General features: G+C 69.4%; 99 protein-coding genes and 1 other RNA gene (2 of these 100 running past the window's edge). 37 read left to right on the top strand and 63 right to left on the bottom strand.

The window, feature by feature from the left end; genetic code table 11:
• Positions 1-725, top strand: partial view of an accessory Sec system translocase SecA2 gene (gene secA2 / locus AMYAL_RS0124045; protein WP_020633816.1) — the 3' portion only. Its footprint begins 1,603 nt before the window's first position; only the last 725 of its 2,328 coding nucleotides appear in the window; the start codon falls outside the window, past its left edge; it ends in the stop codon at positions 723-725.
• Positions 726-940: 215 nt separating this feature from the next.
• Positions 941-2,698 (top strand): NAD+ synthase, encoded by a 1,758-nt coding sequence (locus AMYAL_RS0124040; RefSeq protein ID WP_020633815.1) that lies wholly within the window; start codon positions 941-943, stop codon positions 2,696-2,698.
• Here AMYAL_RS0124040 and AMYAL_RS0124035 read toward each other — a convergent pair.
• Complete coding sequence (locus AMYAL_RS0124035; protein ID WP_020633814.1) at positions 2,669-3,295, bottom strand: VOC family protein; 627 nt, start codon at positions 3,293-3,295, stop codon at positions 2,669-2,671. The genes AMYAL_RS0124040 and AMYAL_RS0124035 overlap by 30 nt on opposite strands.
• 107 nt (positions 3,296-3,402) lie before the next feature.
• On the opposite strand from AMYAL_RS0124035, the gene AMYAL_RS0124030 reads away from it, so the two are divergent.
• The gene (locus AMYAL_RS0124030) at positions 3,403-3,939 is read left to right on the top strand and encodes a methylated-DNA--[protein]-cysteine S-methyltransferase (protein ID WP_020633813.1); all 537 of its coding nucleotides are present in this window, start codon (positions 3,403-3,405) and stop codon (positions 3,937-3,939) included.
• Here the strand turns inward: AMYAL_RS0124030 and AMYAL_RS0124025 are convergent.
• Both AMYAL_RS0124025 and lysX read right to left on the bottom strand, forming a co-directional pair.
• Entirely contained in the window at positions 3,936-4,523 is a 588-nt protein-coding gene (locus tag AMYAL_RS0124025) for a DinB family protein (RefSeq protein WP_026467390.1), read from the bottom strand. The two genes, AMYAL_RS0124030 and AMYAL_RS0124025, sit on opposite strands and share 4 nt — an antisense overlap.
• A gap of 143 nt (positions 4,524-4,666) precedes the next feature.
• Complete coding sequence (gene lysX, locus AMYAL_RS0124020) at positions 4,667-7,984, bottom strand: bifunctional lysylphosphatidylglycerol synthetase/lysine--tRNA ligase LysX (RefSeq protein ID WP_020633811.1); 3,318 nt, start codon at positions 7,982-7,984, stop codon at positions 4,667-4,669.
• A gap of 244 nt (positions 7,985-8,228) precedes the next feature.
• Between lysX and panB the strand changes: the two genes are divergently transcribed.
• The 6 genes from panB (at position 8,229) to AMYAL_RS50365 (ending at position 15,290) form a co-directional block, all read left to right on the top strand.
• Positions 8,229-9,104 carry a 3-methyl-2-oxobutanoate hydroxymethyltransferase gene (panB, locus tag AMYAL_RS0124015; protein WP_020633810.1) on the top strand — a complete coding sequence of 292 codons (876 nt, stop codon included), beginning with the start codon at positions 8,229-8,231 and terminating at the stop codon, positions 9,102-9,104.
• A 235-nt stretch (positions 9,105-9,339) separates the two neighbouring features.
• Complete coding sequence (locus tag AMYAL_RS0124010) at positions 9,340-10,314, top strand: right-handed parallel beta-helix repeat-containing protein (RefSeq protein ID WP_020633809.1); 975 nt, start codon at positions 9,340-9,342, stop codon at positions 10,312-10,314.
• Between the two features lie 89 nt (positions 10,315-10,403).
• Entirely contained in the window at positions 10,404-11,363 is a 960-nt protein-coding gene (gene pip / locus AMYAL_RS0124005; RefSeq protein WP_020633808.1) for a prolyl aminopeptidase, read from the top strand.
• 80 nt (positions 11,364-11,443) lie between these two features.
• On the top strand, positions 11,444-11,800 hold the full coding sequence (locus tag AMYAL_RS48530) for an XRE family transcriptional regulator (protein WP_245193013.1): 357 nt from the start codon (positions 11,444-11,446) through the stop codon (positions 11,798-11,800).
• Positions 11,801-12,361: 561 nt separating this feature from the next.
• Entirely contained in the window at positions 12,362-14,095 is a 1,734-nt protein-coding gene (locus AMYAL_RS50370; protein ID WP_245193011.1) for a PQQ-dependent sugar dehydrogenase, read from the top strand.
• Positions 14,031-15,290, top strand: coding sequence for an LGFP repeat-containing protein (locus AMYAL_RS50365; RefSeq protein WP_245193009.1), 1,260 nt, complete (start codon positions 14,031-14,033; stop codon positions 15,288-15,290). Before AMYAL_RS50370 ends, AMYAL_RS50365 begins: the two co-directional genes overlap by 65 nt.
• A 44-nt stretch (positions 15,291-15,334) precedes the next feature.
• Here the strand turns inward: AMYAL_RS50365 and AMYAL_RS0123995 are convergent, their stop codons facing one another.
• The 5 genes from AMYAL_RS0123995 to AMYAL_RS0123975 all read right to left on the bottom strand — a co-directional run bounded on the left by AMYAL_RS0123995 (position 15,335) and on the right by AMYAL_RS0123975 (position 20,881).
• Entirely contained in the window at positions 15,335-16,141 is an 807-nt protein-coding gene (locus tag AMYAL_RS0123995) for an ABC transporter permease (RefSeq protein ID WP_020633807.1), read from the bottom strand.
• Between the two features lie 9 nt (positions 16,142-16,150).
• On the bottom strand, positions 16,151-17,035 hold the full coding sequence (locus AMYAL_RS0123990) for an ABC transporter permease (protein ID WP_020633806.1): 885 nt from the start codon (positions 17,033-17,035) through the stop codon (positions 16,151-16,153).
• Between the two features lie 75 nt (positions 17,036-17,110).
• Entirely contained in the window at positions 17,111-18,316 is a 1,206-nt protein-coding gene (locus AMYAL_RS0123985; protein WP_020633805.1) for an ABC transporter substrate-binding protein, read from the bottom strand.
• A 28-nt stretch (positions 18,317-18,344) separates the two neighbouring features.
• Positions 18,345-19,463, bottom strand: a complete 1,119-nt coding sequence (locus AMYAL_RS0123980) for an ABC transporter ATP-binding protein (RefSeq protein ID WP_020633804.1) — start codon at positions 19,461-19,463, stop codon at positions 18,345-18,347.
• Entirely contained in the window at positions 19,460-20,881 is a 1,422-nt protein-coding gene (locus tag AMYAL_RS0123975; RefSeq protein WP_020633803.1) for a gamma-aminobutyraldehyde dehydrogenase, read from the bottom strand. Before AMYAL_RS0123975 ends, AMYAL_RS0123980 begins: the two co-directional genes overlap by 4 nt.
• A 158-nt stretch (positions 20,882-21,039) precedes the next feature.
• Here AMYAL_RS0123975 and AMYAL_RS0123970 point away from each other — a divergent pair, with 158 nt between their 5' ends.
• Complete coding sequence (locus AMYAL_RS0123970) at positions 21,040-21,783, top strand: FadR/GntR family transcriptional regulator (RefSeq protein WP_020633802.1); 744 nt, start codon at positions 21,040-21,042, stop codon at positions 21,781-21,783.
• Positions 21,784-21,815: 32 nt separating this feature from the next.
• Entirely contained in the window at positions 21,816-22,550 is a 735-nt protein-coding gene (locus tag AMYAL_RS0123965) for a cache domain-containing protein (protein WP_020633801.1), read from the top strand.
• Here AMYAL_RS0123965 and AMYAL_RS0123960 read toward each other — a convergent pair.
• Positions 22,534-24,021, bottom strand: coding sequence for a PucR family transcriptional regulator (locus AMYAL_RS0123960; protein ID WP_020633800.1), 1,488 nt, complete (start codon positions 24,019-24,021; stop codon positions 22,534-22,536). The genes AMYAL_RS0123965 and AMYAL_RS0123960 overlap by 17 nt on opposite strands.
• Before the next feature lie 110 nt (positions 24,022-24,131).
• On the opposite strand from AMYAL_RS0123960, the gene gabT reads away from it, so the two are divergent.
• Positions 24,132-25,463, top strand: coding sequence for a 4-aminobutyrate--2-oxoglutarate transaminase (gabT, locus tag AMYAL_RS0123955; protein ID WP_026467389.1), 1,332 nt, complete (start codon positions 24,132-24,134; stop codon positions 25,461-25,463).
• Positions 25,460-26,890: an aldehyde dehydrogenase family protein gene (locus AMYAL_RS0123950; RefSeq protein WP_020633798.1), complete on the top strand. Its 1,431-nt coding sequence runs from the start codon at positions 25,460-25,462 to the stop codon at positions 26,888-26,890. The genes gabT and AMYAL_RS0123950 overlap by 4 nt, the downstream gene beginning before the upstream one ends.
• An 87-nt stretch (positions 26,891-26,977) precedes the next feature.
• Here the strand turns inward: AMYAL_RS0123950 and AMYAL_RS0123945 are convergent, their stop codons facing one another.
• Together AMYAL_RS0123945 and AMYAL_RS0123940 are read right to left on the bottom strand one after the other, a co-directional pair.
• On the bottom strand, positions 26,978-27,739 hold the full coding sequence (locus AMYAL_RS0123945) for a helical backbone metal receptor (protein WP_020633797.1): 762 nt from the start codon (positions 27,737-27,739) through the stop codon (positions 26,978-26,980).
• Entirely contained in the window at positions 27,736-29,145 is a 1,410-nt protein-coding gene (locus tag AMYAL_RS0123940) for an RNB domain-containing ribonuclease (protein ID WP_020633796.1), read from the bottom strand. Before AMYAL_RS0123940 ends, AMYAL_RS0123945 begins: the two co-directional genes overlap by 4 nt.
• A gap of 134 nt (positions 29,146-29,279) precedes the next feature.
• Here AMYAL_RS0123940 and AMYAL_RS0123935 point away from each other — a divergent pair, with 134 nt between their 5' ends.
• On the top strand, positions 29,280-30,245 hold the full coding sequence (locus AMYAL_RS0123935; protein ID WP_020633795.1) for an ATP-binding protein: 966 nt from the start codon (positions 29,280-29,282) through the stop codon (positions 30,243-30,245).
• A 214-nt stretch (positions 30,246-30,459) separates the two neighbouring features.
• Here AMYAL_RS0123935 and AMYAL_RS0123930 read toward each other — a convergent pair whose 3' ends face one another.
• The 14 genes from AMYAL_RS0123930 to AMYAL_RS0123870 form a co-directional block, all read right to left on the bottom strand.
• On the bottom strand, positions 30,460-30,657 hold the full coding sequence (locus AMYAL_RS0123930; protein WP_020633794.1) for a hypothetical protein: 198 nt from the start codon (positions 30,655-30,657) through the stop codon (positions 30,460-30,462).
• A gap of 34 nt (positions 30,658-30,691) precedes the next feature.
• Complete coding sequence (locus AMYAL_RS0123925; protein WP_020633793.1) at positions 30,692-31,846, bottom strand: hypothetical protein; 1,155 nt, start codon at positions 31,844-31,846, stop codon at positions 30,692-30,694.
• A 102-nt stretch (positions 31,847-31,948) separates the two neighbouring features.
• Entirely contained in the window at positions 31,949-32,947 is a 999-nt protein-coding gene (locus AMYAL_RS0123920) for a C40 family peptidase (RefSeq protein ID WP_020633792.1), read from the bottom strand.
• A 4-nt stretch (positions 32,948-32,951) separates the two neighbouring features.
• Positions 32,952-33,548, bottom strand: coding sequence for a hypothetical protein (locus AMYAL_RS0123915; protein WP_020633791.1), 597 nt, complete (start codon positions 33,546-33,548; stop codon positions 32,952-32,954).
• Between the two features lie 3 nt (positions 33,549-33,551).
• Positions 33,552-35,717, bottom strand: a complete 2,166-nt coding sequence (locus AMYAL_RS0123910) for a hypothetical protein (protein WP_020633790.1) — start codon at positions 35,715-35,717, stop codon at positions 33,552-33,554.
• On the bottom strand, positions 35,714-38,674 hold the full coding sequence (locus tag AMYAL_RS0123905) for an ATP-binding protein (RefSeq protein WP_020633789.1): 2,961 nt from the start codon (positions 38,672-38,674) through the stop codon (positions 35,714-35,716). The genes AMYAL_RS0123910 and AMYAL_RS0123905 overlap by 4 nt, the downstream gene beginning before the upstream one ends.
• A gap of 3 nt (positions 38,675-38,677) precedes the next feature.
• Positions 38,678-39,154, bottom strand: a complete 477-nt coding sequence (locus AMYAL_RS48525) for a hypothetical protein (protein WP_084702145.1) — start codon at positions 39,152-39,154, stop codon at positions 38,678-38,680.
• A 9-nt stretch (positions 39,155-39,163) separates the two neighbouring features.
• A complete protein-coding gene (locus AMYAL_RS0123895; protein ID WP_005166545.1) occupies positions 39,164-39,430 on the bottom strand; it encodes a hypothetical protein in 267 nt (88 codons plus the stop codon).
• 444 nt (positions 39,431-39,874) lie between these two features.
• The gene (locus AMYAL_RS0123890) at positions 39,875-40,738 is read right to left on the bottom strand and encodes an SCO6745 family protein (RefSeq protein ID WP_020633787.1); all 864 of its coding nucleotides are present in this window, start codon (positions 40,736-40,738) and stop codon (positions 39,875-39,877) included.
• 244 nt (positions 40,739-40,982) lie between these two features.
• Positions 40,983-41,372: RNase P RNA component class A (gene rnpB, locus AMYAL_RS48180), an RNA gene on the bottom strand.
• 14 nt (positions 41,373-41,386) lie between these two features.
• Entirely contained in the window at positions 41,387-41,947 is a 561-nt protein-coding gene (locus AMYAL_RS0123885; RefSeq protein ID WP_245193005.1) for a hypothetical protein, read from the bottom strand.
• On the bottom strand, positions 41,868-43,151 hold the full coding sequence (locus AMYAL_RS0123880; protein ID WP_020633785.1) for an NAD(P)/FAD-dependent oxidoreductase: 1,284 nt from the start codon (positions 43,149-43,151) through the stop codon (positions 41,868-41,870). The genes AMYAL_RS0123885 and AMYAL_RS0123880 overlap by 80 nt, the downstream gene beginning before the upstream one ends.
• On the bottom strand, positions 43,148-43,957 hold the full coding sequence (locus AMYAL_RS0123875; protein ID WP_020633784.1) for a 4Fe-4S domain-containing protein: 810 nt from the start codon (positions 43,955-43,957) through the stop codon (positions 43,148-43,150). The genes AMYAL_RS0123880 and AMYAL_RS0123875 overlap by 4 nt, the downstream gene beginning before the upstream one ends.
• Complete coding sequence (locus tag AMYAL_RS0123870) at positions 43,954-44,604, bottom strand: DUF4142 domain-containing protein (RefSeq protein WP_020633783.1); 651 nt, start codon at positions 44,602-44,604, stop codon at positions 43,954-43,956. Before AMYAL_RS0123870 ends, AMYAL_RS0123875 begins: the two co-directional genes overlap by 4 nt.
• 246 nt (positions 44,605-44,850) lie before the next feature.
• On the opposite strand from AMYAL_RS0123870, the gene AMYAL_RS0123865 reads away from it, so the two are divergent.
• The 4 genes from AMYAL_RS0123865 to sfnG are packed head-to-tail and all read left to right on the top strand — an operon-like array spanning position 44,851 to position 49,794.
• Positions 44,851-45,405, top strand: coding sequence for a sigma-70 family RNA polymerase sigma factor (locus AMYAL_RS0123865; protein ID WP_020633782.1), 555 nt, complete (start codon positions 44,851-44,853; stop codon positions 45,403-45,405).
• 11 nt (positions 45,406-45,416) lie between these two features.
• Positions 45,417-45,779 (top strand): zf-HC2 domain-containing protein, encoded by a 363-nt coding sequence (locus AMYAL_RS0123860; RefSeq protein WP_245193003.1) that lies wholly within the window; start codon positions 45,417-45,419, stop codon positions 45,777-45,779.
• 31 nt (positions 45,780-45,810) lie between these two features.
• On the top strand, positions 45,811-48,633 hold the full coding sequence (locus tag AMYAL_RS0123855; protein WP_020633780.1) for an AAA family ATPase: 2,823 nt from the start codon (positions 45,811-45,813) through the stop codon (positions 48,631-48,633).
• A 33-nt stretch (positions 48,634-48,666) separates the two neighbouring features.
• Positions 48,667-49,794 (top strand): dimethylsulfone monooxygenase SfnG, encoded by a 1,128-nt coding sequence (gene sfnG / locus AMYAL_RS0123850; protein ID WP_039795692.1) that lies wholly within the window; start codon positions 48,667-48,669, stop codon positions 49,792-49,794.
• A 15-nt stretch (positions 49,795-49,809) separates the two neighbouring features.
• Here sfnG and AMYAL_RS0123845 read toward each other — a convergent pair whose 3' ends face one another.
• The 4 genes from AMYAL_RS0123845 to AMYAL_RS0123830 all read right to left on the bottom strand — a co-directional run bounded on the left by AMYAL_RS0123845 (position 49,810) and on the right by AMYAL_RS0123830 (position 54,347).
• A complete protein-coding gene (locus tag AMYAL_RS0123845; RefSeq protein ID WP_020633778.1) occupies positions 49,810-51,546 on the bottom strand; it encodes a hypothetical protein in 1,737 nt (578 codons plus the stop codon).
• 112 nt (positions 51,547-51,658) lie between these two features.
• Positions 51,659-52,774, bottom strand: a complete 1,116-nt coding sequence (locus AMYAL_RS0123840) for a bifunctional RNase H/acid phosphatase (RefSeq protein WP_020633777.1) — start codon at positions 52,772-52,774, stop codon at positions 51,659-51,661.
• Entirely contained in the window at positions 52,771-53,508 is a 738-nt protein-coding gene (locus AMYAL_RS0123835; RefSeq protein WP_020633776.1) for a zinc ribbon domain-containing protein, read from the bottom strand. Before AMYAL_RS0123835 ends, AMYAL_RS0123840 begins: the two co-directional genes overlap by 4 nt.
• A 17-nt stretch (positions 53,509-53,525) precedes the next feature.
• The gene (locus AMYAL_RS0123830; protein WP_020633775.1) at positions 53,526-54,347 is read right to left on the bottom strand and encodes a Nif3-like dinuclear metal center hexameric protein; all 822 of its coding nucleotides are present in this window, start codon (positions 54,345-54,347) and stop codon (positions 53,526-53,528) included.
• A gap of 31 nt (positions 54,348-54,378) precedes the next feature.
• Here AMYAL_RS0123830 and AMYAL_RS0123825 point away from each other — a divergent pair, with 31 nt between their 5' ends.
• Complete coding sequence (locus AMYAL_RS0123825; RefSeq protein WP_020633774.1) at positions 54,379-54,936, top strand: chorismate mutase; 558 nt, start codon at positions 54,379-54,381, stop codon at positions 54,934-54,936.
• Between the two features lie 231 nt (positions 54,937-55,167).
• Here AMYAL_RS0123825 and AMYAL_RS0123820 read toward each other — a convergent pair whose 3' ends face one another.
• Entirely contained in the window at positions 55,168-55,488 is a 321-nt protein-coding gene (locus AMYAL_RS0123820; protein ID WP_020633773.1) for a hypothetical protein, read from the bottom strand.
• A 130-nt stretch (positions 55,489-55,618) separates the two neighbouring features.
• Here AMYAL_RS0123820 and AMYAL_RS0123815 point away from each other — a divergent pair, with 130 nt between their 5' ends.
• Positions 55,619-56,080, top strand: a complete 462-nt coding sequence (locus AMYAL_RS0123815; protein WP_020633772.1) for a low molecular weight protein-tyrosine-phosphatase — start codon at positions 55,619-55,621, stop codon at positions 56,078-56,080.
• Positions 56,081-56,103: 23 nt separating this feature from the next.
• Positions 56,104-56,925: an SURF1 family cytochrome oxidase biogenesis protein gene (locus AMYAL_RS0123810; RefSeq protein ID WP_020633771.1), complete on the top strand. Its 822-nt coding sequence runs from the start codon at positions 56,104-56,106 to the stop codon at positions 56,923-56,925.
• A gap of 370 nt (positions 56,926-57,295) precedes the next feature.
• Here the strand turns inward: AMYAL_RS0123810 and AMYAL_RS0123805 are convergent, their stop codons facing one another.
• A complete protein-coding gene (locus AMYAL_RS0123805) occupies positions 57,296-58,252 on the bottom strand; it encodes a cobalamin biosynthesis protein CobD/CbiB (RefSeq protein WP_020633770.1) in 957 nt (318 codons plus the stop codon).
• A 39-nt stretch (positions 58,253-58,291) separates the two neighbouring features.
• Positions 58,292-58,963 carry a FadR/GntR family transcriptional regulator gene (locus AMYAL_RS0123800; protein ID WP_020633769.1) on the bottom strand — a complete coding sequence of 224 codons (672 nt, stop codon included), beginning with the start codon at positions 58,961-58,963 and terminating at the stop codon, positions 58,292-58,294.
• A 126-nt stretch (positions 58,964-59,089) separates the two neighbouring features.
• Between AMYAL_RS0123800 and AMYAL_RS0123795 the strand changes: the two genes are divergently transcribed.
• From AMYAL_RS0123795 to AMYAL_RS0123780, 4 genes are read left to right on the top strand one after another with little or no spacing between them, the layout of a single operon-like run.
• Positions 59,090-59,581 (top strand): gluconokinase, encoded by a 492-nt coding sequence (locus tag AMYAL_RS0123795; protein ID WP_020633768.1) that lies wholly within the window; start codon positions 59,090-59,092, stop codon positions 59,579-59,581.
• On the top strand, positions 59,581-60,948 hold the full coding sequence (locus AMYAL_RS0123790) for a GntT/GntP/DsdX family permease (protein WP_020633767.1): 1,368 nt from the start codon (positions 59,581-59,583) through the stop codon (positions 60,946-60,948). The genes AMYAL_RS0123795 and AMYAL_RS0123790 overlap by 1 nt, the downstream gene beginning before the upstream one ends.
• Before the next feature lie 48 nt (positions 60,949-60,996).
• Positions 60,997-61,323 carry an ArsR/SmtB family transcription factor gene (locus AMYAL_RS0123785; protein ID WP_026467385.1) on the top strand — a complete coding sequence of 109 codons (327 nt, stop codon included), beginning with the start codon at positions 60,997-60,999 and terminating at the stop codon, positions 61,321-61,323.
• Positions 61,320-61,829, top strand: a complete 510-nt coding sequence (locus AMYAL_RS0123780; protein WP_020633765.1) for an SRPBCC domain-containing protein — start codon at positions 61,320-61,322, stop codon at positions 61,827-61,829. The genes AMYAL_RS0123785 and AMYAL_RS0123780 overlap by 4 nt, the downstream gene beginning before the upstream one ends.
• 64 nt (positions 61,830-61,893) lie before the next feature.
• On the opposite strand, the gene AMYAL_RS0123775 is transcribed toward AMYAL_RS0123780, so the two are convergent.
• From AMYAL_RS0123775 to AMYAL_RS0123720, 12 genes are all read right to left on the bottom strand, one after another.
• Positions 61,894-62,898: an N-acetylglucosamine kinase gene (locus AMYAL_RS0123775; protein ID WP_020633764.1), complete on the bottom strand. Its 1,005-nt coding sequence runs from the start codon at positions 62,896-62,898 to the stop codon at positions 61,894-61,896.
• The gene (locus AMYAL_RS0123770; RefSeq protein WP_020633763.1) at positions 62,883-64,148 is read right to left on the bottom strand and encodes a 6-phospho-beta-glucosidase; all 1,266 of its coding nucleotides are present in this window, start codon (positions 64,146-64,148) and stop codon (positions 62,883-62,885) included. The genes AMYAL_RS0123775 and AMYAL_RS0123770 overlap by 16 nt, the downstream gene beginning before the upstream one ends.
• Entirely contained in the window at positions 64,145-65,038 is an 894-nt protein-coding gene (locus AMYAL_RS0123765; protein ID WP_020633762.1) for a carbohydrate ABC transporter permease, read from the bottom strand. Before AMYAL_RS0123765 ends, AMYAL_RS0123770 begins: the two co-directional genes overlap by 4 nt.
• Positions 65,035-66,024, bottom strand: coding sequence for a carbohydrate ABC transporter permease (locus AMYAL_RS0123760; RefSeq protein ID WP_020633761.1), 990 nt, complete (start codon positions 66,022-66,024; stop codon positions 65,035-65,037). The genes AMYAL_RS0123765 and AMYAL_RS0123760 overlap by 4 nt, the downstream gene beginning before the upstream one ends.
• Before the next feature lie 4 nt (positions 66,025-66,028).
• The gene (locus AMYAL_RS0123755) at positions 66,029-67,411 is read right to left on the bottom strand and encodes an extracellular solute-binding protein (protein WP_039794097.1); all 1,383 of its coding nucleotides are present in this window, start codon (positions 67,409-67,411) and stop codon (positions 66,029-66,031) included.
• A gap of 10 nt (positions 67,412-67,421) precedes the next feature.
• Positions 67,422-68,672 carry an ROK family transcriptional regulator gene (locus tag AMYAL_RS0123750; RefSeq protein WP_020633759.1) on the bottom strand — a complete coding sequence of 417 codons (1,251 nt, stop codon included), beginning with the start codon at positions 68,670-68,672 and terminating at the stop codon, positions 67,422-67,424.
• A 234-nt stretch (positions 68,673-68,906) separates the two neighbouring features.
• Positions 68,907-69,152, bottom strand: a complete 246-nt coding sequence (locus AMYAL_RS0123745; protein ID WP_020633758.1) for a hypothetical protein — start codon at positions 69,150-69,152, stop codon at positions 68,907-68,909.
• A 388-nt stretch (positions 69,153-69,540) separates the two neighbouring features.
• The gene (gene nudC, locus AMYAL_RS0123740; RefSeq protein ID WP_051137693.1) at positions 69,541-70,506 is read right to left on the bottom strand and encodes an NAD(+) diphosphatase; all 966 of its coding nucleotides are present in this window, start codon (positions 70,504-70,506) and stop codon (positions 69,541-69,543) included.
• A 47-nt stretch (positions 70,507-70,553) separates the two neighbouring features.
• Complete coding sequence (locus tag AMYAL_RS0123735; RefSeq protein ID WP_020633756.1) at positions 70,554-71,930, bottom strand: M16 family metallopeptidase; 1,377 nt, start codon at positions 71,928-71,930, stop codon at positions 70,554-70,556.
• Positions 71,927-73,231: a M16 family metallopeptidase gene (locus AMYAL_RS0123730; protein ID WP_020633755.1), complete on the bottom strand. Its 1,305-nt coding sequence runs from the start codon at positions 73,229-73,231 to the stop codon at positions 71,927-71,929. Before AMYAL_RS0123730 ends, AMYAL_RS0123735 begins: the two co-directional genes overlap by 4 nt.
• Before the next feature lie 21 nt (positions 73,232-73,252).
• Positions 73,253-74,860 (bottom strand): DUF2207 family protein, encoded by a 1,608-nt coding sequence (locus AMYAL_RS0123725; RefSeq protein ID WP_020633754.1) that lies wholly within the window; start codon positions 74,858-74,860, stop codon positions 73,253-73,255.
• A 1-nt stretch (position 74,861) separates the two neighbouring features.
• On the bottom strand, positions 74,862-76,631 hold the full coding sequence (locus AMYAL_RS0123720; protein WP_020633753.1) for a DUF2207 domain-containing protein: 1,770 nt from the start codon (positions 76,629-76,631) through the stop codon (positions 74,862-74,864).
• A gap of 259 nt (positions 76,632-76,890) precedes the next feature.
• Between AMYAL_RS0123720 and AMYAL_RS46040 the strand changes: the two genes are divergently transcribed.
• On the top strand, positions 76,891-78,204 hold the full coding sequence (locus tag AMYAL_RS46040) for a neutral zinc metallopeptidase (protein WP_026467383.1): 1,314 nt from the start codon (positions 76,891-76,893) through the stop codon (positions 78,202-78,204).
• An 84-nt stretch (positions 78,205-78,288) separates the two neighbouring features.
• Here the strand turns inward: AMYAL_RS46040 and AMYAL_RS0123710 are convergent, their stop codons facing one another.
• Entirely contained in the window at positions 78,289-79,188 is a 900-nt protein-coding gene (locus tag AMYAL_RS0123710) for an RDD family protein (RefSeq protein WP_020633751.1), read from the bottom strand.
• A gap of 61 nt (positions 79,189-79,249) precedes the next feature.
• Here AMYAL_RS0123710 and AMYAL_RS0123705 point away from each other — a divergent pair, with 61 nt between their 5' ends.
• Positions 79,250-80,257, top strand: a complete 1,008-nt coding sequence (locus tag AMYAL_RS0123705) for a stage II sporulation protein M (RefSeq protein WP_020633750.1) — start codon at positions 79,250-79,252, stop codon at positions 80,255-80,257.
• Between the two features lie 49 nt (positions 80,258-80,306).
• Here AMYAL_RS0123705 and AMYAL_RS0123700 read toward each other — a convergent pair whose 3' ends face one another.
• Genes AMYAL_RS0123700 through AMYAL_RS0123680 form a run of 5 tightly spaced genes read right to left on the bottom strand, consistent with a single transcriptional unit; the run spans position 80,307 to position 85,471 of the window.
• Complete coding sequence (locus tag AMYAL_RS0123700) at positions 80,307-81,593, bottom strand: DUF58 domain-containing protein (RefSeq protein ID WP_020633749.1); 1,287 nt, start codon at positions 81,591-81,593, stop codon at positions 80,307-80,309.
• Positions 81,593-82,552, bottom strand: a complete 960-nt coding sequence (locus AMYAL_RS0123695) for an AAA family ATPase (protein WP_020633748.1) — start codon at positions 82,550-82,552, stop codon at positions 81,593-81,595. Before AMYAL_RS0123695 ends, AMYAL_RS0123700 begins: the two co-directional genes overlap by 1 nt.
• A 17-nt stretch (positions 82,553-82,569) precedes the next feature.
• The gene (locus AMYAL_RS0123690) at positions 82,570-83,694 is read right to left on the bottom strand and encodes a DUF4350 domain-containing protein (protein WP_020633747.1); all 1,125 of its coding nucleotides are present in this window, start codon (positions 83,692-83,694) and stop codon (positions 82,570-82,572) included.
• A complete protein-coding gene (locus tag AMYAL_RS0123685) occupies positions 83,691-84,332 on the bottom strand; it encodes a DUF4129 domain-containing protein (RefSeq protein WP_020633746.1) in 642 nt (213 codons plus the stop codon). The genes AMYAL_RS0123690 and AMYAL_RS0123685 overlap by 4 nt, the downstream gene beginning before the upstream one ends.
• Entirely contained in the window at positions 84,326-85,471 is a 1,146-nt protein-coding gene (locus tag AMYAL_RS0123680; RefSeq protein WP_020633745.1) for a DUF7847 domain-containing protein, read from the bottom strand. Before AMYAL_RS0123680 ends, AMYAL_RS0123685 begins: the two co-directional genes overlap by 7 nt.
• 216 nt (positions 85,472-85,687) lie before the next feature.
• Here AMYAL_RS0123680 and AMYAL_RS0123675 point away from each other — a divergent pair, with 216 nt between their 5' ends.
• On the top strand, positions 85,688-86,794 hold the full coding sequence (locus AMYAL_RS0123675) for a neutral zinc metallopeptidase (RefSeq protein WP_245193001.1): 1,107 nt from the start codon (positions 85,688-85,690) through the stop codon (positions 86,792-86,794).
• Between the two features lie 528 nt (positions 86,795-87,322).
• Here the strand turns inward: AMYAL_RS0123675 and AMYAL_RS0123670 are convergent.
• A complete protein-coding gene (locus AMYAL_RS0123670; RefSeq protein WP_020633743.1) occupies positions 87,323-87,730 on the bottom strand; it encodes a hypothetical protein in 408 nt (135 codons plus the stop codon).
• Between the two features lie 126 nt (positions 87,731-87,856).
• Positions 87,857-88,933, bottom strand: coding sequence for a potassium channel family protein (locus tag AMYAL_RS0123665; RefSeq protein ID WP_020633742.1), 1,077 nt, complete (start codon positions 88,931-88,933; stop codon positions 87,857-87,859).
• Positions 88,934-89,022: 89 nt separating this feature from the next.
• Between AMYAL_RS0123665 and AMYAL_RS0123660 the strand changes: the two genes are divergently transcribed.
• A complete protein-coding gene (locus AMYAL_RS0123660) occupies positions 89,023-89,409 on the top strand; it encodes a DoxX family protein (protein ID WP_020633741.1) in 387 nt (128 codons plus the stop codon).
• On the opposite strand, the gene AMYAL_RS0123655 is transcribed toward AMYAL_RS0123660, so the two are convergent.
• Together AMYAL_RS0123655 and AMYAL_RS0123650 are read right to left on the bottom strand one after the other, a co-directional pair.
• Complete coding sequence (locus AMYAL_RS0123655; protein ID WP_020633740.1) at positions 89,406-92,663, bottom strand: ATP-dependent helicase; 3,258 nt, start codon at positions 92,661-92,663, stop codon at positions 89,406-89,408. The genes AMYAL_RS0123660 and AMYAL_RS0123655 overlap by 4 nt on opposite strands.
• Positions 92,660-95,875: an ATP-dependent helicase gene (locus AMYAL_RS0123650; protein ID WP_209447246.1), complete on the bottom strand. Its 3,216-nt coding sequence runs from the start codon at positions 95,873-95,875 to the stop codon at positions 92,660-92,662. Before AMYAL_RS0123650 ends, AMYAL_RS0123655 begins: the two co-directional genes overlap by 4 nt.
• Before the next feature lie 54 nt (positions 95,876-95,929).
• On the opposite strand from AMYAL_RS0123650, the gene AMYAL_RS0123645 reads away from it, so the two are divergent.
• Both AMYAL_RS0123645 and AMYAL_RS0123640 read left to right on the top strand, forming a co-directional pair.
• A complete protein-coding gene (locus AMYAL_RS0123645; RefSeq protein ID WP_005167658.1) occupies positions 95,930-96,253 on the top strand; it encodes an MGMT family protein in 324 nt (107 codons plus the stop codon).
• A 14-nt stretch (positions 96,254-96,267) separates the two neighbouring features.
• Positions 96,268-97,098, top strand: a complete 831-nt coding sequence (locus AMYAL_RS0123640) for a siderophore-interacting protein (protein WP_020633738.1) — start codon at positions 96,268-96,270, stop codon at positions 97,096-97,098.
• 125 nt (positions 97,099-97,223) lie between these two features.
• On the opposite strand, the gene AMYAL_RS0123635 is transcribed toward AMYAL_RS0123640, so the two are convergent.
• The 3 genes from AMYAL_RS0123635 to AMYAL_RS0123625 are packed head-to-tail and all read right to left on the bottom strand — an operon-like array spanning position 97,224 to position 100,330.
• On the bottom strand, positions 97,224-98,507 hold the full coding sequence (locus AMYAL_RS0123635; protein ID WP_026467381.1) for a sensor histidine kinase: 1,284 nt from the start codon (positions 98,505-98,507) through the stop codon (positions 97,224-97,226).
• Positions 98,508-98,559: 52 nt separating this feature from the next.
• Positions 98,560-99,369, bottom strand: coding sequence for a uroporphyrinogen-III synthase (locus tag AMYAL_RS0123630; RefSeq protein WP_020633736.1), 810 nt, complete (start codon positions 99,367-99,369; stop codon positions 98,560-98,562).
• A complete protein-coding gene (locus tag AMYAL_RS0123625) occupies positions 99,362-100,330 on the bottom strand; it encodes a helix-turn-helix transcriptional regulator (protein WP_020633735.1) in 969 nt (322 codons plus the stop codon). The genes AMYAL_RS0123630 and AMYAL_RS0123625 overlap by 8 nt, the downstream gene beginning before the upstream one ends.
• A 60-nt stretch (positions 100,331-100,390) precedes the next feature.
• On the opposite strand from AMYAL_RS0123625, the gene AMYAL_RS0123620 reads away from it, so the two are divergent.
• The 3 genes from AMYAL_RS0123620 (at position 100,391) to AMYAL_RS0123610 (ending at position 103,189) form a co-directional block, all read left to right on the top strand.
• On the top strand, positions 100,391-100,786 hold the full coding sequence (locus AMYAL_RS0123620) for a DUF3224 domain-containing protein (protein ID WP_020633734.1): 396 nt from the start codon (positions 100,391-100,393) through the stop codon (positions 100,784-100,786).
• 9 nt (positions 100,787-100,795) lie between these two features.
• Positions 100,796-101,914, top strand: a complete 1,119-nt coding sequence (locus AMYAL_RS0123615; protein ID WP_020633733.1) for a DNA glycosylase AlkZ-like family protein — start codon at positions 100,796-100,798, stop codon at positions 101,912-101,914.
• Positions 101,915-102,007: 93 nt separating this feature from the next.
• A complete protein-coding gene (locus AMYAL_RS0123610; protein ID WP_143267951.1) occupies positions 102,008-103,189 on the top strand; it encodes a Kelch repeat-containing protein in 1,182 nt (393 codons plus the stop codon).
• A 10-nt stretch (positions 103,190-103,199) separates the two neighbouring features.
• Here the strand turns inward: AMYAL_RS0123610 and AMYAL_RS0123605 are convergent, their stop codons facing one another.
• From AMYAL_RS0123605 to AMYAL_RS0123580, 6 genes are read right to left on the bottom strand one after another with little or no spacing between them, the layout of a single operon-like run.
• Complete coding sequence (locus AMYAL_RS0123605) at positions 103,200-104,303, bottom strand: uroporphyrinogen-III synthase (protein WP_020633731.1); 1,104 nt, start codon at positions 104,301-104,303, stop codon at positions 103,200-103,202.
• Positions 104,300-104,647, bottom strand: a complete 348-nt coding sequence (gene nirD, locus AMYAL_RS0123600; RefSeq protein ID WP_020633730.1) for a nitrite reductase small subunit NirD — start codon at positions 104,645-104,647, stop codon at positions 104,300-104,302. Before nirD ends, AMYAL_RS0123605 begins: the two co-directional genes overlap by 4 nt.
• Positions 104,644-107,148, bottom strand: coding sequence for a nitrite reductase large subunit NirB (nirB, locus tag AMYAL_RS0123595; RefSeq protein WP_020633729.1), 2,505 nt, complete (start codon positions 107,146-107,148; stop codon positions 104,644-104,646). Before nirB ends, nirD begins: the two co-directional genes overlap by 4 nt.
• A complete protein-coding gene (locus AMYAL_RS0123590) occupies positions 107,148-108,506 on the bottom strand; it encodes a nitrate/nitrite transporter (protein ID WP_026467380.1) in 1,359 nt (452 codons plus the stop codon). Before AMYAL_RS0123590 ends, nirB begins: the two co-directional genes overlap by 1 nt.
• Positions 108,507-108,538: 32 nt before the next feature.
• Positions 108,539-109,966, bottom strand: coding sequence for an FAD-dependent oxidoreductase (locus AMYAL_RS0123585; RefSeq protein WP_020633727.1), 1,428 nt, complete (start codon positions 109,964-109,966; stop codon positions 108,539-108,541).
• A complete protein-coding gene (locus AMYAL_RS0123580; protein WP_020633726.1) occupies positions 109,963-112,035 on the bottom strand; it encodes a molybdopterin oxidoreductase family protein in 2,073 nt (690 codons plus the stop codon). Before AMYAL_RS0123580 ends, AMYAL_RS0123585 begins: the two co-directional genes overlap by 4 nt.
• A gap of 217 nt (positions 112,036-112,252) precedes the next feature.
• Here AMYAL_RS0123580 and AMYAL_RS0123575 point away from each other — a divergent pair, with 217 nt between their 5' ends.
• The 3 genes in view from AMYAL_RS0123575 to AMYAL_RS0123565 are tightly spaced (at most 15 nt apart) and all read left to right on the top strand, a layout consistent with a single transcriptional unit that may run on beyond the window.
• Positions 112,253-112,777, top strand: coding sequence for a PadR family transcriptional regulator (locus AMYAL_RS0123575; RefSeq protein WP_020633725.1), 525 nt, complete (start codon positions 112,253-112,255; stop codon positions 112,775-112,777).
• 15 nt (positions 112,778-112,792) lie between these two features.
• A complete protein-coding gene (locus tag AMYAL_RS0123570) occupies positions 112,793-113,473 on the top strand; it encodes an ABC transporter ATP-binding protein (RefSeq protein WP_026467379.1) in 681 nt (226 codons plus the stop codon).
• Positions 113,470-115,343, top strand: the 5' portion of a protein-coding gene (locus AMYAL_RS0123565; RefSeq protein ID WP_020633723.1) for an FtsX-like permease family protein. It continues 358 nt past the right edge of the window; 1,874 of the gene's 2,232 nt are visible here — the first part of the coding sequence; it begins with the start codon at positions 113,470-113,472; its stop codon lies beyond the right edge, outside the window. The genes AMYAL_RS0123570 and AMYAL_RS0123565 overlap by 4 nt, the downstream gene beginning before the upstream one ends.

Raw genomic sequence — 115,343 nt, 5'->3', positions numbered from 1 at the left:
GCGGCCGGTCCGGACGGCAGGGCGACCCTGGCAGTGCGGTGTTCTTCGCGAGCCTGAACGACGAGCTCGTGCTGTCGAACGCGCCGGACGTGCCCGAGGGCATCAGCTCCGACGTGGGCAGCGGTGAGGTCACCGACCCGGCGGCCTTGCGGCAGATCAACCACGCGCAGCGCGTCGCCGAGGGTGTCGACCTGGAGATCCACCGGAACACCTGGCGCTACACACGGCTGATCGAGCGGCAGCGCGGCGAGCTGCTCGATCACCGGGACAAGGTGCTGCGGACCGGGCACGCGGCGGAGGTGCTGGAGAAGGCGCTCCCGGAGAAGTTCAAGGAGCTTTCGGAGGCTGTCGACGACGAGGCGAAGGTCGAGCAGCTGAGCCGCGAGGTGCTGCTGTTCCACATCGACCAGCTGTGGTCGGACCACCTGGCGTTCCTGACCGACGTGCGGGAGAGCATCCACCTGCGGGCGCTGGCGCGGGAGACGCCGATCGACGAGTTCCACCGCGCGGCGATCCCCGAGTTCCACAAGATCATCCCGGAGGCGGCCGAGCGAGCGGCGAAGACGCTCGAGGAGGCCGAGATCACCGAGAACGGGATCGACCTCGGTGACGCGGGGGTGCGGCGGGCGAACACGACGTGGACCTACCTGGTGCACGACAACCCGTTCGACTCCGACTTCGAGCAGACCATCAAGAAGGTGCGGAGCATGATCAAACGCAAGTAGCGCGTTGGTCCTGAGCGGGAAGCGGGGGACCTTTGCTGTCACTCTCTTTTGGAGAGTGACAGCAAAGGTCCCCCGCTCTCTTTCCGGGCGAAACCCCAGGTCAAGCGCCCGGCGATAGCAAAGGTCCCTTGCTCCCCCGCCGGTCGGCCGGACCCAGGTGGGCGATTCGGCACATCCACTCGTCCCAGCGGACGCCGGTGGGTAAGAATGACGGCATGCCGCAACTGCGCATCGCACTGGCCCAGGTCAACACCACCGTCGGGGATCTCGAGGGCAACGCCGAGCTCACCGTCGAGTGGACTCGCAAGGCCGCCGAAGCAGGCGCCCACATCGTGGTCTTCCCGGAGATGTCCCTCACCGGTTACCCCGTCGAGGACCTCTCCCTCCGCCCGACCTTCGCCTCCGCGTCGAAGCAGATGGTCGAAGCACTCGCCCGGCGGCTCGAAGACGCCGGATGCGGCGAGGTGCTCACCTACATCGGGTATCTCGACCTGGACGAGACCGGCCCGCGCGACGCGGCGGCCGCGCTGTACCGCGGCGAAGTGGTCGCCCGCCAGTTCAAGCACCACCTGCCCAACTACGGCGTCTTCGACGAGCACCGCTGGTTCAAGCCGGGCCAGGACCTCGAAATCGTCCGTTTCCACGGCATCGACGTCGGCATGGTGATCTGCGAGGACGTCTGGCAGGACGGCGGCCCGATCTCCGCACTGGGCAAGGCCGGGGTGGATCTCGTGGTCGCGCCCAACGCTTCGCCGTACGAGCGCGCGAAGGACGACATCCGCCTACCGCTCATCGCCCGCCGCGCGGCCGAGGCAGGGGCGCCGCTGGTGTACACGAACCAGATCGGCGGTCAGGACGACCTCGTCTTCGACGGCGACTCGATCGTGGTCGGCGCGGACGGCCGGTTGCTGGCACGCGCGCCGCAGTTCGTCGAGCACCTGCTCATCGTCGACACGGACCTCGTCGCGGGCGGACACACCGCCGAGGGCGAGTTCGAAGGCCTGCGGGTCAAGCGCCGCGTGCTCAGCGAGGAACCGGTTCCGGTCTACGCCCCGAGCACGGACTCGGCGATCAGCGAGCAGCTGTCGGACGAAGCCGAGGTGTGGCACGCGCTCGTCGTCGGCCTGCGCGATTACGTGCACAAGAACGGCTTCTCGTCGGTGACGTTCGGATTCTCCGGCGGCATCGACTCGGCGGTCGTGGCGGCGCTGGCCGCCGACGCGCTGGGGGGCGACAACGTCTACGGCGTCTCGATGCCTTCGGAGTACTCCTCGGAACACTCGAAGGGCGACGCCGAAGACCTTGCCCGCCGCATCGGCGCGCACTACCGCGTCGAGCCGATCGCGGACATGGTCAAGGTCTACGTCGAGCAACTTCAGCTGACCGGTCTTGCCGAGGAGAACATCCAGGCCCGTGTCCGTGGCATGCTGCTGATGGCGCTGTCCAATCAGGACGGTCATCTGGTGCTCGCCACCGGCAACAAGACCGAGCTCGCCGTCGGCTACTCGACGATCTACGGCGACGCAGTCGGGGCCTTCGCGCCGATCAAGGACCTCTTCAAGACGCACGTCTGGCACCTGGCCAAGTGGCGCAACAAGGAAGCCGAGAAGAACGGCGAAACCCCGCCGATCCCGGAGAACTCGATCACCAAGCCGCCATCGGCCGAACTGCGGCCGGGTCAGCTGGACAGCGACTCGCTGCCCGACTATCTGATGCTCGACGACATCCTCGACGACTACATCGAGGGCGACCGCGGCTACGTCGACCTGGTGGACGCCGGCTTCGAGCCCGAGACCATCGATCGCGTGGTGCGCATGGTCGACAAGGCCGAGTACAAGCGCCGCCAGTACCCGCCGGGCACCAAGATCACGTTCAAGGCGTTCGGGCGGGACCGGCGGCTGCCGATGACCAACGGCTGGCGCGAGGGCACGGTGGTGACTTCGTCAGCTCAGCGTGACCTGCTTCCCCGCTGAATTCGTCAACACGGCCACCAGGCCGGGCTTCGCATCACGCCGGACGAGCATGTCCATCCCGAGTGCCCGGACCGCGGATTCGACCGCGGCGGGCTCGGGGTGGACACCGGTGACCAGGAGCAGCGGGATCGACGGCAGTCCCCGTGTCGTCGGATGCGGGGTGCTCCCCCAGTCGATGAGGAAGGGTGCGAGCCCGTCGAGGCCACCGGCTCCGGTGAGGCGCCAGGCCAGCACTTCGCCGTCATCTGTGGTCCGTGACATCTCGGACGCCTCGCCAGGGTCGTAACCACGCTCGCGGGCTTCGGCGATCGCGTCGTCGATGCCCTGCGCCCGTGCGGCCCAGGTGACCAGCGCGGGCTCGGTCAGCTCGTCGACACCGAACGGGCGAGGCCCGACGTGCTCGGGTTGATCCGGATCGGGGCCGACCACCTCGAGGTAGGCACCGGCTCCCAGGTCTGCCAAATAGTTGGCCGTACCGAAGCCGACGTGCCTTCCGCCGCGTACAGGCGTGACGCCGGTCAGCTCGGCGACGCGCGCGACTGCCTCTTCGAGGTCCGGCCCGGCGTAGACGAGGTGATCAAGCACGAGGTCGCTCATGCCCATACTCCTACCGCAGCCGCCGCCCCGGCGGCACCGCGGCAGGGAAGTCTCCCCGAAAAGCGGCGCGGCCGAAACTGTCGGTCCCGGCTCGTACCCTGGACCTCATGACGGCACAGGGCTACGTCGTGTTCGGCACCGCGATCGGCGATTGCGGCATCGCGTGGAACGAACGCGGGGTCATCGCGGTCCAGCTGCCGGAGGGCAGTGAAGAGAAGACGAGGGCGCGACTGACCGCGCGCCTTCCCGAAGCGACCGAAGCCACGCCGCCGGGCGAAGTCCAGCGCGCGATCGACGGGATCGTCTCGTTGATGGACGGCAAGCGCACGGACCTCACCGAGGTCGGCCTCGACTACGAAGGAGTACCGGACTTCCATCACCGGGTGTACGAGTTCATCCGCACGATTCCAGCGGGCAAGACGCTGACCTATGGCGACATCGCGAACATCCTCGGCATAACCGGTGGGGCGCAGGCCGTGGGGCAGGCGATGGGCCGGAATCCGTTCCCGATCATCGTGCCGTGCCACCGTGTGCTCGCCGCGGGCGGCAAGGACGGCGGGTTCTCCGCGCGTGGCGGAGTCGCCACCAAGCGCCGGATGCTGGTCATCGAAGGCGCTTTGGCGGACGAACCCACGTTGTTCTAGACGGTCTCGGCGGGCGACCACGGCTTGAGCCAGGGCGTCTCCGGCCAGCCTTCCGCCGCGGCCATCAGCGGGATCGCCGTCGCGCCGTCGATGTGCTCGCGGATGATGTCGGCGTGCCCGGCGTGCCGCGCGGTCTCCTCGATGAGGTGGAACAGCACCCAGCGGACCGACCAGGCGTCGACGTCCTGCGGGTACCAGGGCACGCCCTTCGGCACCGGGACCGGCTGGCCCAGGTCGGGGATGCCGGCGATGACGTCCGCGGTTCGGCGGGCGACCTCGTCGTAGCGCGCGAAGACGTCTTCGAGCGTCTCGTCGTCAGCCATCACGTATCCGGCCTCGTAGTCCTTCATCGCCTCTTCCATGGGCTTCGAAGGCTTCTGAAGAAGGATGTCGATCCAGCCGTCTTCCGTGAACGCGGTGTGCTTGATCAGGCCGCCGACGCTCAGCGAGCTTCTGGTCGGGACCGCTCTGGCCTGTTCTTCGGTCAAGCCGTGCGCGGCGATGCGCAGGACGTGGCGCTGCTGCTCGAGGTAGGCGAGGAGACCTTCGCGCTCGTCGGCGATCGGGGGGACGTTTCCAGCCATGGTGGCTCCTTCCATCGGGAAGGAGATCTTTACATCCGGTCGCGGTCTCCCGGCGCGTTTCGGCCGGGAAGGAAGCAGGGGACCTTTGCTATCGCTCGTTAGTGAGGCTAACGAGCGATAGCAAAGGTCCCTTGCTCCCCCCGCTAGCCGTGCGGCCGCACGAACGGGAACAGCACGGTCTGCCTGATCGACGCCCCGGTCAGCATCATCAGCAGCCGGTCGATGCCGATGCCGAGTCCGCCGGTCGGCGGCATGCCGTGTTCGAGCGCGAGCAGGAAGTCCTCGTCCAGTTCCATCGCCTCGACGTCACCGCTCGCCGCGCGCAGTGACTGGGCCTCCAGCCGCCGACGCTGTTCGAGCGGGTCGGTCAGTTCGGTGTAGGCCGTGCCGACCTCGGAACCGAACGCGATCAGGTCCCAGCGCTCGGCCAGCCGCGGGTCCACGCGATGCTGCCGTGTCAGCGGCGAGACGTCGGTCGGGTAGTCGGTGTAGAACGTCGGCAGCACGGTCGCGCCTTCGACCAGGTGCTCATGCGCCTTCAGCACGAGATCGCCGTGCCCCGCCTCCTCGTTCACCGGCACTCCGGCCGCACGGCAGAGCCGCTGGAGTTCGGCGACCGGGGTACCGGCGTCGATCTTCTCCCCGAGCGCCGCCGAAACAGCCTCGTGGACCGGGATCACCGGCCAGTCACCGGAGATGTCGTACTCGACGACCTTCCCGTCCGGCCCCGGACGGCGAACCACCTGCGCGCCGTATGCGGCCTCCGCGGCGTGCTGAATGAGTTCACGCGTCAGGGTCCGCATCGTGTTGTAGTCGGCGTACGCCTGGTACGCCTCCAGCATGGTGAATTCGGGGTTGTGCGTCGCGTCGACGCCTTCGTTGCGGAAGTTCCGGTTCAGCTCGAAAACGCGCTCCACCCCGGCCACGCACAGGCGCTTCAGGTACAGCTCGGGCGCGATCCGCAGGTACATCCGCATGTCGTAGGCGTTGATGTGGGTGACGAACGGGCGGGCGTTGGCGCCGCCGTGCACGGTTTGCAGCATCGGCGTCTCGACTTCGAGATAGTCGCCTTGGTGCAGCCTTTCCCGCACCGCGCGCACCACGGTCGAACGCATCCGCAGCATCGCCGTCGAATCCGGGTTCACCGCGAGGTCGAGGTAGCGCTGCCGCACCCGCGTCTCCGGGTCCGTAAGCCCCTTTCGCTTGTCCGGCAGCGGATGCAGGCTCTTCGCCGTGACGGTCCATTCGTCGACGAGCACGGACAGTTCACCGCGCCGCGACGTCATGACCCGCCCGCTCACGCCGACGTGGTCGCCGAGGTCGACTCCCCGCCGCCAGCCGCCGAGGTCGAGCACGGAGGCGTCGAGCATCAGCTGGATCTCACCGCTGAAGTCCTTCACCCGCGCGAAACAGAGCCCGCCGAGGTTACGCATCGCAAGGACCCTGCCCGCAACGCGGATCCGGTGCTCGGTGCGGCTGTCCGGGCTCATTCCGCCGAATTTGGAGACGACGTCGCCGAGCAGGTCTTCCCTGGCGAAACCGACCGGATAGGGGTCGATCCCGGCCGCGCGCAGGCTGTCGAGCTTCGCCATCCGCACGCGGACCTGGTCGGGTCGCCGCACCTGTTTCGGCGCGGGGGTGGCCGCGTTCGCGTCGATACGGTGGACCTCGGCGACGAATTCGTCGGTGACCGTCTCCAGTTTCAGCGCGCGCGCCGATCGCCCTGTAGGGACGAATCCTTCGAGGGCACCGGCGACGATGCCGACCCGCGGCAGCCGCCGAGCCGACGAGTAGCACAGGAATCGCGGTTCCCAGTCGGGCCCGTACTTGGCGTTGGACCGGTAAAGCGATTCCAGCTGGAAGAACCGTGACGCCATGCTGAGCACACCGCGCCACGCGCGCAGCACCGGTCCCGCGCCGATCCGCTCGCCCTCGGAGAAGACCGCGCGGAACATCGCGAAGTTCAACGAGATCCGTTGTGCGCCAAGGTGTGAACTCGCCGCCACGACCTCGGCGACCATGTACTCGTTGAGCCCGTTTTCGGCGTCGCGGTCGCGCCGCATCAGGTCAAGGGACAGTCCTCGGCGGCCCCACGGAACGAACGACAGCATGCCGCGAAGCTCGCCCTTGGCGTCGTACGCCTCCACCATCACACTGCGGCCGTCACTCGGATCACCGAGTCTGCCGAGTGCCATCGAGAACCCGCGTTCGGTCTCCGCGCCGCGCCACTGCTGCGCGTGCAGCAGAAGCTGGGCCATCTCGTCGGCCGGGATCTCACTGTGCCGCCGGACTTTTGTGGTGTATCCGGCCCGCTCGATCCGTTTGACCGCTTGGCGGACCGAACGGCGTTCCGGCCCGGCGAGACTGAAGTCACGGACGTCGAGGACGGCTTCGTCGCCGATTTCCAGCGCACGCAGGCCCGCGTCGGCGTAGACCTTCGCGCCACGTTCGCTCGCGCCGAGCACGCCGGGGGTCCAGCCATAGGTGCGTGACTCGTTCAGCCAGGCGCGGACCGCGTCCGGCCAGGCGTCGGGATCGCCGATGGGATCCGCGCTCGCGACGCTGGTGCCCGCGAGCACGCGGTAGGCCACGGCGGCCCGGCCGTTGGGCGAGAAGACGACGCTCTTCTCGCGCCTGGTGGCGAAATAGCCCAATGAGTCGTCTTCGCCGTGTTCGGCAAGAAGGCGACGTACGCGCAGTTCTTCCTCGTCTGTCCTCAAGCGACGGCTGCGCACACCGCGGAAAAGTGTGTACAACGCGGCCGTCGCCACGGCTGTCGCACTGAGGTCGAGGACGAGGTCGAGCCAGGCCGGGCCTTCCCCGATGCCGACCCGGCGCAGCTGGATGTTCTCACCGGTCGTGTGGTTGACGACCCAGGCGAACCGCGCCCAGGTGTCCACGAGACGTCCGGGGAAGGCCTCGCTCAGGCCCCAGCCGACGAGAATGACCGCGGCCAGGCCGCCGAACAGCACGGTGAGGCCGTCGCGCCAGGCGCTCGGCGCGAGCCGGGCGGGGAACGCGGGACGCAGGATCCAGAGGAACGCGAACATGCCGATCGAGATCAGGTCGGCGATGGCCAGCACCCACACCTGGTGCGGGATGTGCCGGACCTGCCACGGACCGAGTTTCAGCAGCTCAGGCCACCACAGCAGGGCGGCCTGGAAGGCCAGGGTCACCGCCAGCCCGCCGACCTGGAACAGCAGCAGCGTGTAGAGAGCGGCACGTTTGCGACGGCGGAGCGCGGCGCCGAGGACGACGAGGAGCAGGACGATCACGAGGCTCGCGTTCGTCGGGATGCTCAGTGCCGAGAAGGCGACGTCGCCGACCTTGAGCACTGGTCCCTTCACGCCGCCGGCGAGGAGAAGGATCACCGAGAATACGGCCGCGAGCTGCACGAGTGTGGCGACGATTCCGCCCGCCCTCGCCTTCCACGGCGAGACACGGCTCGCTGGGTTTCCCATTCTGGCCTTTCGCGGTGCTCACAGGTGATCGACAGCTGCTCTTACTTGACGTCACACAACCCCGTGTGGTTGTCAACGAACATCATCCTCTGGTCTGAATCTCACCCTCCACAGGCGTGACACCCCGGTGTGAAGCTGGTCGCATGACCTTGGGAGCGATATCCCCGCGTGCCACGCTTTGAACTGTTCAGCTCCACGACCCAGGGACCTCTTCGAGGCCTTGAGGGAAGGACGGTCGACAAGGATGTCTGCCACCGAAAAGGATTCCGGCGAGCTCACAGCTCCGTACGGGACCGGCGCGGCGCCCCAGGCCACGTCTGGGAAGAAGATCCGCGTACATCATCTTCGTGACATGAAAGAGCGCGGCGAAACGTGGCCGATGCTCACCGCCTACGACATGTATACCGCCGCGCTGTTCGACGAGGTAGGCATCCCGGTGCTGCTCGTCGGGGATTCGGCGTCGAACAACGTCTTCGGCTACGACACGTCGCTTCCGGTGACCGTGGACGAGCTGCTCCCTCTGACCCGCGCGGTGACCCGCTCGGTGAAACGGGCGCTGGTGGTCGCCGACCTGCCGTTCGGCTCGTACCAGCTCTCGCCGCAGCAGGCGCTGGAGACATCGGTGCGGTTCATGAAGGAAGGCCGCGCGCACGCGGTGAAACTCGAAGGCGGGCGAAAATTCGCTCCCCACGTCGAGGCACTGACGTCGGCCGGTGTCCCGGTGATGGGACATATCGGATTCACGCCGCAAAGTGAACATAATCTGGGCGGCTATCGGGTCCAGGGACGCGGCGAAGCGGCCGACGCGCTGCTCGCCGACGCGCTCGCCCTGGAGGAAGCCGGCGCCTTCGCGGTCGTCATGGAGATGGTGCCCGCCGAAGCCGCGAAGCGGATCACGCACGAACTGAAGATCCCGACCGTCGGCATCGGCGCGGGGCCGGACTGTGACGCGCAGGTGCTCGTCTGGCAGGACATGGCCGGGCTCCGGCGCGGCAAGACTCCTCGCTTCGTGAAGAAGTACGCCGACCTCGCCGGCGTGCTGGCCGGGGCCGCGTCGGCGTTCGCCGAGGACGTCCGGCGCGGCGAATTCCCGGCCTCGGAGCACTCGTTCCACGACTGACCCGTCTCTGACCTGCAAAAAGAGAGCAAGGGACCTTTGCTATCACTCCCGTCGGGGAGGGCGATAGCAAAGGTCCCTTGCTCTCTTTCGGGGTGGGTGGCGCAGGGCGACCCTCCTTTAGTTGTTCACGTATATGAACTTGAATCATGTCCTTGACTAGCGTTCGGACGCTGCCTTACGGTCTAGCCGTCGCCGCCACGACCGAGCTTCGATCCCTCGACGAGGAGGACCACGGATGCGTGTTCGTGAGCGGGTTCTGGCCATCGCGACCGGTGCCGCCCTGCTGTCGACGCTGGCCGCATACCCCGCACAGGCCGCGACGGTCCGCGTAGAGACTTCGGAGCAGCTGTCGGCGGCGCTCGCTTCGGTCACTCCGGGCACCGTCATCGAACTCGCGGCCAATACGACCTTCGCGGGCAATTTCAAGGCGGCGAAGGGCGGTACCTCCAGCAGCCGCATCACGCTGAAGGGTCCGCGAAGCGCGGTCATCAAGGCGTCGGCGGGACGCACCTTCGAACTCACCGGCAGCTACTGGAACCTGACCGGCTTCACCCTCACCGGTGGCCAGAAGGGTCTGATGGCGACGGGCGTCAAGAACACCGTCGTCGACGGCATCAAGGTCATCGGCGTCGGCCACGAAGGCATCCACTTCCAGGACACGAGCACTGACAACGTCGTGAAGAACTCCGAGGTGACCGACACCGGCCGCGAGTACGCGGGCTACGGCGAAGGCATCTACTTCGGTTCCGCGAAGGGCAACTGGCCGGGCGGCACGCCCGACCGCAGCGACCGCAACAAGGCGTTGAACAACAAGATCGGCCCGAACGTGCGGGCCGAGTCGATCGACATCAAGGAAGGCACCACCGGCGGCGAGCTGCGCGGCAACGTCTTCGACGGGGCCGGGCAGAGCGGCGAGCACTTCGCCGACAGCTGGGTGGACATGAAGGGCAACAACTACGTGGTCGCGGACAACCGGGGCAGCAAGGTCTTCGTGCACGACGCGACCTACGGCGGCTTCGAGGTCCATGTCCAGCTCGATGGCTGGGGCCGCGACAACACCTTCTCCGGCAACACCGCGGACGTGCAGTCCAGCTACGCGTACGGCTTCTATCTCGTGAAGGCCGCTACGGGGAACAAGGTCTGCGCGAGCAACAAGGTGACCGGCGCCGGGAAGGGATTCGCGAACGTGGCCGCCACGGCGGGCTGCTGACGCGATCGAAGACCGGGGGCCCGCTCAGCCCGGCGGCGGGGGCGGGCCCCCACCCTTCGCACACTCGACGATTCGGGCACAGTGGTCTTATGGACGACCTCTACCCGCCGATCCATGTACGCGCCGAAGGCATGCTCGACGTCGGTGACGGACACCGGATCTACTGCCAAGAGGCCGGGAACCCGGACGGCAAACCCGTGGTCGTCCTGCACGGAGGCCCTGGTAGCGGCATATCGCCGATGGCGAGGCGGCATTTCGATCCCGAGGCCTACCGGATCATCCTGTTCGACCAGCGTGGCACCGGCCGCAGCACTCCGCACATCGGCGGGCCGGACGTCGACCTGTCGGTCAACACTCTCTGGCATCTCGTTTCGGACATGGAAAGACTACGCGAAAGGCTGAATCTCGAGCAGTGGCAGGTCTTCGGCGGCTCGTGGGGCGCGACCCTCGCCCTCGCCTACGCAGAAACCCATCCGAGCCGTGTCACCGAGATCGTCTTGCGCGGCGTCTTCACCGTCCGGCAGGGCGAACTCGACTGGATCTACGGCGGTGGCGCCGCGAACCTCTTTCCCCGCGAGTGGGAAGCCTTCCTCGCTCCGCTTCCCGAGGGCCGCCGCGACGACCCGATGTCGGCCTACCGCGAACTCGTGTACCACCCCGATCAGGTGATCCGGGAGCGTGCCGCCATCGCCTGGAGCACTTGGGAGGGCGCGATCGTCTGCCTGCGCCCGGATCCGGCCTTCCACAACCAGTACGCGACACCGGACTTCGCTGTCACGTTCGCGCGGCTCGCTTTGCACTACTTCTGCCATGGGGCCTGGCTCGAGGAAGGCCAGCTGATCCGGGAAGCCGGGAAGCTGTCCGGGATTCCCGGCGTGATCGTGCAGGGCCGGTACGACGCGGTGTGCCCGCCGGCGACGGCTTACGAATTGCATCGGGCTTGGCCGGACTCGAAACTGGAATTGGTGGAGGCAGCCGGTCACGCGGTGACGGATCCGGGGATGCTCGCGGCGCTTCGGGACGCGACGGACTCTTTCCGTTCGACTTGAGTCGATACGTCGACAGTGACACCACCTGAGCCGGGCTTCACCTGCCACCGCGCAAGACACGCTCTCAGTAAGCTACAAGGATGACTTTACGGTTCGCCGATGTCTTGCAGGGGCTGATGGACAACCGCGAGCTGTCCCCTCGGGCTGTCAGCCGAGCTTCGGCGCGAGCCGAATCAACTATTCTGCAATTACTCGACGGGAACATTCCACCGTCGCCGGAAATAGTCAAGGACATCGCACCGGTCTTGCAAATCTCCGAAACCGATTTGCTCATCATCGCCGGTCTTGCGACGAGGCAAGCCGTAAGCACCGCCAACCCTTACCGCAATTCGACAGAAATCGGCGAGCTGGTTTCGATAGCAAGCTCGCTGACGGATGAAAAAATGAGACGACTGATTGACACCGCTCGCAGCCTGAAGTCCGAGAACCACAGGTGAGCCGCTCATTCAACCTGCGCAAGTTCGAGATCTCCCAGAGAAGCGAGGATCGACCGCACTGACGGAGGACTACCACTCCATCTACTTCGAGCCAAGAACCATCGGTCACCGACGCTAACAGGGCAGTCGAGACAACATCTTTGCGAGCTCGTCCGGAAACGACGCCATATACGGATTGGCACCGCCCGACAGTATCTTTGCAGACAAAGTCATCTCCCTCCAGGAAAACAAGATCCACAATCGAACCCAGGACTATCGCCAGGTCGGCGACATCAACCTTGCGGAACAGTTCGATCCCCCACTCGCCCCAACGGACCGGGGATGCCGACGGCGCTCCGGGATGCAACGGACTCATTCCGATGCCCCTGATTTCGGCGTACGAATGGCCGATGACAAGCCGGAACCGGGCCAATAGCGTGATCCTTGATCATCGCCCTTGGGGGGATCCTGGTGCCTTGATCGTCGCATTGCGTCCTGCCGTGGCCTCGGCACATCGTCGTCCTGGCACACGCGCGATCCGATGCGCTCTGGAGCTCTCTTCGTCCGAAGAAAGCAGGTCCGATGCGTTCTCGAAGATCCATGGCCGCCGCGACGGCCGTCTTGACCGATACGCCGACCGGGCAGACGGCGGGCGAGCTCACCGATGTGGCCTATCTGCCCGACGGCAGCGCCCTCACGACAGGCAGGCAAGGCTCCGTACGCTGGACACCGAAAAGCGGCGGCCAGTCGACTGAAATCGCGTCGATCCCCGTCTACACCGGGGGTTCACTCGGTTTGACGAGTATCGCGGTGGCCCCGGATTACGCCACCAGCCGGACGATCTACACCGCGCGAGCGCTGTCGACCGGCGGCGGCGAACGGGCTTTCCGCGTCAGCAAATGGCAAGCAGAGGGAACGGGCGCCCCGACAGGGCTCACCGGCGAAAAGCCGGTGCTTCAAATCCCCGTGAACTCCGACAACCGGGGAATCCAGGATCTCGCCGTGGACCCATCGGGTGCAGACCTCTGGGTCGCGGTCGGCGACAACGCCGCCGACCAGGCGCCCGAGACCGCCACCAAGGACACCGTGGACAAGTTCGCGCTGCGCGCGCTGGACCCTGGCCAGCCGACCGGGAAGATCCTGCGGGTCAACACCAACGGTGTCGGTGTCTCCAACAATCCCTTCTACGACAAGTTCGCGCCGGACTCCTGGCGCAGCCGCACCTATCTCAGCGGCCTGCGGGATCCGCGGCTAACGCTCGATCAGCGTGGCGGAATCGTCGTCACGGACAACGGATGGGCGGCCAGGAACGAAGTGAACATCGCCCTGCCCGGTCAGAACCTGAAATGGCCGTGCTGGGAAGGAAACGGCAAGACGCCCGGTTACCGCGACCTGGCCGAGTGCGGCGGCGTGCTGAACACCGCGCCGCTGACGGAAACAGCCCGTCAGGCGAACAGCGGTCTTCTCGGCGGGGTCTTCTACGCCGGTCAGTCGTACCCGGAGTCCTACCGTGCACGCCATTTCGTGGCGGACAAAGGCGCGGGCACCCTGTCGACCCTGAGCTTCGACAGTACCGGGCGGATGGTCGACCAGCCCGCCGCGCTCGCGTCCGGGATCGGCACCCCCGCCGCTATCGCGACCGCGCCCAACGGGGACATCGTGGTGGCCGACGCGAGTACCTCGGCCCTGCGGCGGTTGAGCTACCGTCCGGCCAACAAGGCTCCCACGGCGTCCTTCGACGTCACCGTAGAACCCGTCACACGCAGGGTTTGGTTCGACGCGAGCACTTCGACGGACCCGGACTTCGACAATCTCGACTACGAATGGGACTTCGGCGACGGTGGCGCCGGGACCGGAGGCGTCCTGTTCCACGTCTACGACCCCGCGGCCGAGAAAGGTGACCGTCACCCTGACCGCGAGGGACAGCCACGGGGCGACGACGACCACGACCCGGTCCGTCACCCCCGGAGCCACCGGAGCCACCGGAGCGGCGGTCACGATGTCCGCACCGGCTCCGGGCACGCTCTTCCAAGGGAGCGAGCCGATCACACTGACGGCGGAGGCCACCGATCCCGTCGACGGGCCGCTCACCGTGAACTGAACCGCGGAGAAGGTGGCCTGCCCGAATCAGGACAGCTGCACGACCAGCGTGCTGCGCACCGGTTCGGGGCCGAACTTCTGGCTGCACTACCCGGCGGACAACGACAGCAAGGTCGTCATCACCGCGTCCGCGACCAACAGCCGCGGTGTCGTGGGCAGAGCGCGGTACGTCGCCCTGCCACGGCTGGCCAGGGTCTGGATCGCCGGGTGGCGTGAAGCCCGGTTCGACGTGGGCAGGGGTCAGGGCCAAGCCCTCAACCGGCTGGTGACCGTCGGTTCCCTGGTATCGGTCACCGCGCCGTCCACCGCGTTCGACGGCGCGCAGTTCACCCGGTGGGCGGACAACTCCAGCACCTCGCCGGAGCGGCAGTTCCTGGTGCCGCCTGCCGGGATGCAGGTCCGGGCCGACTACCAGTCGGCCATCGAGAAGCGCTACACCGAAGACGCCGACCTGCGGGCGAAGCTGGGTGCCGCGACGGGGATCGAGATCATCGAAGACGGTGTTCACTGGCAGCCCTACGCCAACGGCCGCCTGTACTGGACACCGCGGACCGGCGTGACCGCTATCTCCGGCCGGATCCTCGAAAAGTACGTCGCTCTCGGCGCGCATGCCTTCCTCGGGGCCCCGAGCACGGACGAATCCCCTGGCAAAGCGGGTGACGGCCGCTTCAACCACTTCGAGGGCGGCCCCGCCACCGGTGCCGGGACGATCTACTGGACACCGGCTTCGGGCGCGGTGGCGATCTACGGCCCCATCCGCGACAAATGGCTCGAGACCGGAGCGGAAGCCGGCCTGCTCGGCCACCCGATCACCGACCAGGCGACGACGCCGGACGGCACCGGCCGGTACAGCCACTTCGCCGGCTCGTCGATCTACTGGACGGCCGCGACCGGAGCGCACTACGTCAAGGGCGAGATCCGGGACAAGTGGAGGGCGCTCGGCTGGGAGCGGTTCTTCGGCTACCCCACCACGGACGAGAGCGGGGCTCCGGACGGTGTGGGCAGGTACAACCACTTCAGCCAGGCGGGCTCGATCTATTGGACGCCATCGACAGGCGCTTACGAGGTCCACGGGTTGATCCGCGCACGCTGGTCGGCCGTCGGCTGGGAGAACGGGCTCGGCTACCCGACCACCGACGAGACGTGGACGCCCGGTAACACCGGGAAGTACAACCACTTCGTCCAGGACGGCTTCGGGCACTCGATCTACTGGCGTGCGGGCGCGGGCGAGGCGTGGGAGGTCAAGGGATTGATCCGTCAGCGCTGGCGGGAGCTCGGCTGGCAGACGTCGTATCTCGGCTTCCCCGTCAGCGGCGAGTACACCACCACGACGGGTAAGCGCAGCGACTTCCAGTACGGCTACATCACCTATAACGGAACGACAGGCGCGGTCGAAGATCGCCGGTACTGAGTGACCGGGAACGCCGGTGCGGCTCCGCACCGGCGTTCCCGCGTCTACAGCCGTCCGCCCGAAGTCGTGTCACCCGAAAGCCGTTGCGCCAGATAGACCGGCACCGTCGAAGCCAGGATCAGCACCGCCGCCACGACGTTGACGATCGGCGCCTGGTTCGGCCGGAACAGGTTGTTCAGGATCCAGATCGGCAGGGTCTCCAGGCCGGTCCCGAGGGTGAACGTCGTGACGATGATTTCGTCGAACGACAGCGCGAAGGCGAGCAGGCCACCGGCCAGCAGGGCCGAACGCAGCATCGGGAAGGTCACCAGCCGGAACGTCGTGAGCCCGTCGGCGCCGAGGTCCATCGACGCCTCTTCGAGGTTGCCGCCCATCCGGCGCAGGCGCGCGACGACGTTGTTGAACACCACCACGATGCAGAACGTGGCGTGCGCGACGATCGCGGTGAACAGGCCGAGGTCGATGCCGAGGATCGTGCGGAAGGCGTTGTTCAGCGCGATACCGGTGACGATGCCGGGCAGCGCGATCGGCAGGATGATCAGCAGTGACACCTGGTTGCGGCCGAAGAAGCGGTACTTCTGCAACGCGAACGCCGCCATCGTGCCGAGTATCAGCGCGATCGCCGTTGCCACGAGTCCCGCCTGGACACTCGTGCCCAGTGCCTTCAGCGCGCCTTCGTTCTCCGCGGCCCGCCCCCACCATTCCAGGGTGAAGCTCGACGGCGGCCAGCCGAAGGTGGTGTCCGCGTTGAAGGAATTGAGCAGGACCACCAGCAGCGGGAAGTAGATGACCGCCAGGCCGAGTACGAGCGCGGCGAGCAGGAGGTACTTGGTCGTCCGGGAAAGCCGCATCGCGCGCTCCTACAGGTTGTCCAGCGCACCCGTGCGGCGCACGGCGGCGAGGTAGGCGAGCATGATCACCACGGGCACGGTCGCGACGGTCGCCGCGAACGGCAGGTTGTTGGCGGCGCCGATGTTGTCGTAGACGACGTTGCCGAGCATCTGCGAGGTGCCGCCGACGATCTTCACCGCGATGTAGTCGCCCAACGACAACGAGAACGTGAAGATCGATCCGGCGACGACGGCCGGGAAGGTCACCGGCAGCACCACCGAGCGAAAAGTCCGGAACGGCCGCGCGCCGAGGTCACCCGACGCGTCCACCAAGGAGTTCGGCAGCCGCTCGAGGCCCGCGTAGATCGGCAGGATCATGTACGGCAGCCACAGATACGACAGGGTGATCACGGTCGCGAGCACGCCGTAGCCGGGGGTGTCGAGGCCGAACGGGTTGAGCAGCCAGTGCAGGACACCGTTGCCGGACAACATGGTCCGCCACGCGTAGGCCTTCACCAGATAGCTCGCCCACAGCGGTGTCATGACGGCGATCACCAGGAGCCGCCGCGCCCTCGGCGAGGCGAACTTGGCCATGTAGAACGCCATCGGGAAGGCGATGATCGCGGTGACCACCGTGACCAGCGCGGCGATCCCGACCGTCCGGAGGGTGATCGTGCGGTACACCGCGTCGCTGAACAGGGTGACGAAGTTGTTCAGCGACCACTCGGTCACGACCTGGCCGGTGAAGACGTCGGTGGTCCAGAACGCGGTCACGAACAGCGCGGCCAGCGCGCCGAGGTAGGCGAGGCCGAGCCACAGCATCGGCGCGGACAGCAGGATGCTCAGGCGCAGCTTGGGTTTGCGGTACAGGAAGGCGGAGGCTTTCCGCCTCGGTGAATCGAGGGTGGTCGTCATCTTTTTCCGCCTAGAAATGGGACCGGGAGCGGCCGGCGTGGGGGGCCCACCGGCCGCTCCCGGAGTTCGGGGAGGTCAGCCCTTGATCTCGGTCCAGGCGCGGGTCCACTCGCCGTAGTCCTTGCACTTGACGTCGGTGCGGCCGTCGAGGCACTGCGTGATCGGCGTCGTCCAGTACTGGATCTTCGAGGCGTACGTGGCGTCCCCGGCGTGGTAGGTGTCGCAGTGCTTCTTGTCCTTGGTTTCGGCGCACGCCTTGGGGTTCGAGGGCGATTCACCGAAGTACTCGGCGACCTGGGCGTTGGCCTTCGGGCTGACGATGTGGTTCAGCCACTTGTACGAGCACGTCTTGTGCGGCGACTTCGCCCCGACCATCCAGGTGTCCGACCAGCCCGTCGCGCCTTCGGACGGCAGCACCGATTCGACCGGCGCGCCCTCGCTCTTGGTCAGGTTCACCGTCACCTGCCAGGCGGTCCCGAGGACGGCGTCGCCGCTCTTGAGCGCCTGGCTCTCCTTCAGGTAGTCCGACCAGTACTCCCCGACCATCGGACGCTGCTGCTTGAGCAGGTCGACGGCGGCCTGGAACTGCTTGTCATCCAAGGCGTACGGGTTCTTGATGCCGAGTTCCGGCTTCTTGTTCTGCAGGTACAGCGCGGCGTCGGCGATGTAGATCGGCGAGTCGTAGGCGGAGATCTTGCCCTTGTAGGGGCTGTTCGCGTCGAACATGACCGACCACGAATTCGGTGCCGGGTTCACCTTGTCGGTGCGCCAGGTCAGCAGGTTCGCGCCCCAGCCGTGCGGCACGCCGTAGGCCACGTCGTTCACGCTGTTCCACGGGCGGTTCTTGAGGAAGTCGAAGACGTCGGCGTAGTTCGGCACGAGGGCGGTGTTCACCGGTTCGACGTCCCCGGACGCGATGAGGCGCAGCGAAGCGTCACCGGAGGCGGAGATGACGTCGTACTGGCCGGTCTTCATCAGGTTCACGGCCTCGTCCGAGGTGCCGAACGCCTTGACGTTGACCTTGCAGCCGGTCTCCTTTTCGAATCCGGTGACCCAGTCGACGGCCGGGTCGTTCGAACCATTTTCCGCGTAGCCGGGCCAGGCCAGCACGTTGACCTGGCCTTCCGGCTGGCCGAGCTGGGCGAGCGCGTCGAGTTTCGGCGGGGTGAAGCCCTGCCCGCCGGGTGCGGCGGCGGTCGAACTGGACCCGGACGTTCCGCAGGCGGCCACGAGCAGGCCGGCGCCGAGCAGGCCGGCGAGCGCGAGTTTCCTGTTCTTCATTGAACAACCTTTCGGTGCGGGGGGGAGGCTAACCGGCTTCGGGGACGCGGAAGCTGTGTTCGTGACGCCAGCTCAGGCGGACCCGGCCACCCTCGAAGTCCGCGGGCTCGGCGGTGTTCTGCCGGACCACGGAGAGCTGGCCGCCGGCGTCGAGCGTGACCTCGTAGCGCACGGTCGCGCCGGCGTAGACGGTGTCGGTGACGGTGCCGGTGGCGCTGGTCTCGCCGACGTCCGCGGGCTTCGAGAGGTCGGCGTCGACGCGGATCTTTTCGGGGCGGATGCTGAAGACACCGGGTTTGCCGATGATGTTCTCGGCGCCGCCGCCGCTGAGCAGGTTCGAGGTGCCGACGAAGCCGGCGACGAACGCCGATGCGGGCCGCTCGTAGACCTCGACCGGGGAACCGACCTGTTCGATGCGGCCGGCGTTGAACACCGCGATGCGGTCGCTCATCGTCAGCGCCTCGTCCTGGTCGTGGGTGACGAAGATGAAGGTGATGCCGACGTCGCGCTGGATCTGCTTCAGCTCGGTCTGCATGGTGTGGCGCAGTTTGAGGTCGAGCGCGCCGAGCGGTTCGTCGAGCAGGAGCACCTTCGGGCGGTTGACCAGGGCTCTGGCGAGGGCGACGCGCTGACGCTGGCCGCCGGAGAGCTGGTCGGGTTTGCGCTCGCCGAACTCACCGAGCCGGACGGTGTCGAGGGCTTCCTTCGCGCGCTGACGTCGCTCCGCGCGGGGGACGCGTTTCACCCGGAGGCCGTACTCGACGTTCTGCTGCACGGTCATGTGCGGGAAGAGCGCGTAGTCCTGGAAGACGGTGTTGACGTCGCGGTCGAAGGGCGCGAGGCGGCTGACGTCGCGGCCGTGCAGTTCGATCGTGCCCGCCGTCGGCAGTTCGAAGCCGGCGATCATGCGGAGCACGGTCGTCTTGCCGGAACCGGACGGGCCGAGCATCGAGAAGAACTCGCCGGGCGGGATGTCGAGGTCGACGCCGTCGACCGCGTGGACCTGGCCGAACTCCTTGCGCAGCCCGCGCAGCCGGATGGCCGGATCCCCGCCGCCGTCGGAGGCGATAGCAAAGGTCCCTTGCTCCCCCTCGGCGGAGGTGGTGGGCGCTTGATGAGGCATGGCGTGCCTTTCGGTGGTCGTCACAGCGCGCTCATCACGTGCTTGACGCGGGTGTAGTCCTCGAGGCCGTAGAGCGAGAGGTCCTTGCCATAGCCGGACTTCTTGAAGCCGCCGTGCGGCATTTCGGCGACGAGCGGGATATGCGTGTTGATCCACACGCAGCCGAAGTCGAGCTTTCCGGCCAGCCGCATCGCCCGCTGGTGATCGGTGGTCCACACCGACGACGCGAGCGCGTACTCGACGCCGTTCGCCGCGGCGAGCGCTTCGGCTTCGGAGGCGAAGCGCTGCACGGTGATGACCGGGCCGAAGATCTCCGTCCGGCTGATCTCGTCGTCCTGGCGGACACCGGAGATCACCGTCGGTTCGTAGAAGTACCCCTCGTCGCCCTGCCGCTTTCCTCCACAGTGGACGATCGCGTGCGCGGGCAGCCGGTCGACGAAACCGGCGACCCGGTCCAGCTGGGCGGCGTTGTTGAGCGGCCCGTAGCTGACCGACGTGTCGCCGGGCGCGCCGGTGGTGGTCGCCCGTGCCTGCCGGGTCAGGGCCTCGACGAAGGTGTCGTGGACCTCGTCGGCGACCAGGACCCGCGTCGCCGCGGTGCAGTCCTGGCCCGCGTTGAAGTACCCGGCGGCGGCGATGCCTTCCGCGGCCGCTTCGATGTCCGCGTCGGCGAAGACCACTACGGGCGCTTTACCGCCGAGCTCAAGATGTACGCGCTTCACGTCCTTCGCCGCCGAAGCGGCGACTTCGATCCCGGCGCGCACGGAACCGGTGATGGACACCATCGCCGGGATCTCGTGCTCGACGAGCGCTCGCCCGGTGTCGCGGTCTCCGCAGACCACGTTGAGTACGCCGGGCGGCAGGAATTCGGCGCAGATCTCGGCGAGGAGCAGGGTCGACGCGGGGGTGGTGTCGGCCGGTTTGAGCACCACGGTGTTCCCCGCGGCGAGCGCGGGCGCGATCTTCCAGACCGCCATGAGGAGCGGGTAGTTCCACGGCGTAACCTGCGCGCACACGCCGATCGGTTCTCGGCGCACGAAAGAGGTATGCCCTTCCATGTATTCGCCCGCCGACCGTCCTTCCAGGACACGCGCGGCCCCCGCGAAGAACCGCAACTGGTCGACGATCATCGGCAGTTCTTCGGCCGCGGTGAGCGCGATCGGCTTGCCGGTGTTCGCCGATTCGACGAGCACGAGGCCGTCCGCGCGCGCTTCGACGGCGTCGGCGATCTTCAGCAGCGCGAGCTGGCGCTGCGCGGGCGTGGTCTCACGCCAGTGCTCGAAGGCGGCGGCCGCGACCTTGAGCGCACGGTCGACGTCTTCGGGACCGGCGACGGCGGCGGTGCAATACGGGCGGCCGGTGACGGGATCGACGATGTCGGCGACAGCGCCCGACGCGGATCCGACGTACTCACCGCCGATGAAGTGCTTCAACTGCTGCACGAGACCTCCAGGGGCCTGGGGGCGTGAGGCGATAGCAAAGGTCCCTTGCTCCCTTGTGGGGCGACGAGGGAGCTAAAACATATAAGTCCAGATGTTAAATGACAAGACGATGGGGCAAGATTGGTTCCATCGGGTAGTAGTTCGGGCGAAGGGCCACCATGCGCAAGGGGATGTCGCACAGCGCGCGATCGGCGATGTTCGCGCCGCTCGACCAGATCGGCCGGGCGGAAGCGGTCACCGCGCGGCTGGTCGACGCCATCACGCTCGGGCTGCTGGCCGACTCGGAACAGCTGCCGAGCGAAGCCGAGCTGGCCTCCCAATTCGGCGTCTCCACCGTGACAGTTCGCGAAGCGCTCGTGGCCTTGCGGCAACAGGGGCTCGTAGAGACGCGACGCGGTCGAGGCGGCGGAAGCTTCGTGAAGACACCTGCCAACCCTTCGGCTGCTTCGTGGCGAGAGCGCCTTCGCACGGTTTCACTGTCCGAACTCCGTGACGTCGGTGATCACTACCTCGCCATCGCCGGCGCCGCGGCCAAACTCGCCGCCGAGCGGAGTTCGCCCGAGGACATCGAACGGCTCGAACTGGCGACCGAGGACATCCGCACCGCGACCGGCACCGAGGCGTCGCGTGCCGAGCGCCAGTTCCACCTCGAAGTCGCCGCGGCCGCGCAGTCGCCACGATTGACCAGGGAAGAAGTGCAGTTGCAGAGCGAGCGGGGCGGGCTGCTCTGGCTGCCGCTCGAACCGCAGGGCACCAGGGAAAACGCCTACGCCGAACACCGCGCGATCACCGCCGCCATCGCACAGGGCGACGGCGAGCTGGCCAGGAAACTCACCGAGGAACACATCCTCGAGGCGATCGACCGGCTGGCGGACGTGCATTTAGACCTTCTGGCCCCTTAAGCTGCGGCATCCGCGCATCCGAGGTGAGCATCGTGAACGACACACCGTCCGCCGGTTCCGAGGTCGTCGAACAGGTATCCACCCTGGTCGAGGACGTCTTCGGCAGACTGAAGCCGGTTCTGACCGGCGCCGAGGGGCTCTTGGCCGCATCAGCCGATGTCACCGCCGAAGACCTGACCCGCCTCCGCCCGCAGGTCTTCGACGTCCTCGGCGGCCTGGTCGTCGGCGCCGGGTTCATCAGCGCGCCGAACGCGCTGGCAGATCAGGAATTCGGCTTCGAATGGTGGACCGAAACCGGCGACGCCGAACCGGTGCAACTGGTCATCAGTCTCGACCCGGACAGCGACAACTTCCTCGACTACACGCGGCAGTCGTGGTTCACCGTCCCGCGCGACACCGGCCGCCGCCACATCAACGGCCCGTACGTCGACTACCTCTGCACCGACGAATACACGCTGACCTTCACCATCCCCGTGCGGCGCGGCGGATCGTTCGCGGGGGTCGTCGGCGCGGACGTCTACGTGCGCGAGGTCGAGCGCCTGCTACAGCCGAAACTGCGCGCGCTCGGCGGCCGCGCGGCGCTGGTCAACGCCCAGGGCCGGGTGATCGTGTCGAACAACGCGCGGCAGGCCACCGGGTCGCTGGTCCGCGAGATCGACGTCCCGGCGTGGTGGTCTTCCGGCGCGGAGCCGGTCACGACGGAGAGCGGCACACACCTGCGGCGCTGTGGGAACTCGCCGATCGCCTTGGTCAGGTCCGGGCGCTGACCTGCAGCGCGAGCCAGAATTCGGCGCGCACCCCCGGCGAATCGAGATCGCGGCCGGTCAATTCGGCGACCTTGCGCATACGGTTGCGCAAAGTGTGCCGGTGCACGCCGAGCCGCGCGGACGCCAGATCCCAATGACCGTGGTGTTCGAGCCAGCACGTCAGTGAGGCGACCAGTTCGCCCCGGCCGGTTTCGTCGTGGTGCCGCAACGGCGCCAGCAGGCTGTCCGAAAACGCTTGTGCCGCTGGGGAATCGACCAGCTCCAGGAAGCCGCGCCCGGCATGGTCGGCATAAGGGACGAACTCCACTCCCCTGGCTTTCGCCACGCCCGCCGCCTGTTCGGCTTGGCGGACCCCGAACGTGAATTCCGCGATGCCGATGATTTCGGAGGAGCCGCCGTGGAGGCCGCCGGCACGGGCCGCGAGCCGCACCACTCGCTCCGAGACGCTGAGATCCGCGACTGCCGCGGCGATCACCGCGGTGCCCGAGTGCGCGAAGAACACCTCGTGCGCCTCGGTTTCCGCTTCGAGCAGAGCATGGAACGCCTGCCTCGCCCCCGGCGGCCCCTCGAAGGCGTGAACCCGCCAGGGCGCGTCCGGCGCATCGCCCCAAACCGTGGAAAGGGCACTCATCACGATTTCGTCCTGCCCGCTCACCAAGAGGTCGAACAATCCGGTGCGCAAGTACCGCAGGGCGGCCACATGTTCACGATTCTGTTCCAGCGCAAGGGAAAGAAGGGACACGGCGGTGTTGACGATGTGCTGTCCCGCGGCGTCGAGCGGCCCGCCTGTCCCGACCACGAGCACGCCACGCGCACGGGTTTCGAGTGTTTGCAGCACCACCTCGTCCTCCCCCACCGACGTCACGAGCGTGCCCGCACGCAGGCGCGCGAGGTCTTCTCGGACCTCGTCGACGGAATCACGAGCGGAGGCTGGTGCCGCTTCGGTGACCCGGCCTGCCGAGTCGAGCAGGAGCACCCAGCCGTCGACCAGCTTCGCGAGTTTGCGCACCACCCCGCCGGGGCCGCCCTTGCCGACGGCGGTCCTGGTCAGTTCCTGCTGTCCCTTGCCGGTGCGCACGAGCGAGGCGTACTCGTCGGCGGCGACCGCACGGGAAACCGCGCGCGTGATCGCGATGAACGGTGTCTTCCTCGGCACTTCGAGCACCGGGAGCCCGACCTCCTCGGCGGTGTCCACAAGGGACCGCGGGATGCTCTCGTGGCTGAGGCCGACGCCGAAACCGAGACCGGCCACCCCCGCGTCGACGAGCCGCCGGATGTACTCGGGCGACGTGGTCTCGTCGAGAGCCAGGCCGGTGGTCAGCAGCAGTTCGCCGCCTTCGAGGAAGTCCTGGGGATCGGTCAGTTCGGTGGGGTGGACCCAGCCGATCGGGCGGTCGAGCCCGGCCTCCGCCGCCCGCACCCGCAGGCCGAGCGGACGTTCGGCCACGAGGGCGGCGAGCGTCAGTGCCATGTTGTCCAACTCTACGCCTCGATATCGACAAGATGTCGAGCTGACGCCGACCGACGCGGCTCCCATCCTGGAGGGCGACCCCCGTCCCTCGCGTCCGCAGGAGTTTGGCCGTGACCGTCACCACCGAGACCCAGCGCAGGCTGCGCACCGAGATCCCCGGCCCCGCCTCGCGCGCCCTGCAGGAACGCCGCGCCGCCGTAGTCGCCGCGGGTGTGAGCTCGGTGCTGCCCGTCTACGTCACTTCGGCCGAAGGCGGTCTGCTCACCGACGCCGACGGCAACGTCCTGATCGACTTCGGTTCCGGTATCGCCGTGACCAACGTCGGTCACGCCGCCCCCGCCGTCGTGGACCGCGTCCGCGAGCAGGTCGGCCGGTTCACGCACACGTGTTTCATGGTCACGCCGTACGAGGGCTACGTCGAGGTGTGCGAAGCGCTCGACAAGCTGACGCCGGGCACCCACGAGAAACGTTCGGTGCTGTTCAACTCCGGCGCCGAGGCCGTCGAGAACGCGGTGAAGATCGCCCGCGCCGCGACCGGCCGCCAGGCCGTCGTCGTGTTCGACCACGCCTACCACGGCCGCACCAACCTGACGATGGCGCTGACCGCGAAATCCGTCCCCTACAAGCACGGTTTCGGCCCGTTCGCACCCGAGGTCTACCGGGTGCCGGGGTCCTACCCGTACCGCGACGGGCTGTCCGGCCCCGAAGCGGCGCGGATCGCCATCGACCGCATCGAGAAGCAGATCGGCGGCGACCAGGTCGCGGCCGTCGTGCTGGAACCGGTGCAGGGTGAGGGCGGGTTCATCGAGCCCGCGCCCGGCTTCCTGCCCGCGCTTTCGGCCTGGTGCACCGAGAACGGCGTCGTGTTCGTCGCCGACGAGGTGCAGACCGGGTTCTGCCGCACCGGCGAGTGGTTCGCGTCCACGCACGAAGACGTCGTGCCGGATCTGATCGCCACCGCCAAGGGCATCGCGGGCGGGCTGCCCCTGGCGGCCGTCACCGGCCGCGCGGAACTGCTCGACGCCGTTCCGCCGGGCGGGCTCGGCGGGACCTACGGCGGTAACCCGATCGCGTGCGCCGCGGCGCTCGGCTCGATCGAGATCATGCGGCAGGACAACCTCGCGGCGTCGGCGAAGCGCATCGAGAACGCGGTGCTGCCGCGGCTGCGCGCGCTGGCCGAGGAGACCGGCGTGATCGGCGACGTCCGCGGCCGCGGCGCGATGCTGGCCGCCGAATTCGTGCAGCCGGGCACCACCGAACCCGACGCCGACCTGACCAAACGCGTCGCGCAGGCCTGCCACCAGGCCGGCGTCGTCGTCCTGACCTGCGGCACCTACGGCAACGTCGTCCGTCTGCTGCCGCCGCTTTCCCTGTCCGCCGAACTGCTCGACGAGGGCCTCTCGGTCCTGGAGCACGCTGTCCGTACGGAGGCTTCCAAGTGACCACCTTCCCCTTCTGGGTAGCCGGAAAACCGGTCACCAGCGACGAGACCGTCGTCGTCCGCCACTCCTTCGACGGGAGCGAGGCTGGCTCGCACCACGTTCCGTCCACTTCGGACATCGAGACCGCGGTCCAGGCCGCGCACGACGTCGCCGAGGAGTTCGCGACGCTGCCCGCGCACGTCCGGGCAGGCGCGTTGGACCACGTGTCCCGAGTTCTGGGTGAGCGGTCCGAAGAGCTCGCGCAGCTGATCACCGCCGAGTCCGGCAAGCCGCTGAAGTGGGCGCGCGGCGAGATCGGGCGGGCGGCGTCGACGTTCCGCTGGGCCGCCGAGGAGGCCCGCCGGTTCTCCGGCGACCTGCAGCGGCTCGACACCGACCCTGGCGGCACCGGACGGCTCGCGCTGGTGCGCCGCGTGCCGAAGGGCCCGGTGCTGGGCATCACGCCGTTCAACTTCCCGCTGAACCTGGTGGCGCACAAGGTCGCGCCCGCGATCGCGGTCGGCGCGCCGATCGTGCTCAAGCCCGCGCCCGCGACGCCGCTGACCGCGCTGCTGCTCGGCGAGATCCTCGCCGAGACCGACCTGCCGGCCGGGAGCTGGTCGATTCTCCCGGTGAGCAACGAGGAATCGGCCAAGCTGGTCGCGGATCCGCGGCTGCCGGTCGTGTCGTTCACCGGTTCCGTGCCGGTGGGCTGGGGCATCCGCGACAGCGTGCCGCGCAAGTACGTCGCACTGGAACTCGGCGGCAACGCGGCGGTCCTCGTCTGTCCCGATTGGACGGATCTGGACTTCGCGGCGCAGCGGATCGCGACGTTCGCGATGTACCAGGCCGGGCAGTCGTGCATCTCGGTGCAGCGCGTGTACGCGCACGCTCACGTCTACGAGGAGCTTCAGGCGAAGGTGCTGGAGCAGGTGCGCGCGCTCGGGACCGGCGACCCGCGGGCGGACGGCGTCGACGTCGGCCCGCTGATCAACACCGCCGCCGCCGCGCGGGTGGAGTCGTGGATCACCGCGGCCGTCGAGGCGGGCGGCGAACTGCTGACCGGCGGCAAGCGCGAAGGCGCGACAGTCGAGCCGACGGTGCTCGCGAACGTACCGGAGGACGCGTCGGTGATGGCCGACGAGGTCTTCGGGCCGGTCGTGTCGATCACGCGGGTGGAGTCGGTGGAGGACGGGGTGCGCCGGATCAACGACTCGCGCTTCGGGCTGCAGGCGGGCGTGTTCACACGGGACCTGCCGACGGCGTTCGACGTGTCCGCGAAGCTGCGTGTCGGCGGTGTGCTCGTCGGCGACGTGCCGAGCTTCCGGGCCGACCAGATGCCCTACGGCGGTGTGAAGGACTCCGGCGTCGGCCGCGAAGGCCCGGCTTCGGCGATGGCGGACTTCACCGAGGAGCGCGTCACCGTCCTGACCGGCCTGACCCTCTGACCAGCTGAAACCTTGGCGGCTGAAGCAAGGGACCTTTGCTGTCACTTCTCTCGATGTTGAGACAAGCGATAGCAAAGGTCCCTTGCTTCAGCCGAGGGCGCGGAGCAGCGCGGCGTGGGCCTCGACGAGCGAAGGGCCGTACCAGGTCAGGTGGCGCCCTGAGACCAGGACGTACTTCGCGCCAGGGAACGCTTCGGGGCCGTCGTCCGCGGTGAACTCGTAGGGCTCGTCGGGCAGTACGAGCAGATTCGCGTCTTCGGTGGCGAAGCGCGCTTGGAGCTCTTCGAGCTTCGGGCGCGGGTACCGCTCTTCGTCGTCCGCGTAGACGTTGCCGATCCCGACGCGATGCAGGACGTCGCCGCCGAAGGTGTCCCGGCCGAGCACGATCCACGGCTTCCGCCAGACCGGCACGACCGCCCGGAACCGCTCCGGCCGCGTCTCCCGCCACACCTCTTCGGCCTCGACCAGCCAGTCCGGCTCGGCGAGGTCGTAGGCCTGCGTCAGGATCCGCCGGATCGAGCCGAGCGCGCTGGGCACGGTCGCCGAAGCTTCCATCACCCAGACCGGGATCCCGTTGGCGCGCAGGCGTTCCACGTCCTCCGGGCGGTTCTCCTCGGAGTTGGCCAGCACCAGATCCGGTGCGAGTTCGAGGACTTTGTCCACGTTCGGGTACTTCGAGCCCCCGACCCTCGGGACGTCCAGCTCGACCGGATGAGTGCAGTAGTCCGTGGCGCCCGCGAGTCTTCCCGGCGCGCTCACCTCGACGGCCTCGGTCAGCGACGGCACAAGCGAGACCACCCGCGCCGCCGGTGCGTGCAGCGGGACCACTTCGCCGAGATCGTCGATCATGCGCGCTCGAACGAAAGTTTCCGCTTGTCGACGTCCACGGCGGTGAGCCGGACGCGGATCCGCTCGCCTTCGGGCAGCTTTTCGCCGGTGCACTTGGACATCACCGGCGGATCCTCGACCAGGATCTCGGCCTTGGTCTCCTCCGCGCGCAACACGATCGCGCCGAACTCGCCGCCGATGTGCTCGGCCATCACCCAGACCTCGACCTGGTCGATGGAGGCCCGTTCGACCTTGGCCGCCAGCGTGTCGGACGCGGTCATCTGCTCCGGCACCTCCGAAAGCGCGGCGCGGACCCACGCGGGCACTTCGCGGCCGGCGCTCACGGCGAGGCAGATCTCGGTGGCGAACCGGTCGACCAGCCGCCGGATCGGCGCGGTGACGTGGGCGTACGCGCCGCCGATCCCGGCGTGCGTGGTCAGCGCGGGCAGTTCGCCATCGAACGCGGTGTACCCGGCGCCGCGCAAAAGCCTTGTGGTGTCGGCGAAAAGCGCCATGGACGCGGGCTGGCCGGGGTCGAGCGCGGCCAGGAACTCCGACACGCTCTTGCCCTCGGGCCAGTCGATGTTCAGCGCCTGCGCGGACCGGGCCAGCCACTCGACCGCCTCGGCGTCGGGCTGGGGCAGCGTGCGCAGGACCCCGATCTTGGCGTCGATCATGATCTTCGCCGCCGCCATGCCGGTGAGCAGTGAGATCTCGGCGTTCCACGCGTCGACGTCGTTGCGGGGCCGCTGGATCAGCGCCCAGCCGCCATCGGGATCGCCGCTGATCTCCTGCTCCGGCAGCTGTAGTTCGACCGCGCCGCGCCGGATCGCGAGTTCACGGCGCAGGCGGCCCAGTTCCGGCAGCGCGGCGACCGACGGATGCGGGTCGCCGGCGTCGATCGAGGCCTGGACGGTCTCGTAGTCGAACTGTTCGGTGGACCGGACCAGTGCGCGGCGGACGTTGGTCGCTATCGGCTCACCGCCCGCGTCGACGTCGATGGTCCACAGCACCGCGGGCCGGGTCTCCCCCGGCAGCAGGCTCGCCGCGCCTTCGGACAGCACCGGCGGGTGCAGCGGGACGTTCCCGTCGGGCAGGTAGAGCGTCTGCCCGCGACGCCGCGCCTCCTTGTCGAGCGCGCCACCCGGCGGGATGAACGCGGCCAGATCGGCGATCGCGTAGTGCACCCGGAACCCGCCGCCCTCGGCGCGCTCGATCAGCACCGCCTGGTCGAGATCCTTGGAACCCGGCGGGTCGATGGTGACGAAGGGCAGACCGGTGGCGTCCTCACGGTCCCCCGCGGACTCGAGCGGGTCGACGACCGCCGCCTCCGCCTCGGCGAGCACGTCGGGCCCGAAGGACTCCGGCAGCGAGAACTCGGCTCGCAGGCGACCGAAGTCCCCTCCGGCCGTGTGTGTCCTGATCACGAGTGGAGGCACCACCCAACCCTATCCCGAGTCGGCCCCGCCGATCGCCCGTTCGGGTGCGGGCCGGTCGGGTGTACGTTATCGGCCGAAATGAAAACCGATACCCTTTTCAAAACGACAGGAAGGGCCGTGGCGTGAAGATCGCGTTCGTCGGGAAGGGCGGCAGTGGCAAGACCACGCTGGCGTCGCTGTTCACCGCGTATCTGGCCGGTGGCGGGAAACCGGTGCTGGCGATCGACGCGGACATCAACCAGCACCTCGCCGTCGCGCTCGGCGCCAGCGAGGAAGAGGCCATCGCCTGGCCGACACTGGGCGACAACATGGGCTTGATCAAGGAGTACCTGCGCGGGGACAACCCGCGGATCGCCGACACGGCCGCGATGATCAAGACCACCCCGCCGGGGCGCGGGTCACGGCTGGTCCGGCCGTTCGAGGACAACCCGATCTTCCAGGCGTGCTTCCGCGAGTTCGGCGGCGTGCGGCTCGGCGTCACCGGGCAGTTCGACGAGGACGACCTCGGCGTCGCCTGCTACCACTCGAAGGTCGGCGCGGCGGAACTGCTGCTGAACCACATGATCGACGACGCGGGCGAGTACGTGGTCATGGACATGACCGCCGGCGCCGACGCGTTCGCGTCCGGCCTCTTCACACGGTTCGACGTGACTTTCCTGGTGTGCGAACCGACCGTGCGCAGCGTCGGCGTGTACCGGCAGTACGCCGACTACGCGCGGGACTTCGGGGTGCGGCTGGTCGTCGTGGGCAACAAGGTGACCGAGGACGAGGACATCGACTTCCTGCGCGAGGAGGTCGGCGGGGCACTGCTGGGCTGGATGGAGAACTCGCGGCACGTCCGCGCCGCCGAGCGCGGCCGCGCGCGCCCGATCGGCGAACTCGAGGCGCACAACCTCGCGACGCTCTGCTCGATGCTCGCGATCGTCGACTCCGAGCAGCGCGACTGGGCCCGGTATCAGCGCCAGGGCGTCGAGTTCCACCTGCGCAACGCGCGGGCGTGGGGCAGCGGGCGGGCCGGGGAAGACCTCACGGCTCAGGTGGACCCGGAGTTCGTGCTCGGCCCGGCACTGGCCGGGCAGGACGCCTGACCTGCTCCAAGTCCGTGAAGGCCCCCTTCACGGACTTGGAGCAGGGCTGAAGGGAGCTTTGCTCGCGTGCATGCGGCGAAAGCGTCCTTCACGTGGCGAGGTGGCGGGCGATCCGCTCCCACACCCGGTCGGCTGTCCGTGAAGGCCTCCTTCCCTACCTTCAAGGTAGGGAAGGAGGCCTTCACGGACTTGCGGCCAGCGCCCCGGAGTGGGCTCAGTCGTTGTTCCACTTGGCGTCTTCGGCGTCCGCCTGCCGCGTGCGTTCCTTGGCGATGTCCAGGGCACGTCTGGCCGTCGCCTCGTCGGGGTACGGGCCGAGGAGGTCGATGCTCCGGCCTCGTTCCAGGTGCTCCACCTGGTTCGTCTTGGTGTTGAAGTACCAGCCCTGATCCGGGTTCGGGTCGCTCGACATACGTCCAGCGTGACATCACCCGGACGTTCTGTCATCACTTGCGATAGCGGTACGGGATCTCCGTGGGATCACCGGTCGGGCCGAACTCGCCGCCTTCGGACGAGTCCACCTTCGAGCTTTCCGGCACGTTCTCGGCGAGTTCGTCGAACCAGCCCCGGCCCATCGGAACGCCGCGCGGCGGAGTGGGGAGGTCCGGCGCGACGGGAATGCCCCGCGGCGGCGAAGCGGGCTGCGGCAAGAGGCCCGAAGGCGGACCGGTCACCGGAGGCATCGCAGACGACGGCGGAGTCGTGGCGGGCGGCGGGTTCACGGGCGGTTCCGGCTCGGCCTGAGGCGGCGTGGCGGACTGCACTTCCGGCACGGCCGGAGGCGCGCTCACCGGCGGAGGCGGCACAGCGGGCTGCCGCGTCTGACTGGGCTGAGGCAGCGGCGGCTGCTCCTGAGGAACAGGAGCCGAGGTCACAGCAGGCGGAGGCGTCTGAGGCGCGGGTGACTGAGGCACCGCGTGATTGCCCTGCACCGGTGGCGCGGGCGATCCAGCGGGCGGTGCGGAAGGCGGGGTGGCAGGCGGTCCAGCGGGCGGGGTGACCGTGCGCCACACCGGAGCGGGGCCGATGTTCATCGGCGCCGGGGCACGCGGCGGCTGCTGCTGAGGCGGCTGCCCGGTCACGGGCGGCGCGGCCTGCGAAGGCGGCGGAGGCGCTTGGCGCTGCGCGGGTTTCGGGATCGGGTCGAGACAGGAGACGAGCACCGTGGTGTTCGCCGGGTCGTCGATCTTCCGGCCGCTGCGCTCCCGGTAGATCATCTCGCCCTCGGTGTCCATCTCGACGAGGTACCCGGCCTCCGCCAGCTGTTCCTCGTCGAGGTCGACGAGCTTTTCGTACCGCGACGGGACGACACGGTAGACCGGCCAGGCGAGCCGGGCGTTCTCGTGGTGGAACTGGGCCAGCAGGGCGGCCATCTGCTGTTGCCAGGGCAGCGACATCCCCTCGGCCAGCGAACGCGGCAACACGACGTAACCGGGGTCGACCCCAGGCCAGCCCTGGTTCAGCTGGTCCGCCAGCGGCGTGCTCGACGCCGGCCGGGCCGCCTGTCGCGCGGGCTGCGCGGTACCGAAGAGATCGCGGGGATCGACCTCCGGGCCGCCTCCCGCCGCGGGCTTGCCTCGCCTTCCGAATTTCCGTGCCACGCTCTTCATCCTCTGCCAGTGTGCGGCCGCGTGCCGGTGGACAGGCCGCCACTTCGGGTGAATCCGATGGTCTCGCGATCGCGATACCACGCTGGCACCATGCTAAACGCCAGGACGGACCGCCTGCGCGACCACTTCGGCCTCGTCGAAGGAGAAGTCGCGGATGTGCACCGGCACCCCGGTCTGCTGCGCCTCGACGATCTTGCCCTCGCCCAGGTACATCATCACGTGGTGGATGGTCGCCGGATTCGACGGCACGGTGGCGAGGAACAGCAGGTCACCCGGCTGCGCCTGGCGGACCGGCAGCATCGCGCCCGCCTTGTACTGGTCCCGCGAAACCCGCGGGAGGACGATCCCGGCCGACTCGTAGGCCCGCAGCATCAGCCCGGAGCAGTCGTAGCTGCTCGGCCCGGTGGCGCCCCAGATGTAGGGCTTGCCCTGCTCGCCGAGGGCGAACTTGATGGCCTCCGCGGCGGCCTGGCTCGGCGGCACCACGCTGCCGACGCTCGTCCCGCAGCCGACGACGTCGACGATCTGGCCCTCGTTCTGCACGAGGAGGGCCGCCATCGGCTCCCAGCTGTGATACCGGTCGGGGAAACCGGACCGCTCGACCCGCTGCGCGGCGTCACCGGGACGCATGTTCTCCCAGTCCGGCACCGCGAGCAGCACGTCGAAGAACTTGTTGACCTGATACGGCGGATCGGTGACCTGCGCGACGGTGCCCCAGCCCATCGACGGCCGCATCTGGAAGATGCCGAGGGAGTCGCGGTCGCCGAAGGTCAGGTTCCGCAGCTTGGATTCGGTCATCCCGGCCTGGATCGCCACCTGCCACGCGCGCGGGGACAGCGTCCGCTGCTTGCCGACCGAGATGATCAGCGCGATGATCCCCTTCTGTTCTTCGTCGAGTTTGGTGATGTCCGAAGAACCGCGTTCGGTCTGCCCCGGCAGGGTCGGCCCGATCGACGCGTCGCAAGAGGTCTTGATGACGCTGCCCGACTGGGCCTCCACGTTGTCGGTCACCACCTTGGTGACCGTGCTCGTGGTGACCACCGCGGCGAAGACCGCGGCGATCAGCACGCCGACGATGATCCCGATCTTCATCGGGTCAGCCCGCTTGGGTGTACTTGGTGACCCGCCACCCGAAGTTCAGCTTGGCGACGGTGACCCGGACCTTGGGCCCGTCCGTCGGGACGTCCACGTCCATCGATCCGGCGAGCGAGGACACCACGACCGGCTCCCCGGTGACCCTGGACGCGGTGATCCTCGCGAGGTCGACCGTGGTCAGTTCCGTGGCCAGGTACTCCTCGGTGGTGTACGGCCGCAAGCCGTTCAGCCACTGCTCGTTCGTCGTGCCGTCGGGATGCTTCGCCCATGCCGTCACCCACTCCTTGGCGACCCTGACACCGTCCTGGTCAGGTGGCGCGGAAGACGGCGGCGGCTGGGTGGTCAGCCTCGGCGGCAGCGTCGACGTCACGGTCACCGGCGCCGCGATGCCCGGACGCGACGTGGAAGTCGCCGAAGAACCCGTCCCCGCGGCCGTCTGCCCCGGTTTTCCGATGGCCTTGGGCAGCAGGATGCCCAGCGCGGTGAGCACCACCGCGAGGACGACCAGCGTGCCGATGAGGTGGCGGGGCGAGCGCAGCGGCCAGCCCCAGAGTCTGCGGTAGACCGCGGTGCGCCCGCGGTTGGTCCGGATCGGCATGGGTCACCGTCCCACTGCGTGGTCTGTGTCGCGGACTTCCTCGCGGACCTCGAGTCCGCGCGAAGGCCGGTACAGCACGAAGACCGGTTTGCCCGCGACGACTTCGGGATCGACACGGCGCGGACGCGGTGTCGACGGCCCCGCTTGCACCGGCACGGCGCCCGAATAGTCGGGCGTGGTGTAGCCGCCACCCGCGGAGTTCATCCGCGACGGCACCACGACCGGCTCCGGTTCGTCGCTCCAGCGGCGGTCGGCGACCGGCGACGTGTCGACCCGGCGGCTCGGGATCTGGACAGGGCTCCGCCCGCCGGAGGTGAACATGGAGTCGCCGGGATTGCCCGCGGACGGGTTGTACTGGCCGAACACCGGAACGCCCCCGCCGCCACCGGCGGGAAGCGCGGGCAGGCCGCCACCACCGCCGACCGCGCCGGGCCACGGCGCTCCCGACCAGGCGGCCGCGGGCCGGATCGCCCCGGATCCGTTGTCGAGGCGCTGGGAGCTGGCGAAAATGGTCGCTTCCGGCCGGAAGCGCCCGCCGCCGATCGTCGCGCCGACGGGACCGCGGAGGTCGCCGTCGACGACGTCGTCGGTGTCGCGCACGTTCTGCCAGAACGCGTCCTGCGGAGTCTGCTCGTTGTTCTTCTTGCGGAAGCGGGAGAACAGCCCGCCTCGGGGCGACGGCACCGCGCCGCCGACCATGCCGACGGACATCTCGACCATCTGCCACAGCCGCCGCACCGGACGGCCGACCATGAACAGCAGCACGGTGATGATGGCCGCCAGTGCCATTTTCGTCAGCAGGGAAAGCGAGTTCCCGGCGGTGAAGATCGCTTCCAGCAGGAGGGTGTGCACCCCCGCCAGCACCGAGAGCACCATCAGGTTGAAGGCGACCGCGCCGACCACCTTGAGGATGCGCTGCATGATCTGCGGCTGGAGCAACGCGATCAGGCCGATCAGCGGCGCCGTCAGAACGAAGATCCTGATCAGCACCTGCGCGAGCAGGACCGTGGCCTTGGCCAGCAGCTGGAACAGGGCGTAGAAGATTCCCTGGCCGAGGGAGAGGAAACCGGCGCCGACGCGGCTGCCGTCCTCACCGGTGAAGTAGCCGGTCGCCGGGCCGAGTTTGGTCGAGATGTCCTTGAACGCGGCCTTCTTGGAGTCCACCAGCGCGGTGTCGGCGTCGCCGCCCTGCTGGATCTGGCCCCAGGTGAAGGCCCGCGCGTCCAGGAGGGCCGGACCGTACTGGAGCGCCTGCGGCGAGTCCGGGCTGCCGAACTCTCCGCGAAGCCAGTTGTCGTAGACGACCCGGCAATGCAGTTCGGTCGGGACCCGGTCCCACGGCTGGCGGGCGGCCACGGCCTCCGGGGTCGCCTGGCACGGCTGCGCCGAGGGCGGCGGTGGCTGTGACGGCGGAGGAGTCTTGGCTTCGTCGATGAAGCCGGCCTGGATGTTGGTGGTGGTCTGCACGATCGCGTTGTCGATCGGGTCGAGGAACCGCAGCAGCGCCAAGGAGGAAGCGGCCAGCCAGACCGCGGCCAGCCCGTACAGCGCCCGTTTGCTGACCGCCGAGAGATCGCCGCGCCAGATGTTGCGGAACAACATGATCGACATGATCAGCGCGGCCAGCCCGAACAGCTGGGCGTAGATGTTGTTGTAGACCTTCTCGGCCCCGGCCTTGACGGCGTTGTACAGCGGGCTGAGCAGGCTGCCCTGAAGCACGGTGTAGTGCAGCGAGTTCGTGGCACCGACGATGTTCTTGCCGATGTTGAACAGCTGGTTGCCCGCCCACGTGTCGATCGTGGAGTTGGGCGAGGTGATGCCCGCCAGCGGGCCGCAGTTGGTTTCGAAGGTGTCCCAGACGTGGCCGGCGTACCCGTAGACGTTGTACGGGCTGCCGCCTTCGCCTCGGGCAGTCGCGGGCGGGTCCAGCGCGCCGACCATGCCCGCGCCGGGCCGTTCCGGGTTCGGCGCCTCACCACAGGCCGCGGCCGACGCCGCCGGAGCGGTCGCCACGGCTTGCAGGCCCAGGATGAGCATGACGACGAACATCGTCGCGCGGCGGCTGGGTCTGGTCTTGCCCGGTCGGGGCCCCTCTTTCAGACGGCGGCGCAGCGCGTGCCAGCCGGCGGCGAACGCGAGCACGAACGCCAGTGTGATCACCGTGTTCATGCGGCATCCCTGCCGGTGCCACCCTTGCCGGCGCGCGCGTGCTGCTCGCCTTGGCTCCCGTTCCCGTTGTGGCCGTTTTGAACGGCTCCTTGCACTTCTCCGGTTTCGGCCGCCAACGGGTCCGGGGCGCCGAGCATTTGTTCGTCGGTGAGGCCGACTTCGAGTTCGGCCGCGAGCTCGAGGTCCTCTTCGAGCTCGAAATCGTCTTCCTCCGGCGGTGCCGCCACGAACTGCTTCTCCTGCGGGACCGCGAGTTCGTTGCCCGGCCTCGACGGCTTGGCGTCGGCTGAACCGGGCGTGGTGTCCATGACCCGGCGCAGGTGCTCCAGGTGCGGCCCGGAGAAGTCGACGCGGATCCGTTCCACGCCGCCGGCACCGTCACCGAAGATGAACTGCCGTGGATCGACGTCCCGCTGGAGATCGCGTTGCGAGCCGGGACGGCGGCCCAGCGCGGCGACGACCTGTTCGTAGCCGACGCCGACCGGGACCTTCAGCAGCCGCAGCGCGTCGGCCTGGGCGTCGTCGTCGTCGAGCCGTCCGACGAACACCGAGTCCAGCAGCGCCACGAAACCCTGGATCTTCAGGAAGTCCGCGGGGATCTGCGAGGACAGCAGCACCCGGACGTTCCATTTACGCGAGTCACGCGCGAAGCGGTTCATCAGCACGCGACCGGTCGGGACCTCGGAGAGGAAGAACGCCTCGTCGATCCAGACGCCCTTGCGCAGTTCCTTCGGCTTCTCGTACACCGACCGCTGCGTCAGCCACGCGGCGAGGTTCAGCATCTCGACGCCGAGTGATTCCGCGTCCGTCCAGTACTCGCGGGGGACGCCGTCCTTGGGCAGCGTCAGCCCCGCCATGGTCAGCACGGTCATCCGGTCGTCGCGGGTCTCGGCGTACGGGTCCGCGTCGGTCTCCGGGATGAGCAGCGCCATCCGCTCGCGCATCTCGTCGAGGAAGTCCGCGACGACGACGGCGTGCTCGTGGTGCTCGCTGGAGTCGCGGCGCAGCGCGTCGATGACCTGGCCGGGGTCGGCGTCGAACCGGCCGCCGACCGCGCGGACGGCGCGCAGCAGCACGATCCGGGTCTGCGCCATCCGCGAGACCTCGTACGGCAGGACACCGGTGAGGACGTCGAGCACGAGACGACGCCGGGTCGCGCCCGCGAGGGCCTTCTCCCGACGCCACGAACGCTCGGGGTCGTCCTCGTCCATGAAGTGCTCGATCTGCGGCTCGGCGACCACCCGGTACGGGTTGAGGATGCCGGGCTGCGCGTTGAGCAGGTTGATGTTCCGCGCGTAGGGCCGCAGTTCGGGCAGGTCGCACAGCCGTGACAGCGGACCGGACGGGTCGAGGATCGTCCAGTGCGCGCCCGCGCGGAGCGTCTTGTAGACGATGCCGCCGCCGAGGAACGACTTGCCGCCACCGAGGCCGGCGACCATCGCCGTCAGGCCCGAGCCGTCGCGGATCTCCTGCGCCATCCACGGGTCCCAGGCCACCGGGCGCCGGGTCGCGGTCACGGTCTCGCCGAGCAGGATGCCGCGGCGGTCGCCCACCTCGGCCGTCGCCGTCGGCACCGAGGAGGACGCCCACACGACCGAGCCGCGGCGCATGTACGCCGCCGAGGCCAGTGGCTCGCCGGGGATGAACTCCCTGGCCAGCGCGTACTGGGCTTCGGGATGCTCGACGGCGATCTTCGGCTTGTAGAGGTCCAGAAGCTGCTGAGCGAGGCGCAGCGCGTCACGTTCGGTCGGCCCGGACACCGCCAGCCGCCACCACGAGCGGACGCGGGTGGCCAGCGCGGTGAAGCCCGACGTCATCTCGTCGTCGATCTCCAGCACCCGGCCCGCCTGGCGCGCCAGCGACTGCGGCGGCTCCAGCTCGTGCTCGTCGGTGTAGTGCTTGACCTGCGAACGGACCTTGTTCATCTGGCGCTGCAGCTCACCGGCGACCTCTTCGGGCCGCCGGACGTAGATCCGCGCGGACACCTCGACCGCGGCGGGCAGCCGGTCCGCGTGCTGGATCCAGGGGTCGTCGACCTCGGGGATCTGCAGGCCGTGCATCTGGCCGACGGTGAGGACGGCGAGGTGCCGCGAGACCCCGGCGTTGGAGCCGGTGCGGCCGCGGACGGTGACCGTCGGCGCGTACGGCTCGGCGTGGAAGTCCGCCGCGTCGGTGAAACTGGCGAGGTCCTCGGGCTCCCAGGCGGCGCCGGGGACCGCGGGCATGTTGCGCGGCGCGGGCAGGCCCAGCGAGCACGACCGGTGCATCAGCCAGGACATCTCCTCGGCGTGCACCGGGCGGCCTTCGAGCCCGGCGGAGCCGATCACCTGGTCGAGGTGTTCGACCTCGGAGTCGAGCGCGGCCAGTTCGGCGTCGACGGCCTCCGGCAGGATCTTGCGCAGCACCGGGGCGGCGCTCTCGACCGCGCGGTCGATCATCCGCCTGGTCTGCACCTGGACACCCAGGTAGACCTCTTTTTCGGCCATCGAACGGCCCATCAGCTGCTGCTGCTCGCCGATGAGATAGTCGTCGAAGGACAAGGCGCCCTGGACGTCCTGGGGACGGCCGACGGCGTTGTGCACGTGGGCCTCGGCCCACATGCGGATCGGGTACGGCCGGTTGGTCACGCGCAGGTGCAGCCAGCGGCCCTGGAGCTCCGCGTACTGCCCGGCGATGGCCGCGATCAGGTCACGGCGCTGCGAGTCCGACCGGAACGACCAGCGCTGCGGCGCGAGCCGGTACCAGGCGTAGACCTCGTACCCGGTGCGTAACAGGTGCCCGTCGATGCTTCGCGCCGCGATGGACGGGGTATAGGTGGGTATGGCCGCCTCGCCGGGCAGCCGCCTTCCCTTGCCGGCCTTCTTGGGCTGCGCGGAGCGGACCTGCTGGGGCGGGTTCCAGGCCCCTTGGTGCAGGTCACGATCACGTTTTCCTCGGCTTCCGCCGCGACCGAACAACGACTACCTCCCGGCCTGAGCCGCAGGGCGGCTCCGACGCGCTCGTGGTGTTCCCTGAGCTCCGGCGCCGCCGCCGTAGCCGTGGTGCTGGTACTGCCGTCTCCTGCGGTGCTTCGGTAGCGGGCGGTTCGCCCGTACCCGGATGCGGGACGCGCTCGCCGCGCCACCCGTGCCCGTGGTCCGTTCTCTTGGTGAGTTGAGCTCTTTCGCCGCCATCGCGGCCACGGCGCCCAGCGGGCGCTCGTGGCTGATCTTGGCCGTGATCAATCTGGTGATCACAATTGTGGCGACGAAGGCCCAGGCGGTCGAGAAGAACCCGAAGCTCCACCCTGCCCACCGTTCGGTGGTGAGCACGAGCAGGAAGACCGGGATACCGACGAGCCACGCGACGTAGCGGGCTCTCCAGGGAAAAGTCGCTTTCGGCGGGCCGAGCCACACGGCATCGACCCGGTAGACCTCGTCATCGGTGCGGATACGCAACGCGAGCCCTCAGCCTGTGAAGAGGCCGGCGATCCACTGGCCCACGTTGACTCCGGCACCACTCACCGCGAGGCCGATGATCGCCAGCGCGATCACGACACCGGCGAGACGGCGCATGACACCAGCGTTGTCCCCCTTGCCACCGCCGAGCCACAACAGGAGAAGTGCGACGGCCAGCAGCACCAGGGGGATGATGTTGTCGATCAGCCAGGTGCGGACGTTGCCGGTGCCGAGCTCGCCGGCGGCCAGCGTGTCGAGGGTGGTCAAGGTCATCATCGCATTACTCCCGGTGCGCGGAGAGGGGGGTTCGCGCGGTTCTGGCTCGGTTGTGCTTCGAACATCATGGCGTCACGAGGCGTAGTGGTCAAAGCGCGCTCTGTAGATATCGATTTATCTACCGGTGACAGAGCGAGGCACAGCACCACGACCATCCTCGGTCTCCATCATCGTTGCAAGGGTCGTCTGGATTAACCCCGGCCACCCGTATTTCGCAGTGCGCAGTCGAAATCACGGCCCCGCGAGGCCTCTTGCTCACTGTGAGTACGGATCGACCGAGCAAAATCCGGCCGCGACCAGTGTGACATGACTCGTTCGGTGGCTTCTCGCGAGTCCGCTGGGTGAGCACGCTTTCGACAAAAATCATGGGTGACGATCAAGCGAAAGTCATACTTCCGTTACCCAACGCGAAATCGGGACGGTCATTTTCACTACATAGCGTGATTATCGGCCGGTAGCGAACACATTCGCGGGAAAAGCGCCCGCTTCGACGGCCTGGCGGCTCAAAGGCCCGCAGAGCTCGTGAAGCCGTTTCGTCTTCTCCTCGCCGAGGTGCTCCCAAGGCCCGGTCGACGCCGCGTTCGTGGCGGCTTCGATCCGCTCGCGAAGATCGTTCCCCGCCTCGGTCAGGCCGCCCTCGGCGTCGAGGATGCCCTTGTCACGGAGCCGGGCGACCGCGCCGTCCCACTGCTCGTCACTCCAGCCGCGGGACGCCTTGGCCGCATCGACGAGGAAGCCCTTGCCGGTCGCGCTGTGGGTGACGAGGGCGGAGAGCCCGTCGAGGCCGTTGAGGACGAGCGCGGCGATGTGGCCGTCGCCGCGGTGCTCACGCAACAGGGTGATGGCGTGCCACAGAATGAGATGCGGCTCGCTCGGCCAGCCGAGGTCGGCGTGCCCGGCGTAGAGCGGGCGGCCGTCGACCTGGCAGCCGCCGGTCGCCTCGCGGGCGAGTTCGGCCGCCTCGGCGACCTCTTCGGAGCCGAGGGTGTCCTTGCCGAGCAGCCTGGTCAGCGTCGCGTCGGCGGCTTCGAACCGGGCCTCGATGATCTTTTCCGGGTCGGCCAGCGTCCACGCTCGCGGGATGTAACGGGCGACCAGTTCAGGGTTGAAGTTGTAGAAGGTGGCCGCGACCACGCCGGGACCCACCGCGCCCATGGGCGCCGCGCGGCCCGCGAAGTAGGTCATGCGCCCCGGCCGGAGACCCACGCCGGTGAGCGCGGCTTCCGTCTCGGGGGCGAAGTAGGTAAGGGAATGCAGTACATCGAACGTTCCGCGGAACCGTCCCGTGACCCGACTCGCTTCGCCCATGGGGGCACCCTACCGGCAAGTAGTCAGAGGGGCAGCGTCCGAAAGGGCGGCGAGGGGAGCAAGGGACCTTTGCTATCGCCTTCGGAGGCCCGGCGCAGGTGGGAGCGGGTCGGGGCGGCCATGAACGGCAGGTCTCGTTCCAACGGCACTTGCCCCTCACCGAAGCCGAAGTCCGTGAAGGCCCCCTTCCCTACCCTCAAGGTAGGTAAGGAGGCCTTCACGGACTTCCCTACTAAAAGGAGTACGGACGAGCCGGCGTGTAAGCCGGATCCTGTCCTCGCCTCGCCTTGCGGCTGAGCGAGTGGCGGCCATCCATCTAGGCCCGCCGTCGCCGACGGGCTCGAGCGGCCTACCCGCAGGCTCGGGCGGGCAGCCCTCGATCGCCTGCGCAGGAGCCTCGCGGCTCCCTCTTGACCTTGCTCCGGGTGGGGTTTACCTAGCCGTCCTGGTCACCCAGGACGCTGGTGGTCTCTTACACCACCGTTTCACCCTTACCTCCGCGAACGGAGGCGGTCTGTTTTCTGTGGCACTGTCCCGCGGGTCGCCCCGGGTTGCCGTTAACAACCACCCTGCCCTGTGGAGTCCGGACTTTCCTCGAACCGGTCTCCCGGCTCGCGGCCGCCCCGCCGACTCGTCCGTCGGCGAATCCTACTGCACGGGTCCGGACAGGCAGTTCAGGTTGCGCCGCCCGTCGGGTCGGACGACGAACCACAGGTGGTCGGTGCCCTGACCGGTCCATTCACCCGGACGCGCGTCGGCGAACTTGTAGAGCGGCCAACCGGCCAACGTCACCTGCCGGGCGCCTTCGGGACGTTTGATCGTGTCGACGATCGCGGGATCGATGCCGGTCACCGAAGGCATGCCGGTGGTCGTGACGGGGACCCACACCGCGGCGCAGTCCCCGAGGCACGCCGAGCGGGCCTTGTGCGGGTCGTCGCGTTCGTACCGGAAGAGGACGGCGCCGGTCTCGTCGAGGACGGCCTGTCCCATCCGCGTCATATGGACGGCCGTCAGCCGGGTGCCGGGCGGAGCGTCCGCCGGGGAACTGGGCCGCGAGGTGGCGGACGGCGGGACACGCGGGCTGGGGAGGGTTTCGGTGACCGGGGCGCTCGCCGTCAGCGACGCGGGTTCATCCACCTGCCACCACATCGCGGCGCCCACGACGAGCGCCGCGATGACGACGAGCATGGTCAACCGCGATCGGCGCATCGGCCGGCTCCGTTTCTCCCTGGTGGCGGACGGGGTTCTGCTCCGCGATCTCGGTGGTCCAGTGCAGGACGGCGGACGGGCTGTCGAGGCCGACGACGCCGACGAGGCGCCCCTTGCGGACGAAGCCGGTGACGGGCCGTTCGCCACCGACGGGTGAAGCGAGCGCGACGGTGTCGGTGCCGAGCTTCGGGATGCCGCCCGCCTGGATGCGCATGCCGTGCTGTTCCGACCAGAACCGCGGAACCGGCGCGAAAGGCCGTGAAGACTGCGGACCGGCGAGGAGGTTCTCCGCGGCCGCCCGGCCCATCTCGACGGCGTTGAGCCAGTGTTCGACCCGCCGCGGGGTCTCGTCGAACCGCAGGTTCGGCCACTGCGCGACGTCTCCGGCGGCGACGATGTTGCCCATCCCCAGCACATGGCAGGTGGGCGCGCAGACGACGCCGTCGTCGAGCGGCAGCTTGGCCCCGCGCAACCACGAGATCGACGGCACGGTCCCGACGGCAACGACGACACAGGAGACGTCCAGGATCCAGCCGTCGGACGACCGCAGCCGCAGGCCGTTCGCCGTGGTCTGCCAGTTCTCGATGGACGCGCCCAGCGCCAGCCGCACCCCGCGCGACCGGTGCAGCGCCGAGAGTTTCTGCCCGATGTGCTTGCCGACGACCTCGCCGAGCAGCTGCGCCGACCGGCCGATGACGGTGACCTCACGCCCCGTTTCGCGCAGGCTCGCGGCGACCTCGCAGCCGATGAACCCGCTGCCGAGCACCGCGACCGGCCCGTGGTCGGCGGCGAGGTTGTCGCGCAGCTCGGCGGCGTCGGCGAGGGTCCGGACGACGACCACCCGCGGATGTCCGTGCGGGATACCGGAAAGCCGCCGCGGTTCGACACCGCAGGCGAGGACGAGCCCGTCGTAGCGCAGTTCCTCCGCACCGGGCAGATGGACGATCTGACGGCCGGGCTGCAGATGCGTCGCCGGGGTGTTGAACCGCCATTCGGCGTCGATCTCGTCGATCCGGGCGAGCGCCATCTCCGCCGGGTTCGTGGTGCCGGTCAGCAATTGCTTGGACAACGCCGGCCGGTGATACGGCAGCTCCGGCTCGTTGCCGACGATCACCAGTTCGCCGTCGAACCGCAGTTCCCGCAACCGTTCCGCGCAGCGCAGCCCCGCCAGGCCGCCACCGACGATCACGATCCGTTCGCTCACTGTCCCGCCCCTCTCAGCTGGATGGCCCGCATCGGGCAAGCCCGGACCGCGGCCTGGACCAGCGGCAACTGTTTGACGCCGGGTTTCCGCAGATAGCGCAGCTGGCCGTCCCCTTGCAGCTGGAAGACCTGCGGCGCCTCGGCCTGGCAGATGGCGTAGCGGTGGCATTTCTTGTCGTCGACGGAGATCCGGACCGGTTCGCCCCGCCCGGTGTCGCCGTCGAGCAGCCCCAGCCGGACCAGCGTCCGCGGCGGCAGCACCCGGAGCACGGTGAGCACGACGGCGGGGGTGAGCACGGTGATCCCGCCGAGCCAGACCGTCGCGAGATCCCCGTTCGCGGCCGCGCCGAGCCAAGAGTGGATCGCCAGCAGGCCGACCGAGAGGTAGCCGAGCTGATGGAACCGCTGCCAGCCGCGGCCGCTCATCCTCCGGCCCAGCGCCGCGGTGACCGAGACGGCGATGAACAGCTCCAGTCCGGCGACGCCCGCCGCGTGCCGCGCGAACCCACCGCCGGCGAACGGGATCAGCAGTGCGAGCACGCCGAACGAGTCGTCGTCGAGGAAGAGATAGGACAGGCCGTGGACGACACCGGTGGCGAGGCTGAACACCGCGAGCACGGCGTGACCGCCGCGCAGCGCCTCGTGCCCGGTGACCCGCCTGATCCAGCCGGTGGCGCTCAGCACTCCCCACGCCAGTGTCAGGCACATCGTCACGTAGGCGAACCGGGCCGAAAGCGTGGCGATGTCACGGACTCCGCTGTCGTGCGGCGACGGGGCCGGGATGACCGCCAGGAGTGACGCCGTCATGAGCGCCTGCCCTGGGCCCCGAGGACCCGCACGAGCCCGAAGGTCGCTCCCCCGGCGACCGCCGCCATGAGCACGCCGAACACGATGTCGCCGCCGCCGAGTTCGTTGCCGCCGGTGGAAACGACCATCAGCGAGGTCGTCTCGGCGATACCGGTGCTTTCGAGCAGGGTCATGTGCCGCATGACGGTGTCGACCGCGGTCTGGGCGAAGGAGCGCATCGCGTCGTCGCGGCTGGCGGCCCGGACCTGGGAAGCGAGACCGAAGACGCTGCCGTGCGCGGCGCGGGCGCGGTTGACGTAGAGGCGGTCGAAGTCGGCGCCGCCCGCGCCGGTGATCTCGCCGACCCAGGATCGCTGTTCTTCGGTGGGCTCGCCGGGAAGTTCCACGCGGACCTTCGACGCGAGTTCGCGGACCTGGGCGTCGAGGCGGTCGTGGTCGTCGGCGAGTTTGCGGCCGACCTCCCGCACCCGCTGCGCGCTCCCGCGCTGTTCCGCCTGACGGCTGACCGGACCCTCCCACAAACCGGCCTGACGTACTCGTACGAGCAGTTCCCGATCATGGGAGTCGATTCCCGCGAAGGCGATGCCGGGCGTTCCCATCCCGGTCACCAGGAAGGCGATCACCACTCCGAGCAGTCGATAGATCATTTCACCCGTCCCCGTCTTCGAAGTGCCTCACTGGGGGTACGGCGAACCGGAGTGGCCGGTTCGATCTTCACCGAAACGACAGGTGTGATGTGCATCACACGACACATTTAGAACCGTTTATCGACCGCATACGTACCGGGCGGCTAATGGCAAATAGAGCACTACTGCACATGGTCCACGGCGATAGTCTGCGCTACGGTGTACGGACCCGTGAAATCCTCCACCGCTGGGGAGGTCGCAAACTTTATGGAAGCAGTGGGCAGAGAATGCCGATTCGGTGGCGAGCATCAGCCGAACGAGCTTTCCGAAGAGCTGATTTCGTTGCTGTACAAGGATTTCCGGGAGACACTGTTCGGGCAGGTGATGTACCTGACCGGCCATGATCGGCAATGGACAGAAGACGTCGTCCAGGAAACGCTGATCCGCGCCTGGCAGCATTCCGACACGTTGGACCGTGAACCCGGAATGCTGCGCGGCTGGCTGCTCACGGTGGCCCGGCGCATCGTGATCGACGGGTGGCGAAACCGGCGGGCCCGCCCGCAGGAGGTGGCGCTGGACAGTTCCGAAAATGCCGAAATGGTGGACCAAACCGATCGGTCACTGTCCGTACTCGTCATTTCCGAAGCGCTGCGCTATCTGGACAGCAAATATCAGGCGGTCATCTACGAGACGTATCTGACCGGACATACGGTCCGAGAGGCGGCGGTGATACTGGGAATCCCGGAGGGAACGGTCAAATCACGGCTGTACGCGGCGATGAGGACATTGCGACGGTCGTTAGGAGAGCTGGGTTCGCGATGATGAAGCGAAAGGTGAAACACACCGACGCGGCGGCGTACGTACTCGGTGTGCTCGACCAAGCCGAGGCGTTCGCCTTCGAAAGGCATTTGCGGGGCTGCGCACGCTGCGGCCGCCGGGTCGCGGAATTCACGTCGGTGGAGGACGCGCTGGCGAGGGCCGATCTGCGCTACCTGTCCCCCGGCGCCGCGCGGCGCTGCGGACGGCTGTCGATCACGGCCAACCTCGTCGTGGTCTTCCTGGTGTGCGTCATCGCGGCTTTGATGTCGTCACGGTCGTCCCGCCGGTTTCGGGAGACGTCGTCGGATACGGCCATCTTGACCCCTGCTCCCCTCGACGACCAGCGATTACTCCCACTTCCGCTTACGTTCGAGTAGTCTGCCGCAAGCCGACACGAAGGTCTCTACGGTGCATACCGAAGTAAATCCCGAGAGTCCCTTCGGCGGGCCTTCGGTACCGAAGTTTCCCGCCGGGTTACCGGGCCGCGAGAGCGAGCTCGACACGATCACCGGCCTGTTCCGGGCCGCCCTGCGCGGTCGCGCCACCAGTGCCGTGGTGGTCGGAGAGTTCGGCATGGGCAAGTCCGCGGTCCTCGGCGCCGCCGGCGAACTCGCGAAGGCGGCGGGGTTCACCGTCGCGATCGCCACCGCGTCCCGGCTGGAGACACAGCTGAGTGGCGGCGTCGGCCGTCAGCTGCTCGAAGGGCTCACCCACACACCCGCCGAACCAGGATCGCCGCGGCCGCACGCCGCCGATTCCCTTCCGGATCGCCGTCCCCGGAACGAGCAGGAACAGACGGCGGCGCTCGACGTCTTCTTCCGCACCGTCCGCGACGCCGCCGAGCAGGGGCCGGTCTTCCTCGGCATCGACAACATCCACCTCGCCGACCCGTGGTCGATGCGCTGCCTCGCCTACCTGCGGCATCGCGTCGGGCAGCTGCCGGTGATGGTCGTACTCACCTCCCTGATCGGGCATCTGCAGGGCGGCGAGGTCGCCCTGCTGGAGATGTCCGGCTGCACTCCGGCGACGATCCGGCTGCGCGGGCTGGGAACGCGGCACGTCGCCGAGTTCCTCCGCATCCCCCTCGGGCGGTTCGCCGAGCGATGCCGTGAGGTGACCGGTGGCAACCCGTACCTGCTGGGCGCGCTGCGCCGCCGTCTGGTGCCGGGGATGGATCCGGACACCGCGGGGTCGGCGATGGTCGGCGAGGTGCTGCGGGTCCGCGCGCACGAGTACACCGCCGCGCCGAAGATGCTCGAAGCCGTCGCGATCCTGGGCGAGGACGCGAGTTTCGACCTGCTGGCGCAGCTCGCGGGGGTCGACGAGAGCACCGCGCTGGAGGCCATCGACACGATGGTGCGCGTGCACCTGCTGACCAACAGCCACCGGCCGGCGCTGACCTACCGGTTCGTCCGCAACTCGGTGCTCGCCGACATGCCGCTCACCACCAGGGCAGTCACCCAGGCACGGGCGGCACGGCTCCTTCACGACGCGGGCGCCGAGCCGGAGCGGATCGGCGCCCACCTCCTGGAAGCGACCGCGATCAGGATCCCTTGGGCGGTCGACGTGCTGCGGCTGGCCGCCCGGCATTCGGTGGTGCGAGGCGATCCGGAACTCTCCGTCCGGTTCCTCTCGCGGGCGCTGGAGGAACGGCTCAGCGAACGCAAGCGCATGGCGATCCTGCTCCAGCTCGCGCACGCGGAATTCCACTGCGACCCGGATTCGGCGCCCGCCAGGGTGCGCGAAGCCGTCGACCATATCGACGACCGCGAAACCGCGGCCTTCGCCGCGACGGCCATGATCCTTTCACTGTGTTGCGGTCCGGACGCACGGCTGGCCATCAATTCGGCGGGCCAGTTCGCCGCCCGGCTCGACGCGGGCGGGCCCGACGCCGTCTGGCCGCTGCTGTGCATGACCTATCTCGCCGAGGCTGGCAGCAGGCTCGGGCCGCCGCCGGACTTCCGCGACTTCGAGCGGCAATGGGCGCCGCTGAACGATCCCGCCGCGCGACAGAGCCGGTCGGGATTGCTCGCGCTCGACACGGTGCGGAGCGGGAAGTCTTCGGCGGACGCCGTCCGGCATTTCGGCGAGGCGTTGTCCGGCGAGCAGCCCGAATTGTTCGAGCAGCCCTACTTCTTCACCCTCGCGACGGCCGTGCTCGCCGACGAGGCCGCCCTCACCGACAAGCTCTGCCAGGTACTCGACACCGAACGCCTGCCGTGGGACTTCCATGTGCCGAAGGGCGCCCTCGCCACTCTCGCCCGCGGGATCGCCCTGCAGGCGGGCGGCGACCTGGTGCGCGCGAGTGTCCATTACGAATCCCTGGTGCGGCAGTTCGACGAACGCGGCGCGGGCAGCCGGTGCCCGATCGCGGTGCTGTGCGCGGCAAGGCTGATCGAGATCTCGGTCGACCTCGGCCGCCACGAAGTCGCGGCCGCCCTGCTGGGCAAAATCGATTTCGGCGCCACACAAGCACTTTTCACGCACAACTACCTGCTCTACGCGCGCGGCAGGCTCCGGGCGGCCACCGGTGAACCCGAACTCGGCTACGAAGACCTCCGCGGCTGCGGCCGCCGTCTCGAACACCACGGCATGCGCTTCCCCGGCTTCGCCCCCTGGCGCGCGCACGCGGCCCGCACCGCGCTGGCGCTCGGGCGCACCGACGCGGCCGCCCGGCTCGCCGAGGAGGACCTCGACGCCGCGGAACGGTGGGGGACGCCGAGAATCCTCGGCGGCGCGCTGACCACGGCCGGTCTCGTCCGCGAGGACGGGCTCGGCGAGGAGGCCGAACGCCTGCTTGCCAAGGCCGTCGACGTCCTCGGCGGATCGACCGCGAAACTGGCGCTGGCCGAAGCCTTGACCGAACTCGGCTCGCTCCAGGCCCGGCATGGACAGGGCGAGAAGGCGGTCGTGACGCTGCGGCGGGCCGCGCAGGCGGGCAAGCACTGCGGGGCGCGTCCGCTCACGGGACGGGCGGCCGAAGCGCTGCGGTCCGCGCGGACGAGCCTGGCGACGGCGAAGGACAACGAACACGGCCTCACCAAACAGGAGTACCGCGTCGCGGTGATGGCGTCACAAGGTCTCACGAACCGGGAGATCGCCGAGGCGCTGCACCTGACCCGCCGCACCGTCGAACTGCATTTGTCCGGCGCCTACCGGAAACTGGGGATCACCGGACGCACCGAATTGGGTTCCGCGCTCGGCCGGTCTCACCGCGTGGACGGCGATTGACGGTTTCCGGGGGTGGCGGGTTCACTCCGCGACATGCCGGGAATCGAATCCGAACCACTCAAATTCGCCTATTGGGTCCCCAATGTGAGCGGCGGCCTGGTCACCAGCGACATCGAGCAGCGCACCGACTGGGGATACGAGTACAACCGGGATCTCGCCGTCCTCGCGGAGAACAGCGGGTTCGAATACGCGCTGAGCCAGGTCCGCTACACGGCCAGCTATGGTGCCGCCTACCAGCACGAATCGACCGGATTCAGCCTAGCGCTGCTGCTCGCGACGCAGCGGCTGAAGGTGATCGCGGCGATCCATCCCGGACTGTGGCATCCAGGGGTGCTCGCGAAGTTCATCGCCAGCGCGGACGTGATCTCCGGCGGGCGCGCGGCGGTCAACGTGGTCAGCGGCTGGTTCAAGGACGAATTCACGAACCTCGGCGAACCGTGGCTGGAGCACGACGAACGGTACCGTCGTTCGGAAGAGTTCATTCGTGTACTGAAGGAACTCTGGACGGACGACCATGCCGAATTCGCCGGCGATTTCTATCGGATCCACGATTTCGACATCAAGCCCAAACCGGTGGGACGGCCGCATCCGGAGATCTTCCAGGGCGGCAACTCCACCGCGGCGCGGAAGCTCGCGGGCCGCGTCTCCGACTGGTACTTCAGCAACGGCAAGGACTTCGACGGGTTCAGCGAGCAGGTCGAGGAGGTTCGCGGCTACGCGGCCGAGAACGACCACGCCGTCCGCTTCGGACTCAACGGCTTCCTCATCGCACGGGAAACCGAAAGCGAGGCGAAGGCCGTGCTGCGTGAGATCGTCGATAAGGCGAACACGGACGCTGTCGAAGGATTCCGCAACGCCGTCAAGCAGGCGGGAGGGTCCACTTCGGACAAGAAGGGGATGTGGGCCGACTCGGAGTTCAAGGATCTGGTGCAGTACAACGACGGCTTCCGCACCGGGCTGATCGGGACGCCGGAGCAGATCGCGGACCGGGCCATCGAGTACAAGAAGCGCGGGGCGAATCTGCTGCTGCTCGGGTTCCTGCACTACCTGGAGGACGTCGAGCACTTCGGGAAGCACGTGCTGCCGGTGATCCGGGCGAAAGAGGCGGACCTGGAGCGCGGTGCCGCCACCCCCGAGCCCGTGGCCGCCTCCACTCCCTGACCCCTCGAAATGCGTTTAGGGCAGGTAGACCGTCTGGCCGGGTTTCATGGTCGGGCCGCAGTCGTTGAGCGGGTTGCCGAAGCGCGCCTTCTCGACCTCCGGCATGGTCTTCGCCGCGTAGTCCTGGAGGGCCTTCAGCTTCTCCGGGCTGGAGACGGCGTCCTTGCGCACGAAGTCCCCGTTGCGCGGCCCGCTGCCCGGATACACGAAGATCGGCTCGTAGTCGCGGTCGATCCGCGGGTCGACGGTGATGCCGTTGCCGGCGGCCCACGGGCCCCACGAGTGGATGAACGTCGGCTTGACCTGGTCGAACAGGTAGTCGCGCAGCCCTGGAAGGTCGCCCTTCTTGAGGAAGTCCGCGACGTCCGCCTCGACCAGCCCGGCCATGTCGACCAGGTGCAGCCGGCTGGTCATCGACGAGCCACCGAGGTCGGGCAGCAGCAGCGATGCCTGCTGGAGGCCGAGGATGTCGGCCATGGTGTTGAAGCCGCGGCCGAAGCGGTCGGCGATGAGGCACGCGGGCACCGTCGGGGACTGCTGGAACTTCTCCGACGATGACGCGAAGCCCATCCCGGACGGGATCGCGGCCGCGACCAGCACGAGCACCACGACGGCCCGCAGCACCGCCCGCGAACGGCGCAGCAGTTCACCGGCGGCCAGCGTTCCCGCCAGCGCGGCGAGGATCCAGATCGGGGTGGCGAAGCGGTGCTGGCCCATCCAGTCCGGGACCATCACGCCGTAGGCGATGATGCCGAGCGCCAAGGGCGTCAGGAGCGCGACGAACGCGCCCCGCCAGTCCGCGCGGACCAGCGCGTATCCGATGGTCAGCGCCAGCAGGATCGTCCCGGCGACACCGGCGTAACCGACCAGCTCGAACGGCTGCTTCAGCGCCGAAAGCCCCGGCAGGCCCTGCCCCTTCGCGATGGACGGGTTCGCCAGCAGCCTGCCGAACTCCGCGATCCGCCAGGTGAGGTACGCCCCGAACGGGATCGCGAACGCGACCACCGACACCACGACGAACTTGACGCTCCGCCCCAGCAGCGGCTTCCGCAGCTGGAACAGGACGACGAGCGGGTACGCGGCGCCGTAGATCAGGCCTTCGGGGCGGGTCAGCGCGGCGAACGCGACCAGCACCCCGGACCAGACGGCGACCTTCGCGGTGAGCACGGTGTCCTTGCGGACGGCCACGAACAGCAGTACGGCGAGCCAGGCGACGGCCATCCCGAACAGGGAGTTCTCCAGACCGGAGACCGTCCAGATGACGAACGACGGGATCGCGGCCAGCGTCAGCCCGGTGACCAGCGTCGCCAGCCAGGCGAAGCGCTCGAAGATCTGCTTCGCCGCGACGTGGCAGGCGGCCAGCGTCCCGGCGGTGAACAGGAGCCCGAGCAGCTTCGGGAACAAGACGTAGTCGGGCAGGCCGAACAGTGTTCCGCTGTCGAAGAGGCCGACTAGTTTGCCGAGCGCCACCAGCACCAGCCAGGTCGAGTTCGACCAGCCCTCGACCGACGGCTGGCCCGGCTGCAGCACGGGGCCGAGCCCGTCAGCGAAGCTGCGCGCGTAGGAGAAGGTGATGGCCGCGTCGTCGACGATCCAATGGCCGTAGAGGGTGGCGTGCCAGGCCAGCGCCGCGACACCGGCGAGTACCGCCAGGTACGGCGCGATCCGGGCGGCCAGGCCACGACGGCCCGGCGTGTCGGCCGGGTCGGGCACGTCTTTTTCGGAAGCTTCGCTGAGTGCGCTCGCCGTCATGTCCCCGTCTTTGCCTTTTCGCTCACGTGCCCGTCGTCAAAACTGTAGCCAATACCCCATGACGCGCTCGCGACACGTCATATCCAGGCGTGATCCGCACCACATTCTCCGGCTAGGACAGGTGCGAGATGTCGTTCACCAACCGGACCGAGGCGTTGCCGTCCGGGTAGAACTCGACGATCGACAGCGAGGCCAGATCCAGGTGCAGGCGGAACAGCAGCGAAGGCCCGGCGTCCAGCCCCATCCGCAGCAGCGCCTTGATCGGCGTGACATGGCTGACCAGCACGAGCGTCCGGCCGCCGTATTGCGCGATCAGTTCGTCGCGGGCCTTGCGGACCCGCCGGTGGACGCCGTCGAAGCTCTCCCCGCCCGGCGCCGCGATCGACGTGTCGGAAAGCCAGTTGGTCTGGAAGTCCGGGTCGCGGTCCATGGCCTCTTTGAAGGTGAGGCCCTCCCAGTCGCCGAAGTCGGTCTCGATCAGCCCTGGGTGAGTCTCGACCCGGCCGCCGAGCGCGTCCGCGATCGCCTGCGCGGTCTGCTGGGTGCGGATCAGCGGCGACGCGATGATCGGCGCGACCTCGCCGTCGACGACCAGGCCTTCCATCGCGCCGAGGCGTTTCGCGGCGGCGGCCGCCTGCTGCTTGCCGTGCTCGGTGAGCGGCACGTCGCCGCGGCCGGAGTACCGCTTGTCGACCGACATCGCCGTCTGGCCGTGCCGCACGAGGAGCAGTTTCGTCGGCGTTCCGGTGGCACCGGTCCAGCCGACGGGGCTGACCCTGTCCTGCTTCACGATCTTCTTCGCCGGTTCCGGCTTCTTCGTGGCCCCGGCGTCCATCGCCTCGTTCGCGAGTCCGTCCGCGTGGGAGTTCTCCGCGCGCGGGATCCACTCGTAGCGCACACGGGAGAAGCGCGCCGCCAGCTCCTTGGCCTCGGCGTTCAGCGGCTGCATCGACGGGTGCTTGACCTTCCAGCGCCCGGACATCTGCTCCACCACGAGCTTCGAGTCCATCCGGACGTCCACTGTGGACGCGCCGAGTTCGGCGGCCGCGGTGAGTCCGGCGATCAGGCCGCCGTACTCGGCGACGTTGTTGGTCGCGATGCCGATGAAGGCCTTGCGCTCGGCGAGCACCTCACCGGTGGCCGCGTCCTTGACGACCGCGCCGTAGCCGGCGGGGCCGGGGTTGCCCCGCGAGCCGCCGTCGGCCTCGATCAGCACGTGGTCGGTCACAGGCCGGACTCCAGCGTGCGCACCAGGATGGCGCCGCAGTTCTCGCACTGGATGACGTTGTCCTCGGGAGCGGCCTTGATCTCGGCGATCTCGCGGCGGTCGATGTCGAGCTGGCAGGCGCCGCAGCGGCGGGCCCGCAGCAGCGCCGCGCCGATGCCCTTGTGCGCCCGGACCCGCTCGTAGAGCTTCAGCAAGTCTTCCGGGAAGCGCGGCAGAAGCTTGGCGCGATCCTCGTCACGGCGTGCCTTCGTGGTGTCGAGGTCGGTGAAGTTCTCGTCGCGGCGGCTGGCGGCTTCGGCGACTTCGCCCTCGGCCTTCGCGACCTCGGCGCTGGTGCGCTGGGCGTCGAGTTCGAGCGCCTCGCGACGTTCCATCAGCTCGAGCAGGTCGTCCTCGAGCGCGGACTGGCGCCGGTTGAGGCTGTTCAGCTCGTGCTCGATGTCGGTCATCTGCTTCGCCGCGACGGAACCGGATTCGAGGAGCTTGCGGTCGCGATCGCCACGGGCGCGGACCGACTCGATCTCCTTCTCCTGGCGGGCGATCTCGCGGTCGAGGTCGGACGCCGCCGTCTGGACCGAGACCAGCGCGTCCCGTCGTTCGCGCACCGTCTTCTCGCCCGCGTCGACCTCGGCGATCTCCGGCAGGGTGCGGCGGCGGTGGGCGGTACGCGAGAGTTCCGCGTCCACCTTCGCGAGTTCGAGCAGCTGGCGCTGGACGGCGGGGTCGGCCTTCACGGTGCTCCTTGAAGTTCTTAGTGCTCGGTTCGGGTGGCCCGTAGCGTCCACGGGTCGGTGCACCGCGTGGAGACGTGAACGTCGACGTTACCCGTAAACGCGGCGCGGACGACGGCCGAGGCTTGCTCACACCACGGCCATTCGCTCGCCCAGTGCGTGACCCCGACCAGGGCGGGGACTTCGGCGTTCTCGGCGAGGTGCTCGCCGGCGGGATGATGCCGGAGATCGGCGGTGACGTACGCGTCGACCCCGGCGGCGGTGGCCCGCTTGAGATAGCTGTCGCCAGAACCGCCGGAGACGGCGACCCGGCGGATCGGGCGGGCCGGGTCGCCCGCGCCGTAGACCCCTGGTTCCGTGCGGGGCAAGGCGTTCGCGACGCGTTCGACGAAGGCCGAGAACGGTTCGGGCGCGGGCAGTTCGCCGATGCGGCCGATGCCGGTGACGCCGTCCTCGCGGGGGTCGAGCGGGCCGAGGACGGTCAGGCCGATGGCGTCGGCGAGCGCGTCGGAGACACCGGGTGACGCGGAATCGGCGTTGGTGTGCGCGCAGTAGAGGGCGACACCGGCGCGGATCAAGCGGTGCACGAGACGGCCCTTGGTGCTGTCGGCCCCGACGCCGTGGACGCCGCGCAGCAGCAGCGGATGGTGCGCGACGATCAGCTGCGCGCCGCCGTCGATCGCCTCTTCGACGGTCTCGTCGACCGGGTCGACGCAGAACAGGACCTTGTCCACGTTCTCGGCAGGGTCGCCGCAGACGAGTCCGACGGCGTCCCACGATTCGGCGAGTTCGGGCGGGTACGCCTGCTCCAGGGCGGCGATGACTTCGGCAAGCGCGGGCACCGGGGGATTTTCGCATGTAGCGTTTCCTGGCATGCGACTTCGGGTGCTCGGTGTGTTGCTCGTGGCCGGACTGCTGGCGGTGCCCACGCCGGCTTCGGCGTCTTCGGGTTTCTGGAAGCTGACCGAGCTGGCGGCGCAGCGGGTGCAGATCGCCGACAAGGTCGCGGCCGCGAAGTTCGGCACGCCGTCGCCCATCGACGACCCGGTGCGCGAACGGCAGATCCTCGACTCGGTCGCGGCGAAGGCGCCCGGCCTCGGTCTCGACGCGGACGGTGTCGTGCGGTTCTTCCGCGACCAGATCGAGGCGAACAAGGTCGTGCAGCGCGGCCTGTACGCGCGGTGGACCGAGCACCCCGGCACGCGGCCGCCCGGACGGCCCGATCTGGCGACCGAGGTCCGGCCGTTGATCGACCGGCTCAACGCGGGCCTGCTCGCCGAACTCGCGGCGACCCGTGACACGCGGGCGCGGCGGTCCTGCGACGTGCGGCTGGCGGTCACGGTGCGGCTGGTCGACGCGCGACGGGGGCTGGACCGGCTGCACTCGGTGGCGCTCGGGGAAGCCGTCAGGTCGGCCTGCACGCACCCCTGACCGCAGGGCGGGAGCAAGGGACCTTTGGTATCACCTGGCGCGCTGACCTGCGGAAAGAGAGCAAGGGACCTTTGCTATCACCTGGGTCGCCCCGGCCCGCGCCGCGTGTCGCGAAAGCCACTTTCGCGACGTCAGATGTCCCGAAAGTGGCTTTCGCGACATCCCCTGATCTGCCGCTTGACGCCCTGACCTGGGGAAAGAGAGCAGGGGACCTTTGCTATCGCCCCTGCGTCAGTCCAGCGCCTTCGCGTCCTTGTTGACCGCCCAGCGACCCGCAGCGCGCATGACGCGACCCGTCCACAGCATCGCCCGATAGGCCTTCGTCGAGTGATCGGGAATGTCGGGCTGGACGACCTGGTACGGCGCAACGGACGCGCTCGTCCGGAGGTGCAACGGCATCCTGGTCATCGCCTCTTTCGGCGATCTCGCCTGGACGAAGTGGTGCTCCGAAAGGATCCGCCCGACCTCGTAGGGGTGCGGATGCTTGACGGTGATGCGGTACCACCGGAGCCCGGTTGCCGGGGACTCGACGATGGGTGTTGGTGCGCTCATACGCGACCTTCCTGCGTGTTTCTCTGCAGGAGGTCTACTCCCGCTTCGCCCCGGCTTGCCAGCTTCGCGCGCCCGGTAGCCGTTCAGAGCCGGTGAGCGGTCGATCTCCGGCGGCCTTCACACTGATCGGGTGCTGCACATCGTCTTCGTCTGTTCCGGCAACATCTGCCGCTCCCCGATGGCCGAGCTCGTCTTCCGCGCGAAGGTCGAGGAAGCCGGTCTCGACCATCTCGTGCAGGTGTCCAGCGCGGGCACCGGCGGCTGGCACGTCGGCGAGGCCGCCGACAAGCGGGCCCGCGCGAAGCTGGCCGAACACGGATACCCGACCGGTCATGTCGCGGCCGAGGTCGACCGCGGGCATCTGGCCGCCGACCTGCTGCTCGCGGCGGACGACAGCCACCTGTCGTTCCTCCGACGCAAGGTGTCGGACCCGGCGAAGGTCCGCCTGCTGCGCGAGTTCGATCCGACAGCGCCCGAAGGCGCCGAAGTCCCCGACCCGTACTACGGCGAGGACGACGGTTTCGAGGACGTCCTCGGCATGATCGAACGGGCCGTTCCGGGCCTGCTCGACTGGGTGCGCGCACACGCCTGAGGCGGACCGCATACCGTGGTGGGGTGCGGTTGAAGTTCCTGCTGAAGCCTGGGTGGCTGGCCTTGACGTTGGTGGTGTTCACCTTCGCCGTCACCTGCTTCACGCTGCTGGCGCCGTGGCAGTTCTCCCGCAACACCGAACGCGAGCACCAGAACGCGGCGCTGCGGGAGTCGTTCTCCGGGCAGCCGAGGTCGCTGGACCAGCTGCTTCCCGGCGGAGCGGTCCCTGATCAGCGCACCGAATGGCACCTGGTCACGATGAAGGGCACGTACCTGCCCGAGGGCGAGGTCGTGGCCCGTCTTCGCTCCGTACAGGGCGAAGCGGCCTTCGAGGTGCTGACGCCCTTCAGGACTGTCGAAGGCACGGTCGTGCTGGTGGACCGCGGGTACGTCCGGCTCGACGACAAGTCGCGCGCCCTCCCCTTCGCCGCGCCGCCAGCCGGAACGGTCGACATCGTCACGCGGGCACGTCACGACGAGCGGGACGGGAAGAACCGCGACGCCTTCGCCGACGAGACGACCGGCGGGAAGCTGCAGAGCTACGTCGTCGATTCCCAGGTCGTCGCGCGGGCCGCGAAACTGGACATCCGGCCGGGCTACTTCCAGCTCGACCTGAACCAGCCCGGTGTGCTCGGCGCTCTGCCGCTGCCGCAGACCGACGCCGGACCGTTCTTCTCCTACGCGCTCCAGTGGATCGCGTTCGGGGCGATGGCGCTGATGGGCTGGCTGTACTTCACCGTCCGGGAGCTGAAGCCGGGCGGCGCGCTGACCACGGAACGGCCACAGCGGCGCAAGAGTGTCGCCGAGATGCTGGCCGAGGACGAACGCTCCGAAGTGGCCACCTGATCTGAGGCGAAAATGGCTCTTTTATAGGTCCATTCCGCGCATGCTGATTCACCCGTGGGACGCTGCCCACGGGTGACGCCGAATGGCCGCTCACGGATCGACGCGGAGCTGGAGCGGCGCGGCGGCCCTGGCGACGCGCGGGTGCGGGCACAGCTGGCGCGACGGGAGCGATAGCAAAGGTCCCCTGCTCCCCTGAGGTTGGCGGCTAGGCCGTCTCGCGGTGACTGTGTGGAGATAGGGACACTCAACGTCCCTATCTCCACACACCTCCTCGACCGGCCGCGACAGCAAGGGTCCCTTGCTCCTTTTCCGCAGGTCAGAGCCTCAGGTGATAGCAAAGGTCCCTTGCTCCCGCCGCGCGGAAGCGGGCTCAGCGTCGTCGTCGCCGAAGACCGACGAGACCCGCCAGCACCACCGAGCTGATCGCGCCCAGCCACCCGACCACCCGCGAGAGCTCCACGGCCCGCGTCACGTGCCCGGCGTCCGGGTTGCGGCCGATGCCGAGCACCGGCAGTTCCTCGACCCCGTGCGGGTACACCGTCCGCCCGCCGACCCGGATCTCCAGCGCCCCGGCGAACGCGGCCTCGACGCGGCCCGCGTTCGGGCTCGGATGCGCGGCCGTGTCCCGCCGCCAGGCCCGCCACGCGCCGCCCGCCGAGCCGCCGACGACCGGCGCCGCGAGTACGGTCAGCCCGGCCGCGACCCGAGTGGGTACGAGATGGACGATTTCGTCCAGCCGGGCGACGAGCCAGCGGTACCGCTCGGGGCGTCCCCTGCCGAGACCGCGCAGCAGGCTGAGCACGCGCGAACCGAGCAGGCCAGGCACGCCTGCCAGTGCGCCCCACACCAGAGGGGCGATGACGACGTCCGAAGTGTTTTCGGCGAGTGTCTCCACCGAAGCGCGCGAAAGGCCGATGACGCCGAGTTCGTCGGCGACCCGCGGGTCCAGTGTGGACAGTGTGCCGCGCGCGGTTTCGAGTTCGCCTTCTTCGAGGTCCCGTGCCAGTGACGTGCCGTGCGCGGCCAGTCCGGCGGCGCCGAGGACGGCCCAGGTGGTCACCGCGGTCGTGGTCGCCTGGAGGACGGGACGGCGCCGTCCGGCGCGTTCGGCGAGCACGCCCGCCAGTACGGCGGAGCCCGCGAGGCCGCCGGTCCACAGCACTCCGGCCGCCGGATGCTTCGAGCGGACCTTCGCGTCCACCGCCGAAGCCGCCCTGGCGAACGCCGTCACCGGACGCCGTGACCGGGGATCCCCGATCGCCCCGTCCGCGGCCACCCCCAACACCAAGCCGATCGCGCGCGCCGCGCTCACCGTCGCCCCCTGCATGCAAGTTTCCCTCGAAGACCTGCAGAGATTACTCGAAGATCATCCGTCCAGATGGACGGCCATCTCGTCACGCGCCTGGATGACGATGTCCCGCATCGCGCGTTCGGCCCGGTCAGGATCACCGGCGTCGACGGCTGCCGCGACCTCGACGTGCAGCGCGACGGCCTCGGGCTGGGGTTCGTCCGGCATCAGCCCGTGCCCGGTGCGCCCGGCGAGGACTTCGGCGACGACGGCGGAAAGCTGCGCGAACATCGGATTCCGCGACGCGGTCAGCAGCAGATCGTGGAAAGCGACGTCGTGCCCGAGGAAGGTCACGAGGTCCCGACGATGTGCCGTCTCCTCAAGCCGCTTCGCCAGGGCCCGGAGACGGCCGCCTTCTTCCGGCGTCGCCCGCAGCGCCGCGAACCGGGCCGCGCACGGTTCGACGCCGGAGCGCAATTCGGTCAGCGTGCGCAGCGCGGTCTTCCGCTCGGAGCCGTCGAGTTGCCAGCGGAGCAGTCTCGGGTCGTAATGGTTCCAGTCCCGCGGCTCGCGCACGGTCATCCCGACCCGGCGTTTGCTGCTGGTCAGGCACATCGTCTCCAGGACACGCACGACCTCGCGCGCCACCGTGCGGGACGCGCCGAACCGCTCCTGGAGTTCGTCGGAACGCAGCACCGCACCCGGCGGGATCTCCCCGTTGACGATCGCGGAGCCGAGCGCGTCGAGCATTTCGGCATGCCTGTCATTGCCCACCAGGCGACCTTAACGTTCTGATTCGATTAAGTAGTACTTGATGTTGCTTAAGTAGTACTTTTGAGCTGTACTCGTCGGGCTACAGCGACGTGGGAGGTACGGATGACCGTCATCGTGGTGATGGGCGTTTCCGGCTCGGGCAAGACGACCGTGGGCACGGAACTGGCCGAACGCCTCGGCGTGGACTACGCCGAAGCGGACACGTTCCATCCGAAGGCGAACATCGACAAGATGAGCTCCGGCCATCCGCTGAACGACGAAGACCGGCAACCCTGGCTCGAAGCCATCGCCGCCTGGATCTCCGACCATCAGTCCTCCGGCGGCGTCGTGACCTCCTCCGCGCTCAAATACCGCTACCGCGACGTCCTGCGCGGCGGAGGCGACGTCTGGTTCCTGCACCTGCACGGCAACCGGGACCTGCTGGCGAGCCGGATGAAGACCCGCTCCGGGCATTTCATGCCGGTGTCCCTTTTGGACTCCCAGCTCGCCGACCTCGAACCGTTGCAGCCGGACGAGTTCGGTCTCGTCGCCGACATCTCGAAGTCACCGGACGCGATCGTCGACACCGCCCTTTCCGCCCTCAAGGATCGCTGATGACCACCACTCTCGCCGCCGCCTGGACCGGACACGACACCCGCCTCATCGGCGCGACAGTGCTCGCCATCGCCGTGATCGTCGTCCTGATCACCAAGGCGAAGCAGCATCCGTTCCTGGCCCTCATCCTCGGCTCCGGCGTACTCGGGCTCGTCGGGGGCATGCCGGTCGACAAGCTGATCAAGAGCTTCAGTTCCGGCGTCGGCTCCACCGTCGCCTCGGTCGGCGTGCTGATCGCGCTCGGCGCGATGCTCGGCAAACTGCTCGCCGATTCCGGCGGCGCGGACCAGATCGTCGACACGATCCTGCGCCGCGCGGGCAACCGCACCCTGCCGTGGGCGATGGCGCTGGTCGCCGCGCTGATCGGGCTGCCGATGTTCTTCGAGATCGGCCTGGTGATGCTGATCCCGGTGATTCTGCTGGTCGCCAAGCGCACCGGGAAACCGTTGATGATGCTGGGAATCCCCGCGCTCGCCGGGCTTTCGGTGTTGCACGGCCTCGTCCCGCCGCATCCCGGCCCGCTCGCCGCCGCGGGCGCACTGAACGCGAACGTCGGCCTCACCCTGGCCTTCGGCCTGCTCGTCGCGATCCCGACGGTGGTCATCGCCGGACCGCTGTTCGGCAGGCTCGCCGCGAAAATGGTCCCGGACGCCGTCGCGCCGGAACGGCTCGTCCCCGAGTCTTCGTCGGAAGAAGGCCGCCGCCCCGGCTTCCTCGCGACGCTGTCGACAGTGCTGCTTCCGGTCGTGCTGATGATGGGCAAGGCGCTCGCGGACATCCTGCTGGACAAGGAAAATCACCTCCGCCGCGTGCTCGACTTCATCGGCGACCCGCTGGTCGCCCTGCTCGCCGCGGTCCTGCTCGGCATGTTCACCCTCGGCAAATCCGCGGGCTTCACGCGAGACAAGCTTTCGTCGACGGTGGCCGACTCGCTCCCGCCGATCGCCGGCATCCTGCTCATCGTCGGCGCGGGCGGCGGATTCAAGCAGACCCTCGTCGACGCCGGGGTCGGCAATGTCATCACCGGCCTGGCCACCGGCGCGAACCTGTCGCCGCTGCTGCTCGGCTGGCTGGTCGCGGTCGCGATCCGGCTCGCCACCGGCTCCGCGACGGTCGCGACCGTGTCCGCCGCCGGCATCGTGGCCCCGCTCGCGGCGACCATGGACCCGTCGCACAGCGCGCTGCTGGTGCTGGCGATCGGCGCCGGTTCACTGTTCTTCTCGCACGTCAACGACGCCGGGTTCTGGCTGGTCAAGGAGTACTTCGGGCTTTCGGTCGGGCAGACGCTGAAGAGCTGGTCGATCATGGAGACGATCATCTCCACGGTCGCGATCGCGCTGATCCTGCCGCTGGGCGCCCTCCTGTAGCGAAGCCATCGGTTGACATGTGACCTTTTGGTCACCTATTCTTCCCTCGTGCCCGACGACGACCTGGTTTTCAAGGCTCTGGCGGATCCGACCCGCAGGTTCCTGCTCGACCAGCTGTTCGCGCGTGACGGCCGCACGCTGACCGAACTCGAGTCTGAAGTGGACATGAGCCGGTTCGGCGTGATGAAGCATTTGAAACTGCTGGAAGAAGCCGGACTTGTCGTCACGCGCAAGGAGGGCCGGGAGAAGAAGCATTTCCTCAACCCGGTTCCGATCCGGCAGATCCACGACCGGTGGATCGACAAGTTCACCGAGCGCAAGGTGACCGCGTTACTCGACCTCAAGGCCGAACTCGAAACCGAGGAGCCCTCATGACCGACACCCAGGTTTACCGCGTCTACATCAAAGCCACCCCGGAGAAGATCTGGGACGCCATCACGAAGCCCGAGTGGTCGCAGAAGTACGGCTACAGCGGCCTGGTCGACTACGACCTCCGGGTGGGCGGCAAACACGCCACCCACCCGACGAAGGACTTCATCGATGCCGGGTTCACCAACGACCTCACCGACGGCGAGGTGCTCGAAGTCGATCCGCCGCGCAAGCTGGTCATCACCTGGAAACTGCTGATGGACCCGGCCTTCGACAAGGAGCCGTACACCAAGCTCACCTACGAGATCGAAGAGACGAAGACCGCGGGCACCAGGCTGACCGTCACCCACGACGTCACCGGCGCGCCGACGACGGCCGCCCTGGTCAACGGCTCGCAGGAGGACATCGACGCCGGACCGGGCGAGAACGCCGGTGGTGGCTGGAACTGGATCCTCTCGGACCTCAAGTCCCTGCTGGAGACGGACTCGCCGCTCGTCCCCGCCGCCTCCTGAGCCGATAGTCCGTGAAGGCCTCCTTCCCTACCTTGAGAGTAGGGAAGGAGGCCTTCACGGACATTCAGACCCGTTTGGTCGCGGCCTTCAGGGAGGACTTGGCGGTGTCGGGGGCGCCGATGGTGTCCAGCGCGAACAACGCCGCGCCGACCACAGGGGCGACGTCGACAACCTGCACCGAAGCGCGCGGAGCCACCTTCAGGCACCGCCGCTCGATCTCCGCGATCACCGGCGCGCCGACCCCGGTCAGCACTCCCCCGCCGAGGATGACTTCGGGCGCTTCCCCGGTCAGTTCGAGCCGCCGCAGGATGACCGTGACCAGGACGGCGACCTCGTCGACGAACCGGTCGACCACGTCCTGCGCCACCTCGTCGCCGCCCGCCGCGACGGCGAACAGCAGCGGGCACAGGCCGTGGATCGAATCGGTGTGCAGATCCTCGAAATGCAGCCGCCGCACCACTTCCAGTACCGAAGACGCCTTGAAGTGCGCGGCGACGGCCGCCTGCAGGGCCGTGCCGGGGCCTCGGCCGTCTTCGGCGCGGACGGCCCACCACAGCGCCTCCTCGCCCAGCCGGTAGCCGCCGCCCCAGTCGCCGGAGATCTTGCCCAGCGCCGGGAATCGCTGCTCACGGCCGTCGGCGCTGACGCCGGCCCCGTTGATCCCGGCGCCGCACACCACCGCCACACCCGTTCCGTCGGAACTGCCCGCGCGCAGCAGCGCGAGCGTGTCGTTGCCGACGATCAGCGTGTCGCTCCAGCCGCGGGCGGCCAGCGCCGCGTGCAGGATCGCTTCCTCCTGCGGGAAATCCAGCCCCGCGAGGTAGGCCGACGTATGTGCCGCGAAGGGACGTTCGTCGGGAATCCCCGCCCCGCGTAGGGCCTCCAGGACCAGCCTTTCCAGCAGCTGGACGCTGGCGTCGACCCCGATGTTCTGCGGGGACGCGCCCGGCCCCCGCGACTGCCCGAGCACCCGGCCGTCCCGCGAGACGATCAGGACGTCGGTCTTGCTGTTGCCGCCGTCGATCGCGACGACGACGTCCCGTGTGCCGGCCGTCATGCCCCCGCCCACGGCAGGAACTCACGGTTGATCTGCACGAGGGTGTCGGCGAGCTGATCGGCCTTGGTGTACTGCCCGACCAGCGGATGCGCGAGCAGCGCGTCGGCCACCCGGTCCCGGCCGCCCTTGATCGCCGCTTCCAGCGCGAGGTGCTCGTACGCGGTCACCCCGGCGATGAGCCCGGCGAACCGCTGTTCCACCGGCGCCTGCGGGATCGGACGAGGACCGTTCCCGTCCACAAGGGACGGTACTTCGATGACGGCGTCGTCCGGCAGAAAGTCGAAAGTGCCTTCGTTGCGGACGTTGACGACGTGCTCCTCCGCGGGGCCGCCCGAAGTCAGCGCGTGCACGAGCTGCACCGCGGCCTCGGAATAGTAGGCGCCGCCCCGCTTCTCCAGCTGCTCCGGTTTGGTCACCACCTCCGGGTCGAGGTACACCTTGAGCAGTTCCTCTTCGACGTCGCTGACGACGTCCGCGCGCGGCCGCTCGGTGCGCTGCTTCATGACCTGCTCGTCGTGCCCGTAGTAGTACTTCAGGTAGTACGACGGCACGACGTTCATCCGCCGCATCCACTCCACCGGCGCGGTGACGTGCTCGCCGAGGAACTCCGCGTGCTCCCCCAGCAGTTCCGGCAGCCGGTCCACGCCGTCGACGAGCACCTGCCGTTCCCAGCTCAGGTGGTTCAGTCCGGTGTGGACGAGTTTGACGTCGTCGGTCCCGGCGCCGAGCAGATGCGCGAACGTGCGCTGGAGGTGGATCGCGACGTTGCACAGCCCGACCGCGCGGTGCCCCTCGTTCAGCAGCGCGCGGGTGACGATGCCGACCGGGTTGGTGAAGTTGACGATCCAGGTGTCGTCCCCGGCGATTTTCCTTACCCTGTCGGCGATGTCGAGCACCACCGGCACGGTGCGCAGCGCCTTCGCGAGGCCGCCCGCGCCCGTGGTCTCCTGCCCGACACAGCCACAGGCGTGCGGGAACGTCTCGTCCCCGCGCCGCGCGCGCTGCCCGCCGACCCGCAACTGGATCAGCACCGCCGAAGCCCCGTCGACGCCCTCTTCGAGGCTCGCGGTGGTGCGGACCCGCGCCGGATGCCCGGCGTGCTCCAGCAACCGGTTGCTGAAGTCGCCGACCGCCTCCACCCGGTAGGCGTCCGGATCGATCAGCACGATCTCGTCGACGTCCAAAGTGGACCGCCGCCCGGCGATCCCGTCGATCAGTTCGGGCGTGTACGTGGAACCGCCACCGACGACTGCCAGTTTCATCCCTTGACCCCTGTGAATGTGATGCCCTTGACGAAGGACTTCTGCGCGAACACGAACAGCACGATCACCGGCAGCATGATCAGCGCGGTGGCCGCCATGGTGAGGTTCCATTCCACGTGGTGCATACCGCGGAACGACGCGATCGCCAGCGAAAGCGGCCAGCTGTCACGGGTTTCACCGGTGTAGAGCAGTGGACCGAAGTAGTCGTTCCAGGTAAACAGGAAGCAGAACATCGCGGTGGCCGCGATCCCCGGCTTCGCCATCGGGATCAGCACCTTGACCATCGCCTGGAACTCGTTGCAGCCGTCGATCTTCGCCGCTTCGAGGTAGTCCTTCGGAATGGTGAGGAAGAACTGCCGCAGCAGGAAGATCGAGAAAGCGTCGAAGAAGAAGTACGGCACGATCAGCGGAACCAGTGTCCCGGTGAACCCGAGCCGCACCCACAGGTCGTACAGCGGCACGACGGTGACCTGCGGGGGGAGCATCATCGCGGCGACGGTCAACATGAAGAACAGGTTCTGCCCGCGGAACTTCAGCTTCGAAAGCGCGTACGCCGCCGGGATCGCCGAGACGAGCGCCCCGAAGGTGGCCAGCGTCGAATACAGCATGCTGTTGCCGAAATACTGCAGCAGCGGCGCCTTTTCGAACACCTCGATGAAGTTCTCGAAGTGCCATTCCTTCGGCCAGAAGTTCGACGAAAGCGCCTGTTCGCTGGACATCACCGCGGTGAGGAACACGAACAGGATGGGCAGCATGAAGATCACGCCCATCGCGATCCCCACGCTGTGCGTCGCGATCCAGTACAGCTTCTTGTCCCATTTGCGCCGCACCCGCACCTTCGGCGGTTCGGACGCCGGGGCGGCGCGCCGGGGCTCGGCCAGGGTGGTCATGCCCCCTCCTCCTGGTGCTGGGTCTTGCGCATCTGGCGGACCAGGATCCAGGTGAACCCGGCCGAGACGATGAACAGCAGGACCGCCATCGCCGCCGCGTAACCCATGTTGAAGTACCGGAATCCCTGGACGTACAGCCAGACCGGGTAGGTCAGCGTCGAATTCTGTGGTGCGCCGATGAATCTGGTGTTGCCCGCGACGTCGGCCGCGCCCGCGGCCGACGAGCCCGCGACGATCGCCTGCGTGAAGAACTGCAGCGCGAAGATCATCGAGTTGACGACGCCGAACAGCAGCACCGGCGAGATCGACGGGAGCGTGACGTGCCAGAACCGGCGGACCGGCCCCGCGCCGTCGAGCTGAGCGGCTTCGTGCTGTTCCTGCGGCACGTCGAGCAGCGCCGCCAGGATGATGATCATCAGCTCGCCCGAACCCCACATCACCAGCAGGGTCAGCGCGGGCTTCGACATCGCCGGATCGTTGAACCACAGGCCGCCGTCGATGCCGATCGTCCGCAGGAACGCGTTGACCGGGCCGTATTCCGGGTTGAACAGGAACACGAACGCCAGGGTCGCCGCGGCGGGCGGGGCCAGCGAAGGCAGGTAGCAGAGCGTCCGCACCAGGCCTACGCCCGACTTGAGCCGGGAGATGATCGAGGCGACGCCGAGCGCGAACACGACCCGGCAGACCGTCAGGACGATCACCAGCCACAGCGTGTTGTACGCGGCGGTGCCGACCAGCTGTTCGCTGGTGAACATCCGGATGTAGTTGTCGAAGCCGATGAACTCGGGCGGGTTGATCAGGTCGTAGCGGGTGAACGAGTAGTACACCGTGGCGATCAGCGGGTAGCCGAAGAAGATCAGGAACCCGAGCATCGCCGGCGCGATGAAGTAGAAGACGGTGCGACGACGGCGTGCCGCGTTCCCCTTCCGCGTCCGGGTGGACGCGGAAGGGGAGGCGACCGCCCTGGAATCCAGGGTCGATGTCATGCGATCAGCCGCCGGCGCGTTTCTGGGCCAGCTCGTCGTTGATCTGAGCGTCGACCTGCTTGAGACCCGCGACCATGTCGGGGATGTTGCCCGCCTGCCACTTCTCGGCGAAGTCGTTGACGGCCTTGAGGTGCGCGTCACCGATCGGCGTCGACGGGTTGGGCAGCAGCTTCCCGCCGTTGTACAGGTCGAGGAACGTCTTGAACTCGGGGTTGACGTCGAGCTTCGGGTCGGTCAGCGCGGCCTTGGTGCTCGGGACGTTCTTCAGCCCGTTCGACAGTTCGACCAGCGTGGAGGTGTCGAGGGTGACCTGCTTGATCAGTTCCCAGGCCGCGCCGGGGTTCTTGGCACCCTTGGGGATCGCGATGATCGTGCCCGTGGTGAACGCGCCGCCGTAACGGTCCGGCTTGCTGTCGAGCACCGGCGGGGCCGCGGTGCCGAACTTCAGCGCCGGCGCCTGGTCCTTGATGAACGCGGTGCGGTACTCGCCGTCGATCATCATCGCGAGCTTGCCGCGCTGGAAACCGTGGTCCGCCGAGTACTCCTCGCCGAGACCTGCCTTGAACTGCTCGACCTTGGCGTGGCCGCCGTAGAAGTCGACCAGCTGCTTCTGGAAGTCGAACATCGCCTTCCACTCGGGGCTGTCGGCGAGGTGCGACTGGCCGTCGGGGCCGAGGTAGGTGGCGCCGAAGTTCGGGGCCCAGTACTGCGCGTAGTTGGCGTAGAACGGCATCGACGGCAGGAAGCCGGCGACCTTGATCGACCCGTCCGGGTTGAACTCGGTCAGCTTCTTGGTGGCCTCGAACAGTTCCGAGGTCGTCTTCGGCGGCGACGTGATGCCCTTCGCCGCGAACATGTCCTTGTTGTAATAGAAGCCGTAGACGTCGGCGAGCAGCGGCATGGCGCAGCGCTTGCCCTGGTACTCGGTGTAGCTGCGGACGGCGTCCGGGATCTGGTTCAGGTCGATCTTGTCGCGTTCGATGTAGGGCTTGAGATCCTGGAAGCTGCCCGTGGAACACCAGGCGCCGAGGTTGTCGGTGAAGAACGAGATCGCCACGTCCGGCGGGTTGCCACCGCGGATGGACTGGGTGATCTTGTCGTCGTCCTGCTGGCCTTCGTGCTTGATCTCGATGTTCGGGAACTTCGCCTTGAGCTTGTTGAGCCCGGCGGTGACCACGTTGTACTCGCGGTCGGTGAACTTGCTGTAGACGGTCAGCGTGAGCTTCGCGTCCGCGGCGGGGGCGGCCGCCGCGTCACCCGACCCACCGTTCGGGCCGCTTGCGGCGCCCGAACAAGCGGACACCAGCGCGGCGACGGTGACCGCGCCGAGCACTATCGAGCCGCGCCAACGGCGGCCACTTCTCCGAACCTGGGTCGTGGAACTCATGACCCTCCTCCTAGTTGGTTGGGGCGGGAGACGGTGGTTCTGTTCGTGAATCCGGGATCGCCACGATCGGATGGGGCTCTCCCGCCCCGGACCGACCGGGCCCGAGGAGCGAAGGGGTGTTGACGCCGAAGACGTCCCGGCGGACGGTGGCGAGCGCCGATTGCAGCGCGCCCTCGCGGACCGCGTTGCCCTGCACCGAAGCGACCCCGACCGGGGTGCGGGGCAGGACCAGCTCGTGCAGCCTTCGCGCGACCAGTGCGGCGAATTCGTCGCCACCGGCCCGGCTGGTGTCACCGGAAAGGAGCACGAGTTCGGGGTCGACGACCGCGATCAGGCTGGCCGCGCCGCCCGCGACGCGGCGGGCGAGATCGTCGAGGAAGGGTTCGTTCTCGGTCTCGCGGGCCTTGGCGACGGCGTCCGCGCCGGTCTCCGCCTCGATGCCGTGCGCGGCGGCCAACCGGACGACGGCAGGCGACGCGACGATGTCGCCGAAACGATCTCCGGCACGGGGCTTGGGGTTCGAGGCGGCGACGGAAGCCGGGTCGGGGACGCGCATCCAGTCGATCTCGCCGCCACCGCCGGTCGCGCCGCGCAACAGCCTGCGGCCGACCACCACCGCGCCGCCCACGCCGTCGCTGAGCCAGATCATCACGAAGTCGTCGAGCCCGACGGCCTGGCCGACCGTCATTTCGACGATCGCGACGAGGTTGACGTCGTTCTCGATGGTGACCTCGACGCCGAGTTCCTGGCTGAGCCTGCTCGGCACGTCGAAGCCGAGCCAGCCGGGGATGTGCGGGGCCGAGGAGAGCAGGCCCGTGCGCGGGTCGAAGGCGCCTTGCGCGCCGATGACGACGTGGCGGAGGTCCTGGGTGGTGAGCCCGGCTTCGCCCGCGACGTGGGTGAGTGCCGCGCCGAAGGTGCCGACGACGTCCGCGCCCTCGTGGACCGGCAGCGGGACCTGGTACTCGGCGAGCACCGCGCCGGTGACGTCGGAGACGACGAAGTCGGCCTTCTGCGGTGTCAGGTCAACGGCCGCGACGTAGGCGACGCCGCCGTTGACCTCCCAGAGCTGCGCCCTCGGGCCGCGGCCCCCGCCGCGCACGCCCGCCTTGGTGACGACGTCGTCCTGTTCGAGGCGGGTGAGCAGCTGCGCCGTCGCGGGCTTCGACAGGCCGATCGCGACCTCGAGCTCGGAACGCGTCATCGGCCCCTCCTGAAGGAGGACCTCGATGGCCGCGCGATCGTTGATCTCGCGCAGCATTCGCGGACTGCCGGCTCGCATTTGGGGTCGCTCCCGACTTCGTTAGGAAACTTTACAGACGGTTTCCGGGGACTGTAGTGAGCCGAACCACAGTCGTCAACGGGCCTGGGAAACGGGGAGATAACGCTTGCGATGTTCCGCACAGCGGGTACACGTGGATGTACTCAGCGTCGGTCAGACGGCAAAGGGCCGCTCAGGAGTCCCTGAGCGGCCCTTTGGCTACGCGGTGGTGGATCAGAAGTTGGGCTGCACGTACAGGTCGTACACCCAGGGGAACGTGGGCGAGGGGTAGCACATCCACCCGTCCCAGTCCCCGGCGATCTGGCCATGGTGGCCGGTGATTCCGCAGTCCTCCTGGTTGTACGAACCGAAGTACTCGTAGTCCGAGGCCTGCGCCGCTCCCGCGTTCACTGCACTGAACGAGACGATGGCCACGACAGCGGCTCCGGCGACGGCGAACCGCCGCAAGGTGTTCTTCATGTTTTCCCCAGTGTCCTAACTCGATGGTCCTTGAAACCGGACGGCAGGAGATTAGCGGACACTTCGCCGCTTCGAGGGCGAATCACTAACTTCGCCGGGAGCGTTGACGTCTGCCGGTCACGCCGCCCATTCGGCCCACCGCAGGCCGCCACCTCGGATCGCCGCGTGCTCAGAGCCGGATCTCGCGTGATTGGAGCCGGATCTCGCGTGATTGGAGCCGGATCTCGCGTGATCAGACGGCGAACACCGAGATCGCCCTCCAATCACGTGAGTTCGCCGTTCAAACACGCGAGTTCCGGCTTCAAACACGCGAGATCGGTGTCTGATCACGCGAGCCGAGCCTTCGGCCCGGCCGACTCAACCGGCGCCGCTCCCTCGCTAGCAGGGACTAAACGCCTGCCCAGGCCGCCAGCATGACGCGCGCGATCGACGAGTTCCCCGGCAGCACCAGCTGCCGCGTGCCACCGGCGATCGGGGTCGGCACGGCGCCCGCGTTCCGCAGCTGGCTGTTCGCGAACGCGGACCGCACCTCCTCGCGCGAAACCCAGAACGCCTCTTCGATCTCGCCTTCCGCGGGCACCAGCCGGGCGGAGATGTCGGCCCGCGCGGTGAAGCCGAGCATGATCGACCGCGGGAACGGCCACGGCTGGCTGCCGAGGTAGCGCACGTCGCGCACCTCGACGCCGACCTCTTCGCGGATCTCCCGCTCGACACAGCCTTCGAGCGACTCCCCCGCCTCGACGAACCCGGCGAGGATCGAGTACCGGTCCGGCGGCCAGATCGGCTGCCGCGCCAGCAGGACGTGCTCGCCGTTGACTCCGGCGTCGTCGTGCACGAGGCAGATCACCGCCGGGTCGGTGCGCGGGTACTCCTCCCGGCCGCAGCCGGTGCACTTGCTCGCCCAGCCCAGCTGGACCAGCTCGGTCTCGCTCCCGCACCGCGCGCAGAAGTTCGCCTGCCGCCGCCAGTTCCGCAGCGCCTGCGCGGTGGTGAACAGCCCGGCCGACGCGTCGTCGAGCAGGTCGCCGTAGCCGCGCAGGTCGACCCAGATCTCGCCTTCGTGCCGCGGGACCTCTTCGACGACGCCCCAGCTGCCCGCCATTTCGACGGTCTCGGTCTCCCCGGCGGGGCGGCCGGGCAGCGACCAGAAGTCGGTGCCCTGCCACTCGCCGAGGAAGACCGCCTCGGCGGGCGGCTCGGGGCCGAAGTCCTGCGTCTTGCGGGTCGCGAGCGCGCCGGACCCCTCCACCACCGGGGTGCGCGCGTGCTCGTCGAGCAGCACGACCCGTGCGTCGGGCCAGCGGGTGGCGAGCCTGTCCGGGTTGGTGCGCAAGGACTCCTGACGGTCCGCCATGGAGCGCGAAAGCGTCGGGAGCGCCCCCAACCCGAACGGTGCCTCGGTCAAGCGGACTCCCCGACGGTCACGTCGCCCAGCGCCGTCAGCTTCGGCGCGAGGACGTCGGCGTCGCCGACGACGACCCCGGTGAACCGCTTGGGCGCGAAGAACTCCAGCGCGGCGCTCGCCACGTCTTCGGCGGTGACCGCGGCCAGCCGGGCCGGATGCCCGGCGAGCCAGTCGGCGCCCAGTCCGGTCGCGGCGAGCGCGGCCAGCTGCGCGGCGAGGCCGCCCTGCGACGACGCCGCCGTGACCAGCGAACCGATCGCGTACTGCCGCACCGACTCGACCTCTTCGGCGGTGGGCGGCACGAGACCGAGCCTGGCCAGCTCGTACCGCGTCTCCATGAGCGCGGCGGCGGTCGCGTCGGTCGCGGTGTCCGCGTCGACGTTCAGCACGGCTGTCTGGTCGGTGAACTCGAACCCGGAGTGCGCGCTGTAGGTGTAGCCCTTGTCCTCACGGATGTTCTCGACCAGCCGCGACGAGAAGTACCCGCCGTACGCGAGGTTCGCCAGCTGCAGCGCGGCGTACCTCGGGTCCGTGCGGGACACGGCCTGCGCGGACAGCCGGATCTGCGACTGCACGGCACCGGCCCGCGGCACCAGCAGGACATTGCCGCCGGTGAGGTCGGGAAGCACGGGAAGACGGACGGCGGAACGGTCCGAAGCCCAGCCGCCGAGCGCCTTCTCCAGGTCGCCGATGACGGTCTCCGGATCGATGTCACCGACGAGGACCAGCACGGATCCCCGCGGCAGCACCGAAGCCCGGTGCAGCGCGCGCACCTGCTCCGGCGTCACGATCGCGACATCTTCGGCCTGCGGCACCTCGCGCACGGCGGGGTGATCGCCGTAGCGGTGCTTCTGCAGCGCCTCTCGCGCGATCGTCCTCGGCTGGGTGCGGGAGACGGCGATCCGCTCGATGAGCCGCTCGCGTTCCCGTTCGACCTCGGCGTCCGCGTACGACGCGCCGGTGAGCGCGTCGGCGAGGACGTTCAGCATCGTCGGCAGGCCGTCGGCCAGCGAGGTGCCGGTGATGGCCAGGCGCTCCGGGTCGACGCCGGAGGCGAGGTCACCGCCGATCAGCGCCAGTTCCGCGTCGATCTCGATGCGGTCGCGGCGGGCGGTGCCGGTCAGCAGGGTCTCGGCCAGCACTTCGGCGGTCGCCGGGTGCAGCTTGTCCTCGCCCGCGAACGGGATCCACGCCCGCAGCTCGACCAGCGGCACGGTGGCCTTGCGGACGGCGAGCACCCGCAGGCCGTTGCTCAGCGTGGTGTCCACATGGGACAGCTCGGCGGCGGCGCGCTGCGTCCCCAGCGACGGGACCGGACGCGGCCCGGCGGCCGTGCGGCCGATCTCCTCGGCGGTGCGGTGCGGTGCGCTCACTGCTCGGAACCTTCCTGTTCGGAATCGGCACTGCCGGGACGGACGACGAGGACGGCGCGCGAGTCCGGCCGCAGCGCCTTGGCCGCCGCCGAAACGGCTTCCCCGGTGACGGCCGACATCTTCTCGGCGAGCCGGTACACCAGCGACGCGTCGCCGTAGAGCAGCTCGAACGAGCCGAGTGCCAGCGTGCGGGACACCAGCTTGTCGTGCTCGGAGTGCAGGCTCGCGGCCCAGCGCGCGGTGACCTTCTTCAGTTCCTGGTCCTCCGGCGGCGTGGCCGCCAGCTTCTCCAGTTCCTCGTCCAGCGCGGCGAGGACCTGGTCGGTGCTCACCTCGTGCGGGTGGATCGCGGTGATGGTGAACGTGTCCGGGTCGCGGGCCTCGAACGGGCCGAACAGCCCGGCGCCCGCGCCGATGTCGACGACCAGCGGCTCGCGGTGCACCAGGCGCTGCTGCAGCCGGGAGCCGTCGCCGTCGGTCAGCACGCCGGCGAGCACGAGGTTCGCCAGGTAGCCGTCGATGTCGTTGATCGGGTCCGGCATGCGGTAGCCGACGCCGACCGCGGGCAGCGGGGCGTGCGGGTCGATCTGCTCGCCGCGCAGCTCGCCTTCGGGGGCAGGCTCGGCGAACGAGGGACGCTCGGGCGCGGGCCGGTGCGGCACGTCGCCGAAGTGCTTCTCGATCAGCTCGCGGGCCGCTTCGACGGTGAAGTCACCGGCGACGGTCAGCACCGCGTTCGCGGGCGAGTAGTAGGTGTCGAAGAAGGCCGCGCAGTCGTCCAGGGTGGCCTGTTCGAGGTCCTCGAAACCGCCGTATCCGTTGTGCGCGTTGGGGAACGTGGAGTAAAGCACCGGCGGGAGGGTGATCCACGGGAACCCGCCGTACGGCCGGTTCAGCACGTTGAGGCGGATCTCCTCCTTGACCACGTCGATCTGGTTGGCCAGGTTCTCCTGCGTCAGCTTCGGCGCCCGCATCCTGTCCGCTTCGAGGAACAGGGCGCGCTCGAGAGCCGCGGCGGGGAGGACCTCGAAATAGTCCGTGTAGTCCGGATGGGTGGACCCGTTGAAGCTGCCACCACTCGACTGGACGTACCGGAAGTGCGCGAGCTTCTCCAGGCTCTCGCTCCCCTGGAACATCAAATGCTCGAAGAGGTGCGCGAAACCGGTGCGCCCTTCGGGCTCGGAACGGAAGCCCACGTCGTAGTGGACGCTGACACCCACCACCGGAGCGGTCGCGTCGGGCGCGAGCACCACGCGCAGACCGTTGTCGAGGGTGAATCGGACAAGCTCGGGATCGGCCATGCGCACCACCCTACGGGCTACTCAGGCCTCCAGGCGACGACCCTGTCGGGTCGCGGCGAAGGTTCCCACCACCGCGGCGGTGAGGTCGCTCACCCGCGCGATGTCCACCTCGCCGTCGGCTTCCCTGCCGTACCAGTAGATCTTGGGCGGGCCCTTGAGTCCGGCGAACTCGGCGATCCAGTGTTCTTGTTCGCCGAGAGCGAGCGCGTAAGGCAGCGCCCGCGAAAGGAGCACCTCGCGTTCGAGCTTAGGGACGGCCGTCGCCTTGGTCGCCAGCAGCGCGTCACGGACGCCGAGCAGCCGCCGGTGCAGCGTGACGCCGGCACCGGTGCGCGCCGGGAGCCATCGGGCCGCGACGGCGAGGACGGCGCCCGCGGCGATCACGATCAGGCCGAGCTGGGCGTATCCGACGGTCAGCGCCAGCAGGACGGTCAGGAACAGGCCGTAGAAGCAGATCCGCCGTCCGGCACGGGTCAGCTTGGCGGGCAGCCGCGAGTACCAGCGGCGTTCGACGACGCTGTCGGCCAGCTCGTCCCGCACCGTCTCGATCCCGATCCGCGCGGACTGGATCTCCGACAGCAGCACCGACTCCCGCCCGTCCGGCAGCAGGACGTCGAACACCGCACGTTCGAAGGCGGTCAGCAGCTCGTCCGGCGGATTGCGGCGGACGAGCCGCCAGCCGGTCAGCTCGCCGGCCTCCTCACTCACCCAGAGGTAGTTCCGGACCGCGAGGTCGACGACCGTCGCGGCGAGATCGACGGCGTCGGCGCGCCCCGAGAGGACTGTCCCGGCCTGCCCCGGCAGCACGCCGTCGGGTGATGCGAACGCGGCCTGGTCGTCCTTCCCGGAGAGCAGCCGGACCGGGAGCGCGCCGCCAGGGTGCTTGTCCCGCCTTCGCAGCAGAGCCAGCGCGACGGCGGCCGCGACCAGCGCGAGCGCGAAGCCACCCCAGGCCCAGCCGACCGGAGCGGTGAGCACGAACGCGCCGGCGAAGGTCTTCGACGGCTCCAGCCGCGCGTTCGCCGGGACGGTCCCGCCCGGCAGCTCGACCGAGATCTCCATCCGCTGCCCGGCCGCGAGGTTCTGCTGGCTGAACCGGGTCAGCCCGGAGTGCGCGATCTGGGCCGTCCCGCAATGCGCGCGCGACCCTTCGGGGCCGGCGTAACAGGTGACCGCGTTCGGGATGGACGGCGCGGCGAAGCTCGCGCGCACGAGTTCGAGACGGCTGTCCCAGCCGCCCGCGAGCTGCCAGGCGACCCTGGTCAGGCCGTCGCTTTCGGAGACCGCACCGTCCACTGTGTACCGGACGATCGAAGTGCCGCCCTTGAGTTTGACGGTGAACTCGTCGTCGGTCAGCTCGGAACTGCCCGCGCCTTCGATGACGACGTCACGGATGCCGATGATCCGGTCGCGGTCGCGCGGAGCCGCCGTGCGCAGCGGGATCCGGCGGGTCATCGTCGCCTCGCTCGGCACGGACACCGCCTCGACGACCGAGAGGGCGCCGTCGCGTTCCACCTTGAGCGAGATCTCCGCGCTGTTCGGCAGCGACGGCAACTGCGGTTCCCCCTGCGCTCCCGCCGGTGCCGCGCCGAGCACCAGCAGGAGGAGCACCAGCAAGAAGATCTTCACGTCAGGCGGGGACCGGTTCCGGGCGGATCGAACGCAGATGCCCGGATTCGGCGAGCAGACCGTCCAAAGCGGACAGGAACGACGGCAGATGCGCGGCGAACCGGCGCAGATCCCGGTCGCCCTCGAGACCGCCGAACCAGTACAGCCCGGCCGAGCCGTCCGCCGACGGGTCGAGCCCCTCGAAGGTCCGGAGCCAGTTTTCGGTGTCACCGAGCACGATGGCGTACGGCAGCGACCGGGAGAACACCATTTCCCGGTCCGCCAACGGAATCGCGTCGACCTTGACGGTGTGCAGGTATTCGAGCAGCCCGCGCACCTGGCCGACCAGGCGCCTGCCGCGCGAAGTGCGCGGCGGCACCCACGAAGCGCCCAGCAGCGTGGCGACGCCGGCGAGCGCGACCGCGACGCCGAGCAGCGCGTGCCCGGCGGTGAACGTCAGGACCACGGTGCCCACGAGGCCGAGCGCGACCAGGCCGATGCCCGCCAGGGTGAGCTTGTTCCGGCCCTTGTCCGGACGGCGGGAGAACCAGCCCTTGCGCACCACGTCCGCGTACATCGCCTCGCCTGCGACGCGGAGATCGACGGTGCCGCGGCCGCGGAGTTCCGACAGCAGCACGGAATCGGTGCCCTCGGGCAGGATCGCGGTGTAGATCTCGCGTTCGAAGGCGACGAGGTGCTCGTCCGGCGCGTTACGGCGGGCGATCTGCCAATCGACGACACCGTTGCCGCGGACCTCGGCGAGCCACAGGTAGTTGCGGACCGCGAGGTCGACCACCGTGCCGCTGACGTCCACGACGTCGACCGTCTCGTCGACGACCGTGCCGACCTGTCCCGGCAGGACGCCGTCGGGCGAGGCGAAGGAGACCCTGTCGCCTTCTCGCATCAAGACGTCGACGGGGCCTGTGCCCGCGGTGAGCGCGCCCTTGTCACGGCGGCGCAGCAGCCAGATGGCGAGCGCGCCGAGGATCAGGAACAGCGCCAGCGCCCCGAAACCGATCCCGGTGAGGGTGGTGAGGGCGAACGCGCCGCCGACCGAGGCGATCTGCTCGAACCGCGCGTTCGCGGGAACGGTGCCCGCCGGGAGCCCGACGGCGAGATCGACCCGCTCGCCCGCCGCGAGCTTGTCCTGCTCGATCCGGACGACACCGCTGTGGTCGGTCTCCGCGAGCGAACACTGCCTGTCCGAACCGAGCGGCCCGGCGAAACAGTCCACTGTGGGCATTTCGCGCGTCGGCGCGCTGAACGAAGCGGACACACGGGACAGTTCGCCGTCCCAGCCGCTCGCGACCTGCCAGCGCACCTGCTGCGCGCCGTTGACGTCGGCGACCGCCCCGTCCACTTTGTACTTGAGGGTGGACGCGCCGCCGTCGAAGGTGGCGACCAGCTGCTCGCCGTTCGACTCGGTCTTGCCCGCGCCCTCGACCACGACGTCGCGGACCCCGTAGACGCGGTCCTGCTCCTCACCGGCGGGAACCTTCAACGGGATCCGGCGCACCAGATGCTGTCCACCGGGGACGGTCACCTGCTCGGTGATCGACACCGAACCGTCGCGTTCCACCTTCACCGCGACGTTCGCGGAGGCGCCGCTCGGCGGCTGGAGCAGCCCGAGCTGGCCGCGCGCGCCGAGTGGCGGCGGCTTCGGCAGCTGCGGCGCGTTCGTCAGCGAAGGGCCCGCTTCGGGCGCCTCCGGCACGTTCGTATCCGACGGCGGGGCCATCAAGGCCGAGCTCGCCGCGACGGCCACGATCGCCGTCCCCCATTTCGTCAACACAGCCACACACTCTAGGGCAGCCGATCTATGCTGACCGCCGAAACGCCGAATCCGCCACCTGGGCGAACGGCGTTGCCGAACCGCATGGGGGATCCACTCGATGAACCAGCAGCCGCCCGGCCCGCCTGATCCGCGGCGCCGGCCGACTCCGCCACCTCCGGGGCAACCCGGACCGCCGGGGCCGCCCCGGCCACCGCAGGGTGGCCGTCCGCTCCCGCCGCCGGGGGCACGTCCGCTGCCGCCGCGTGGCGGGCCTCCGGTGCCGCCGCCGAACCGGCCGGGCCCCGGCGGTCAGCTGCCGCCCGGCCGCCCTCCTGGTGCCGGGCGGCCGCCGATGCCGCCGCCGATCTCGCAGCCGACGCCGGTCCCACCGCCGTTCCGGCCGGGTCCGCCGAGCGGCGGGATGCCGCTGCCCCCGCCGGGCGCGGCCCCGCTGCCGCCGCCGCAGGTCGGCGCGCCGGTCCCGTTCCGGCCCGGTGCCGTCGGCCCGCCGCAGCTTCCTTACGGTCCGCGTTTCGCGCCGCCCGCTTTCGCTCCCTACGGTGGATATCGGGCGAAGAAGTCGAACGGCGGGGTCATCGCGGCCGTCGCGATCGTGGCCGTGATGGCGCTGATGGGCGGGCTGGTCATGGTGCTCGCCATCGCGAACAGCCGCCCGACTCATGTCGCGGACGCCGGATACTCGAGCTATCCGACGAGCCCGACGTCGTCGTCCTCTTCGGACTACACGACGACGACAACGGCAGGCGACACGTCGACGACGAGCACCCGTTCGCGCGATTCGACCGCCTCGCGGGAGACGTCGGCGGGCTCGACACGGGAGACCTCGGCCAGCCGGGCGCCGTCCGGTCCGCAACCGCAGCACAAACTGGCCGACAACCCGCTGTGGCTGGATTCCAAGGTCGGCCTGCCGAACCAGGCGTGCAACCTCTCGCGCTGGGCGACCAACCCGAACGCGTCGGCCGCGTTCTTCGAAAGCGCGCGTCCCTGCCTGGACAGCGTCTGGCAGCAGGTCATGAGCTACACCAACCTGCCGTTCCGGGTCCCGACCGTGAAGTACCCGTCCGGCAAGAACTGGTCGAGCCCGTGCGGTGACGCCAGCGGCGGCACGGTGGCGGCGTTCTATTGCTCGCAGAACGAGACGCTGTACATGCCGTACGAAGGCCTTCAGCCCGACCAGTACGGCAACCGGCCAGGGGTCTACCTGGCGGTCTTCGCCCACGAGTACGCGCATCACATCCAGGCGCTTTCCGGTATCTCGCAGGCCTATTGGGACGCGCGATACGACGCGGGCACCGACTCGGCGGCGGGCCTGGAGATGTCCCGGCGGAACGAACTTTCGGCGCAATGCCTGTCCGGGACGTTCCTCGGCTCGACAGTGGGCCGCGGTGGCTCGGTCGACCAGGCGATGTACCGGGACGCGTGGGGCTCGCAGGACCGCGGCGACCACAACGGCGGCCCGCGCGACCACGGCACCGACGCGCACGCGATCTCGTGGTGGCAGCACGGCGCGCAGAAGAACCGGATGTTCGAGTGCAACACCTGGGCGGCGAAGCCCTCCGACGTCTCCTGAGGCCCTTGGGTTGGGTGCCGCAAGTCCGTGAAGGACTCCTTGAGGGACTCTGAGTCCCTCAAGGAGTCCTTCACGGAATGCGGGTCAGCCTGGTGGGGCGAAGGGGTTTTCGGGTTCCGGCGGAGGCTGGGTGACCGGCGCGGGAGCGGGCGGCTGCGGATACGGCTGCGCGGGCGGCGCGTAGTGCGCACCGGGGACAGCGGCGGGCGGAGCGTACTGAACGGCGGACTGCAGCTTCGCCTGATCCCGCCGCCGTCGCTCCGCCAGCACCGCCGACAGGTACGCCCACGCCGGCACCCCCGGCGGCACCGGCGCCCCGACCGTCGCCGCGACCTGCTGCGCGAGCCCGTACCCGAGGGCTTCCGCCGCTTCCGGGCGGAGCTCGCTCGTGCGGCTCAGGTACTGGCGGACGGCGAGCGCGAGGTCGTTCGGCAGCCGGGTCAGGTCCAGCTGCGAAGCCCAGTACGCCAGCTGCGGCGGCATCCCGACGTACGGCGTCCGGGCGGCGGGCATGCGTTCCCGGATCACCAGGGTGCCTGCGAGGTAGTCGCCGACGCGGCGGCCGTTGGGCGACAGCAGCGACGTGACCACCGCCACGACGCCGAGCAGGCCCAGCGCCCAGAAGTCGATGAAGAACCCGGCGAGCCCGCGGACCAGCGCGTGCCGGAACCGGACCGGGCCGCCGTCGGTGCGGACCACGCGCAGGCCGAGCGCCATCTTCCCGAGGGTGCGGCCGCGGCTCAGCGTCTCGAAGATCACCGGATAGCCGACCATGATCAGCACGAGGGTCACCAGGAACAGGGTCAGCGCCAGCGCCTCGTCACCGAACGCGGCGACCTGGCTCAGGACCAGCACCGCGACGAACAGCGAGATCAGCTGAAGGACGACGTCGATCATCATGGCGAGCCCGCGGCTGGCCAGCTTCGCCGCGCGCACGTCCAGGACGACGGCCTCGCCGGTGACGAGATCGGACTCTTGTTCCACCCGGCAAGCGTAGTGACGAATAGGCTGGGCGACCAAGGACGATCGCCGGGAGGGCTCCGAGTTGGACGTGGACGTGTTCGTCGCCGCGCACCAGGCCGAATGGAACCGGCTGCGTGACCTCGTCGGCCGCGCCGGGAAACTCAGCGGGCCGGACGCCGACGAGCTGGTGACGCTGTACCAGCGGGTCGCGACGCACCTTTCGATCATCCGGTCGGTCGCGCCCGACCCGGTGCTCGTCGCGCACCTGTCCGGGCTGGTCGCGAAGGCCCGCTCGGCCGTCACCGGTTCGCACAGCCCCGCCTGGCGTGAGGTCGGGCTGTTCTTCACCCGGCGATTCCCCGCGGCGCTGTACCTGAGCAGGCGCTGGTGGCTGGCGTCGGCGGCGGCGTCCATCGTGGTGATGGCGGTCGCGGCGGTGTGGATCGCCGGTGACCCGCAGGTGCTCGCGTCGCTGGCCTCGCCCGAGGAGTTCAAGGACCTGACAGCGCCGGGTGGCAAGTACGAGACGTACTACTCGTCCGATCCCGCGGGTTCCTTCGCCGCGCGTGTCTGGACCAACAACGCGTGGGTGGCCGCGACCTGCCTGTTCCTCGGCGTCGTGCTGGGGGTCCCGGTGATCTACGCGCTCTGGGCGAACTCGCTGAACCTCGCGATCGGCGCGGCGCTGATGTCCTCGGCCGGGCGGCTCGACGTGTTCTTCGGCCTGATCCTGCCGCACGGCCTGCTGGAGCTGACCGCGGTGTTCGTCGCGGCCGGGACGGGGCTGAAGCTCGGCTGGACGGTCATCGATCCGGGACGCCGTTCCCGGACGGCGGCGCTCGGCGAGCAGGGGCGCTCGGTCGTGGTGATGGCGCTGGGGCTGACCGTGGTCCTGCTGATCTCCGGCGTGATCGAGGGTTTCGTGACGCCGTCGGGCCTGCCGACCTGGGCGAGGATCGGCATCGGCGTGGTCGCCGAGGTCGCGTTCCTGCTCTATGTGTTCGTTGTCGGGCGCCGGGCCGCGAAAGCGGGCGAAGTGGGCGACGTCGACTGGCGCTACGCCGGAGACTCCCGTCCGGAAGCGGGCTGACCGGCCGGTCGAACGATGATCAGTTCACCAGAGAGCCGGCTCGCGGCACTCACAGCCGTCCGGCCGCCTTCAACGCGAGATAGCGGTCGGCCAGCCGCGGCGGCAGGTCCTCGGGGACGGCGTCGACGACCTCGACCCCGTGCCGCGCCAGCCGCGCGGTGACCTGGCGCCGTTCGGCCAGCACCCGCTCGGCCGCGGCCGCGTCGTAGACGGCCTCCGCGTCGCCGCGCCCCGCCGCCATCTCGGCGACCCGCGGGTCCGCCACCGAGGCGATCATCAGCTGGTGCCGCGACGTCAGCTTGGCCAGCACCGGGAACAGGCCTTCCTCCAGCGGCGCCGCGTCCAGCCCGGTCAGCAGGACGACCAGCGCGCGCCGCCTGGTCCGCCGCAGCACCTCGGCGATCATCCCCCGCGCGTCGGTCTCGACCAGCGACGGTTCGAGCGGCGCCATCGCGTTCACCAAGGCGGGCAACAGATCCGACGATCCCTGGACCGCCGCGTGGACCTGCCGGTCGTACGCCAGCAGGTCGACGCGGTCGCCCGCCCGCGCGGCGAGCACGGCCAGCAGCAGGGCAGCGTCCATCGCCGCGTCGAGCCGCGGCGCGTCGCCGACCCGGCCCGCCGAGACGCGGCCGGTGTCGAGGACCAGCACCACGTGCCGATCACGTTCGGGACGCCACGTCCGCACCATGACGTCGGACGCGCGCGCCGAGGCCCGCCAGTCGATCGACCGGACGTCGTCACCGATCACGTACTCGCGCAGGGAGTCGAATTCCGTGCCCTGGCCCCGGATCAGCACCGCGTTACGGCCGTCGAGCTGCTGCAGCCGTGCCAGCCGCGACGGCAGATGCTTGCGGCTGTGGAACGGCGGCAGCACGCGCACGGTCCACGGCACGTCGTGCGAACCCTGCCGCGCCGCGAGTCCCAGCGGCCCGGTCGACCGGACGGTGACCCTGGCCGCGGTCCGGTCGCCGCGCCGGGTCGGCAGGAGCCGGGTGGTCACGACACGGCGTTCCCCCGCGGGGAGGGTCAGGCGGTGCCGGTCGTCCGCGCCTGCGCTGGGCGGCCACGCGTCCCGGAGCCGCGCGCGCACCGGACGGCCACCGGGATTGGCCACGGTCAGCGTGACCTCGCAGGCCTCCCCCAGCCGCACGGACGTCGCGCCGGACCGCGCGAACTGCAGCCGTCGCACACTCCCGGCGAGCACGAGATCCAGCACCACCAGCAGAAGCAGCACCGCCGCGGCCAGCCCGATCCCCGCCCACGATGGCAGCAGGAGACCGACCACCGGCGCCGCGAGGAGCGCCAGCAGCCCGAGCCGCCCGGTGACGGCCATCAGCGTGGAACGGGCACGGACGCGAGGACGCGGTCCAGCACACCGTCGGCGGTCGCGCCTTCGAGTTCGGCCTCGGGCCGCAGATCGAGCCGGTGCCGCAAAGACGGCCGTGCCAAGGCTTTGACGTCGTCCGGCGTGGCGTAGTCGCGACCGGCGAGCCACGCCCACGCCCGCGTCGCGGCCAGCAGCGCCGTCGCGCCACGCGGGGAAACACCGAGGCGCACGGACGGCAGCGACCGCGTCGCCCGGCAGACGTCGACGATGTAGGCGAGCACCTCGGGGCGCACGGTGACCCCGGCGACCGCGCGCCGCGCGGCGTCGAGCTGAGCGGCTCCGGCGACCGGACTGATCCCGGCCGCGGCCAGGTCGCGGGGGTCGAAACCCTGGGCGTGCCGGGAAAGGATGCCGAATTCGTCCTCACGGGACGGCATCGGCATGGTCAGCTTCAGCAGGAACCGGTCCAGCTGCGCCTCGGGAAGCGGGTACGTGCCTTCGTATTCGACCGGGTTCTGCGTCGCGATGACGATGAACGGGTCGGGCAGCGGCCGCGTCTTGCCGTCGCTGGAGACCTGCCGCTCCTCCATCGCCTCCAGCAGTGACGACTGCGTCTTCGGCGGGGTGCGGTTGATCTCGTCCGCCAGCAACAGGTTCGTGAACACCGGGCCCTCACGGAAGGAGAACTCGCCGCTGTGCGCGTCGTAGACGATCGAGCCGGTGATGTCGCCCGGCATGAGGTCCGGCGTGAACTGCACCCGTGTCGTCTCCAGGTCCAGCGCGGCGGCCAAAGCCCGCACCAGCAACGTTTTCGCCACCCCCGGAACGCCTTCGAGCAGCACGTGTCCCCGGCACAGCAACGCGATGATGAGCCCGGTGACGGCCGCGTCATTGCCCACCACGGCCTTCCCGACCTCGGCACGCAGGGCGATCAGCGCCGCCCGCGCCTCGGCCGCGCCGTCCACACTGGACACTTCGGTACTCAAGACCGCTCCACCTCTCGTTCCACGACATCGAGTCCGTCCGCCAGCCGCACCAGCGCGGTGTCGTCGGCGGGCGGGTCCCCGTACAGCAGTGCGCCGATTTCGGCGGGCGCCCGGCCGGTCCGCCCGGCGACGGACTCCACCAGTGCGGCGGGTTCCGCGTCACGGGTGAGCCCCAGCAGCGGCCGGAGCCGCGCGCGGGCCGCCTCGCGCAGGGTCTCCCCGGCGTGCGCGGCGGCCTTCGCCTTGCGATACAACCGTGCCCGTCCTTCGGTGGCCTCGGCCGCGCGCACCACGACCGGGATCGGTTCGGTCACCACCGGCCCCAGCCGCCGCGAGCGCCACAGCGCCAGCAGGACCACCGCGACACCGGCCTGCAAGGCGGCGTAGGACCAGCCCGCCGGGATCAGCTCGGACAGCGGCTTCTTCTCGTTCTCCAGCGACGGATCGGCGGGCGTCGGCAGGTACCAGACCAGCCGCTCGTGTTTCCCGAGCATCCGCATCGCGAGCGCCGCGTTGCCTTCGCTGTCCAGCCATTCGTTGGTCAGCGGCGCGGGGGCGCCGAGCACCGTCACCGTCCCTTGTGGACCGGGCACTTCGAGATACGAGCCGCCGTAACAATCGCTCGCCCTCGGCTGCGTGGCCGCGTACTTCAGGCCGCCCATCGTCGCGCTCCCGGCGGCGAGGGGATCCTCGGCCTGGCAGTCGGGCGCACGGGTCTCGGTCTCGAGCTGGCCGTTCACCCGCACACCGGGGAGGACTTCGTCGACCGTGCCCGGACTCGGCTGCACCAGCACGACATGACCGGCGTCCCGCCTGATGTCGGCGAAGGCACGCTTGGGCACGTAGGCGGGCTGGGTGATCAGCACGGTCGCGCCCGCCGCGGCGCCCTTGAGCTCGGCCGCCGTGTGCACCGTGGTGATCTTGACGCCTTCCCGTTCCAGCAAGGTCGCCAGCGCGCGGCTGCCGCCGGGCTCGTAGGAACCCGGTTCGAGCGCGCCGGTGGTCTGCTCGCCTTGGACGAGGACGAGCAGCGTCCCGGTCACCAGGATCAGGAGGACGACCGCGAGCGGGAGCCGCACCCCGCGCCAGATCCGGCGGGCGTCGGGCGAAACCGAGGTCATCCGGCCGCCAAGGCGACGGGCCGGGCACGACGGCAGCGATCGTCCAATTCGGACAGTGAGCGGTAGCCTGCCTCGGTGGCCGGGATGCCGCCGTAGTGGACGTCGTCGAACAACCGGGCGCCGGCGCGCAGCGGGACGGCGACGTCGGGAAGCAGCCGTCCGGCTTCGAGGGCGGCCTCGTCGGCGGTCCGGCCGGACTTCTCGTCCAGCAGCGCCCGCTCCTCCAACGACCGCACCACGGCGCGGAAGATCTCACGGACGGCATCGTCGAAGTCACCCCGCGACGCGGCCTCCCCGGCCGCCCTGCGGTGTTCGCCGGAAGCCTTGCGCTGCCCGGCGAACACGGCCCGGCCGCTCCTCGCCGCCGTCGCCAAGGGGCCGGACCGCAGCCGGATCACCACCACCAGCACGATCAGCACGACGACGAGCAGCAACACGGCGAAGATCCCGCCGGGCACCGCGCTGTCGACGGTGTCGAGGAAGCTCGTCAGTTTTTCGAGCACCCAGCTGAACGCCTCGGAAAGCCAGCTCGGTTTCGCGTTCTGATACGCCGGGCCCGAAAGCTCCTCGGCCGCGCGCAGCCGGGCGGTGTCCCGGTCGATGTCGACCGGGACGTCGGTGAGGAAGCGCGTCACCATGCCTGCGGCGGGGGCGGCGGCGTGATCCCGGCCGCACGGGCCAGTTCGATGTCCATCCCCTCGCGGCGCATCCGCTGGTCGATGTAGAGGATCACGGTCACCAGCGCGGTGAACGGGCCGACGACCGTCTGCGCGATCACCGTGCCCACCGACTGCAGGATCAGGTCACCGGTGGACGGAACGTACATCTGGTCCAGATTGCCGAAAATGGACAGGAAGGCGCTGAAGCTGAACGGGATCGTGATGATCGACGCCAGGAACGACGAGATCACGTACGCCAGCAGCAGGATCCCGAAGACCCGCCAGAACATCCCGGAGACCAGCTTCACCGACCGGCGGAACGCCTCCATCACGGTGCCGCGTTCGAGGATGAACGCCGGGCTGGCCAGCGCCCAGAAGGTGTAGGGGACGATCGCGGGCAACAGGCAGAAGATCGCGGCGACCAGGATCGCCAGCGTGTACAGCACGGTCAGCCCGAGCAGCGGCAGCAGCCGCGGCGTCGCCTCTTTCAGCGCCTCTTTGAAGGTGACCGGCTTGCCCAGCACGGCCTTGCCCATCAGGACGGTCAGGAAGCCGGTGAGGATGGTCGTCCCGAGCAGCGTGGCGACGAGGGTGATGAACGACGAAGCCAGCGTCCCGCCCAGGACGCCGACCATCTGGTTCAGCAGTTCCTGATCGGTGGCCGCCGGGCCCAGTTCACGGACCTTCTCGAGGTCACCGGTGGTGTCGACCAGCAGCAGCCCGACCAGGTTGAGGGCCGCGGTGAGCACGGCGGTGACCGCGGCGGCACCGAAGACCATCCGCCAGTACTTGCGCATGGCCGTGACCGCGCCGTCGAGGATGTCGGTCAGGTTCAGCGGGCGCAGCGGGATGACCCCCGGCCTGCCGAGACCGACCTTCCAGTTCGGGTACTGCTGCGGCGGCGCCTGATAGGACGGCAGCGGAGGAGGCGGCGGCGTCGCCCCGGACGGGGACTGCCACTGCTGCTCCGGCGCCGGCGGCACTTCACCCTGCGGCGGCGTCGGCGCGTCAGCCTGCGGCTGTGCCGGTGTGCCCGCCTGCGGCTGTGCTGGTGTGTCCGCCTGCGGCTTCGGCGTCTCGGTACCTTCCGGCCCGGACGGTCCGCCGGTCTCCGTCATGCGACAGCCCCTTACCCGTTCATGTTGCTTACGCACACTCTTCCAGAGGGTCCGACACCCAGCCAGAGCTGGGGGGACGACACTGACGGGTGACCACTCGCCTCACTCTGGATACCCTCTGCAGCCGAGCAGTGGGAGGGGAGGCCGTTAGCTCGTTATGCTGAACATCGGACCGGGTGCCCCCGGTTCGCCCCTAGAACCACCGGGACCGACTTGATGACGCAACCGCCCCACGGCCAGTGGCCGCCACGCGGCGCCGTCCAGCCACCGCCGGTGCACGGTCAGCCACCTCCCCAGGTGCACGGCCATCCTCCGCCCCAGTGGCACGGCGCGCCGCACCAGTACCCGCCGCCGCAACGCAGGTCCGTCGGCGCGATCGTCGGGATCTGCCTCGGCGCGGTCGCCGTACTGGTACTCGGCCTGGTCGCGATCGTTTCACTCAATCGTGACGGCAATGATCACGTAGCGAACGCGGGCTACAGCACGCTGCCGAACCCGACCTCACCGGCGGAGCTGCCGCCGAGCGGGTCCGCGTCGCCCTCGTCCTCGACGAACCCGTTCCCGACGTCGCCGACCAAGGCGCCGTCCTCGTCGAGCGGACCGCAGAAGATCCTCAAGCTCGGCGACCACCCGATCCTCCAGGATCCCAACGCCGGCCTGCAGAACCGTGTCTGCGCGCTGCCGCAGTGGCAGAGCAGCCAGCAGGCGGCCGAGGCGTTCTTCACCGCGGCGGGCAAATGCCTCGACAACGCGTGGGGCCCGTTCCTCGACGCCTACAAACTGCCGTTCACCCCGCCCGCCCTGCACTTCCCGACCGGGGCCAGCTTCGAAACCGAATGCGGCACGATCCAGGTGGGCATCGCGACGGCGGCGTACTACTGCGAGAACAACCTCTACGTGCCGTTCCGCGGTCTGCAGACCGACCAGTACGGCAACAACCCCGGCGTCTACCTGGCTCTTTTCGCGCACGAGTACGGGCATCACGTGCAGGAGGTCGCCGGGCTGATGGACGCGGCCTGGCAGAAGATCTACGAGTCGGGCCAGAACAGCCCCGCCGGGCTGGAGATGTCGCGGCGCAAGGAACTGCAGGCGCAGTGCTTCTCCGGGATGTTCCTCGGCGCGCATGTCGACCAGGGCGGCACGGTCACCCGCGACATGTACAACAAGGCGTGGAACGACCAGGAGACCCGCGGCGACAACACCTCGCGCAGCCAGGACCACGGGACGAACGCGCATTACGCGTCCTGGTGGCGGGCGGGCGCGAGCAACAACCGGATCGCCGACTGCAACACCTTCTCGGCCCCGGCGAGCGCCGTTTCCTGACGATCCGAAGTACATGAAGGCCCCCTTCCTTGCGCTAGGCGCGGTGAAGGGGCCTTCATGTACTCGCGGAGCTTGCGCCGGACGCGGGGCTCGTGAGTTCGGGCGACCGCTACCGCCCATCGGGCACGTGGCCTCGCCGGACGACGTTGTGAAAGCCACTTTCGCAACCTTCAACGTTGCGAAAGTGGCTTTCACAACGCCGCCGACCCGCAGACCGCCAGGCCGAGGGGTCGTGAGTGGCGATTCGGGTTAGGGCCAACCGTGTCTCAGGTACCCACTGGCGGGCGGTTTCGCGTGATCAGACGGACGACACACGTGACCGGCTGGATGACTCACGGCGGGCACCCGGCCGCGATCGTGTCGTCCACGCAGTCACGCGTGTCGTCCGTCTGATCACACGAGCCGTCCGACCGGTCACGCGGCGGTGAGACGTCGGTACAGCTGGTCGTGAGTGGCGATTCGGATCAGAACCCGAAACGCCACAACACGGCCACCCTGGCCCGGTGCGACCCGGCGGGAGAGCGTCGATCAGGCGGCCACCGGGACGCGCGGGCCGCGCAGCACCAGGAAGACGTACATCCCGCCCGCGAAGCAGCTGAACACCAGCAGCGCCAGCCCGAGCGGCCGCCGCGCGTCGCTGGCGCCCGCCGTCGCGTCGACAGCGTGCACCGAGACCCCGTCGCCTGAAGCACCGTCGGGGACGACGACGTCGACGCGCTCGCCCTTGCCGTGCCCGCAGCCGTTGAGCGAACCCTCCATCGGCTTGCCGCCGAATTCGAACTTGACCTTCTCGCTGGCCCCGCCGCCCGTGCAGGGCGCGGGCTCGAGGACCTCGGCCCGCACGGTCGTCCCCTGGGTGTCGTTCGAGATGCCGAACAGCCCTGGCCCGGCGAACCAGGCCAGGAAGATCACCAGCAGGCCGGCACCGGCCGCCACGGCCAGGGAGTTCCACCCAGGGGTGAGCCCTCTGGCGGGGTCCGATCGCTTGCGCACGATCGCCATGCTCCCAGAACCTCGTGGCAAAACACAGCGAGCCCGGACGGCGATACCAAAGGTCCCCTGCTACCGCTCGATCGTCTCCGCGGCGGTCACCTTCCGGATGTACAGCAGCTTGTCCCCCGGCTCGATCGCGTCCGCCTGCGGAGCGTCCACGCGGTACAGGACGCCGTCGCGGACGACGCCCAGCACGATGTCCGGCAGGTGCCGCGGCGAACCGCCCTCTTCGGACGGTTCCACCGGGCGTTCGGCGATCGCGAGCCCGGATTCGGGGGTGAGCAGGTCTTCGACCATGTCGACCACCAGCGGCGTCGACGTCGCCATGCCGAGCAGGCGCCCGGCGGTCTCACTCGACACCACGACCTGGTTCGCGCCCGACTGCTTGAGCAGGTGGACGTTCTCCGCCTCCCGCACCGACGCCACGATGTGCGACTTCGGCGCCAGCTCGCGCGCGGTCAGCGTGACCAGCACGGCGGTGTCGTCCCGGTTCGGGGCGACGACGACGGCCTTGGCCCGCTGGACACCGGCGACGCGCAGCACGTCGGCGCGGGTGGCCGAGCCGTGCACGGTCACCAGGCCGAGTGACGTAGCCGCTTCGAGGGCCTGCTGGTCGGTGTCGACGACGACGATGTGGTCGGGTTCGACGTTCTCGTCCCCGAGCAGCGCGTTGACCGCCGACCGGCCCTTCGTGCCGAATCCGACGACGACCGTGTGGTCACGCACCTTCGTCCTCCACTTTTGGATCTTGAAAGCCTGGCGGGAGCGCTCGGTGAGCACTTCGAGGGTGGTACCGACCAGGACGATGAGGAAGAGCACCCTCAGCGGGGTGATCACCAGGACGTTCACCAGCCGCGCGGACGACGTCGCGGGCGCGATGTCGCCGTAACCGGTGGTCGACAGCGACACTGTCGCGTAGTAGAGGCTGTCGAGGAAACTGAGCCCGTCGCCGTTGGCGTCGCGGTAGCCGTCCCGGTCGAGGTAGACGATCAGCACGGTCGCCAGCAGGGCGAGCATCGCGCCGATGATCCGTTTGAAGATCGACCGCATCGGGCTGACCGTCAGTTCCGGCATCCGGATCACGCCGACGAGCTCGTGGTCCGGGCGGTCGCTCAGCCTGACCGGGAAACGCTTGAGAACCCTCATGCACAGGCTCCGGCCTGGTCCGCGTCGCTCACGGTCGCCGAGGATAGCCGACGCACCTTACGTTCAGCGCGGTATGCGAAGCTCAGGGCATGTCTTCGGATTCCAAGCCGTCCCAGCGGCCCGCTTATTTCCTCGCCGGCCTGCTCGGGGCGGCCGGCGTCCTGCACTTCGTCCAGCCGAAGCCCTTCGACGCGATCATCCCGAAGCAGCTCCCTGGCTCCGCTCGGGCGTGGACCTACGGCTCCGGCGTGGCCGAGCTGGGCGTCGCCGCCGCGGTCGCCAACCCGAAGACGCGACGTCTCGGCGGGCTCGCGGCCGCGCTGCTGTTCGTCGTGGTCCTGCCGGGGAACGTGAAGATGGCCGTCGACGCCGACCGCCGTAAGGCCCCGAAGCACTGGCGAGCGGCTTTCTGGGCCCGCGTCCCGCTGCAGATCCCGCTGGTGACCTGGGCTCTCAAGGTCCGCGACCGCGCTTAGATAGCCGGGACGCTCCGCAGGAGCTGCCGCAGTCCTTCGGCGTCCAGCAGATCCGCCGGACGGACGGTCTTGTCGTGTTTCACGTAGTGGAACGCCGCCCGCACCTTCTCCACCGGCACCTTCCTCAGCGCGGCCCACGCCAGCCGGTACGCCGCCAGCTGCACGGCCAGCGGTGCGAGCCGGTCCTTCTCCGGGACGGAGCCGGTCTTCCAGTCGACGACGGTCCAGCCGCCGTCGGGATCGGCGAACACGGCGTCCATCCGCCCGCGCAGCGTCACGCCCACGACGTCGGCCGAGAAGGGGACCTCGACGGCGTGCGGCACCCGGTGCGCCCACTCGCTCTTCTCGAACGCCGTCTGCAGCGCCTCCAGCTCCGAATCGGGCGCCTCGTCGACGTCCGCCGCCCCCGGCAGATCGTCGATCTCCAGCAGCTGTTCGCCGCCGAACCGCTGCTCCAGCCAGCCGTGGAACGCCGTCCCCCGGCGCGCGTAAGTGTTGGGGCGCACGGGAAGCGGCCGTCGCAGCCGTCGGGCCAGCGCGGCAGGGTCGGCCGACAGCTCGACCAGCTGGCTCACCGAAAGATGCGGCGGCAGCACGACCTGCTGCACCCGGTCCCGCGCCCGCGCGCGCTCCTCCAGCAGCACCTTGGTGTCGGAGATCCAGCCGTCCGGATCGTCCTCGTCTTCCTCGAAGCCCTCTTCGGCGTCTTCCATCGCACCGAGCACCAGATCGACGCCGTTGGTGACCCCCTCGCGGCGCGGCCACAGCGGATCGACCGGCCACCGGGACCGGCGTGAGTCGGCGACCAGGGGATTCTGCCCGTCAGCCTCCGGCTCGTCGGCCCAGTGCTCGATCCGGCCGACCGAGTTCTCCCGCATCACTTCGCCGATTTCGAGCAGGAACTCCGACGGCCCCTTCGGCCGCGCGCTGCTCTCGTTCCACCAATGACCGGAAATCAGCATGGTGTGCTCGGAGCGGGTCAGTGCGACATAGCAGAGCCGCCGCTCCTCGTCCGCTTCTCGCGCGACGAAGCCCTCTTCGTGCAGCTCCAGCGCTTCCTGGACTTCCTTGCGGTCATAGCCTTCCGCGACCCGCAGCTCCGGCAGATCCTCCGAGTCCCCGCGCAGCGCGGCCGGCAGCGAGGTCGACGTCCGCAACCACGACGAAGACCGCCGCCTCCCTGGGAAGACCTCCTTGACCAGGTGCGGAATCGCGACGATGCGCCATTCCAGCCCCTTGGCCGAGTGCACGGTCAGCACCTGGACCCGGTCCGGCACGACCTCCACCTCACCGGGAGTGAGCCCGTCCTCCGCGTGCGCGGCCGTGTTCAGGTAGTCCACAAAGGACAAAAGAGTGGCCGTCGGCGAGGTCTCGGCGAAATCCGTGACGACGTCGGCGAAAGCGTCCAGATGCGCTCGCCCGGCCGGGCCCGGCCGGGCCAGCGATTCGACGTCGAGCAGCATCGTGCGCTCCACGTCGGCGACCAGTTCGGGCAGCGACTGGTCGAGCCGCCGCCGCAACGCCGAAAGCTCGTTGCCGACGCGCCGGATCCGCCGGTAGCCCTCGGGCGAATACCGCTCCGGTGTACCTGGATCGTCGATCGCGTCGGCGAGTCCCGCCTGTTCGACCCGTTCGGTCACCAGTACCGGTTCGTCCACATCGGACTTCCCCGACGGCGGAACCGGCGAGGAGAGTTCGCCCGCCCGGCGCCACAATGCCGCGAGGTCGGCCGCCGCGATCCGCCAGCGCGCCCCGGTCAGCAACCGGGCGGCCGCGCTGCCCGCGAGCGGATCGGCGAGCACCCGCAGCGTGCTGACCAGGTCCGCGACCTCGGGTTCGTCGAGAAGACCGCCGAGTCCGACGACCTCGACCGGAAGACCGCGTGCCCGCAGCTCCGCCGCGATCGGCGCCATGTCGGCGCGGCGGCGCACCAGCACCGCGGCCGTCGGCGGTTTTCCGGTCTCCTCCACGGTTTCGAACCAGCGCTTCGCCATCGCGTCGGCCACCCACTCGCGTTCGGCGCGGATGTCCGGCAGCAGCGCTGTCGCGATGTCGGCCGTTCCCGCCCCTTCCAGCGCGCGCAGCCGCGCGACGCCGAGACCGCGTTCCCGCAGCGGTTCCGAGATCGCGTTGGCGAGTTCCAGTACCTCGGGCGGATTGCGGAAACTGGTCAGCAGCCCGAAATCCAGCGCCGGGACGAGCCGTTCGCCGTTGTCACGGGGGAAGTCCGTGGTGAACCGGGGCAGGTTCGCCGCGCTCGCCCCGCGCCAGCCGTAGATGGCCTGCGCCGGGTCGCCCACCGCCGTCACCGGCATCGGCGGATGTTCGACACCGCCGAACAGCGACCGCAGCAGGATCCGCTGGGCGTGCCCGGTGTCCTGGTACTCGTCGAGCAGCACGGCGCCGTACCGCTCGCGCTCCCCCGCGACCACCGCCGGATAACTGCTGGCGAGCTGCGCGGCCAGCGACATCTGATCCGCGAAGTCGAGCGCGCCTTCCGCCCGCTTCCGCGTGTGATACGCCTCGACCAGCGGCAGGAGGGCGAGCCGGAACCGTTGTGCCGTCATGACTTCGGCCAGTTTCTGCGGCAGGGCCGCGCGCTGCCCCTTGGCCCGCGGCGCCTTCTCGATGACGTCGCACAGCCACGACGTGTACTGCGCCAGCCGTTCGGTCTCGACCAGATGCTCGCCGAGTTCCCCGGCCAGCGCGAGCAACTGCGCCGTCACCGTGGAGGGCACGCGATCGGTGTCGAGGTCATTGTCCCAAGTGGACACCACACGATGCGAGAACTGCCACGAGGACGTCTCCGAGAGCAGCCGCACCCCTGGCTGGACCGGCAGCCGCAGGCCGTGTTCGGACAGCAGCCGCCCGGCGTACGCGTGATAGGTGAGCACCGTCGGCTCCCCGGCGGTCACCGTCATCCGCAGGTCGCCGGTCGGGTCGATCTTGTCGAGCAGCCCCGATCCGACCAGGCGCCGCAGCCGGGTGCGGACGCGTTCGGCGAGCTGACGGGCGGCCTTGCGGGTGAAGGTCAGGCCGAGGACGCGTTCCGGCGGCACGACACTGTTGGCCACCAGCCACACCACGCGCGCGGCCATCGTCTCGGTCTTGCCCGCGCCCGCGCCCGCGACGACCAGTGACGGCTCGATCGGCGCGGCGATCACCTCGGCCTGTTCGTCGGTCGGGCTGTGCAGGCCGAGCGCACGGGCGATCTCGCCTGGCTCGACCTGGCGGCGCTGGAGTTCGGAGATCAAGGACCGGTCACCTGCCTGCCCTCGGGCCGCAGCGGGCAGCAACCCCTTGCCGGGCAACGATCACAGTCCGGGTTCTCGGTGACGCCGTATTCCGGGCCCGCCGCGGATCCGGCCGCCGAACGCACCAGTTCGAGCCACTGCTTGCCGCCGTCCTCGTCCAGCGGCGCCTGCTCACGCTGGGTGGATCCGGTCTTGTTGTTGGACTTCGCGACGTAGACCAGCCGTGCGCCACCGGGTTTCGAACCGCCCTCGACCGCGCCGAGCAGCACGGCGAGCTGGTACGCGGCCAGCTGCGGATGCTCCTCGGCGTCCGAGGCGGAGATCGGGACCTTGCCGGTCTTGATGTCGATGACGACCGGGCGGCCGTCCTTGTCCACCTCGACGCGGTCGACGCGACCACGCAGGAGCACACGGACGTCGTCATCCCCGACCGGCAGTTCGACCTCGATGTCCTGCTCGACGCCTGCCTCGATCAGCTCCTTGCGGCTGGATTCCAGCCAGGAGATGAAGTTCCGCAGCATCTGCTCGACCCGCGACCGCTCACGGCGCGAGAACCACGGCGCCCCCGCGTCGACCCGCACCCACGCCTCGTCGAGCGCCGCGCGGATCTGCTCGTCGCTGCTGCCGCCCGCGACGGCCTGCGCGAGACCGTGCACCAGGGTCCCGGTGACGGCCGCGAGCTGCGCGGGATCGCTGCCGCCGTGCCGTTCGATCAGCCACCGCAGCGGGCATTTGACCAGGACCTCCACGGTGGACGGTGAGATGCGGATGAGGTCGCCCGGCCCGTGCACGGGTTCGTCGGTGGAGGGTTCCAGCAGCCCGTACCAGGTGCCGGGATGCGCGCCCGGCACTCCGGCGTCGGCCAGTTTGGCGAGCTGACGCGCCGCCCGCTGCCGCCTTTCGGGCTCGCTCGTCTCGTCACAGACGACCTCGCGCAGTTCTCCGACGAGCTCGGCGAGCACCAGCGACCGTCCCGCCGGTTTCATCCGCGAGTCGAGGCCGCCGTCGTCCGCGCCGTTCTCCTCCAGATCGTCGATGAACCGCGAGGGCTGCTCGTCCTCCCCCGCGACCGCGCTGACCAGCAACGTCTTCCGCGCGCGGCTCGCGGCGAGGTAGAACAGCCGCCGTTCTTCGGCGAGGATCGGCGCGGTGGCGGACACCTTCTCGTCGTCGACGCCGGACATGAGGTCGACCAGTCGTTCCACGCCGAGCACGGAACCGCGCAGCCGCAGATCCGGCCAGCTGCCCTCCTGGACACCGGCGATCGACACGACCGTCCATTCCCGGCCGGCGGACGCGTGCGCTGTGAGCAGCGAGACGCCTTCGCTCTTCATGGCCGCGGGCGCCAGCGTGTCACCGGCGATGTTCTGCGCGGACAGGTAATCCGCGAACGACGCGACACTCGCCTTCGGCAATCTGTCGACATAGCGACCGGCCGCGTCGAAGAGCGCGACGATCGCGTCGAGATCCCGATCCGCCTGCGAGCCCAAGGAACCGCCGCGATCGACCAGGCGCAGAAGACGCTGCTCCAGGGCGCTGTTCTGCCACAGTTCCCACAGCACCTGCTCGACACCTTCGCCCCGCACCACGGCTTGGTGCGCCTCGTGCAGCAGGCCACCGATCCGGCGCATCGGCAGTGCCTCGACCTCGGCGAGCCCGGTGAGGACATCGTTGGTACGCAAGGCTTCCACCAGCAGCTCGTCACTGGACCGCTGTCCGCCTCCGGCGAGCTCCAGCCGGCGCAGGCCTCGGCGCAACCTGCGCAGGGCGAGTGGGTCCGCGCCGCCGAGGGGCGAGGACAGCAGCATCTCGGCGAGGTCGACGTCGAGCAGTTCCGGATCGGCGGCGAGCCGCAGCATCGCCAGCAACGGCCGGACGGCAGGTTGTTTCGCGAGCGGCAGTTCCTCGGTCGCCGAGCCGATCGGCACCCCGGCGGCCCGCAGCGCACGTTGCAGGACAAGGAAAGTACGGGCGGGCGACCGGACGAGCACCGCCATCTCCGACCACGGCACGCCGTCGACGAGATGCGCGCGGCGGAGCTGATCGGCGATCCAGCTCGCCTCGGAAGCCGGGGTTGGCATCAGGCGGACACGGACAGCGCCGCCCTCCGCGTCCGGCGCGTCGACGAGTTTGCGCTGCGGCGACGAGCCGGGCAGCACGGAACCGAGTTTCGTGACGGCCGTGCGGATCACCGGGGCGAGCCTGTGCGCGGTGGTCAGCAGGACCGTGCGCTCGCCGTCTTCGTCGGCGTCGGCGAACAGCCGGGGATCCGCGCCGCGGAAAGAGAACACGGACTGATCGGGATCGCCCGCGACGACGAACTCGTCGGCCGCGTGCCCGATGAGCCGGACGAGCTGGGTCTGCAGCGGGTCGAGATGCTGGGCGTCGTCGACGAACAGGTGCCGGACCCGGCGCTGCTCGCGTTCACGCAGTTCGGGATCGTCCTCCAGTGCGAGCAGCGCCGAAGTGACGAGCTCCGCCGCGTCCAGCGCGGGCGCGCTCGCCACGCCGAGCGCGTTGCCGCCCGCGCCCTGCAGCAGGGTGACCTCTTCGTACTGGCTCCAGAACCGCCCGGCCGCGATCCACTCGACGCGATCACGCCTCCTGCCGAGTTCGACCAGGTCCTCCGGGCCCAGGCCGCGTTCGGCGGCGCGGAGCAGGAGGTCTCGCAGTTCCTCGGCGAAACCGGGAACGTTCAGCGCGGGCCGCAGCTGTTCCGGCCAGTCGAGGGCACCCGCTTCGAGGTCACCGGCGAGCAGGTCCCGGACGACGACGTCCTGTTCCGCCCCGGCCAGCAGGCGGGGCGGGGGAAGGTCGTCGGCCTGCGCCTCCATGCGCAACAGCGCGTACGCGTACGAATGCACCGTGCGCACGAGTGGCTCGCGGATCGTGCGCGGCAGCGGATCCTCTTCCGGGTCGGTGGTGAGCCGGTGGGTGATGTCGGCGCGCAGGACCTCGGCGGCCTTGCGGGAGGTGGTCAGGATGAGCACGCTCTCCGGGTTCGCGCCCTCCGCGATCCGCCGCGAAGCCGCCGAAGCCAGCAGCGCCGTCTTGCCCGTTCCGGGGCCGCCGAGGACCCGGCGGAAGCCGTCCGGGGCGGCCAGCAGGCGGCGGGCGCCGGCATCCCACTGGAACGACGGCGTGCCGGTGACCGGCGTGCGGACCAGCCGCGCGTCGGTTCCTGCCGCTGTTCGCCGCCCGTTCACGCCCACGATGGAACCACGCCCCGCCGACACAACCTCGCAGCGGCACGGCAAAGTGGTCCCATGGATGACGAACTGCACGAGCGGGTGCGCGAGGTCATCGCGAGCGTGCCTGCCGGCTCGGTCGCGACTTATGGGGATATAGCGTCGGTTTCGGGGGCCCCGTCACCGCGGTTGATCGGGCGGATCCTCAGCGAGGACGGTCACGACCTGCCTTGGCACCGCATTCTGCGCGCCGACGGGACACCGGCCCCGCATCTGCTCGACGAACAGCTGCAACGACTGCGCGAGGAGGGCGTCATTCCCGACGGCCAGCGCGTCGACCTGCGAAAATACCGGTGGCAGCGTGATCCCGATGACGACGCTGGCCTGGGCGGTCTTTTTTAGGTTAGCCTCGCCTAATGAGTTACATCGAGGCGAAGGTGACCGGCGTCCGGCGGCTCACCCCGCATATGAGCAGGGTGACCTTCTCCGGGGCGTCGCTGGTGGACCAGGCCCCCGATCAGTACCTGAAGGTCTTCTTCCCGCAGCCCGGCCAGGCGGAGCCGGTCCTGCCCGCGCCGCTGGGCGGGGACGAAGTGATGTCCTGGTACAAGACCTACCTCGCGATGCCGGACGACGTCCGGCCGCCGATGCGCACCTACACCGTGCGCGCGCTGCGGCCGTCGGCACAGGAGGTCGACATCGACTTCGTGCTGCACGGCGACGAGGGTCCCGCCTCGGCGTGGGCATCGAAGGCCTCGGAGGGCGACAGGGTCGCCCTCCTGGGGCCGCACGGTCTCTACGACGTGCCCGAGGGGACGACCTGGCAGCTGCTGATCGGCGACGAGACCGCGATCCCGGCGATCGGCGCGATCGTCGAGGCGCTGCCCGCCGGGACGCGGGCGCTCGTCTACGTCGAGATCGGCGACCGCGAGGACCGGCAGGTCTTCGAAACGCAGGGGACCGTGGAGCTGCACTGGGTGGTGCGCGGTTCCGAGCCGGTGGGCGCGGCTGTACTCGAAACCGTGCGCAAAGCGGAGCTGCCGGGCGGGACGCCCTACGCGTGGGTGTCCGGCGAGGCGAGCATGGTGAAGCTGGTGCGGCGGCATCTCGTGCGGGAGCGCGGGGTCGACAAGCGGGCGATCTGCTTCACCGGGTACTGGCGGCAGGGCATGAGCGAAGAGGCCGCGGGCCGAGAAGCGATGCGGCAGGCGGAGTCCGGCGAAGCTCCCGCCTCCGAGGACGACTGACCTGCGAAAAGAGAGCAAGGGACCTTTGCTGTCACCCCTCGCCGCGCGTGTCCGTGAAGGCCTCCTTCCCTACCCTCAAGGTAGGGAAGGAGGCCTTCACGGAACCCCAAGCGCCCCAAAAAGCCTCAGTGCGGAACCCAAAGGGTCACTCTGGTACCCCGCCCTGGATGCGAATCGATCGTCCCCCGCCCGCCGACCTCCGCCAGCCGCGCCATGATCGACTGGCTGATCCCGAACCCCGGCGGCCGATCCAGCATGCTGAAGCCCGTCCCCTGATCCCGCGCGATGACCGCGATACCGCCATCGCTCTCTTCGACGCGAAGCACGACCTGCTTCGTCCCGGCGTGCTTCACGGTGTTTCGGAGCGCTTCGCGGACGGCGTCGCGGATGGCGGTCCGGCGCGCGTGCGAGAGGCGGTAGTCCTCTTCGGTCTCGGCCGCGACAAGCTGGGTGCGGAGGCCGTCGCGCGCCATTTCGGTGGCGACTTCGGCGAGGTCCGCCGCGAGGCCGCGGGCCGACGGCGCGTCCGGGCCCGCCAGTTCGCGCCGGAGTTCGACGGCTTGTGCCCGCGCCGTCGCGCGCATTTCCGCGAGCCGTTGCGCGGTGGCGGACTCGTCGTCCGGCGCCTCCAGCCCCATCGCTTCCAAGGTCTGGAGCACGGAATCGTGCAGGACCCGCTGGGTCCGCAGGCGTTCGGCACGCTGCCCGCGGCGCATCCCGATCCCCAGCGCGAACCGGGTCCCGACGCCGAGCAGGATCAGGATCCCGGCCGTGGTCACGATCGCCACGACGAGCGCGACCATGCAGCCCACCGACCGGCTCACCGCGAGCGGATGGTCGAGCGGGAGCCCGCCGATCCAGGTCAGGAAGGCCCGGAACGGGAAAGCCGCGATCAGCAGCACGAGCGCGGCCGGCAGTCCGAACGACATCGTCCACAACGCCACCGTCCCGACGATCCACGTCCACGCGACGTCGACGGCGTACGGCTGGACCTCGGTCGGCGCGGCCACGGCGACGAGCGTCGTGAGCACCACGCCCACCGCGAGATCCACGTACATCAGCCGCCCCGACGTCTTCGCCCGGATCCCGCGGCCCCGCACCACCCACCAGACCGCGAAGACGTTGAGCAGCACCGCGAAGATCGTCGTGCCGAGCACCGGAACGATCCCCGCCGACCCGTTCGAGACCGCGAAACCGATGTACACCTTCGGAAACGCGGCGACACGGTAGAAGATCGGGCCGAGCGCGGAATAGCGGATCGCGCGCATGAGCATCGAATCCGCGGAATCTTCGCGATAGCGCCAGTCCGGAACGGAGTCGGGGTTGGGCGCTTCGTCGGCCGGGCTGGCGCCCAGCACTGAAGATCCCTTTCGCAACATGGCTCGCAGAAAGGTGACCGACTCGGACATCCGCCGCCCTCCCGTGCGTCCGAGTCGAGATTGGCAAAGCGGGCAGGCCGCGTCAAGACGGCCGAATGCGCAGTTCCGCGACGAGAAGTTTCACCAAGGCGCCGAGCCGCTGACGTTCGGGCTGGACGGTCGGTACTCCGGCTGCTTCCAACGGCGCAGCGGTCACCGGCCCGACGCACGCGCACAGCACCGGACCACGCAGGGCGGCGAGTAGTTCCTCGCGTCGCGAACCCGCCAGTACCAGCAGATTCGCCGCCGCCGGGGCGGAGGTGAACGCCAAAGCGCGCACCTGACCGGAGATCACGCTTTCGACGAGCGCGTGCACAGGTTCGACGTCCGCGGGCGAAAGCCAGCGATACGGCTGCGCCTGGACGACGTCCGCGCCCGAGTCCCGCAGCAGCCCGGTGAGTTCGGGCAGCAGGGTTCCGTGCAACTGGACGGCGACCCGTTCCCCTCGGACCCCGGCGTCGCGCAGTCCCTCGAACAGTTCCGCGTTGCTCTCCTCGGGCGCGGAGAATTCCTCCCGCAGCCCCTCACCGCGCACCGCACCGGCCGCTTTCGGGCCACGGACGAAGATCCGCGACGCCGCCAGCCGTTCCAGCAGCGGTTCGCGCAGCCCCCAGCCTTCGGCCGCGGAAAGCCAGCCGCGGAACCCGGCGCCGGTGGTGACCGCGGTGAACCCGACCGGCCCGGCGAGCACGGCTTCGGTCGCCGCCCGGAGTTCGGTGTCGTCGGGCAGCGGGACGATGCGGATGGTGGGCGCGTGCAGCACGGTCGCGCCGTTCCGTTCGAGCGCCGCGATGAAGTCGTCGGCCCGCCGCTCCGCGGTGATCCCGATCGTGATGCCTGCCAGGTCAGCCATAACGCGCGCCCATCTTCCTGATCTCCTCCGCCAGCCGCTCGCGCAGATCCGCCGGTTCGAGCACTTCGAGGTTCCCGCCGAAGCGCAGCAGTTCGCCGACCGCCGAGTCTCCCGGTTCGACGGGCAGTTCCATCGTCAGCCAGTCGTCTTCATCCGGTTCGGCGACGGCTTCCCGCAACGCCCGCGCGCCGACGGCGCCCAGATAGAACGGCAGCAGTATGCGGGCGTACCCGTTCAGCCGGACCACCGCCACCCGCGAATACATCCGCTTCTCGAACTGCTCCGACCACTCCTGCCAGTAGTGCGCGAGGTCGAAGTCGGACGGCCGCTCGAAGGTTTCGCCGAGTTCTTCGAGCTCCTCGATCCGGGAAACGCGGTAGGTCCGGTCGGTCCCGTCGCATCGCGCCGCGAGGTACCAGTTCCCCGCCTTGAGGATCAGGCCCAGCGGGTCGAGGACGCGCTCGACCTTCCGCTGTCCCCAGCGTTCGTACCGGACCTTGATCCGCCGCCCGCGCCAGACCGCGTCGGCCAGTTCGGACAGTCGCGGCAGGCTCTCGATCCCGCGATGCCAGCCGGGGACGTCGAGGAAGAACCGCCCGGAGATCTTGCTCGCCCCGGCACGCAGCTCCGCGGGCATGGCCGCGTGCAGTTTGAGCTGCGCGGCGGCGAGGACCGTGCCGAGCCCGAGTTCGGAGGCCGCGCCGGGCAGGCCTGCCAGCGAAAGCGATTGCGCCTCTTCTTCCGTCAGTCCGGTCAGCCGGGTGCGGTAGCCGTCGACCAGCTGATACCCGCCGGTGCGCCCGCGATCGGCGTATACCGGGACGCCGGCCGCGGACAGCGCCTCGACGTCGCGATAGACCGTCCGGACCGAAACCTCCAGCTCCGTCGCCAGCTCCTCGGCCGTCATCCGGCCGCGGTTCTGCAGCAGGAGGAGGACCGACAGGAGTCTGCTCGCGCGCATGGATCCAGTATCCCCGAAAACCTGACACAACCTGACAGGTATCGCTGACAGGGTGAACCCATGAACACTTTCGCCGTGAAGAACTGGGAAGAAGCCATCGTCAGCGGTACCGACGGCGGCCCGCGAGTGGCCTACGCGCACGCCACGTTCGGCTACAACGGGCTGATCGAGGGCGAGTCGATCCTCGACTACCTGCTGTACTACGCGGGTGAGGGCTACGACGGCGGCGGCACGACGGCTCCGGGCTTCGAACGTTTCGAGGGCAGTGTGGACGGACGCAAGGGAAGCTTCGTGATCAAGCACGACTGCGGTTTCGACGAGAAGGGCTTCGCCTCGACGTTCGAGGTCGTCGCGGGCTCCGGAACGGGTGAACTCGCCGGGATCACCGGAACCGGCACCACCTCGGGCGCCCTCGGTGACCCGGCGATGTCCTACACGTTCGAATTCTCGCTGTAAGGAGGACTTGTGCTCGAGGTCGACCGCGAGCAGGTGCTCGCGTACCGGATCGCCGCTCACGGACTGCACCGGGAGGAGACGGATCCGGCCGCGGCGGCCGTGTTCGACCTCGGGCTGCAGGATTCCGTGCGGGACACCGCGCTGCTGGGCCTCGCCGCCCGGATCGACGGCGCCATCACCCCCGCCGTCTGGGACGACGAGCGCTTCGTGCTCGCGTGGACGCATCGCGGCGCGCCGCATTTCCACCGCCGCGCGGAACTGGACGCGATCCGGGCCGCCCTCGTGCCGCTCGACGAGAAGGACGCGATGGCCCGGATCCTCTGGCAGCGCAAGCAGGTCGAGGCCGCGGGGATGTCCGCGACGGACGCGCTGTTCACCGCGGCGAAGGCGATCCGCGAAGTCGTGACGGGTGTGCAGACCAAGGGCACGGTGAGCGGCGCGGTCACCAAGCTGATCCCCGACGGTCTCTCGTACGCCTGCCGCGGCTGCGGTGTCGTGCACATCTACGAGCAGCTGATGCGGGTCGCGTCGATCCACGCCGGGGTCCGGCTGGAGGCGGGCGCGACCCCGGCGACGTTGGCGCCCCTGGAAAAACGAAAGCCCGTGAGAACCTCGCCGGACGCCAAGGCCGCGGCGCGCGTGGTCGAGGGCTACCTGCGGATCAACGGTCCGGCCGCCCCCGGTGACGCCGCCGCCTACGTCGCGACGCCCCGCGCCGGGGTCGACGCGATGTGGCCGGGCGGCCTGGCCGAGGTCCGCGTCGACGGCAAGAAGGCGTTCCTGCCGGAAGACCGGCTTCCGCTGCTGGAGAATCCGCCGGAGCCGGACGTCGTACGCCTGCTGCCGCCGCTGGACCCGTTCGTCCAGGCGCGGGACCGCGCCGTGGTGGTGCCGGACAAGGCCAGGCAGAAGGAGGTCTGGAAGATCCTCGGCAGTCCAGGCGCGCTGCTGGCCGACGGTGAGATCGCCGGTGTGTGGCGGGCCAAGGCGAGCGGGAAGAAGCGGCTTGACTTCACCGTCACCGCGTTCGACGCGCTCCGCCCGGCCGTGCGGAAGGCCGCGGAAGCGGAGGCCGCCAGGGTCGCCGCGGCGCGGGAGTTCCCCGATTTCCGCTTCGTCTGGTCCTGACGACGGTCCGATCGGTCCCGTTCGGGGTGACCAAGGGGTAGGCCATCGCGCAACCGCTTGCCGCCGAAGATCACACCGGCGACCGTCGGGATCATGAGCGCACAGACCGGAACACAGACGGCCACGAGCGGCTGGGCGGCCACCGGCGATCTGCCGTGGCCGCGCCAATGGGACGGCATCTGCGAAGGCCCCGTCCTGTTGCAGGACGGGCGGGTCCTCGCCGCGGGCGGCGGCAACAACCGCGGCGCGGTGACCTACGCCGAAGCCGCCCTCTACGACCAGGGCAGTGGTCAGTGGACGGTCACCGGATCGCTCGCGACCAGCCGCCGCCTGCACACACTGACCGTGCTGCCGAACGGGAAGGTGCTCGCGGCTGGCGGCTTCCACGGCCATCCGACGATCTCGCCCAACGCCCTCGCCTCGGCGGAGCTTTTCGACCCGGCCACCGGGACCTGGAGCCCGACCGGGTCGATGACCACCGGCCGCAGCAACCACAACGCGGTCCTGCTGCGGGACGGCCGGGTGCTGGTGATGGGCGGCGCGACCGACAGCCCGCCGATCGAATCGCTCGTCATCGGTTCGGCGGAGATCTACGACCCGGCGACAGGCACATGGACCGTGGTCGCGCCGATGATCCACGCCAGGGCCTCATTCCCCGCCGTCCTGCTGGCGGACGGGAAGGTCCTGGTCGCCTCGGGCACCATCGAAACCGGTGGCGATCTGGTCGGCCTGACGTTCTGCGAGATCTACGACCCGGCCGCGAACACCTGGAGCCAGACCACCCCGATCGGTACACCGACCCCGCTCGAAACTGGGCGGCCGCGCGTCGGCGCGCAGGCGGTCACCCTGCCCGACGGGACGGTCCTGCTCACCGGCGGTCATTCCGGCGGACCGGTGAACTGGAACTACAACCCGTTCAGCTTCGGCGAGTCCGAACGGTACGACCCGGCGACCGGGAAGTGGACCGACGCGGCGCCGATGCGGATCCCGCGCGACGAATTCCGCCTCATCCGGCTGGATTCCGGCAAGATCCTCGCGATCGGCGGGCTCGAATACGGCGGCTACGACGCCGGGTACCAGAACTCGGAGATCTTCGATCCCGCCACCGGTGCCTGGGGTCCGCTGATCGGCCTCACCATCGGCCGGGCCAAGTTCGGCGCGGTCAAGCTCGCCGACGGCCGCGTCCTCATCGCCGGTGGCGCCGCGGTGCTCGCCAACGCGGGCCCGGACGCCAATCACGTCCTCATCACCAAGACCGACCTCTTCACCCCGTGACCTTCCCTGGTCACCGGTCGACGGCCAGCCGGTAGCCCCGTTTCACCACCGTCTGGACGAGTTTCGGGGCGCCCAGGGAACTCCTCAGACGCCCGATGGCGGTTTCGACGGCGTGTTCCTCGCCGCCGTCGGGCAGCGCGGAGATCAGTTCCCGCCGCGAGAACACCCGTCCCGGCGACTCCGCCAGCGCCCGCAGCATGGCCATCGGCGCGGGCGCGATATCGCGCCACTGCCCGTCGACCAGCGCCGCCTGACCGCGCAGCTCGATACTCCGCCCGCCCGCCGTCAGCCTCGGTGAACGGGCTTCGAGCGTGTCGGACACCGTCCGCGCCAGTGCCCCGATCCGCGACCGCGCCGGCTGGACCGTCGGGATCCCGAGTGCGGCCAACGGCGCCGCGGTGATCGGGCCGACACAGGCCACCACGACCCGGTTTTCCAGCGCGCGCAGGATTCCCGGCAGCCGTCCGGTCCGCCTCGCCGCGGCCAGCATGGACGCGACGGCGGGCGCGCTGGTGAACGGCAGCGCGTCCACCGAGCCGTCGAGGACGGCGTCCAGCAGCCGATCGAGCGGTCCGGGATCGGCCGGGCCGACCCAGCGGTACACCGGCACCTCGATCACGTCGGCACCCGCGGCGCGGAGACTGTCCACAAAGTACGGAAGCGGCTCGCCGTGCAACTGCACCGCGATCCGCTGACCATCCACACCGGACTCAAGGAGATGCCGCAGCACCTCGGCGTTACTCTCCGACGCGGGCGAGTAGTCCTCCGAGAGCCCGGCCGCGCGGATCGCGCCCTTGGCCTTCGGGCCACGCGCGTGCAGCGAAGAATTCCCCAGTCTGTCCAGCAGCTCCTCCCCCAGCCCCCAGCCTTCGGCCGCCTCGACCCAGCCGCGGAAACCGATCCCGGTCGTCGCGACGACGGCGTCGACCCGGTCTTCCAGCAGGCGCCTGGTGGCCGCCCGGAGTTCGGTGTCGTCGGCGAGCGGCACGATGCGGATCGCCGGGCCGTAGCGCACTGTCGCGCCCTTACGCACGAACAGCGCGCCGAGCTCGTCCGCTCGGCGCGCCGCCGTGATCCCGATGGCGAACCCTGCCAGGGGAAGGACTTCTGTCACGGTGAAGCTTCCACCTCCACCACACCGCCGGTCACCCGCACCGCGTACGCCGCGACCGAGACCCCTTCCGCGTCGAGGCATTCGCCGGTCCGCAGGTCGAACCGTTCCTTGTACACCGGCGAAGCCACCACCGGGACACCGCCCGCGTCACCGACGATCCCCCGCGAGAGCACCGCGGCACCGCTGATCGGGTCCAGATTGGACAATGCGTGCCACCGGCCGCCGGGCAGCCGGAAGATCGCCACCTGCACGCCGTCGTCGAGCAGGGCGGCGACACCGGACCATTCGGGGACGGCGCCGGCCGCGCAGACGGCGGTCCAGGTGCGCTCGATCGAGGTCGTCACTGCTTCACCTCCGGGATGCCCAGCAGCACGGGCACTTTCTGGTCGCGTTCGGTGCGGAACGAGATCGTCGGATCCGGCGTGCCCGGCGCGTTGACGAACGAGCTGAACTTCGCCAGCTTCTCCGGGTCCTCCAGCACCCCGCGCCATTCGTCGGCGTAGTCACCGACGTGTTTGACCATCGCCGCGTCGAGGTCCTCGCAGATGCCGAGCTTGTCGTCGACGATCACCGCGCGCAGGTGGTCGAGCCCGCCTTCCATCTCCTCGACCCACGGCGCGGTGCGCTGCAACCGGTCGGCCGTGCGGACGTAGAACATCAGGAACCGGTCGATCGTGCGGATCAGCGTCTCAGTGTCCACTTCGGACACCAGCAGATCCGCGTGGCGCGGGGTCGCGCCGCCGTTCCCGCCGACGTAGAGGTTCCAGCCCTTGTCGGTGGCGATGATGCCGAAGTCCTTGCTCCGCGCCTCGGCGCATTCCCGCGCGCAGCCCGATACCGCGGACTTCAGTTTGTGCGGCGAACGCAGGCCGCGATAGCGCAGTTCCAGCTCGATCGCGAGCCCGACGCTGTCCTGCACGCCGTAGCGGCACCACGTCGACCCGACACACGATTTGACCGTGCGCAACGACTTCCCGTACGCGTGACCGGATTCGAACCCGGCGTCGACGAGCCGCCGCCAGATCAGCGGAAGCTGGTCGACGGTCGCGCCGAACAGGTCGATCCGCTGTCCGCCGGTGATCTTGGTGTACAGCCCGAAATCCATCGCCACCTGCGCGATCACCATGAGCTTCTCCGGCGTGACCTCGCCGCCGGGGATACGCGGCACCACCGAGTACGTCCCGTTGCGCTGCAGGTTCGCCAGGAACTTGTCGTTGGTGTCCTGCAGAGTCGCCTGCTCGCCGGCGAGGATGTGCCCGTTGCCCAGCGTGGCCAGAATGGACGCGATCGCCGGTTTGCAGATCGCGCAGCCGGTCCCGCTGCCGTAGCGGTCGATCATCTCGCTGAACGTGCTGATCCGCGTGGCCTGCAGGATCTGGAACAGCTCCGCGCGAGACTGCGAGAAGTGCTCGCACAGCGCCTTCGACTGCTCGACGCCACAAGCCGTCAGCAGCTTGCCCAGCAGCGGGACACAGGATCCGCACGCCGTGCCCGCCCGTGTGCAGCCCTTGATCTTGGCGACCGAATCGCATCCCTGATCCGTGATCGCGTGCGTGATCGCGCCCTTGGAAACCGCGTTGCACGAACAGATCTGCGCCTCGTCGGGCAGCGCGTCGACGCCGACCGCCGCGCCGCCACCGGCCGGGGCGAGGATCGCGCCGGGCCCGGCGGGCAGCGGCCTGCCGACCATCGCGCGCAGCGTGTTGAACTCGCTCGCGTCCCCGACCAGCACCCCACCGAGCAACGTCTTCGAGTCGTCCGAGATCACGAGCTTCTTGTAGGTCCCGGCGACGGCGTCGTTGAACGCGACCTCCAGCGCGCCCTCGGTCGCCGCGTGCGCGTCGCCGAAACTGGCGACGTCGACACCCATAAGCTTGAGTTTCGTCGACATGTCCGGCTCGGGGAACGTGCCTTCGCCGCCGGTCAGCCGCGCGGCGACGATCTCCGCCATCGCGTAACCAGGCGCCACGATGCCGTACACCTTGCCGTCCACGGCCGCGCATTCGCCGATCGCGTACACCGCCGGATCCGACGTCCGGCAGGTGTCGTCGACCAGGATGCCGCCCCGCGCGCCGACTTCCAGCCCGGACGAGCGGGCGAGGTCGTCTCGCGGCCGGATCCCGGCCGAGAACACGACCAGGTCGACGTCCAGCTCGGTTCCGTTGCCCAGTTTCGCGATATAGCGAGAGCCGTCCGGCTCGATCGCGTCTGTCGACGTTCCCGTGTGGACGGTCACGTCGAGTTCGGTGATCAGCCGTCGCAGCAGGCCGCCGCCACCCTCGTCGACCTGCAGCGGCATCAGTCGCGGCGCCATCTCGACGACGTGCGGCGAGAGACCCATGTCCCGCAACGCCTTCGCGGCTTCCAGCCCGAGGAGCCCGCCACCGATGACGACCGCCGAACGACGACCCCGGCCGGGTCGCTGCGCGGCTTCCCGGATGGCGTCGAGATCCTCGATCGTCCGGTAGACGAAGCAGCCGGGAAGGTCGTGTCCCGGCACCGGCGGGACGAACGGCCGCGAACCGGTCGCGAGGACGAGCGCGTCGTACGGCTGCTCGTACCCGGCCTCGGTGACGACGACCTTGCGCTCCCGGTCCACCGACGCGACCGCGTCACCGAGCCGCAGATCGACCAGCGGGTCGTCCGCGTAGTCCGCGCCTTCGAGAGCGAGCGACGCGGGATCCCAAGTGTCCACATAGGACGTCAGGGCGACGCGGTCGTACGCGGGCCGCGCCTCTTCGGCGAGCACCACGACCTCCCACTCGCCGGTCTTGTCCTCCGCGCGCACCGCTTCCACGAGCCGGTGCGCGACCATACCGTGTCCCGCGACGACGAGTTTCCGCATCAGACCTCCGCTCCGGCGAGCGCCAGACCTCGGGTGCTCGCCACCTCCGTCTGCTGTTTGCGCAGGTACACCGCCCACGTGACGGTGAAGCACAGGCCGTAGAAGACCAGGAAGGCGACGAACGCCGGCACCCCGCTCTTCGTGTCCGCGAACGACTGGCGGAAGGCCAGGTTGATGAACAGCCCGCCGAGCGCGCCGATCGCCCCGGCCAGCCCGATCAACGCGCCGGACAGCTTGCGTGCCTTGAGCAATTCGAGGGTTTCGTCCGCGCCCTCGCTGATCGCGACCTTCGCCTTGGCGCGGAAGATCGCCGGGATCATCTTGTACGTCGAGCCGTTGCCGACGCCGGTCAGCACGAACAGCACGATGAACGCGACGGTGAACAGCGCCAGCGAGTTCGACGTCGACGCGAGGATCAGCACCGCGGTCGCGGCGGCCATCCCGACGAACGTCACGAAGGTGATCTTGCCGCCGCCGATCCGGTCGGCCAGCCGGCCGCCCGTCGGCCGCGAGAACGAGCCGAGCAGCGGTCCGAGGAACGTGACCGCGGCCGCCTGCAACGGAGTGCGGCCGAACTGGTTCTGCAACACCAGGCCGAAAGCGAAGCTGTAGCCGATGAACGAACCGAACGTGCCGACGTAGAGGAACGACATCACCCAGGTGTGCGGATCCTTGACGACCTCGCGCATCGCCTTGGTGTCGCCCTTCATCGAGGCGAGGTTGTCCATGAAGAAGTACGCGCAGGTCGCGGCGAGGACGATCAGCGGGAGGTAGATCGCGAGCACCAGCCGGGGCGCGGTCGCGCCGACGGTGCCGATGACCAGCAGGCCGATCAGCTGGATCGCCGCCACGCCGAGGTTCCCGCCGCCCGCGTTGAGCCCGAGCGCCCAGCCCTTGTGCTTCTCCGGGTAGAACGCGTTGATGTTCGTCATCGACGACGCGAAGTTCCCGCCGCCGACCCCGCCGAGCGCGGCGACCACCAGGAACGTGCCGAGCGAAGTGCCCGGCTCCATCACGATCGCGGCGAGGATCGTCGGCGCCAGCAACAGCATCGCACTGACGATCGTCCAGTTCCGGCCGCCGAACCTCGCGACGGCGAAGGTGTACAACGGCCGCATGAACGCGCCGACCAATGTCGGCGTCGAGACGAGCAGGAACTTGTCCGCGGCCGAGAAACCGTACTGCGGTCCCATGAACAGGACCATGACCGACCACAGTGTCCAGACGGAGAAGCCGATGTGCTCGGCGAGGATGGAGAACCAGAGGTTCCGCCGGGCGATCTTCTTGCCGGTCTCCTCCCAGAACCGCTCGTTCTCCGGGTCCCAGTGCTCGATCCAGCGTTTACCGCGAGCGGTCATGCGGTCCTCCTCGATGGTGGATGCGTTCGGGTTCACTGGGCGGCCAGCCATTTCGCGACCCCGCCGACGGCGTCCTTGCAACCGCCGCAGCCGGTCGTCGCGCGGGTCGCCCCGGCGAGGGCGGGGACGTCGGTGGCGCCGGCGCGCCAGGCCTCGACGAGCCGCCCCTTGGTCACCGCGTTGCAGCGGCAGATGACCGCCGACGCGGGCAGATCGGCCGGGCTCGACGCCGACGGCGCCCCGGCGGGCAGCGCGCGTCCCAAAAGGACGGCCAGCCGGTCTTCGGGCACCGGCGTGCCCCGGTCGTAGAGCTGGGTGATCGACGCGGCCGCGTCGGGCAGGCCGAGCAGGATCGCGCCGGCCACCCGGTTTTCGCGGACGACGAGCTTGCCGTAGCGGCAGCCCGCCGGGTCGCTGAAGGTGAGCACCTCGGCGGTCGGATCGTCGGCGCAGGTCGTCGTCTCGCCGAGCGCGGTGAGATCGATGCCGCGGGCCTTCAGCCGGGTGACCGCCTGGGTGCCGCGGTAGCGCGACGCGGATTTCGTGCCGGTGACCAGATCCGCGACAACGGCGGCCTGTTCCCAGGCGGGCTGCACGAGACCGCCGAAAGCGCCGGGATGCCGGGCGCAGTCGCCGATCGCGTGGATCCGGCCGTCGCTGGTGCGCAGCAGATCGTCGACGACGATGCCGCCCTCGACGGTCAACCCGGCGTCCGCGGCCAGTTTCGTCTCGGGCCGGACGCCCGTGGAGACGACGATGAGATCGGCGGGCACGTGCGTGCCGTCGTCGAGTTTGAGCCCGTCGCCACTGACATAACGCGCGGCACCGACACCGAGCCGGAAGCCGACGCCGAGTTCTTCGAGCTTCCTGGTCAGCACCCGCGCCGATTCCGCGTCCAGCTGCCGTTCCATGATGTGCGGCATCGGATGTACGACGGTGACGAGGTTTCCGCGCCCCGCCAGGCCCCGCGCGGCCTCCAGGCCGAGCAGGCCGCCGCCGAGCACGGCGACCGGCGCGCCCAGTTTGGCGGCTTCGAGAATGCGGGCGCAGTCGTCGAGGGTGCGGAACGCGACCACGTCCGGACCGGCTTCGAGCCCTTCGACCGGCGGCATCCACGGGTTCGCGCCGGTGGCGAGTACGAGCGAGTCGTAGTCCACAGTGGACCCGTCGTCGAGATGGACCCGCCGCGCCGCGCGGTCGATCGACGTCGCGGCGACCCCCCGGCGCAGGTCGGCGCGGGTGCGGGACGGCCATTCGTCGTCGTGCAGCCGGACCGCGTCGGGCCGCATGGTGCCGGCGACCACCGACGAGAGCAGCACCCGGTTGTAGGCGGTGTGCTGCTCCGCGCCGACGACGGTGAGCCGCACGCGCTCGCCATCGGGATCGCGGCGCTGGATCTCGTCCGCGAGCCGCGCGCCCGCCATCCCGTATCCGGCGATGACCACCGACCGGGGGCTCACGCGACGACCTCGGCCGGGGCGAGCGCGACCGCGCACACCTTGAACTCGGGCATCCGGCTGGTCGGGTCGAGCGCCGGGTTGGTCAGCAGGTTCGCCCGGCCCTCACCAGGGAAGTGGAACGGCAGGAACACCAGGTCCGGGCGCAGCGACGGCACGCAGCGGACACGGGCGACGGTCTCCCCGCGCCGGGACCGCACGAGCGCGAGGTCGCCCTCGGCCAGTCCCGCCCGCGCGGCGGTGTCCGGGTGAACTTCCACGAAGGCCTCCGCCACGACGTCGTTGAGTTCCTTGACCAGCCGGGTCTGCGCCCCGGACTGGTAGTGCTGCAAGACCCGGCCGGTGGTGGCCTGCAAGGGGAATTCGGCGTCGGGCGGTTCGGCCGGGCCGACGTGGTCCACCGGGACGAACCGCGCGCGGCCGTCCGGGTGGGCGAACCGGTCGAGGAACATCCGCGGCGTTCCGGGATGCGATTCCGCCGGAACCGGCCAGTACAGGGCCTCTCCGTCGCGGAGCCTGTCGTAGGTGATGCCCGAGTAGTCGGCGACGCCGCCCTTGGACGCCCGGCGGAGCTCGGTGAAGACGGTCTCGGCGTCGGTCGGGAACCGGCCGTCGGGCTGGCCGAACCGGCGGGCGAGTTCGGAAAGCACGTAAAGATCGGTCTTCGCACCCGGCGGCGGGTCGATCGCTTTGCGCCGCAGCAGGATCCGGCCTTCGAGGTTGGTCATCGTGCCGTCTTCCTCGGCCCACTGGGTGACCGGCAGGACGACGTCGGCCATCGCCGCGGTCTCCGAAAGGACCAGGTCCGAGACCACCAGAAAGTCCAAAGAGGACACTTTCGCCTGGATGTTCCCGGCGCGGGGCGCGGAAACGACGAGGTTGCTGCCGAACACCATCAGCGCGCTCGGCCCGTCTTCGGTCCCGAGCGCTTCCAGTAGCTCGACGGCCGAGCGGCCAGGCCCCGGCAGGGATTCCGGCGGCACGCCCCAGACTCCGGCGACGTACTTGCGGGCGGCGGGATCGTCGATCTTGCGGTAGCCGGGCAGCTGGTCGGCCTTCTGGCCGTGCTCGCGGCCGCCTTGCCCGTTGCCCTGCCCGGTCAGGCAGCCGAACCCGGACCCCTTGCGCCCCGGAAGCCCTAGGGCGAGCGAAAGATTGATCCAGGCGTTGACCATCGCCGTGCCGTTGGCGTGCTGTTCAGTACCGCGTGCGGTGAGGACGTAGGCGTTGCGGGCCGCGGCGAGTTTGGCGGCGACGCGACGCTGGTCCGCGGCCGAGACCCCGGTGACCTGCTCGACGCGTTCCGGCCACCACGCCGCGACCGACCGCCACAGCGCCTCGAAGCCGTTCGTGCGCTCATCCACATAGGACTGATCGAGCAGGCTGTCGGCGACGACGGCATGCAGGATCCCGTGCGCAAGAGCGAGGTCGGTGCCCGGCGCGGGCTGCAGGTGCAGTCCGGCCAGCTCCGCGGTCGGGGTGCGGCGCGGGTCGACGACGATCAGGTCCGCGCCGCGCAGGTGCTGGGTGAACGGCGGCATCGTCTCGGCCGGGTTCGCGCCGATCAGCAGGACGGCGTCGGCGTCGGCGAGGTCCGTGACCGGGAACGGCAGCCCGCGGTCGGCGCCGAACGCCTTGATCCCGGCGGCGGCCGCCGACGACATGCAGAACCGGCCGTTGTAGTCGATCTGCGAGGTGCCCAGCGCGACACGGGCGAACTTGCCGAGCAGGTACGCCTTCTCGTTGGTCAGCCCGCCGCCGCCGAAGACGGCGACCGAGTCGGCGCCCTTCGCGGCCCGGATCTCCGTCAGCCGCCGCGCGACGAGGTCGAGCGCCTGGTCCCAGGTCGCGGGCAGGAGTTCGCCGTCGGTGCGGATCAGCGGAGTCGTCAAACGGGAAGGCGAGGTGAGGAGCTCCCCCGCCGTCCAGCCCTTCTGGCACAGGCCGCCCGCGTTGACCGGGAAGTCGCGCGGGGCGACGCGGGCACCGTCGAGGCTCATCCCGCACTGCAGGGCGCAGTACGGGCAGTGCGTGTCCACCGAGCGGGTGGTGACAGAAGCGGCGAGCGGCACGGGCACCTCCTCCAGGCGTCGGTAGCGCTTGAAGGTAGGTAGGCCGTGTTACCTGAAAACTCCTGAATGTTTCAGGCGTTTGACATTGCCCGCCGTCGATGGACGTCACACCGTGAGGCCGGGCCCCCTCCGCCGCGAGAGTCCCTCCCCAACGGTCCTCACCACTCACAAGGGCAACTATTCACCCCGTGTATAAACTGTGTGTATAGTCGCCCGCATGTCCATCGGGAACACCTTGCTCGGCCTGCTCGAAGCAGGCCCCAAGCACGGTTACGACCTCAAACAGCTCTACGACAAGCAGTTCCGCCAAGACCGGCCGCTGCACTACGGGCAGGTCTACTCGACGCTGAACCGGCTACTGAAGAACGGCCTTGTCGAGGAGAACGGCGTCGAAGCGGGCGGCGGTCCCGACCGGAAGCGGTACGCGATCACCGGCGCCGGCGTCACCAATGTCGAGGAATGGCTGAAAAGTCCGGAAAGTCCCTCGGTCTACCTGCAGAACACGCTCTACACCAAGGTCGTCCTCGCGATCCTGTCCGGCCGGGGCGCCCAGGATCTGCTCGACGCCCAGCGTGGCTCCCACCTCCGCGCCATGCGTGAGCTCACCGCCCGCAAGACCGCAGGCGACCTCGCCGACCAGCTGATCTGCGATCACGCGCTCTTCCATCTGGAAGCGGACCTGCGGTGGCTGGAACTCACCGCCGCCCGACTCGACGAACTCGCGCATCAGCTGACGCGCTGACCTGGGGACCACAAAGTGGAAACACCGTTGTTACAAGGCTTGGGCCTGCACAAGGCCTTCGGCCCCGATCAGGCGCTGGCCGGGGCCGGGCTGACCCTCGAAGCAGGCGAGATCGTCGCGATCATGGGCCCGTCGGGCTCGGGGAAGTCGACGTTGCTGCATTGCCTGTCCGGCATCGTGCGGCCCGACGAAGGGCAGGTACTGTTCCGCGGCCGCGCGCTCTCGAACATGCCCGACGCCGAACGCAGTGCCTTGCGGCGCACCGAGTTCGGCTTCGTCTTCCAGTTCGGGCAGCTCGTTCCGGAACTGACCTGCCTGGAGAACGTCGCGCTGCCACTGCGACTGGGCGGCATCAAGCGCCGCCCCGCCGAGCGGCTCGCGCGGGACTGGCTCGACCGGCTGGAGGTCGGCGACTCGGACGACAGCCTGCCCGGCCAGATTTCGGGTGGGGAGAGCCAGCGGGTCGCCATGGCCAGGGCGCTGATCACCGAACCGTCGGTGATCTTCGCCGACGAGCCCACCGGCGCGCTGGACACGCTCAGCGGCGAACTCGTCATGGGCCTGCTTTCCAAGACGGCGAAGCAGACGAACGCCGCCATCGTCCTGGTCACCCACGAACCGAGGGTGGCCGCCTACTCAGACCGGGAGATCATCGTGCGGGACGGCCGGACACGCGAACCGGCGGTGATCCGATGACCGGGCGCGAAGACCTGTTGCTGGGGTTCCGGCTGGCCGTCGGGGGCGGCCGGGGCTCGATCGTCAGGCTCGCGCTGAGCGCCGTCGGCATCGGGATCGCGGTGGCGATCCTGCTGGCAGGCGCCTCCGCGAGCACCGTCAAGGAGAACCGGGACCAGCGGGCGTTCGCCTCGTACGTGCGGAGCGAGCCGGTCCCCGGCGTCGCCCCGCTGGCCTACCGCGCGGCGACGACCGACTTCCGCGGGCAGCCGATCTCGCTCGTCCACCTGCGGCCCACCGGGCCGAACTCGCCGATCCCGCCGGGCCTGGACCGCCTGCCGGCGCCGGGCGAGGTCTTCCTTTCGCCGAAGCTGGACGAACTCGTCGCGTCCGACACCAGTGGCCTGCTGGCGCCACGGCTGCCGGGCAAGCCGGTCGGGGTGATCGCGGCGGGGACCATGGTCAACCCGAACGACTTGCTGGCCTACGTCGGCACGGACACGTTGCCCTCCGGGCCGATGGTCTACGGCTTCGGCGCCGAACGCGGCTACGACGGCGTGCTCGAGCAGGGAATCCTGGCGCTGCTGCTGATCGGGCTCTTCGTCCTGCTCACGCCGGTGTTCATCTTCATCGGGACGATCTCCCGGCTCGGCGGCGCCGCCCGTGACAAGCGGCTCGCCGCGGTACGGCTGGCAGGCTCGTCCGTCCGGCAGCTGCGCCGGATCACCGCGGCGGAATCGCTCGTGAGCGCCGTGGCCGGGCTCGTCATCGGCGCCGCGTTGTTCCTGCTGGTGCGCGGTGCGGTGCCGGACCTCCAGGTGTTCCGCTACGGGCTCTATCCGAAGGACCTCACGCCGCCGTGGCCGCTGGTGGTACTGATCGTGCTGCTCGTCCCCGCGTTGACCGTGGTGACGGCGTGGTTCGCCCAGCGGCACACGATCGTCGAACCACTCGGCGTCGTCCGCGAGTCCACGCCGCCGAAGCGGCGGTTGTGGTGGCGGTTGCTGCCGGTCCTCGCCGGGCTCGCCTTGGTGCTCCCCGACTTCGGCCTGGCGAGCGAACTCGGCCGCTGGGCGCTGATCACCGGGGCGGTCCTGCTGATGCTCGGGATCCCGGCGCTGCTGCCGTGGCTGCTGGAACGTGTCGTGTCCCGGATCAAGGGCGGGTCACCGTCGTTCCAGCTCGCGATCCGTCGCCTGCAGAGCGACAGCGGGACCCCGTCGCGGGTGGTCGCGGGCCTTTGCGTGGTGCTCGCCGGGGCGATCGGGTTGCAGAGCCTGATGGCGGGACAGGAGGCGATGAGCACCTACGAGGACACGACGGCGGGCCGGACGATCGTCAACGCGGAGGGTCCGGTGGCGGACAAGGCGATCGCCGCGGTGCGCGCGGTGCCGGGCGCGGCCGATTTCCAGTCCATGCGCTCGCTGTTCGTCACCATGGACAACGCGCTCTCGTCGTTCGCCGTCGCCGACTGCCCCACGATCGAAGCGTCGACGGGAATGACGGGATGCCACGACGGCGACGTGTTCGCCGAGACCCCGTCGTTCCACAAAGGACAGTCGATGACGCTCACCGACCTCGGCAAGAAGGAACAGCCCTGGACCGTTCCGGTGACGCCGCGACCGCTCGGCTCGAAGCCGGCGGGCCTCGCCCAGTACCAGGGGGTGCGCGTGTTCGCGACGCCGTCCGCGATGGCGGGCGTCGATCTGACCGCCGCCTCGGTCACGATGAGCCTGCGTGACGGGGCCGCGAATCCGGACTTCGTCGAACTGGTGCGGAACTCGGTCGCCTCGCTCGGCTGGGAGGCCAACGTGGCCGCGTACAACAAGAACCGGATCACGGACGAGGCCCGGATGTTCGGGGACGCGCGGAACATCCTGCTCGGCGGCGC

The sequence above is a fragment of the Amycolatopsis alba DSM 44262 genome, from assembly GCF_000384215.1.
In the GTDB taxonomy this organism is placed as follows: Bacteria; Actinomycetota; Actinomycetes; order Mycobacteriales; family Pseudonocardiaceae; genus Amycolatopsis; species Amycolatopsis alba.
The sequence above is the reverse complement of the archived record's forward strand: the minus strand, read 5'-3'. Positions and strand labels throughout refer to the sequence as shown.

Coding starts and splice junctions, on each gene's coding strand:
- AMYAL_RS0124040 (WP_020633815.1), top strand. CDS start 941: ATGCCGCAACTGCGCATCGCACTGGCCCAGGTCAACACCACCGTCGGG.
- AMYAL_RS0124035 (WP_020633814.1), bottom strand. CDS start 3,295: ATGAGCGACCTCGTGCTTGATCACCTCGTCTACGCCGGGCCGGACCTC.
- AMYAL_RS0124030 (WP_020633813.1), top strand. CDS start 3,403: ATGACGGCACAGGGCTACGTCGTGTTCGGCACCGCGATCGGCGATTGC.
- AMYAL_RS0124025 (WP_026467390.1), bottom strand. CDS start 4,523: ATGGCTGGAAACGTCCCCCCGATCGCCGACGAGCGCGAAGGTCTCCTC.
- lysX (WP_020633811.1), bottom strand. CDS start 7,984: ATGGGAAACCCAGCGAGCCGTGTCTCGCCGTGGAAGGCGAGGGCGGGC.
- panB (WP_020633810.1), top strand. CDS start 8,229: ATGTCTGCCACCGAAAAGGATTCCGGCGAGCTCACAGCTCCGTACGGG.
- AMYAL_RS0124010 (WP_020633809.1), top strand. CDS start 9,340: ATGCGTGTTCGTGAGCGGGTTCTGGCCATCGCGACCGGTGCCGCCCTG.
- pip (WP_020633808.1), top strand. CDS start 10,404: ATGGACGACCTCTACCCGCCGATCCATGTACGCGCCGAAGGCATGCTC.
- AMYAL_RS48530 (WP_245193013.1), top strand. CDS start 11,444: ATGACTTTACGGTTCGCCGATGTCTTGCAGGGGCTGATGGACAACCGC.
- AMYAL_RS50370 (WP_245193011.1), top strand. CDS start 12,362: ATGCGTTCTCGAAGATCCATGGCCGCCGCGACGGCCGTCTTGACCGAT.
- AMYAL_RS0123995 (WP_020633807.1), bottom strand. CDS start 16,141: ATGCGGCTTTCCCGGACGACCAAGTACCTCCTGCTCGCCGCGCTCGTA.
- AMYAL_RS0123990 (WP_020633806.1), bottom strand. CDS start 17,035: ATGACGACCACCCTCGATTCACCGAGGCGGAAAGCCTCCGCCTTCCTG.
- AMYAL_RS0123985 (WP_020633805.1), bottom strand. CDS start 18,316: ATGAAGAACAGGAAACTCGCGCTCGCCGGCCTGCTCGGCGCCGGCCTG.
- AMYAL_RS0123970 (WP_020633802.1), top strand. CDS start 21,040: ATGCGCAAGGGGATGTCGCACAGCGCGCGATCGGCGATGTTCGCGCCG.
- AMYAL_RS0123960 (WP_020633800.1), bottom strand. CDS start 24,021: ATGGCACTGACGCTCGCCGCCCTCGTGGCCGAACGTCCGCTCGGCCTG.
- AMYAL_RS0123945 (WP_020633797.1), bottom strand. CDS start 27,739: ATGATCGACGATCTCGGCGAAGTGGTCCCGCTGCACGCACCGGCGGCG.
- AMYAL_RS0123930 (WP_020633794.1), bottom strand. CDS start 30,657: ATGTCGAGCGACCCGAACCCGGATCAGGGCTGGTACTTCAACACCAAG.
- AMYAL_RS0123920 (WP_020633792.1), bottom strand. CDS start 32,947: ATGAAGATCGGGATCATCGTCGGCGTGCTGATCGCCGCGGTCTTCGCC.
- AMYAL_RS0123915 (WP_020633791.1), bottom strand. CDS start 33,548: ATGCCGATCCGGACCAACCGCGGGCGCACCGCGGTCTACCGCAGACTC.
- AMYAL_RS0123910 (WP_020633790.1), bottom strand. CDS start 35,717: ATGAACACGGTGATCACACTGGCGTTCGTGCTCGCGTTCGCCGCCGGC.
- AMYAL_RS0123895 (WP_005166545.1), bottom strand. CDS start 39,430: ATGATGACCTTGACCACCCTCGACACGCTGGCCGCCGGCGAGCTCGGC.
- AMYAL_RS0123890 (WP_020633787.1), bottom strand. CDS start 40,738: ATGGGCGAAGCGAGTCGGGTCACGGGACGGTTCCGCGGAACGTTCGAT.
- AMYAL_RS0123885 (WP_245193005.1), bottom strand. CDS start 41,947: ATGCGCCGATCGCGGTTGACCATGCTCGTCGTCATCGCGGCGCTCGTC.
- AMYAL_RS0123875 (WP_020633784.1), bottom strand. CDS start 43,957: ATGACGGCGTCACTCCTGGCGGTCATCCCGGCCCCGTCGCCGCACGAC.
- AMYAL_RS0123870 (WP_020633783.1), bottom strand. CDS start 44,604: ATGATCTATCGACTGCTCGGAGTGGTGATCGCCTTCCTGGTGACCGGG.
- AMYAL_RS0123865 (WP_020633782.1), top strand. CDS start 44,851: ATGGAAGCAGTGGGCAGAGAATGCCGATTCGGTGGCGAGCATCAGCCG.
- sfnG (WP_039795692.1), top strand. CDS start 48,667: ATGCCGGGAATCGAATCCGAACCACTCAAATTCGCCTATTGGGTCCCC.
- AMYAL_RS0123845 (WP_020633778.1), bottom strand. CDS start 51,546: ATGACGGCGAGCGCACTCAGCGAAGCTTCCGAAAAAGACGTGCCCGAC.
- AMYAL_RS0123825 (WP_020633774.1), top strand. CDS start 54,379: ATGCGACTTCGGGTGCTCGGTGTGTTGCTCGTGGCCGGACTGCTGGCG.
- AMYAL_RS0123820 (WP_020633773.1), bottom strand. CDS start 55,488: ATGAGCGCACCAACACCCATCGTCGAGTCCCCGGCAACCGGGCTCCGG.
- AMYAL_RS0123805 (WP_020633770.1), bottom strand. CDS start 58,252: ATGCAGGGGGCGACGGTGAGCGCGGCGCGCGCGATCGGCTTGGTGTTG.
- AMYAL_RS0123800 (WP_020633769.1), bottom strand. CDS start 58,963: ATGCTCGACGCGCTCGGCTCCGCGATCGTCAACGGGGAGATCCCGCCG.
- AMYAL_RS0123795 (WP_020633768.1), top strand. CDS start 59,090: ATGACCGTCATCGTGGTGATGGGCGTTTCCGGCTCGGGCAAGACGACC.
- AMYAL_RS0123790 (WP_020633767.1), top strand. CDS start 59,581: ATGACCACCACTCTCGCCGCCGCCTGGACCGGACACGACACCCGCCTC.
- AMYAL_RS0123780 (WP_020633765.1), top strand. CDS start 61,320: ATGACCGACACCCAGGTTTACCGCGTCTACATCAAAGCCACCCCGGAG.
- AMYAL_RS0123770 (WP_020633763.1), bottom strand. CDS start 64,148: ATGAAACTGGCAGTCGTCGGTGGCGGTTCCACGTACACGCCCGAACTG.
- AMYAL_RS0123765 (WP_020633762.1), bottom strand. CDS start 65,038: ATGACCACCCTGGCCGAGCCCCGGCGCGCCGCCCCGGCGTCCGAACCG.
- AMYAL_RS0123760 (WP_020633761.1), bottom strand. CDS start 66,024: ATGACATCGACCCTGGATTCCAGGGCGGTCGCCTCCCCTTCCGCGTCC.
- AMYAL_RS0123755 (WP_039794097.1), bottom strand. CDS start 67,411: ATGAGTTCCACGACCCAGGTTCGGAGAAGTGGCCGCCGTTGGCGCGGC.
- AMYAL_RS0123750 (WP_020633759.1), bottom strand. CDS start 68,672: ATGCTGCGCGAGATCAACGATCGCGCGGCCATCGAGGTCCTCCTTCAG.
- AMYAL_RS0123745 (WP_020633758.1), bottom strand. CDS start 69,152: ATGAAGAACACCTTGCGGCGGTTCGCCGTCGCCGGAGCCGCTGTCGTG.
- nudC (WP_051137693.1), bottom strand. CDS start 70,506: ATGGCGGACCGTCAGGAGTCCTTGCGCACCAACCCGGACAGGCTCGCC.
- AMYAL_RS0123730 (WP_020633755.1), bottom strand. CDS start 73,231: ATGGCCGATCCCGAGCTTGTCCGATTCACCCTCGACAACGGTCTGCGC.
- AMYAL_RS0123700 (WP_020633749.1), bottom strand. CDS start 81,593: ATGGCCGTCACCGGGCGGCTCGGGCTGCTGGCGCTCCTCGCGGCGCCG.
- AMYAL_RS0123690 (WP_020633747.1), bottom strand. CDS start 83,694: ATGACCTCGGTTTCGCCCGACGCCCGCCGGATCTGGCGCGGGGTGCGG.
- AMYAL_RS0123685 (WP_020633746.1), bottom strand. CDS start 84,332: ATGGTGACGCGCTTCCTCACCGACGTCCCGGTCGACATCGACCGGGAC.
- AMYAL_RS0123680 (WP_020633745.1), bottom strand. CDS start 85,471: ATGACGGAGACCGGCGGACCGTCCGGGCCGGAAGGTACCGAGACGCCG.
- AMYAL_RS0123675 (WP_245193001.1), top strand. CDS start 85,688: ATGACGCAACCGCCCCACGGCCAGTGGCCGCCACGCGGCGCCGTCCAG.
- AMYAL_RS0123665 (WP_020633742.1), bottom strand. CDS start 88,933: ATGAGGGTTCTCAAGCGTTTCCCGGTCAGGCTGAGCGACCGCCCGGAC.
- AMYAL_RS0123660 (WP_020633741.1), top strand. CDS start 89,023: ATGTCTTCGGATTCCAAGCCGTCCCAGCGGCCCGCTTATTTCCTCGCC.
- AMYAL_RS0123645 (WP_005167658.1), top strand. CDS start 95,930: ATGGATGACGAACTGCACGAGCGGGTGCGCGAGGTCATCGCGAGCGTG.
- AMYAL_RS0123640 (WP_020633738.1), top strand. CDS start 96,268: ATGAGTTACATCGAGGCGAAGGTGACCGGCGTCCGGCGGCTCACCCCG.
- AMYAL_RS0123635 (WP_026467381.1), bottom strand. CDS start 98,507: ATGTCCGAGTCGGTCACCTTTCTGCGAGCCATGTTGCGAAAGGGATCT.
- AMYAL_RS0123630 (WP_020633736.1), bottom strand. CDS start 99,369: ATGGCTGACCTGGCAGGCATCACGATCGGGATCACCGCGGAGCGGCGG.
- AMYAL_RS0123625 (WP_020633735.1), bottom strand. CDS start 100,330: ATGCGCGCGAGCAGACTCCTGTCGGTCCTCCTCCTGCTGCAGAACCGC.
- AMYAL_RS0123620 (WP_020633734.1), top strand. CDS start 100,391: ATGAACACTTTCGCCGTGAAGAACTGGGAAGAAGCCATCGTCAGCGGT.
- AMYAL_RS0123610 (WP_143267951.1), top strand. CDS start 102,008: ATGAGCGCACAGACCGGAACACAGACGGCCACGAGCGGCTGGGCGGCC.
- nirB (WP_020633729.1), bottom strand. CDS start 107,148: ATGCGGAAACTCGTCGTCGCGGGACACGGTATGGTCGCGCACCGGCTC.
- AMYAL_RS0123590 (WP_026467380.1), bottom strand. CDS start 108,506: ATGACCGCTCGCGGTAAACGCTGGATCGAGCACTGGGACCCGGAGAAC.
- AMYAL_RS0123575 (WP_020633725.1), top strand. CDS start 112,253: ATGTCCATCGGGAACACCTTGCTCGGCCTGCTCGAAGCAGGCCCCAAG.